The organism is Secundilactobacillus angelensis (assembly GCF_012641075.1).
Taxonomy (GTDB): Bacteria; Bacillota; Bacilli; order Lactobacillales; family Lactobacillaceae; genus Secundilactobacillus; species Secundilactobacillus angelensis.
The window spans coordinates 1-115,343 of sequence record NZ_JAAXLJ010000004.1 but is presented as its reverse complement, the minus strand read 5'-3'; the positions used below and the strand labels follow the sequence as shown (position 1 = coordinate 115,343).

105 protein-coding genes and 1 other annotated feature (1 of these 106 running past the window's edge) are annotated in these 115,343 nt (G+C 44.4%); of the genes, 76 read left to right on the top strand and 29 right to left on the bottom strand.

Annotated features, from left to right (window positions below):
• From HC026_RS03330 to HC026_RS03210, 25 genes are all read left to right on the top strand, one after another.
• A protein-coding gene (locus HC026_RS03330) for a sigma-70 family RNA polymerase sigma factor (RefSeq protein WP_168924569.1) crosses the window boundary here: on the top strand, positions 1–150 show its end. It extends 363 nt beyond the left edge of the window; the window shows 150 of its 513 coding nt (coding positions 364–513); its start codon lies beyond the left edge, outside the window; the stop codon is at positions 148–150.
• A gap of 105 nt (positions 151–255) precedes the next feature.
• Complete coding sequence (gene rpiA, locus HC026_RS03325; protein ID WP_168924568.1) at positions 256–936, top strand: ribose-5-phosphate isomerase RpiA; 681 nt, start codon at positions 256–258, stop codon at positions 934–936.
• 1,344 nt (positions 937–2,280) lie between these two features.
• Entirely contained in the window at positions 2,281–3,534 is a 1,254-nt protein-coding gene (locus HC026_RS03320) for a NupC/NupG family nucleoside CNT transporter (protein WP_168924639.1), read from the top strand.
• Positions 3,535–3,725: 191 nt separating this feature from the next.
• A complete protein-coding gene (locus HC026_RS03315; protein ID WP_168924567.1) occupies positions 3,726–5,036 on the top strand; it encodes an NCS2 family permease in 1,311 nt (436 codons plus the stop codon).
• Positions 5,037–5,064: 28 nt separating this feature from the next.
• On the top strand, positions 5,065–5,979 hold the full coding sequence (rihC, locus tag HC026_RS03310) for a ribonucleoside hydrolase RihC (protein ID WP_168924566.1): 915 nt from the start codon (positions 5,065–5,067) through the stop codon (positions 5,977–5,979).
• Between the two features lie 877 nt (positions 5,980–6,856).
• Positions 6,857–7,585, top strand: a complete 729-nt coding sequence (gene rsmG / locus HC026_RS03305; RefSeq protein WP_168924565.1) for a 16S rRNA (guanine(527)-N(7))-methyltransferase RsmG — start codon at positions 6,857–6,859, stop codon at positions 7,583–7,585.
• A 21-nt stretch (positions 7,586–7,606) separates the two neighbouring features.
• Positions 7,607–8,431, top strand: a complete 825-nt coding sequence (noc, locus tag HC026_RS03300) for a nucleoid occlusion protein (RefSeq protein ID WP_168924564.1) — start codon at positions 7,607–7,609, stop codon at positions 8,429–8,431.
• A gap of 17 nt (positions 8,432–8,448) precedes the next feature.
• Positions 8,449–9,222, top strand: coding sequence for a ParA family protein (locus tag HC026_RS03295; RefSeq protein WP_168924563.1), 774 nt, complete (start codon positions 8,449–8,451; stop codon positions 9,220–9,222).
• Positions 9,206–10,090 (top strand): ParB/RepB/Spo0J family partition protein, encoded by an 885-nt coding sequence (locus HC026_RS03290; protein WP_168924562.1) that lies wholly within the window; start codon positions 9,206–9,208, stop codon positions 10,088–10,090. The genes HC026_RS03295 and HC026_RS03290 overlap by 17 nt, the downstream gene beginning before the upstream one ends.
• Positions 10,091–10,100: 10 nt before the next feature.
• The gene (locus HC026_RS03285; protein ID WP_089108022.1) at positions 10,101–10,292 is read left to right on the top strand and encodes a DUF951 domain-containing protein; all 192 of its coding nucleotides are present in this window, start codon (positions 10,101–10,103) and stop codon (positions 10,290–10,292) included.
• A gap of 22 nt (positions 10,293–10,314) precedes the next feature.
• The gene (ychF, locus tag HC026_RS03280) at positions 10,315–11,415 is read left to right on the top strand and encodes a redox-regulated ATPase YchF (protein ID WP_168924561.1); all 1,101 of its coding nucleotides are present in this window, start codon (positions 10,315–10,317) and stop codon (positions 11,413–11,415) included.
• Positions 11,416–11,806: 391 nt separating this feature from the next.
• Positions 11,807–12,580 carry a DUF1129 family protein gene (locus HC026_RS03275; RefSeq protein WP_232843595.1) on the top strand — a complete coding sequence of 258 codons (774 nt, stop codon included), beginning with the start codon at positions 11,807–11,809 and terminating at the stop codon, positions 12,578–12,580.
• Between the two features lie 296 nt (positions 12,581–12,876).
• Positions 12,877–14,016, top strand: a complete 1,140-nt coding sequence (guaB, locus tag HC026_RS03270) for an IMP dehydrogenase (RefSeq protein WP_168924559.1) — start codon at positions 12,877–12,879, stop codon at positions 14,014–14,016.
• A 266-nt stretch (positions 14,017–14,282) separates the two neighbouring features.
• Positions 14,283–14,972, top strand: a complete 690-nt coding sequence (locus HC026_RS03265; protein ID WP_168924558.1) for a response regulator transcription factor — start codon at positions 14,283–14,285, stop codon at positions 14,970–14,972.
• A 28-nt stretch (positions 14,973–15,000) separates the two neighbouring features.
• On the top strand, positions 15,001–16,155 hold the full coding sequence (locus HC026_RS03260; protein WP_168924638.1) for a sensor histidine kinase: 1,155 nt from the start codon (positions 15,001–15,003) through the stop codon (positions 16,153–16,155).
• Positions 16,156–16,171: 16 nt separating this feature from the next.
• The gene (locus tag HC026_RS03255; protein ID WP_168924557.1) at positions 16,172–17,470 is read left to right on the top strand and encodes a D-alanyl-D-alanine carboxypeptidase family protein; all 1,299 of its coding nucleotides are present in this window, start codon (positions 16,172–16,174) and stop codon (positions 17,468–17,470) included.
• Positions 17,471–17,787: 317 nt separating this feature from the next.
• Positions 17,788–18,591, top strand: a complete 804-nt coding sequence (locus tag HC026_RS03250) for an AzlC family ABC transporter permease (protein WP_168924637.1) — start codon at positions 17,788–17,790, stop codon at positions 18,589–18,591.
• A gap of 16 nt (positions 18,592–18,607) precedes the next feature.
• Positions 18,608–18,952: an AzlD domain-containing protein gene (locus tag HC026_RS03245; RefSeq protein ID WP_168924556.1), complete on the top strand. Its 345-nt coding sequence runs from the start codon at positions 18,608–18,610 to the stop codon at positions 18,950–18,952.
• Positions 18,953–19,131: 179 nt separating this feature from the next.
• Complete coding sequence (locus HC026_RS03240) at positions 19,132–20,028, top strand: hypothetical protein (protein ID WP_168924555.1); 897 nt, start codon at positions 19,132–19,134, stop codon at positions 20,026–20,028.
• Between the two features lie 79 nt (positions 20,029–20,107).
• A complete protein-coding gene (locus HC026_RS03235; RefSeq protein WP_168924554.1) occupies positions 20,108–21,187 on the top strand; it encodes an AI-2E family transporter in 1,080 nt (359 codons plus the stop codon).
• A gap of 36 nt (positions 21,188–21,223) precedes the next feature.
• Positions 21,224–21,835: a signal peptidase I gene (lepB, locus tag HC026_RS03230; protein WP_211089393.1), complete on the top strand. Its 612-nt coding sequence runs from the start codon at positions 21,224–21,226 to the stop codon at positions 21,833–21,835.
• Positions 21,836–21,973: 138 nt separating this feature from the next.
• Complete coding sequence (locus tag HC026_RS03225; RefSeq protein WP_089108011.1) at positions 21,974–22,663, top strand: 2,3-diphosphoglycerate-dependent phosphoglycerate mutase; 690 nt, start codon at positions 21,974–21,976, stop codon at positions 22,661–22,663.
• Between the two features lie 346 nt (positions 22,664–23,009).
• A complete protein-coding gene (locus HC026_RS03220) occupies positions 23,010–23,246 on the top strand; it encodes a hypothetical protein (protein ID WP_232843594.1) in 237 nt (78 codons plus the stop codon).
• 123 nt (positions 23,247–23,369) lie between these two features.
• Complete coding sequence (gene larD / locus HC026_RS03215) at positions 23,370–24,080, top strand: D/L-lactic acid transporter LarD (protein ID WP_168924553.1); 711 nt, start codon at positions 23,370–23,372, stop codon at positions 24,078–24,080.
• A 208-nt stretch (positions 24,081–24,288) separates the two neighbouring features.
• Positions 24,289–28,248: a mucin-binding protein gene (locus HC026_RS03210; protein WP_168924552.1), complete on the top strand. Its 3,960-nt coding sequence runs from the start codon at positions 24,289–24,291 to the stop codon at positions 28,246–28,248.
• 383 nt (positions 28,249–28,631) lie between these two features.
• Here HC026_RS03210 and HC026_RS03205 read toward each other — a convergent pair whose 3' ends face one another.
• The 4 genes from HC026_RS03205 to HC026_RS03190 all read right to left on the bottom strand — a co-directional run bounded on the left by HC026_RS03205 (position 28,632) and on the right by HC026_RS03190 (position 30,747).
• A complete protein-coding gene (locus tag HC026_RS03205) occupies positions 28,632–29,174 on the bottom strand; it encodes an Asp23/Gls24 family envelope stress response protein (protein WP_168924551.1) in 543 nt (180 codons plus the stop codon).
• Positions 29,175–29,198: 24 nt separating this feature from the next.
• Positions 29,199–29,384 carry a DUF2273 domain-containing protein gene (locus HC026_RS03200; RefSeq protein ID WP_168924550.1) on the bottom strand — a complete coding sequence of 62 codons (186 nt, stop codon included), beginning with the start codon at positions 29,382–29,384 and terminating at the stop codon, positions 29,199–29,201.
• 14 nt (positions 29,385–29,398) lie between these two features.
• Positions 29,399–29,956, bottom strand: coding sequence for an alkaline shock response membrane anchor protein AmaP (amaP, locus tag HC026_RS03195; protein ID WP_168924549.1), 558 nt, complete (start codon positions 29,954–29,956; stop codon positions 29,399–29,401).
• A gap of 173 nt (positions 29,957–30,129) precedes the next feature.
• Positions 30,130–30,747 (bottom strand): hypothetical protein, encoded by a 618-nt coding sequence (locus tag HC026_RS03190; RefSeq protein WP_168924548.1) that lies wholly within the window; start codon positions 30,745–30,747, stop codon positions 30,130–30,132.
• 267 nt (positions 30,748–31,014) lie between these two features.
• Here HC026_RS03190 and HC026_RS03185 point away from each other — a divergent pair, with 267 nt between their 5' ends.
• The 7 genes from HC026_RS03185 (at position 31,015) to HC026_RS03155 (ending at position 39,512) form a co-directional block, all read left to right on the top strand.
• A complete protein-coding gene (locus tag HC026_RS03185) occupies positions 31,015–31,623 on the top strand; it encodes a PepSY domain-containing protein (RefSeq protein WP_168924547.1) in 609 nt (202 codons plus the stop codon).
• Between the two features lie 175 nt (positions 31,624–31,798).
• On the top strand, positions 31,799–32,308 hold the full coding sequence (locus tag HC026_RS03180; RefSeq protein ID WP_168924546.1) for a hypothetical protein: 510 nt from the start codon (positions 31,799–31,801) through the stop codon (positions 32,306–32,308).
• Positions 32,309–32,459: 151 nt separating this feature from the next.
• Positions 32,460–32,894 (top strand): LytTR family DNA-binding domain-containing protein, encoded by a 435-nt coding sequence (locus HC026_RS03175; RefSeq protein WP_232843602.1) that lies wholly within the window; start codon positions 32,460–32,462, stop codon positions 32,892–32,894.
• Complete coding sequence (locus HC026_RS03170) at positions 32,891–33,343, top strand: DUF3021 domain-containing protein (protein ID WP_168924544.1); 453 nt, start codon at positions 32,891–32,893, stop codon at positions 33,341–33,343. The genes HC026_RS03175 and HC026_RS03170 overlap by 4 nt, the downstream gene beginning before the upstream one ends.
• Positions 33,344–33,631: 288 nt before the next feature.
• Positions 33,632–36,091, top strand: coding sequence for a phosphoketolase family protein (locus HC026_RS03165; protein WP_168924543.1), 2,460 nt, complete (start codon positions 33,632–33,634; stop codon positions 36,089–36,091).
• A 143-nt stretch (positions 36,092–36,234) separates the two neighbouring features.
• Positions 36,235–36,936, top strand: a complete 702-nt coding sequence (locus tag HC026_RS03160; RefSeq protein WP_168924542.1) for an ABC transporter ATP-binding protein — start codon at positions 36,235–36,237, stop codon at positions 36,934–36,936.
• Between the two features lie 5 nt (positions 36,937–36,941).
• Positions 36,942–39,512, top strand: a complete 2,571-nt coding sequence (locus HC026_RS03155) for an ABC transporter permease (RefSeq protein WP_168924541.1) — start codon at positions 36,942–36,944, stop codon at positions 39,510–39,512.
• A gap of 50 nt (positions 39,513–39,562) precedes the next feature.
• Here HC026_RS03155 and HC026_RS03150 read toward each other — a convergent pair whose 3' ends face one another.
• Positions 39,563–40,411 carry a DMT family transporter gene (locus tag HC026_RS03150; RefSeq protein ID WP_269814102.1) on the bottom strand — a complete coding sequence of 283 codons (849 nt, stop codon included), beginning with the start codon at positions 40,409–40,411 and terminating at the stop codon, positions 39,563–39,565.
• A gap of 247 nt (positions 40,412–40,658) precedes the next feature.
• Here HC026_RS03150 and HC026_RS03145 point away from each other — a divergent pair, with 247 nt between their 5' ends.
• On the top strand, positions 40,659–41,528 hold the full coding sequence (locus HC026_RS03145) for a tyrosine-protein phosphatase (RefSeq protein ID WP_168924539.1): 870 nt from the start codon (positions 40,659–40,661) through the stop codon (positions 41,526–41,528).
• 154 nt (positions 41,529–41,682) lie between these two features.
• A complete protein-coding gene (locus HC026_RS03140; protein WP_168924538.1) occupies positions 41,683–42,915 on the top strand; it encodes an S-layer protein in 1,233 nt (410 codons plus the stop codon).
• A gap of 91 nt (positions 42,916–43,006) precedes the next feature.
• On the opposite strand, the gene HC026_RS03135 is transcribed toward HC026_RS03140, so the two are convergent.
• Positions 43,007–43,783 carry an acetoin reductase gene (locus HC026_RS03135; protein WP_168924537.1) on the bottom strand — a complete coding sequence of 259 codons (777 nt, stop codon included), beginning with the start codon at positions 43,781–43,783 and terminating at the stop codon, positions 43,007–43,009.
• A gap of 140 nt (positions 43,784–43,923) precedes the next feature.
• Here HC026_RS03135 and HC026_RS03130 point away from each other — a divergent pair, with 140 nt between their 5' ends.
• Positions 43,924–44,241, top strand: a complete 318-nt coding sequence (locus HC026_RS03130) for an HIT family protein (protein ID WP_232843590.1) — start codon at positions 43,924–43,926, stop codon at positions 44,239–44,241.
• A 149-nt stretch (positions 44,242–44,390) separates the two neighbouring features.
• Positions 44,391–44,708, top strand: a complete 318-nt coding sequence (locus tag HC026_RS03125) for a HesB/YadR/YfhF family protein (protein ID WP_168924536.1) — start codon at positions 44,391–44,393, stop codon at positions 44,706–44,708.
• Between the two features lie 415 nt (positions 44,709–45,123).
• Here HC026_RS03125 and HC026_RS03120 read toward each other — a convergent pair whose 3' ends face one another.
• Complete coding sequence (locus HC026_RS03120) at positions 45,124–45,666, bottom strand: hypothetical protein (RefSeq protein WP_168924535.1); 543 nt, start codon at positions 45,664–45,666, stop codon at positions 45,124–45,126.
• Positions 45,667–45,773: 107 nt separating this feature from the next.
• The gene (locus tag HC026_RS03115) at positions 45,774–46,511 is read right to left on the bottom strand and encodes an SH3 domain-containing protein (RefSeq protein WP_168924534.1); all 738 of its coding nucleotides are present in this window, start codon (positions 46,509–46,511) and stop codon (positions 45,774–45,776) included.
• Positions 46,512–46,734: 223 nt separating this feature from the next.
• On the opposite strand from HC026_RS03115, the gene HC026_RS03110 reads away from it, so the two are divergent.
• Positions 46,735–47,415 (top strand): hypothetical protein, encoded by a 681-nt coding sequence (locus HC026_RS03110; RefSeq protein ID WP_168924533.1) that lies wholly within the window; start codon positions 46,735–46,737, stop codon positions 47,413–47,415.
• Positions 47,416–47,633: 218 nt separating this feature from the next.
• Positions 47,634–48,044, top strand: a complete 411-nt coding sequence (gene arsC / locus HC026_RS03105; RefSeq protein WP_168924532.1) for an arsenate reductase (thioredoxin) — start codon at positions 47,634–47,636, stop codon at positions 48,042–48,044.
• Positions 48,045–48,113: 69 nt separating this feature from the next.
• On the opposite strand, the gene HC026_RS03100 is transcribed toward arsC, so the two are convergent.
• Entirely contained in the window at positions 48,114–48,992 is an 879-nt protein-coding gene (locus tag HC026_RS03100; RefSeq protein ID WP_168924531.1) for a hypothetical protein, read from the bottom strand.
• A 749-nt stretch (positions 48,993–49,741) separates the two neighbouring features.
• Positions 49,742–50,749, bottom strand: a complete 1,008-nt coding sequence (asnA, locus tag HC026_RS03095) for an aspartate--ammonia ligase (RefSeq protein WP_168924530.1) — start codon at positions 50,747–50,749, stop codon at positions 49,742–49,744.
• 57 nt (positions 50,750–50,806) lie between these two features.
• Positions 50,807–51,053 (bottom strand) — a binding site (T-box leader).
• Positions 51,054–51,292: 239 nt separating this feature from the next.
• Here asnA and HC026_RS03090 point away from each other — a divergent pair.
• From HC026_RS03090 to HC026_RS03080, 3 genes are all read left to right on the top strand, one after another.
• Positions 51,293–52,123, top strand: a complete 831-nt coding sequence (locus tag HC026_RS03090) for an SDR family NAD(P)-dependent oxidoreductase (RefSeq protein ID WP_168924529.1) — start codon at positions 51,293–51,295, stop codon at positions 52,121–52,123.
• Between the two features lie 192 nt (positions 52,124–52,315).
• On the top strand, positions 52,316–53,167 hold the full coding sequence (locus HC026_RS03085) for a DUF3737 family protein (RefSeq protein ID WP_168924528.1): 852 nt from the start codon (positions 52,316–52,318) through the stop codon (positions 53,165–53,167).
• The gene (locus HC026_RS03080) at positions 53,164–54,324 is read left to right on the top strand and encodes a MalY/PatB family protein (protein ID WP_168924527.1); all 1,161 of its coding nucleotides are present in this window, start codon (positions 53,164–53,166) and stop codon (positions 54,322–54,324) included. The genes HC026_RS03085 and HC026_RS03080 overlap by 4 nt, the downstream gene beginning before the upstream one ends.
• Positions 54,325–54,471: 147 nt before the next feature.
• On the opposite strand, the gene HC026_RS03075 is transcribed toward HC026_RS03080, so the two are convergent.
• Both HC026_RS03075 and HC026_RS03070 read right to left on the bottom strand, forming a co-directional pair.
• Complete coding sequence (locus HC026_RS03075; RefSeq protein WP_168924526.1) at positions 54,472–54,867, bottom strand: iron-sulfur cluster biosynthesis family protein; 396 nt, start codon at positions 54,865–54,867, stop codon at positions 54,472–54,474.
• Positions 54,868–54,944: 77 nt separating this feature from the next.
• Positions 54,945–55,772 (bottom strand): undecaprenyl-diphosphate phosphatase, encoded by an 828-nt coding sequence (locus HC026_RS03070; RefSeq protein WP_168924525.1) that lies wholly within the window; start codon positions 55,770–55,772, stop codon positions 54,945–54,947.
• Positions 55,773–56,073: 301 nt separating this feature from the next.
• Here HC026_RS03070 and HC026_RS03065 point away from each other — a divergent pair, with 301 nt between their 5' ends.
• A complete protein-coding gene (locus HC026_RS03065; protein ID WP_168924524.1) occupies positions 56,074–56,622 on the top strand; it encodes a TetR/AcrR family transcriptional regulator in 549 nt (182 codons plus the stop codon).
• A 56-nt stretch (positions 56,623–56,678) separates the two neighbouring features.
• On the opposite strand, the gene HC026_RS03060 is transcribed toward HC026_RS03065, so the two are convergent.
• Both HC026_RS03060 and abc-f read right to left on the bottom strand, forming a co-directional pair.
• Positions 56,679–57,068 (bottom strand): iron chaperone, encoded by a 390-nt coding sequence (locus HC026_RS03060; protein WP_168924523.1) that lies wholly within the window; start codon positions 57,066–57,068, stop codon positions 56,679–56,681.
• A gap of 60 nt (positions 57,069–57,128) precedes the next feature.
• Positions 57,129–58,619, bottom strand: a complete 1,491-nt coding sequence (gene abc-f / locus HC026_RS03055) for a ribosomal protection-like ABC-F family protein (protein WP_168924522.1) — start codon at positions 58,617–58,619, stop codon at positions 57,129–57,131.
• A 640-nt stretch (positions 58,620–59,259) separates the two neighbouring features.
• Here abc-f and HC026_RS03050 point away from each other — a divergent pair.
• A complete protein-coding gene (locus tag HC026_RS03050) occupies positions 59,260–59,412 on the top strand; it encodes a hypothetical protein (RefSeq protein ID WP_168924521.1) in 153 nt (50 codons plus the stop codon).
• A gap of 160 nt (positions 59,413–59,572) precedes the next feature.
• Here HC026_RS03050 and HC026_RS03045 read toward each other — a convergent pair whose 3' ends face one another.
• On the bottom strand, positions 59,573–62,095 hold the full coding sequence (locus HC026_RS03045; protein ID WP_168924520.1) for an excinuclease ABC subunit UvrA: 2,523 nt from the start codon (positions 62,093–62,095) through the stop codon (positions 59,573–59,575).
• 213 nt (positions 62,096–62,308) lie between these two features.
• On the opposite strand from HC026_RS03045, the gene HC026_RS03040 reads away from it, so the two are divergent.
• The 8 genes from HC026_RS03040 to HC026_RS03005 all read left to right on the top strand — a co-directional run bounded on the left by HC026_RS03040 (position 62,309) and on the right by HC026_RS03005 (position 69,238).
• Entirely contained in the window at positions 62,309–62,563 is a 255-nt protein-coding gene (locus HC026_RS03040) for a GlsB/YeaQ/YmgE family stress response membrane protein (protein ID WP_168924519.1), read from the top strand.
• Positions 62,564–62,580: 17 nt separating this feature from the next.
• Entirely contained in the window at positions 62,581–62,721 is a 141-nt protein-coding gene (locus HC026_RS03035; protein ID WP_168924518.1) for a hypothetical protein, read from the top strand.
• Positions 62,722–62,956: 235 nt separating this feature from the next.
• The gene (gene ahpC / locus HC026_RS03030; RefSeq protein ID WP_168924517.1) at positions 62,957–63,520 is read left to right on the top strand and encodes an alkyl hydroperoxide reductase subunit C; all 564 of its coding nucleotides are present in this window, start codon (positions 62,957–62,959) and stop codon (positions 63,518–63,520) included.
• Complete coding sequence (gene ahpF, locus HC026_RS03025; protein ID WP_168924516.1) at positions 63,520–65,073, top strand: alkyl hydroperoxide reductase subunit F; 1,554 nt, start codon at positions 63,520–63,522, stop codon at positions 65,071–65,073. The genes ahpC and ahpF overlap by 1 nt, the downstream gene beginning before the upstream one ends.
• Before the next feature lie 432 nt (positions 65,074–65,505).
• Complete coding sequence (locus HC026_RS03020; protein WP_168924515.1) at positions 65,506–66,306, top strand: ABC transporter ATP-binding protein; 801 nt, start codon at positions 65,506–65,508, stop codon at positions 66,304–66,306.
• Entirely contained in the window at positions 66,303–67,283 is a 981-nt protein-coding gene (locus HC026_RS03015; protein WP_168924514.1) for an iron ABC transporter permease, read from the top strand. The genes HC026_RS03020 and HC026_RS03015 overlap by 4 nt, the downstream gene beginning before the upstream one ends.
• Positions 67,280–68,269: a FecCD family ABC transporter permease gene (locus HC026_RS03010; protein ID WP_168924513.1), complete on the top strand. Its 990-nt coding sequence runs from the start codon at positions 67,280–67,282 to the stop codon at positions 68,267–68,269. The genes HC026_RS03015 and HC026_RS03010 overlap by 4 nt, the downstream gene beginning before the upstream one ends.
• Positions 68,270–68,287: 18 nt before the next feature.
• Complete coding sequence (locus HC026_RS03005; RefSeq protein WP_168924512.1) at positions 68,288–69,238, top strand: ABC transporter substrate-binding protein; 951 nt, start codon at positions 68,288–68,290, stop codon at positions 69,236–69,238.
• 67 nt (positions 69,239–69,305) lie between these two features.
• Here the strand turns inward: HC026_RS03005 and HC026_RS03000 are convergent, their stop codons facing one another.
• From HC026_RS03000 to HC026_RS02990, 3 genes are read right to left on the bottom strand one after another with little or no spacing between them, the layout of a single operon-like run.
• Complete coding sequence (locus HC026_RS03000; RefSeq protein ID WP_168924511.1) at positions 69,306–70,271, bottom strand: aldo/keto reductase; 966 nt, start codon at positions 70,269–70,271, stop codon at positions 69,306–69,308.
• Between the two features lie 10 nt (positions 70,272–70,281).
• Entirely contained in the window at positions 70,282–71,127 is an 846-nt protein-coding gene (locus HC026_RS02995; protein WP_168924510.1) for an oxidoreductase, read from the bottom strand.
• A gap of 59 nt (positions 71,128–71,186) precedes the next feature.
• On the bottom strand, positions 71,187–71,741 hold the full coding sequence (locus tag HC026_RS02990; RefSeq protein ID WP_168924509.1) for an NAD(P)H-dependent oxidoreductase: 555 nt from the start codon (positions 71,739–71,741) through the stop codon (positions 71,187–71,189).
• 481 nt (positions 71,742–72,222) lie between these two features.
• Here HC026_RS02990 and nhaC point away from each other — a divergent pair, with 481 nt between their 5' ends.
• The 3 genes from nhaC to HC026_RS02975 all read left to right on the top strand — a co-directional run bounded on the left by nhaC (position 72,223) and on the right by HC026_RS02975 (position 75,245).
• The gene (nhaC, locus tag HC026_RS02985; RefSeq protein WP_168924508.1) at positions 72,223–73,614 is read left to right on the top strand and encodes a Na+/H+ antiporter NhaC; all 1,392 of its coding nucleotides are present in this window, start codon (positions 72,223–72,225) and stop codon (positions 73,612–73,614) included.
• A 73-nt stretch (positions 73,615–73,687) separates the two neighbouring features.
• Entirely contained in the window at positions 73,688–73,918 is a 231-nt protein-coding gene (locus HC026_RS02980; RefSeq protein WP_168924507.1) for a cytochrome b5 domain-containing protein, read from the top strand.
• Positions 73,919–74,111: 193 nt separating this feature from the next.
• Entirely contained in the window at positions 74,112–75,245 is a 1,134-nt protein-coding gene (locus HC026_RS02975) for an AI-2E family transporter (protein ID WP_168924506.1), read from the top strand.
• Positions 75,246–75,693: 448 nt separating this feature from the next.
• Here HC026_RS02975 and HC026_RS02970 read toward each other — a convergent pair whose 3' ends face one another.
• Entirely contained in the window at positions 75,694–76,989 is a 1,296-nt protein-coding gene (locus HC026_RS02970; protein ID WP_232843600.1) for a threonine/serine exporter family protein, read from the bottom strand.
• Positions 76,990–77,160: 171 nt separating this feature from the next.
• Here HC026_RS02970 and HC026_RS02965 point away from each other — a divergent pair, with 171 nt between their 5' ends.
• A complete protein-coding gene (locus HC026_RS02965) occupies positions 77,161–77,748 on the top strand; it encodes a TetR/AcrR family transcriptional regulator C-terminal domain-containing protein (RefSeq protein ID WP_168924504.1) in 588 nt (195 codons plus the stop codon).
• Positions 77,749–77,750: 2 nt separating this feature from the next.
• Here the strand turns inward: HC026_RS02965 and yaaA are convergent, their stop codons facing one another.
• Complete coding sequence (yaaA, locus tag HC026_RS02960) at positions 77,751–78,500, bottom strand: peroxide stress protein YaaA (RefSeq protein WP_168924503.1); 750 nt, start codon at positions 78,498–78,500, stop codon at positions 77,751–77,753.
• A 1,000-nt stretch (positions 78,501–79,500) separates the two neighbouring features.
• On the opposite strand from yaaA, the gene HC026_RS02955 reads away from it, so the two are divergent.
• Together HC026_RS02955 and HC026_RS02950 are read left to right on the top strand one after the other, a co-directional pair.
• Positions 79,501–80,154: a matrixin family metalloprotease gene (locus HC026_RS02955; protein WP_168924502.1), complete on the top strand. Its 654-nt coding sequence runs from the start codon at positions 79,501–79,503 to the stop codon at positions 80,152–80,154.
• Between the two features lie 576 nt (positions 80,155–80,730).
• Complete coding sequence (locus HC026_RS02950) at positions 80,731–81,384, top strand: matrixin family metalloprotease (RefSeq protein ID WP_168924501.1); 654 nt, start codon at positions 80,731–80,733, stop codon at positions 81,382–81,384.
• Between the two features lie 138 nt (positions 81,385–81,522).
• Here the strand turns inward: HC026_RS02950 and HC026_RS02945 are convergent, their stop codons facing one another.
• Entirely contained in the window at positions 81,523–83,217 is a 1,695-nt protein-coding gene (locus HC026_RS02945; RefSeq protein WP_168924500.1) for a choline/carnitine O-acyltransferase, read from the bottom strand.
• Between the two features lie 181 nt (positions 83,218–83,398).
• Here HC026_RS02945 and HC026_RS02940 point away from each other — a divergent pair, with 181 nt between their 5' ends.
• The 6 genes from HC026_RS02940 to HC026_RS02915 all read left to right on the top strand — a co-directional run bounded on the left by HC026_RS02940 (position 83,399) and on the right by HC026_RS02915 (position 90,628).
• Complete coding sequence (locus tag HC026_RS02940; protein WP_168924499.1) at positions 83,399–84,040, top strand: hypothetical protein; 642 nt, start codon at positions 83,399–83,401, stop codon at positions 84,038–84,040.
• Between the two features lie 1,791 nt (positions 84,041–85,831).
• Complete coding sequence (locus tag HC026_RS02935; RefSeq protein ID WP_168924498.1) at positions 85,832–86,215, top strand: GntR family transcriptional regulator; 384 nt, start codon at positions 85,832–85,834, stop codon at positions 86,213–86,215.
• Positions 86,199–86,912, top strand: coding sequence for an ATP-binding cassette domain-containing protein (locus HC026_RS02930; RefSeq protein WP_168924497.1), 714 nt, complete (start codon positions 86,199–86,201; stop codon positions 86,910–86,912). The genes HC026_RS02935 and HC026_RS02930 overlap by 17 nt, the downstream gene beginning before the upstream one ends.
• Positions 86,905–87,654 carry a hypothetical protein gene (locus HC026_RS02925; RefSeq protein ID WP_168924496.1) on the top strand — a complete coding sequence of 250 codons (750 nt, stop codon included), beginning with the start codon at positions 86,905–86,907 and terminating at the stop codon, positions 87,652–87,654. Before HC026_RS02930 ends, HC026_RS02925 begins: the two co-directional genes overlap by 8 nt.
• A 260-nt stretch (positions 87,655–87,914) precedes the next feature.
• Complete coding sequence (locus tag HC026_RS02920) at positions 87,915–88,865, top strand: DMT family transporter (RefSeq protein ID WP_168924495.1); 951 nt, start codon at positions 87,915–87,917, stop codon at positions 88,863–88,865.
• A 350-nt stretch (positions 88,866–89,215) separates the two neighbouring features.
• Positions 89,216–90,628 (top strand): APC family permease, encoded by a 1,413-nt coding sequence (locus HC026_RS02915; RefSeq protein ID WP_168924494.1) that lies wholly within the window; start codon positions 89,216–89,218, stop codon positions 90,626–90,628.
• 52 nt (positions 90,629–90,680) lie between these two features.
• On the opposite strand, the gene HC026_RS02910 is transcribed toward HC026_RS02915, so the two are convergent.
• Positions 90,681–91,760 (bottom strand): LCP family protein, encoded by a 1,080-nt coding sequence (locus HC026_RS02910; protein ID WP_168924493.1) that lies wholly within the window; start codon positions 91,758–91,760, stop codon positions 90,681–90,683.
• 261 nt (positions 91,761–92,021) lie between these two features.
• Here HC026_RS02910 and HC026_RS02905 point away from each other — a divergent pair, with 261 nt between their 5' ends.
• Positions 92,022–93,416: an FAD-binding oxidoreductase gene (locus tag HC026_RS02905; protein ID WP_168924492.1), complete on the top strand. Its 1,395-nt coding sequence runs from the start codon at positions 92,022–92,024 to the stop codon at positions 93,414–93,416.
• A 406-nt stretch (positions 93,417–93,822) separates the two neighbouring features.
• Here the strand turns inward: HC026_RS02905 and HC026_RS02900 are convergent, their stop codons facing one another.
• The 3 genes from HC026_RS02900 to HC026_RS02890 form a co-directional block, all read right to left on the bottom strand.
• Positions 93,823–94,233 carry a peptide deformylase gene (locus HC026_RS02900; RefSeq protein ID WP_168924491.1) on the bottom strand — a complete coding sequence of 137 codons (411 nt, stop codon included), beginning with the start codon at positions 94,231–94,233 and terminating at the stop codon, positions 93,823–93,825.
• A 17-nt stretch (positions 94,234–94,250) separates the two neighbouring features.
• On the bottom strand, positions 94,251–95,156 hold the full coding sequence (locus HC026_RS02895; protein WP_168924490.1) for an NAD(P)H-dependent flavin oxidoreductase: 906 nt from the start codon (positions 95,154–95,156) through the stop codon (positions 94,251–94,253).
• Positions 95,157–95,492: 336 nt separating this feature from the next.
• Complete coding sequence (locus HC026_RS02890; RefSeq protein ID WP_168924489.1) at positions 95,493–96,509, bottom strand: ketopantoate reductase family protein; 1,017 nt, start codon at positions 96,507–96,509, stop codon at positions 95,493–95,495.
• A 528-nt stretch (positions 96,510–97,037) separates the two neighbouring features.
• Here HC026_RS02890 and HC026_RS02885 point away from each other — a divergent pair.
• A complete protein-coding gene (locus tag HC026_RS02885; RefSeq protein ID WP_168924488.1) occupies positions 97,038–97,754 on the top strand; it encodes a hypothetical protein in 717 nt (238 codons plus the stop codon).
• Between the two features lie 237 nt (positions 97,755–97,991).
• Here HC026_RS02885 and HC026_RS02880 read toward each other — a convergent pair whose 3' ends face one another.
• A complete protein-coding gene (locus HC026_RS02880; protein WP_168924633.1) occupies positions 97,992–98,609 on the bottom strand; it encodes an isochorismatase family protein in 618 nt (205 codons plus the stop codon).
• A 104-nt stretch (positions 98,610–98,713) separates the two neighbouring features.
• Entirely contained in the window at positions 98,714–99,400 is a 687-nt protein-coding gene (locus HC026_RS02875) for a DUF554 domain-containing protein (RefSeq protein WP_168924487.1), read from the bottom strand.
• Positions 99,401–99,552: 152 nt separating this feature from the next.
• Here HC026_RS02875 and HC026_RS02870 point away from each other — a divergent pair, with 152 nt between their 5' ends.
• Positions 99,553–100,215, top strand: a complete 663-nt coding sequence (locus HC026_RS02870; RefSeq protein WP_168924486.1) for a DNA alkylation repair protein — start codon at positions 99,553–99,555, stop codon at positions 100,213–100,215.
• A gap of 102 nt (positions 100,216–100,317) precedes the next feature.
• Entirely contained in the window at positions 100,318–100,608 is a 291-nt protein-coding gene (locus HC026_RS02865; protein WP_168924485.1) for a hypothetical protein, read from the top strand.
• Between the two features lie 57 nt (positions 100,609–100,665).
• Here the strand turns inward: HC026_RS02865 and HC026_RS12970 are convergent, their stop codons facing one another.
• Both HC026_RS12970 and HC026_RS02855 read right to left on the bottom strand, forming a co-directional pair.
• The gene (locus HC026_RS12970; protein ID WP_168924484.1) at positions 100,666–101,589 is read right to left on the bottom strand and encodes an AEC family transporter; all 924 of its coding nucleotides are present in this window, start codon (positions 101,587–101,589) and stop codon (positions 100,666–100,668) included.
• A gap of 74 nt (positions 101,590–101,663) precedes the next feature.
• Positions 101,664–102,089 carry an EamA family transporter gene (locus tag HC026_RS02855; protein WP_168924483.1) on the bottom strand — a complete coding sequence of 142 codons (426 nt, stop codon included), beginning with the start codon at positions 102,087–102,089 and terminating at the stop codon, positions 101,664–101,666.
• A 229-nt stretch (positions 102,090–102,318) separates the two neighbouring features.
• Here HC026_RS02855 and HC026_RS02850 point away from each other — a divergent pair, with 229 nt between their 5' ends.
• The 9 genes from HC026_RS02850 (at position 102,319) to HC026_RS02810 (ending at position 115,302) form a co-directional block, all read left to right on the top strand.
• Positions 102,319–104,214, top strand: a complete 1,896-nt coding sequence (locus tag HC026_RS02850) for a glycoside hydrolase family 2 TIM barrel-domain containing protein (RefSeq protein WP_168924632.1) — start codon at positions 102,319–102,321, stop codon at positions 104,212–104,214.
• The gene (locus tag HC026_RS02845) at positions 104,195–105,157 is read left to right on the top strand and encodes a beta-galactosidase small subunit (protein ID WP_168924482.1); all 963 of its coding nucleotides are present in this window, start codon (positions 104,195–104,197) and stop codon (positions 105,155–105,157) included. Before HC026_RS02850 ends, HC026_RS02845 begins: the two co-directional genes overlap by 20 nt.
• A gap of 89 nt (positions 105,158–105,246) precedes the next feature.
• Positions 105,247–106,200: an aldo/keto reductase gene (locus HC026_RS02840; RefSeq protein WP_168924481.1), complete on the top strand. Its 954-nt coding sequence runs from the start codon at positions 105,247–105,249 to the stop codon at positions 106,198–106,200.
• Positions 106,201–106,777: 577 nt separating this feature from the next.
• Complete coding sequence (locus HC026_RS02835; protein WP_168924480.1) at positions 106,778–107,284, top strand: AP2 domain-containing protein; 507 nt, start codon at positions 106,778–106,780, stop codon at positions 107,282–107,284.
• A 324-nt stretch (positions 107,285–107,608) separates the two neighbouring features.
• On the top strand, positions 107,609–108,367 hold the full coding sequence (locus HC026_RS02830) for an SDR family oxidoreductase (protein WP_168924479.1): 759 nt from the start codon (positions 107,609–107,611) through the stop codon (positions 108,365–108,367).
• A 243-nt stretch (positions 108,368–108,610) separates the two neighbouring features.
• Entirely contained in the window at positions 108,611–109,588 is a 978-nt protein-coding gene (locus HC026_RS02825; RefSeq protein WP_168924478.1) for an aldo/keto reductase, read from the top strand.
• 161 nt (positions 109,589–109,749) lie between these two features.
• The gene (locus HC026_RS02820) at positions 109,750–110,361 is read left to right on the top strand and encodes a helix-turn-helix transcriptional regulator (protein ID WP_168924477.1); all 612 of its coding nucleotides are present in this window, start codon (positions 109,750–109,752) and stop codon (positions 110,359–110,361) included.
• Positions 110,362–110,635: 274 nt separating this feature from the next.
• Positions 110,636–113,251: a pyruvate, phosphate dikinase gene (gene ppdK / locus HC026_RS02815; RefSeq protein WP_168924476.1), complete on the top strand. Its 2,616-nt coding sequence runs from the start codon at positions 110,636–110,638 to the stop codon at positions 113,249–113,251.
• Between the two features lie 140 nt (positions 113,252–113,391).
• Positions 113,392–115,302, top strand: coding sequence for a glycoside-pentoside-hexuronide (GPH):cation symporter (locus HC026_RS02810; RefSeq protein WP_168924475.1), 1,911 nt, complete (start codon positions 113,392–113,394; stop codon positions 115,300–115,302).
• The last annotated feature ends 41 nt before the right edge of the window (positions 115,303–115,343 follow it).

Below are 115,343 nucleotides of genomic sequence, written 5' to 3'. Positions count from 1 at the left end.
CTAGAGAAGTGCAATGAGGCAGAACGGCGCTTCCTAATTGACCGAATTTACTATCAAATGACACCCAGTGAAATCAGTAAAAAGTGGGGTGTTTCCCGACAAACCATTTATAAATGGCAGAAGCACATTCGCAGTAAACTGGTGGATTAACAGGCAGTGTTTCGTTCTTAACTTGACCCCCTCCTGACAAACGCATAGAATAACACCTGGAATTCAAGTTAATAACATCGTTTTACTAACTCAGGAGGATCGTTTATGAAGACTCAAGATGAACTTAAAAAAATCGCTGGCTACAAGGCTGCCGAACTAGTTGAAGATGGCATGACAGTTGGCTTGGGAACAGGAAGCACCGTGCGTTACTTATTGGATGCGTTAGGCGAACGGATTAAGAAGGATGGCGTGCACTTTACCGGCGTGCCAACCTCTAACCGGACGGCTGAATATGGCCGGAACCTGGGAATGGAAATCAAGTCATTGGATGACGTTGATACTATCGATATTACCATTGACGGTGCCGATGAAGTTGACCCGCAGATCAACGGTATCAAGGGTGGTGGCGGTGCCCAGACTTGGGAAAAGCTAGTCGCTACCAACTCCAAAGAATGCGCTTGGATCGTCGATGAAAGCAAAGTCGTTGATCAATTGGGCAAGTTTCCGTTACCTGTTGAAGTACTGGAATACGGCCATCATCAACTGGTTAACCGGTTGGCTGACCTCGGTTACAAACCGGAAGTTCGTCAAAAGGACGGCAAGCTCTTCCGCACGGATGAAGGCAACATTATCGTTGACCTGCATTTAGGCAAGATTGCCGCACCGTACGATTTAGCGGATGAACTGAGCAACATGACCGGTGTCGTGGAACATGGCCTATTTTTAGACATGACCAAGACAGTCGTTATTGGTACTCAGGATGGCGCGGTCGTTAAAACTAAATAAGCGAATTAATAAGCAGCCCAACTCTGACTAGTAGTTGGGCTGTTTGCTGTTGTGGCGGGGTTTTAGAAGTGTTGAAATTAGGCAAAGAACACCCAAAAATTTTCTTCAAAAATTAAGTATATTTCTGTTGTAACCGGTTACATTTCATGTTATTATATAACCGTGGAAGAGATAAGGAACCGGTACCAGGACGTTTCCAAGTTGTAGAGTTTTACCGATTATGTGTTTTTCCCGTTTTGTAGAACGAAACAAATGATTGGCAACAAACAGCTAAGACGTTTGGTTCCAACTGTTTAAGGCTTCAAGAGCTTCACAGGTAACAAGAGTCAAAAGTTTCAAGATTCATCAGTATCACAGGTAATGAGTTTCAAATAGTTACACGTTTCATCAAGCAACATGCTTCACGCGAGGATTTCTAACGAACGCTAGCCGCCTAAGGTTTTTGTTCCACCACTAATTGAATATGAGTCACATGCTTAGCGTTTCTGCTAAAACGTACGAATATCTTAGATGTAGTGATATTTCTTAGGGGTTACAAAGAGTTCGAATGTGATGTAGGCTGGGTCTACGCGATGGTTATGTAATAACCTCTGGAGTGTAGAGAGTCGGATTCATGAGATTCAAAAGTTTCAAAGTTTCATCTCATCTAGTTAAACGGTAATTGAAACTGATATGTCAATGACAAGGCTATTACGGCAGTTGGCTAGAAATAAGTATTTGAGGCGATAGATTATCAATTTAATGTTTACGAAGCGGGTAAGCTGGTTAAACGGTTTCGTCTCTTCCATTAAAGTTTCATAGGGGCTCAAGGGTGAATGCAAAAATTTCAACCTTGAGTCTAATTTTTTGACATCATTTTGATAAATTCGAATCAGGTAAAATGGTATAATGTAATTCCTTGGCAGGGGCAACATTGAGGGAAATAAATTTTCCCCAGGAAAGGATTTACTAATTACCATTCAAATAGTAAATTCTTTTTTTATGTCCATTTACGCTGTTAAATCAGCCTTTTGAGATGCCTCATTGCGATTGTTTATAGCGTGACTGTTATAAGATAAAACCTTTTACCGATTAGATTTGTCAATGTGTGTTTACGGAAACCCTAAAACAGGGTAGAATTAGATTTGCTTGCTTGTGTGTTTGCAGAAGTAAGTGGTGGTTATTGCAGTCTGTGGGTGTGTGGCAACAACTTTTTGAAAGCGCTAAGCCTTTTGGTCGTTTGGTACGCAGTATGTGCCATTATTCGGAATTCAGGTCAACAAGCGACCGCGTTTGTACATTGTTTTCGAAGGTTATGTTACGTGTTCACAGCAAAAATACGAAAGAAGGTTTAGTTTAATGTCGATGTACTTAATCGTCAACATTATTGGGGTCATTGTTTATCTCGGGATCGCGTTCCTGTTCTCGAAGAGTAAGAAGACAATCAACTGGAAATCAACCTTGATTGTTTTAGTACTTAACTTGGTCATTGCTTGGATCTTGACTAGTTTCGCTTGGGGCCGTGATGCCGTTCAGGCCGCTGCCGATGGGTTCAACTGGTTAGTCCAAGTGGCTTACCAAGGGATTGTGTTCGCATTACCTAACTGGGTAACGCCACAGTTCGGTGGGACTGCTAAGTCAATGAACTTCGTTACAAGTTCACTGCTGCCAATCTTACTGATCGTTCCAATGTTTGATATCTTAACTTACATTGGTTTCCTGCCTTGGATCATCAAGTGGATCGGTCGCGGATTATCTGCTATCACCGGTCAACCAAAGTTCGAATCATTCTTCTCAGTTGAAATGATGTTCCTTGGTAACACTGAAGCCTTGGCCGTTTCTCGTTTGCAGATCCAATCAATGCGTGCAGAACGTAACGTCACATTGGCTATGATGTCGATGTCATGTATTACTGCCTCCATTGTGGGTGCTTATACTCAAATGGTTCCTGGTAACTACGTTTTGACTGCGATCCCGTTGAACATTTTGAACGCGATCATCGTCACGAACATTTTGAACCCAGTGAAGGTGACTCCAGAAGAAGATACTATCGCCAAAATCGGTGGTGCTTCAGCTGCTGAAGAAGCCGAAATGGATGATGGTAAGAAAGAACCATTCTTCTCATTCTTGGGTGATTCTATCTTAGGTGCCGGTCGTTTGATCTTGATCATCGCTGCTAACGTTATCGCTTTCGTTGCCTTAGCTGCATTGATCGATAAGCTGTTAGGCTTGGTCAACCCATGGTTATCACTAGAACATATCCTTGGGATCATCATGTTCCCATTTGCATGGTTAATGGGTCTGGACGTACACGATGCGTTCCAGTTTGCTCAATACATGGGGACGAAGTTAGTGACTAACGAATTCGTTGTTATGGGTAAGATTGCCCCAACAATTCACGATGTTGCTAAGTATGGTGCCCATTATCAAGCACAATTGACAGTCTTCTTGACTTCATTCGCTAACTTCAGTACGACTGGTATGATTATCGGTGCCTTCAAGGGCTTGGCTGACAAGGAATCCAACAGCTTGATTTCTAAGAACGTTGGTTACATGTTATTGTCAGGTATCTTGGTATCGCTCTTATCTGCTGGTATCGTGGGCTTATTCGTTTGGTAATCACCGCTTACTAATAAGTCATTATTTAAGGATTTAAACCACGGACAGCCCAGATCGAGGAACACTTTCGGTCTGGGCTGTTGTGGCCTAGGGTGTCGAAACTGACTTGGTCAGCTGAAACCCATCGTTTGGGATAACGATGCAACCCCGATCACAACCGTCTCAACGACGAAAGGATAGGGATTATTTACATGAAACAAGCGCAACAACTTGAAGCAAAGAACAGGATGTCATTATTAACTGTCTGGCAGAATAAGGCATTGCTGAAACAAGAAATTATCGCAGGTTTGACCGGTTTCTTCGCCATTTCCTACATTATCATTGTGAATCCGGTGATTCTAAAGGATGCTGGGATTCCAACCGATCTTAGTGTGTTTGCTACCATCATTAGTTCAGTGATCGGCTGTTTGATCATGGGATTTTTCGCTAATGCACCCGTGATCTTAACTCCCGGGATGGGGGTTAACGCCTTCTTCACCTACACAATTTGCGCCACTATGGGCATGTCGTGGCAGGTAGCGGTTGCTATTTCAATCGTTGCCAGTGCCATTTACGTGTTGGTTGCTTTTACCAGTCTCAGTTCAGTGCTGGCTGAAGCAATTCCGGGTTCACTGAAGAGTGGCATTACTGCTGGGATCGGCATGTTCTTGGTTGAAATTGGGTTGGAGAAAGCTGGACTGATCGTTGCTGGTAAAAATTCTCTGATCGTTCTAGGTAATTTGACAGCACCCGCCACAATCCTAGCCATCTTCGGTTTACTGCTGAGTGTGATATTATATCTGCGGCAGGTACCAGCAAGTTTTCTGATCGGTATTGTGGTGACTAGTGTCATTGGTGTGGTGTTGGGGATTCGTGATGAGCAAAGTATCAGTGTTCACCTATCACGATTAGCCGATTATCATCAAATCGTGATGCACGGCGATTTCTCGAAAGCACTGACGATTCCGTTTATTCTGGCAGCGTTCTCCATGACCATGATTTTGGTGTTTGAATCCATGGGACTTCTGCAGGGAATCTTGCCAGATAATCGCAAGTTTAAGCGATCCTTTCAAGCGAGTTCAGTTACCGCGTTAATCTCAGGCTTCCTCGGCACCAGTCCCACTGTGGCAGCCGCCGAGAGTGCTTCTGGGATCGAATCTGGCGGTCGAACTGGGGTAATGTCAATCACTGCTGGCATTTTATTCGCCATTTCCATGTTCTTTGTTCCGTTGCTGGCGTATGTCCCACAGGCAGCTATCGCACCGGTGATCATCATTACCGGCGCCATTATGATGGAGTCCATTGGTTCAATCGACATGCATGACTTTGCGGCCTGGTTCCCGGCGTTTCTGATTATTGTGCTGATTCCGCTGACTAACAGTATTTCTACGGGATTGGCGTTCGGCTTCGTTTTCTACCCCATTTTACGGTTAGCAAGCGGCGATGGCCGAAATGTCAGCCCAGCTATGTACGTGTTAGGCGGACTGTTTCTCATTGATTTGGTTCTAAGTGCTTCACTATAAAAAAGTTTAGTATGGAGGCTATATTATTATGACAATCAAGATTATCATGGATACCGATCCTGGTATCGACGACGCAGCTGCAATTACCATGGCAATCAACGACGACAACATTGATTTAAAATTAATCACAACTGTTGCCGGTAACGTGACGGTGGACAAGACCACAAAGAACGCACTGAAGTTAGTTCGCTTCTTCAACTCCGACATTCCAGTGGCAGCTGGTGCTAAGCAACCGCTGATCAAGCCATTCGAAGATGCTGCTCGGATCCATGGTGAATCAGGCATGCCGGGATACGATTTCCCAGAAGACCTGCCAAAGCCAATGAATAAGAGTGCCGTTGAAGCACTCCGCGACGCCATCATGGCCAGTGACGAAAAGATCACTTTAGTACCAACTGGGTCATACACCAACATTGCTTTATTGTTCTCCGAATACCCAGAAGTTAAAGACAACATCGAACGCATCGTTGCCATGGGCGGCTCATTGAGTATGGGTAACATGACCAGTGCCGCTGAATTCAACGTCTTTACTGATCCACATGCTGCCCGGATTGTTTATAACGCCGGCATTCCAATCGTGATGGTTGGCTTGGACATCACCATGAAGGCATTGCTAACCCATGAGAGCATCGAAAAATTACCTCAGTTAAACGAAACGGGTAAGATGCTGCATGATATTATCATCCATGACGGTGATAACTCAGATAGCGGGATTGCTATGCATGATGTAAACACGATCTTCTACTTGCTTCATCCAGAAGCAATCACCACTGAAGATATGTGGGTCGATGTTCAGACTGAAGGTCCAGCAATGGGCGAAACGGTTGGTGACATTCGTGGTGCTTATCACGATGGCAAGACTAACACTTCTGTTTGTGTCGATATCGATGCGGCCGCCTTTAACAAGTGGTTCATCGAAGAAGTTACTCACATTTCAAAGTAATTTAATTTAGTTAATACGCTGTTTATACCACTATACAAATGAACCGCCACAAGCTGTAAGGGGCTTGGGGCGGTTTATTTAATTGGGTAGAAATTTTGCGGACAGTTTCCAATGCAGGGGAATGTCTTGTATAATTGGTAGGTGTAGCCCGATTCGACTAGATAGCAGTGAGCTTTCGCTCCACTCCAGGCGCTTGCGGCTGGAACGCGGTGGCTCGCTCCGAAGCTAATCAACATAACCGAAACGTGTTCCACGAGGCAGAGAGTTGCATATAAGTCACTTAAACCATAAACCCAAGTTCGGGGTTTATGGTCCAAGCGCCTTATACTCCACTCTCTAAACGCCTCGTTCCGCACTCTAGCCTCAAATGGATCTTCTCCGTCTCGCGTGATGCTAGTTAGCAGCCAGGGCTTCGCCACTGTCAGCTACCAAGTATCACCGATACCGCTGAGCCCCAGCGCCTTCCGTTTCGCTGACATTGTGTGTTTGTTTCACTACAGTGGATCATTTGCGTTAGCAACCTACCTGGTAAGATGTCATCAATGTACCGTGTAAATGCAGTGGAGCGGGCAGGGTAAATCGTGGTGTCGATGATGTTAGCGAGCGTTTTGTGCTCGTTTACATCATCAGGCGACGGAGGAGATCCGCCCCAAGCGAAGCGCAGGTGCTAGCTCCGGAGCGCCTGCACGACGAGTTACCCTGAACGCGGAACGGAATGAGCGATAGCTCATGCCAACATGCTCACATAATAACCCATAAAAAAGTTCGCCATAGCAAGCAATAACTACCTCCAAGAGCTTGCGTACATACCGTATTTAATGTAAAGTATACTAGAGCGTGAAACAAAGTGTTTCACAGAATCCATTAGGAGATTTCCATGAATGATAGCCAATTTATTGCCGCGTTAAATGCTCAGGGAATTAACGTTTCCGATGAGCAAATGCAGCAATTTGATCAGTACTTTAAAATTCTGGTCGAAACTAATCAACATCTTAATTTAACAACCATCACAGAACGCGGTGACGTTTATCTGAAACATTTTTATGATTCAGTAACGCCCGCCTTTTACGCGCCTGAATTACAGACAGAAGAGTTGACACTTTGCGACGTTGGAGCTGGAGCTGGTTTCCCATCATTACCGATGAAGATCTTGTTTCCTAACCTGCAAGTGACCATTGTTGACTCCTTAAATAAGCGAATCAATTTTTTGAAGGATCTTATCGCTGATTTAGGTCTGGAAGGTGTTAAGGTATACCATGCCCGAGCTGAAGAGTTCGGTGGCAAACGTTCTGAGCATCGGGAAGCTTATGACGTGGTGACCGCTCGTGCAGTAGCACGGATGAGTGTTTTAAGCGAGTTGTGCTTGCCATTGGTTAAGCTTAATGGTCAGTTTATTGCGTTAAAAGCACAGCAGACAGAATCCGAGTTGGTGCATTCTAAGTCAGCCATTGCGACATTAGGTGGTAAATTGCACTTAGACCAGTCATTTACCCTGCCTGAATCTGGGGATGAACGGCATATTGTGGTGATCGACAAGGTTAAACCGACACCCAAGCGCTACCCACGTAAGGCTGGAACGCCTAACAAGGAGCCACTTGGCGAATAGTTAGAAAGGGGGACGATTAGGATGGCGTTTTCGTTATTTGGTCGAGATAAGGCCAATCAGCAAAATGATGAAAGCATTAAACAAAAAGTGGTCATGGTGCCGGTAGACGCGATTGTGCCTAATCGGTTTCAGCCACGGCATGTTTTTAACAAGCGCAGTATTGACGAATTGGCGCAAACCATTTCTGATCATGGCTTGTTGCAGCCAATCGTCTTGCGTGAATACGAACCGCATCAGTATGAAATTATTGCTGGTGAACGGCGCTACCGGGCAGTAAAATCGCTGAAGTGGCGAGAAGTACCCTCGATTATTCAATCGTTGTCCGACGACGAAACGGCTTCACTGGCGCTAATTGAAAATCTCCAACGAGAAGGGTTAACGCCGATTGAGGAAGCTCAAGCCTATCAAGCCTTGATGAAACTTAATCAGCTGACCCAAAGCCAGCTGGCAAAAGATGTCGGTAAGAGTCAGTCGTTTATTGCCAATAAATTGCGCCTGCTTAAGCTGAGTGAACCAGTTCAAGAAGCAATTATGAACGAAGAAATCAGTGAACGGCACGGTCGGGCATTGTTAGCAGTTACGCCAAAGCAACAGGAAAAACTGCTGAAGCGGATCATTTCAGATCATTTAACAGTCCGGGACGCAGAACGGCTGATTCAGCGTGAACGTGCCAAGGCTAAGCCAAAGCCGAAAGTCAAATCAGTTTCGGCTGATACCCGTGTAGCGGTGAATACCATTAAGAAGTCCCTGCAGATGGTCAGCAACGCTGGTTTAGAAGTTAAAACAACTGAAGAAGATAACGCCGATAGCTACCGAATTACTATCGACATCATGAAAAAATCATAAAGGAGTGAGAAAAACCGATGGCAGATATAATTGCGCTTGCGAACCAAAAAGGTGGGGTCGGTAAAACGACGACTTCAGTGAATTTAGGTGCCGGGTTAGCCAACTTAGGCAATCGCGTCTTGTTAGTTGATATCGATGCCCAAGGCAATGCAACCAGTGGGGTTGGTATTGCTAAGTCCTCCATTTCAAAGGATATTTACGATGTACTGGTCAACGAAGAGCCGATTGCGGATGTGATATTACATACGAGTCATAAAGATTTAGACATTGCGCCAGCAACCATTCAATTGTCCGGCGCTGAGATTGAGTTAACTTCTCAAATCGCTCGTGAGACTCGTTTGATGGATGCCCTTAAAGTCATTCAGGATCAGTATGATTTTATTTTGGTGGATTGTCCGCCTTCGTTGGGATTATTGACGATCAATGCCTTTACCGCCAGCAATTCTATTTTGATTCCGGTTCAATCAGAGTACTACGCGCTGGAAGGGCTGAGCCAATTGCTGAATACCATTCAACTGGTTCGCAAGCATTTCAACCCTAATTTAAAGGTTGAAGGTGTGTTGCTGACGATGTTTGATGCCCGTACTAATTTGGGCCGGCAAGTCAACGAAGAAGTGAAAAAGTACTTTAAGGATAAAGTTTACGAAACGATTATTCCACGTAACGTCAGGTTATCTGAGGCGCCAAGCCACGGGTTACCAATTATGGATTACGACCCAAAGTCAACCGGTGCACAAGTTTATATGCAACTCGCAAAGGAAGTGGCAGCTGCTCATGGCAAACAAAAATAACAAGGGACTCGGACGCGGCATTGAAGCATTATTTGCGGACAATAGCGTTGATCCAGATGTAGAAACAGTCATTGATATCAAACTCGATCAGATTCGGCCAAATCCGTACCAGCCACGTCAGAAGTTTGACCAGACAGCGCTGAAAGATCTTGCCAAATCGATTGAAAAGTCGGGTGTTTTCCAGCCGATCATTGTCCGTCAGCCAGATCCAGAAGTGTCTCGTTATGAGATACTTGCTGGTGAACGGCGGGTACGGGCTTCTAAACTAGTTGGTAACGACACGATCCCAGCCATTATTCGGGAAGTAACTGAACCCCAAATGATGGAAATTGCTGTGATGGAAAACTTACAGCGTGAAGACCTGACACCGTTAGAAGAAGCCGAAGCGTACGAAATGCTGATGAGCAACTTGAACCTGACTCAGGCGCAAGTATCCTCACGATTAGGTAAGAGTCGGCCGTATATCGCCAATTATCTGCGGTTACTTGGATTACCAAAACAAGTTAAAGAACTACTGCAAAAGAAGCGGCTATCGATGGGCCAAGCACGAACCTTGCTGTCATTAAAGGATCGGTCGCAAATGGTTAGTCTGGCTAACCGAGCAGCTGATGGCAAAATGACGGTGCGGGCTTTGGAAGACGTCGTTAACAAGATGAACGGTCAAGCGGCCGCTAAACCAAAGAAACGCATTAAACAAAAGTCACCGTACTTGCGAGCAGGTGAAAACGTGCTCCAAGAGAAGTTCGGCACTCAAGTAACGATTAGCGAGTCGAATAAAGAAGCCGGTCAGGGTAAGATTGAAATCGAGTATCTGTCGGATGACGACTTAAGCCGAATTCTAGAAATTCTCGATGTTCATTTAGACTAGGAGGGATTCGATGTACGATTTAGGTGATTTAGTTGAAATGAAGAAGCCGCATCCATGTGGTGTTAACCGCTGGGAGATTATCCGGATGGGTGCTGATATCAAAATCAAGTGCACCGGTTGCGGCCACATCGTGATGCTGAGCCGTCGCGAGTTTGAAAAAAAGCTGAAAAAGGTTTTGGAAAAGAAACCACAAACTGACTAAAAAGGAAGAGTGAGACTTTACTATGTCATTAACAGCAGGAATTGTCGGCTTACCAAACGTTGGTAAGTCAACCTTATTTAACGCGATTACTAAGGCCGGAGCCGAGATGGCCAACTATCCATTTGCCACCATCGACCCCAACGTCGGAATGGTTGAAGTGCCGGATTCACGGCTTGACCGGATCCAGGAACTGATCCCAGCTAAAAAGGTTGTACCAACCACTTTTGAATTTACCGATATTGCCGGAATCGTTAAGGGTGCCAGCAAGGGTGAAGGATTAGGGAACAAGTTCTTGGAGAACATTCGTCAGGTGGACGCCATTGTCCACGTTGTGCGGGCCTTTGATGACGATAATATTACCCACGTGTCTGGTAAGATCGATCCTATCGATGATATTGAAACCATCAACCTGGAATTAGGCTTGTCAGACCTCGAAGCCGTTGATAAGCGTTTGGCTAAGGTTCAACGGGCTGCCAAGGGTAGTGATAAGGCAGCTAAGGCTGAATTAGCTGTTCTGGAAAGAATCAAGCCAGTGTTGGAAGCCGGTAAGGGTGTCCGCACAATGGACTTTAACGAAGATGAAGCACCAATCGTGAAGGGCTTATTCCTGCTGACCAGCAAGCCAGTGCTCTACGTGGCTAACATCGCTGAAGATGACATGGCTGATCCAGAAAACTCTAAGTACTTTAAGGACATTGAAGATTACGCAGCAAAGGAAGGCGCGCAAGCCATTGCGGTTGCAGCCGAAGCTGAAGAGGAAATCGCTGAATTAGACGATGACGAAAAGGCAGACTTCTTAGAGGCTGAAGGGGTCACTGAACCAGGCTTAAACCGTCTGATTCGTGCGTCATACAAGCTCTTAGGCCTAGAAACCTTCTTCACGGCTGGTGGTAAGGAAACCAGAGCCTGGACCTTTAAAAAGGGAACTAAGGCACCACAAGCAGCTGGAATTATTCACTCAGACTTCGAACGCGGCTTTATCCGTGCGGAAGTAATGGCGTTTGATGATTTGGATAAGTTCGAATCGGAAACGGCGGTAAAGGATGCCGGAAAGCTAAGAGTTGAAGGTAAGGATTATGTGATGCAGGATGGGGATATTGTGGAGTTTAGGTTTAATGTATAAGAGTGCGGAAGCAGGCGGTTAAGGAGCGGCGTGTAAGTTAACGTCGGCAAAAATCCCGGTTTTGGATTTATGTCGATGTTGGCTTACACATAGCTCCTTGCCTGCTGTAGCACGTTTCAAAAGCAAAGAGTGCATAACGAGACGTTTAGAGAGCGGCGTGTAAGTTAACGTCGGCAAAAATCCCGGTTTTGGATTTATGTCGATGTTGGCTTACACATAGCTCCTTGCCTGCTGTAGCACGTTTCAGCTATGTGGAGGGCATGCAACTCTCTGCCTGCTGTAGCACGTTTCAGCTATGTGGAGGGCATGTGGCTCTCTGCCCGTCGAAGCACCCTCAGCTACATCCCAGCAAATCATCCCCCCAAAAACCCAAAAAAGGAGACCGAAAAAATTGAGCGAAAACGAGAACGAAAAACGCAATAATAGTGCCCAACAGCGCAAGCGTAACGCCGCTGTCCACCAAGATCGCAATAGTACGGTTAAAAACGAACATGAAGTTTTCGATAACATTGGTCTGACTAAGCGAAACGCAGACTATATGTTCCGATTCAATCAGGCTTTGCAAGTCACCAAGCTGAGCACTGAAAAGAAGGCAGAGATCGTCAAGAACACCACTGCTGAATTGCTAGAAGGACAGAAGACTGGTAAGACTGCCAAAAACATGTATGGCGGCGACGTGAATGCCCACATCAAAGAAATTGTTGAAGGCCCACAGCGTCCAGCAGGGGCAGCAGATCCATACTGGCCAAGTGTGCTGTACAATGGGTTGAACTTCTTCACAATTTTCAGTTTTATGTTTGGTGTGATGTTCCTGATCTCACCAGCTTCACAGCGGACCAACCAATCCGTTGGGTTGTTTTCAATTATCCTGTCTTCCGTTATCGCTGGTTTAGCATTACCACTGATTCCACGGATATTTGACTCGAAGCGTGAGCACCGTTACGCGCTTTGGATTCGTGTCTTGGGAGCAGTTGCGTTCCTGATCGTGTGGTTAGGCTTGTTTACGTTAACTGCGGCAATTCCAGGTGCTCTGAACCCAAGTCTAGGCGGATGGCCAATGGTTGTTCTTGGGGTCCTTGGTGGGGTTGCTTCGTGGTTTGTTAAGCGACAATACAAGCTTACACAAGGCTTCTTTGGTAGCACGCCTCAAACCCGTAGACGTTAAAATAATAAAGCATGATATGTTACATCAAGCAGTGCAATGATCAGTCAATATCGACTGGTCATCACACTGCTTTTTGTTTTGGCCTAGCAACCGTTCTCCCCGAACAAAAATAAGACAACTAAATGAATTGTTCCCAAATTATTGAAAAATCAAGTATGTTTGTGGCTTTTTAGGCGTTCTCTGATGAGAATTCGAACTTAAATCTTACAAGTTAATGAGAATCCTTGCATTTTGTGAAAGTCGCTGGTATATTACCAAACAATACCAAAAAAATTAATAAGGGAGCGTTCATTTCAATGACTACTAATTGGGATTCGAAGTTTCAAAAACAAGGGATTACTTTTGATGACGTATTACTTATACCTGCAGAAAGTCATGTGTTGCCAAACGATGTCGATTTGAGGGTCCAGTTAGCAGATAATTTGAAATTAAACGTACCATTCCTCAGTGCCAGCATGGATACTGTGACGGAATCAAATATGGCGATTGCCATGGCCAACAATGGTGGTCTGGGTGTTATTCACAAGAACATGCCTAAAGAAGCACAGGCTGGTGAAGTCGCTAAAGTTAAAGCAGTGACGAGCGATAAACTCAGCAAGCACGCTGCAGTTGATGATCAGGGCCGACTATTAGTTGCCGCAGCCGTTGGCGTCACCTCAGATACTTTCGAACGGGCTCAAGGCTTACTTGATGCCGGTGCTGACGCTATCATCATCGACACTGCGCACGGTCACTCAGCAGGTGTGTTACGCAAAGTTGCTGAGATTCGTGAACAGCTCCCAGACGCAACCTTGATTGCTGGGAACGTTGCAACTGGTTCAGGTACTCGGGCTTTGTTTGAAGCCGGCGTCGACGTTGTGAAAGTGGGTATCGGCCCCGGTTCTATCTGTACCACTCGGGTCGTTGCCGGTGTCGGTGTTCCTCAACTGACTGCCATTTACGATGCTGCTGAAGTTGCTCAAGAATTCCACAAGCCAATCATCGCTGATGGTGGCATCAAGTATTCAGGCGATATCGTTAAGGCTTTAGCTGCCGGTGGTAACGCAGTAATGCTTGGTTCAATGCTTTCAGGGACCGATGAAGCGCCTGGTGAAGTCTTCGAAGACAACGGCAAGAAGTTCAAGACTTATCGTGGGATGGGATCATTAGCAGCCATGGAACATGGGTCAGCTGATCGTTACTTCCAAGGTGGCGTTAACGAAGCCAACAAGCTAGTGCCAGAAGGTATCGAAGCTCGTGTTGAATACAAGGGCAGCGTTGATGATATTATCTTCCAAATGGTTGGTGGTTTACGTTCAGGGATGGGTTATACCGGCTGTGAAACAGTTCAGGATCTCATTAACGACGCGCAATTCGTTCGTATCTCAAACGCCGGTTTAGTTGAATCACATCCTCATGATGTGCAACTGACTAAGGCAGCACCTAACTACAAATAATAAATAGTGTTACAGCCAATTAGGAGCCTTAGGGGAGGTCAGTCAGACTTCTCCCGAGGCTTCTTTTCTTTGTGTTACGGATAGTTAATGCAGTAAAATTTAATGAGAACCTTAAGTTAATTGATTAATAATGAATGATGTCCTATCTTTTGGTAAGATAGACCTAAGCGAGCAGAGGACTATCGTTTCCTGCATCACGCATGAATAAGTGACTGATAAGTCATTTTAACGAACCGAATTGTAATTATAAGGAGAATACACACACTATGAAAATCTTAGTTGTCGATGATGATAAAGAAATTGCCCAATTGTTGGAAATCTACATTAAAAACGAGGGCTACGAACCAGTCACTGCCTATAACGGTAAGGAAGCACTAACCAAATTACATACCACACCAGATATTGGTTTGATGATACTGGATATTATGATGCCTGAAATGACTGGTATCGAAGTCATTAAGGAAGTTCGAAAAGACTCAGAGCTGCCAATCCTGATTTTATCTGCCAAAACCGATGACATGGATAAGATTCAAGGCCTTGTCAGTGGTGGCGATGATTACGTTACCAAGCCATTTAACCCGCTTGAAGTAATGGCTCGGGTTAAGTCGCTGTTACGTCGAGCTTCGGATCACGTGGCTGACGAGAAGCCAGATGTATTGGATATTGGCTCATTGACCATCAATAAGGATTCCCATGAAGTGAAGACTTTATCAGGTAAGTTAGTCAACCTGACAGCCTTGGAATTCGGCATTCTCTACCTGCTGGCCAGCCATCCTAACCGGGTCTTTTCAGCGGATGAAATTTTCGAACGCGTTTGGCGTCAGGAATCAATCGTTTCAGCTAAAACTGTGATGGTTCACGTGTCACATTTACGTGACAAGATTGAAGAAGCAACTGGTGGCGAGAAGGTCATTCAAACGGTTTGGGGTGTCGGCTACAAGATTGAAACACACTAGGGGAAATATGAATACTGAAAGCAAGGGAATGAAACTCACAGGCAGAGAGAAGAGCGCGCTGATCATGGAAGGTATCGTGACCGTCGTGCTTTTGCTGTTGCTTAATCTCTCGGTAATCGTTCTTTTAAACGAAATGATTCAGACCAATCCAGGGTTGCAAGATGGGATCTTTATTATTAAGCGGTCGATCATCATCGGACCCGCGCATTACCAACTCTGGAGCTGGGAAAATATTTTCATTGTTCTGATGCTCCTGTTCGATGCTGGTGTTGTTTACTGGCGACTGATTCGGCGCTATCGACAGATGCAGTTACGACACATTATTGATGAGCTGCATTACATTGCTAACGGTCACTTTGACCACCGGATTCCCTTCACAATCAAGGGTGAGACACAACGGGTTGTGACTTCAGTAAACTCGTTGGTTGATTCCGTTATCGCTTCAATGGATGAAGAACGACGGATCGAAAAGTCTAAGGATGAGTTGATTACCAACGTCAGCCACGATTTACGGACACCACTAACTTCAATCATTGGCTATCTCGGATTGGTGGAAGACCGCCAGTATCACTCTGAAGATGAACTTTTGAAGTATACGAACACGGCCTTTAATAAAGCGAAACAGATGAAATCATTGGTTGATGATTTGTTTGTTTATACCAAGATGCGCCAAACTGATACGCCGTTGTCCATTGCGACGCTGGATATTGGTCAAATGCTGGAACAGCTGGCTGCAAGCTTTGAACTTGAAGCGGGCGAAAAGGGAATTGTCATTGATATCGACGTCCCAGACAAACCGATGCACATTGAAGCTGATGGTGAACGATTAGGCCGGGTGTTTAACAATTTAATCACGAATGCACTGAAGTATGGTGAGGGTGCCACGCAGATTAATTTGAAAGCAGAACAGCCCAATGATGATGAGGTTGTGATCAACGTCGAAAACAACGGGAAGAAGATTCCGGAGGCGTCTTTATCACAAGTCTTTGAACGCTTTTATCGGGTTGAAGGTTCCCGCTCTAAGGCTACTGGTGGTACTGGACTAGGTCTGGCAATCGCTCAGAGTATCGTCAATCGACATGGTGGTTATATCTATGTGACCTCGTCTGACGATCTCACTTGCTTTATCATTCATTTACCAGTTAAAAACGGCGTGCAACTAAAAGATGAACGGACAAAATAATTCTCTGGAGGATGTTATGACACTTAAATCTCCTAAAAGTAGCCTGAAGATCGGGCTATTTTTGTGCTTCTTTATGATGAGCTTCATGGTTGGTGGGTTAGGCGCAAAAGCTGCCACTGCACCAAATTTACAGGTGAAGTCAGCGATTGCAGTCGATGCGAATACTGGTCAGATTTTGTACCAGAAGAATGATCAGCGAAAATTACCGATCGCCTCTTTGACTAAATTACTCTCGGTTTACGTCGTGTTAAAAGAAATCAAAGCTGGTCACTTGCACTGGAATCAGCGGGTAGCCATCAGTCCTGAAATTGCAAAAATAAGTCGGAATTCTGAGCTGACGAATGTGCCACTAAGCGCCAACCGGAAATACACTGTGCGCGAGCTTTACCAAGCAAGTCTGATTACGTCGGCTAATGCCGCGGTTTCCGCGTTGGGGAACGCGGTATCTGGCAGCCCGCACCGTTTCGTCACAAAGCTGCGAACGACCGCCAAACAATTGCACTTAACCAGTGCCCACATTGTCACGGCGTCGGGCATTACGAACGGACAGGCTGGCAAGCTGGGCTATTCGGGAATTTTAAAAAATGATGAAAACACTATGTCAGCCCAAGATGTTGCTTCTTTATCGCGGGCGCTTCTGAAGGAATATCCGGAAATCCTACAGACGACCAGTTTGAGCAAAGCCTGGTTTGATAAGGGCGGCAGCAGTCAGACCCGGATGCAGAATTGGAATCAGATGTTGAAAGGGTTGGGCCAGTACCACGCTGATTTGCCAGTGGATGGGCTCAAAACGGGGACTTCGAACGCTGCTGGCGGTAATTTTGTTGGCACCGTCAACCGTAATGGGCATCGGTTGATTACCGTCGTCATGCACGCGGCCAATAAAACCTCGGGCGATCCCGCACGGTTTGTTCAGACGCGAAAGTTAATGAAGTGGGTGTATGCCACGTATCAACCGCTGACGTTGAACGCTCAAACGTATCAATTAAGTAACGTTAAGGTGCCAATGGGGAAAGTCAAAACGGTGGAGACTACCGTAGCGCAACCTTCAACGGTATGGATCGGTAAACACCAATCTAGAACGCAGCTTCAGTCTAAAGTACAGATAGCTGCCGGTTATCGCGAAAAGGACGGGTTGAAAGCACCGCTGGCAGCAAATACTACTGTTGGAAAAGTGAAATTAACCCTTGCCGGCAAATCAATTTCACAAGTTGGCCACTCAGGTACTTTGTCCTTACCAATTAAGACGATTAGTGAGATCAAACAAGCAAACTGGTTAGTTCGTACCTGGCGTAATTTGCTATCATTATTTTAATGTATAAGTGTCAAATTACGGTAATACCGAACTTTATGAACGCTATTAGCTAAAAAAGTTTGGCGAATGTCTAAATGTAATTCAAACTTATTGTTTTATCGTCCAGTTAACTTGTGAAAACACCGTAGGAAAACAGATTGAAACATGGTAAAATGACGTTGTATTGTGTAATTGTCGATCTATGGAGCGGATGCACAGTTTTGATAAGGGAGAGATTACCATCAGGATTACTTTCCCTAACTTAACGTGTTCCAGCAGACAGGAAGTGGCATTTCGGAGGACGATTGTTGGTTTTTCGCGGTGTCACCCTACCTTTTATGGAGGCATCATTCTTGACAAAACAAGTGCCAAACCCTAATGAGCCCAAATGGCGTTCAACCTTAAGTGTTGCCATGCCATTGAACTTAAGTTATATTCCAATCGGATTGGCCTGTGGTGTGTTATTGCACGCTGCGGGGTTCAACACGATTCTAACCGGGCTTGTGTCAATTTTTATTTTTTCAGGTGGTGCGCAATTTATGATTGCGTCTATGCTGACAATTAATGCCCCATTACTGTCTATCGTGCTGATGTTATTCTTCCTGGAATTGCGTTATGCATTACTTGGTTCAAGTTTATCCAAGTACTTGATTGGGACATCCGAACGCTTTAAGTTTATTTTTGCTGTTTCGATGAACGATGAAAACTACGCTGTGAACTATCTGAAGTTTGCCACTGATAAAAAGTGGACGCCGAGAGAAGCGCTGATGGTTGAGCATTACTCACTGTTGTTTTGGACAGTCAGCAATATCATCGGTAGTTTAGTTGGCAGTGCCTTAAAGATTGACTTAACGGTTGTTCACTTCGCGTTAACGGCGCTATTCCTTTACATGATCATCATGCAAGTTAAAAACCGACTGACCATCTTTGTCGGTTTGATTGCAGCGGCGTTAGCGGTGTTCTTCCTCGTACTGACTAAGAGTACGTTAGGATTGGTTATTTCAACCTTGATTTCATCATTTATCGGCTTCGCTTTGGAGCATTATCTCCGTAGCAAGAAACCAGGCAGCCACTTTCTGTACAAAGTCAGCAGTCCTGGTAGTAAGGAAGCTGCAGTTGAAGAAGAGTCGGACGAGAATTAATTAAGTGGGGACAGATATGACAGCAGTAAATCACTGGAATACAGCGCAACATCTCTTATTAATTATCTTGGGCTTCTTCGTGGCTTTTGCGCCACGATACTTGCCAATTAAAATTTTTACACAGCGTAAGATTCCGGAATGGTTTAACGAATGGATGAAGTACATCCCAGTTTCGCTTTTCACGGCGCTGGTGGTTAAGGACGTCTTTGTCAGTCCGACGTATCAATTTGACATTATCCATCACGTGCCAGAAATCATTGCTTCAGTCATCGTTGGTTTAATCGCTTATTTCACGCGATCGATGGCGTTGTCTGTGGTGGTTGGGCTAGTTAGTGTGTTCTTGCTGGCCGTGGTGTTGTGAGTAAAGTTAAATTTAAATATTTTAATAGTCTGGCGGCTCAATCTCATTTTGAAGATTGAGCTGCTTTTTAATTTCGGACCACAAATTGAGAATTAGATAATCTTATCAATCACTACTGCCGTCAGAAATGGCAACATGTTATAATGGTAAATAAGATATCGAAAGCAGGAGGAATTACATTGAAAAAGTGGATCTGGGCCATTGTGGCCGTTGTCGTCATAGCTGTTGTTGGCGGTGTGACATTTACCAGTCATCATATTACACAAAAAGCCTATACGGCGGCGATGACTACTGGTAAAAAGGCCGTCACCAAGGAGAATTATTCGGTTGCCGAATCATCTTTCCAAGAAGCATTGCGCCACCGGACTAATGATCAGCAAGCGCAGAATTATCTGACGCAGACTCAGAACTTTGTCTCGGCAGAATCAGCAATGTCTGATCAAGAATTTACTACCGCTAAGTCGGATTATACAAAGGTGAAGAACGCTAAACCGGGGATCACAACTTTGCGTAACCGTGCAAAAACGGCTTTGACATTACTGAAGACCGTTCAACTTAAAGCGGAGACTTTCCAGAGTGTTTATGATCAAGCATTGACCCAGAATCAAGCACAATCGTACGCAGCCTCTAACTCAACTTTGGATCGAATCTTCAAGGATGCTGAGGCGACGCAGCCTTACTATACCAATATCTATAACAAAGCAGTCGAATTACGCAGTGCTAATAATAAAGCAATCAAAAACGGTGGCGACGGGACGCCTAGTTCAAGCAACGACAGCTCTGCAACCACTGATAGTTCAGCCGACAGTTCAAGCAGCACGACCGGTCTGACTGACGCTGAGAAACAAGCTGTTAAGAACTACAAGGGCTCTAATGAGTTTGCCGTATCGAAATCCCAAACTGAGATTAACGGCAAGACCATTACTGCTAGTCAGATTGCCAGCGCTCGGAAAACCCTATCCTCAATTGGGGTAGCACCAGGCAGTTTCTCAGATCAAGATATCAGAAATGCACTGATTGCTGCTAATAAGGCTGGCGTTTCGTTCAAATCATACGCACAAAAGACTTATAAGTAACACAATGGTCCTTGTTTGACCACGGCTTTGAGTGGCAGCAAGGGCTATTTGCATTTATCTGTAAGAGGGGAGGGACACTATGAGTTTATATCAGCGGTTTGTTCACAATGTTGTTTTAAGACGCTGGGTCGTTTTAGGGCTTTTGATCAGCATTTTGTGGCTCGTGAGATCTGAAATGAGTAAGATTTTGCTGACGTTTATTTTTACTTTTTTAATCATTAGGTTAATCAGAGGCATTCAGCGTCACGTACGTATCCCTTATCAGATTATTGTCCTGGTGGTTTTCGCGTTGCTGATCATTGGCTTGTATTTTGGTATTACCATTTACATCCCCAAAATTACGGCGCAGGTGGTTGCTGGGGTCCAGTCGATTTATACCTTTTATCAAAACTCGGCTAACGATACCAACCAAACCGTTAAATTAGTTTCAGATTGGCTGGGAAAATCTAACCTGTTACCACAAGTGAGAGGTAGTCTAAAGGTCGTTGTTGATTACATTACAAGCATCGGTTCATTTGGTGTTACGATAGTGATCTCAATGATTTTGAGTTTCTTTTATACCATTGAGTTAAAACCGATGAATGCTTTCTCCAAGCTGTTCTTAAGCAGTGATTACGGCTGGTTCTTCCAGGATATTTCCTACTTCGGGCATAAATTTGCGGATACCTTCGGGGTTGTGCTGGAAGCTCAGTTCTTAATCGCGCTGTTCAACACGGCTGTGACCACGATTGGGTTGGCATTCTTGCACATCCCACAATTGCTGGCGGTGGGTATCATGATCTTCATATTAAGTCTGGTACCCGTTGCCGGTGTCATCATTTCAGCCATTCCGTTAAGTGTCCTTGGCTATGCGGTCGGTGGTGTTAAGGATGTCGCAACAATTCTGATTTTATTACTCGTGGTGCATGCACTAGAAGCTTACGTCTTAAATCCAAAGTTGATGTCCAGTAAAACTGAGCTGCCAATCTTCTATACATTCGTGGTATTATTGGCTGGTGAAGCGATGTGGGGCATCTGGGGATTAATCGTCAGCGTGCCAATCTTCACCTTCTTCTTGGACATCATGGGCGTGAAAAAAGCGCATGGGTTGTACATTGCCCCTGAGGAATTAAAAAAGAGAATTAAAGAACGACGTCAGCGCCGGAAATCGGATGACTAAGGCGTCATGATTGATTAACAAACTGGAGGTTTTATTTTGAAGAAGACACTCTCATGGATAGCACCTGTTATTGTTGGGCTCTTGTTGGCCGCCGGAATTCGTTTCCTCTGGTTAGTACCGGTGAACGTTTCTGGTGCGTCAATGGAACCTAATTTAAAAAATGGACAGCACATCGTGGCAGTTAAAACAGCCACAGTTAAACGTAATTCAGTAATCGTTTTTGATGCTTCTGGAGTTGATCCAAACGCAGCGCCAAAGGAAAATTACGTGAAGCGAGTTATTGGTATGCCGGGCGATTCAATTCGTTACAGTAAGACTGGTAAGCTGTACGTTAACGGCAAATATCAATCCCAAAACTACATTTCTAAGTATCAGCAGCAGGCTGGAACGCTTGCCGGTTATAAAAACGGGTTTAACTTAGTTTCAGCTGCCCGTCAAAACGATTGGAGCAACAAGTGGAGCCTAGCAATTGGTAACAATCGGATTAACAAAGTACCAAAGAACTGTTACTTTGTGCTGGGAGACCACCGGAGCGTTTCTGAGGACGGTCGGATGTATGGCTTCGTACCAAAGAGTAAAATCGTCGGGGTCGCCAAGGTTGGTTTCTGGAAATCGAATCATAAACTGATCAACAATTATCAAAATTAATAAACTTTAACAGCGGGTTCACTCTATTTAAGGAATGAACCCGCTTTCCTGTTGTGAAACGTGAAATGATACTGTAATTACCGTTGATTTGGTGTAAAATAGTTTGGGTAATTAAAAGAAGAAAGAGGTATTTAACTAATGGCTAAATTAGTATTGATTCGTCATGGTCAAAGTGAATGGAACTTATCTAACCAATTTACTGGTTGGGTTGACGTTGACCTTAGTGATGAAGGTGTTAAGCAAGCTATCAACGCTGGTAAGTTGATCAAGGAAGCAGGCATTGAATTCGACTATGCTTACACTTCTGTATTGACTCGTGCGATCAAGACGTTGCACTACGCTTTGGAATACTCAGACCAACTCTGGATTCCAGAAACCAAGACTTGGCGTTTAAACGAACGTCATTACGGTGCTTTGCAAGGCCAAAACAAGGCGGAAGCAGCTAAGAAGTTCGGTGACGAACAAGTCCACATCTGGCGTCGTTCATACGATGTTTTGCCTCCATTGCTGAGTGCTGATGATGAAGGATCAGCAGCTAACGATCGTCGTTATGCTAACTTGGACCCTAACATCGTACCTGGTGGCGAAAACTTGAAGGTTACCTTGGAACGGGTTATGCCTTTCTGGGAAGATGAAGTTGCACCTAAGTTGCTAGATGGTAAGAACGTTATCATCGCAGCCCATGGTAACTCATTACGTGCCTTAAGCAAGTACATTGAAGGTATCTCAGATGAAGATATCATTAACTTGGAAATGAAGACGGGCCAGCCAGTTATCTATGACTTCGACGAGAAGTTAAAGGTGTTGGGTAAGAGTAAACTCGGTTAGAGTGTGGAGTAGACCGTTTAGATCGCGAAGCGTAAGGTACTTGCGACATAAATCCTGGTTTTGGATTTGTGTTGCAAGTGCCTTACGTGCAGCGGTCTGGTCTACGCAACACGTTTCGGCAATGCGGCAGGATGCAAAAATCCCGGTTTTGGATTTATGTTGGAAGTTGCTTAGGTGGAGCTGCCTGCCTGCTGGAACACGTTTCAGTTATCTAAAATTTAAAACACTAAAAGTGGTCACTAACGGGCGTTTCGTCTGTCCCGTGGGTGATCATTTTTCTGCGCTAAATTGCGTCAATACAGGATAATGTTGGAAAAGAAAATAAGTGAACGGGAGTTACAGAAATTTGAATAACGAAACCGAAGTCAGTCAACGAGAAATGTTAAAAATAATTGGTCTTTTTAGGAAAAACGGGTTCAAAGGCGAATACGAAACCTTTACGCGTTCAAAAGAAGACGCCAATGAGTATCTGGTGGTTGTTACGGATGAAAACACTCATATCAAAGGGTTGTTTAAAGCAAATCCAAGTAAAGACATGGTTTCGTTTCAGCACGTTTTGAATGAATCAGATCCAGTTGCGTAATCATTAACGACAGAGTTAGCAATACCTCTGAAGTTCGCCAGTCAACGAATTCAGGGGTATTTTTTTGATAAAAGTAGGTTGTCACAAACAAATTAACTATAAGAATGGGATGGCATAAGAGAGATGCATCAATTAATGGCAGAGTTTATGGGCACAGCACTAATGATTTTATTCGGAGTGGGTGTCCACGCTGGCACAGTTTTACACGATACAAAGTATCACGGTTCAGGTCACCTATTCGCAATCACCACATGGGCATTTGGCATTTCAATTGCTTTATTCATTTTTGGGAACGTCACCATCAACCCAGCAATGGCCTTCTGCATGTTTTTATTAGGCAAAATGAACTTTATCACATTTATCGAAACTTCTATTTTTCAAATTGCAGGCGGGATTGTTGGAGCAGTGGTCGTGTACGTGATGTATGCAGATTCGTTTAAGAAATCTTACGACAAGATTGACCCAGTGACTATTCGGAATATTTTCTCAACGTCACCGGCAGTTCGGAATTTACCTCGGAATTTCTTTGTTGAATTTATCGACACGTTCATCTTTCTCACTTCAATCTTAGCGATTTCTCGAGCTAACTCACCAGAAGTTGTTCCAATCGGTGTTGGTCTGCTAGTCTGGGCGATTGGTATGGGTCTTGGTGGCCCTACTGGCTTTGCCATGAACCAAGCCCGGGACCTTGGTCCACGGATTGCGCACGCTATTTTGCCGATCCAGAACAAGGCTGAAAGTGATTGGCAATATGGCTTGCTGGTACCAGGGATCGCACCATTCTTTGGCGCCGTAGCCACGGCATTGTTTGCTAAGTTTTACCTTGGAATTTAAAATCTGATATCAAACTTAAGAGGAAGCGAAGACCCCGATATGGGGGCTCTGAGCTTCTTTTTTTAACATTAAAATGAACTCATTTTTCATGAGTCATATTGGTAGTGATTTTGTGAAGGATAGGGTAAACTAAATTTGATTTTGGAAGTATTAGTTTTTTATGTATGTCGCGGTTGAGAATAGCATATATCAATAGGGGGAGTATTCCATGAACCAGCCGAAGATTATCAAGCAGATCCTAATTTCCAGTGCGGTTTTAAGCGGTTTTATGTTGGTAGGTACTAGGCAAGCAAACGCAAGCGACGGGCAGGCAGACACAACTGATGCACAGACAACGAAAGCAGCTGATACGGTTAGTACCAGCAACAGTTCAGTCGCTTTGAAGGCGACTACGACCAGTCAAGCTTCAAGTATAAACGAGGGAAACTCTGACCAAGTCAGTGAGGATAATACTCAGGAAACGGCGACTGAAGAGGTTGCATCTTCACAAACGGATGCGCCCCAGCAACAACAGGCTACTCCTGATACCCAGACTATCGATTCCACGGCAGATAACGATGCTTCGACACAACAAATCAATGAGAACGCGACGGACAAGGTCAGCCTGCAGCAGTCCTCAGCAACAACGGATCAGACACCAGATGTTAAAATGGCAACTCAACGAAAAGCTGCCGTTAAAGCGGTTGCTCTGAGCGCAAAACTAGATTTAACTGCTCAAGACGATGAAATACAGGCGGGAGAGTCAGCCAGCTTTAATTTGAAATTAGAAGTTAATGGCATTGATGAAACCACCAATGAACAGCACCTAGTGATTGATTTGCCCCAGAACTTTAAGACCAGTAATGATCTTGATTTGACCATTGACGGCGTTGCACCAACACTTAGTGAAGATGGCACCCAGCTAATTTATGTGTTTAAGACCCCAATCAACGGGTTGTCAGTTTCTAAAAACTTTATCTTCCAAACTGCGGATCAGGCAATCATCAATGGAACGAAAATTACGATGGCAGCGCAGTATCTTGACGGTGACACTCAATTGGCTAAAACTGAAGCAAAAAGTGTCACTGTGAAATCATCAGCACAATACGGGGTAACCAACCGGATGATTGGGACGTTGGCTCAGGATGAAGATGGCAACATCTTGGTGGATGAGAATGGCAACTCAACCATCAATACGAAGATGTTAACCGGACTACCTGGAGATCTACTGGTTTATCGGGTAGGGATTTCGGCACCCAAGAGCACCTTAGGACAGGCTTATTTCGAACCCGGTTCAACCACGAGTCTAAAATACATGATTCCAGATGGATTAACTTTCGTAGGAGTAGACAACTCGACGGTGACACCGGTGATTCAAACTTCCGGCGGCAAAACGCTGCTCACCTTTAACATGACAGCCCCAAGTCTCGAAGACCAACTGGCTGCCACTGACAATTTATTTAACGCCTATTTCAACATTGTGCTACGGATCAACAAGGATACAAAAGCACTGACGAAACTCACAACGCAGAGCCAGGTCAACGCAGTTTCAATCAATGGTGAGAATACGACCTCTAAAATTGCCAGTAGCACGATTCAAGTATCAGCTAATGACAAGACGCCGATTACACCAACGGATGGCTCAGCGTGGGCTCAGTATAACTGGGGACCAGCGGATGGTGAGGGTAATCTAAATGAGCACTTTGCCAACATCGACCCCACCGTTTACCCCAATGCGACATTAGCGTTCTTAATGCAAACCGGTTCTGAAGATTTTGATTACCTGGATACTGATTTTGGCAAACGTGGTAAATATTCCATCACCAAGTACATTGCAACGTATAATGTTGATCCTCATTTAAACGTTGATTTAATGGCAGTCACCACGCCAAAATCGTACGTCAGAATTGTTGAACAATCGGCATATGGCATTGAAGTTCCACTGGTTGAACAGCCGGTAGCGGACGTTTATGTTCGTTATCAAGACGAAACTAATTTTGAAGCCACCCCAATTATAACTGACCTGACAACAACTAACGGGGACGTTGATATGTCTCAATACGTGGACAATAATCGTGGTGTGGCACAAATCCAATTTGTTTATAAAGTTCATCCACAAGGCTTACAAACTAACACGTACTTTAAGATGTCGCCCAAAGCCGGCTATTATGGGAAGGTATCAAACGACTTCACCGTTGAAATTGCCGGGTTTGATGGTGACGATTGGGAAGACGTGATCTACTCCAAAGATGGTGCTATCGTTCAGGGACACATTGATGAAAATAACGTGATTACGCCAAGTTGGCGAACGGGTACTGACGTTCATCTGTATGATGAGCGTGGGTACTTGGTACCAGAAGGCTCAGAGCTTGATAAGCGAGCACTGTATAACCAATACATGGCCCCACAAACGGCAGAAATCGTTGCTCCAGCTGAGAACATGCCACGAGTGCTTAACGAGAGTTTGAACTTGCTGAATCAAAAGAATGGGTTAGCGACTTCCGGTGATAATACCTTGCAAGTCATGGTAGAAAATAACCAAGCCTCCGTTCAAGATTTCAGCGGTTTGAAATCTTATGTCTTCTTGCCAAAGGGCATGACTTATACCGGTACGGACAGCAACGTCACCGCTGAACAAGTCGACAATGGGACCATGCTGACCATTAATTGGGCAGCTACCAGCTTAGCACCGAATGATCAAAATAAACTTGATTTAGCCGTCAACATCGCGCCTGAATTGAAGTTACAATCGGTGACGCCAGCCATCTACTCGACCGTGACTGAAAAGGATACGGTTGCCCCAGCTAACCTAGATCCGGACAGTAATTCTGCAGTTCAAATGGCACCGGACACCAGTGATATTGACGGTAATCCTGATACGGCAAACGTCTTTGTATTACAGCAGCGATTACTGTTAGATACGGATTCAAACCAAATTCACGTCACCGCCACAGCTACTAATAATGCTGGTCAAACAGGTACGGTGGTCACCACTGAAATTGGTCAGGACGCGCAATACGGGCTTTCCTTCACGCCTAATTCAGATGGTGGTTTAACGAATGTTACCATTGTCGGGACACTGCCAACTGTGGATGATACTGCTGTGATGGATCCGGATCAACCTCGAGGGACAACCACTGCCGTTACGATGACTGGACCAGTGGTGTTGCCAGATGCTTGGCAAGGCTTGGCAACCGTTCAGTACGCACTGGCATCTGCACCGGACACCTACGTTGATGCCCCGGCTGTGAATGATTTCAGTCAAGTGGTCGGGTTCAAGCTCTCGTATGACGGGGACAGTTACTTATCCACCGCTGACACGCCACAGCTGAAGGTACCAGTGAAAATGTCACTTTCAGCTGAGAAAGATCAGGTTGCCTACATGAGTTTCTCGGTTGCTGCCAACGGATTGGACGTTACTGAAGGAACTAAGGCCGGCCTGATTAGCTTGGGCGCTGGCCAGCCGGGACCCGGTATCTGGGTGAAGAGCAATACTGTGACCCGAACGATTGAATATCGAGATAGAGCAACCAATGAAATGATTGCACCATCCGTTACCCAACAAGCCGTCGTGACGCAGACCAGTGTTATCGATCCGGAGACCGGCGAAGTTGTGCCGGGTGACTGGCAATTAACCGATGGTGGCTGGACAGCTGTGAAATCGCCGGATCTTTCGGCACAGGGGTACGGACCAGCGAGTCAGGATGTTGATGCGGCAACGGTCAGTGGTGACAGCGAAAACACCACCATCACTGTCTTCTACGATAAGACAACGGGACCATCGAATCCGACTGATCCAACGGGTCCAACTGATCCGTCAAATCCAACGAATCCGTCTGATCCATCAAATCCAAATAATCCGACCACCCCAACAGAGAATCCAACGACACCGCAACAACCAGAAGTCGTCCCAGGGGAACCAGATAATAATGTGGTAACCGGTGAAAAGACAACTTCACCTGAAGAGGTAACTACTAATGGTGAACAAGCTAATGGTAGGGTTGATAATAGTGGCGAAACAGGACTGACTGCGGTTAGTGCGTCCGGTCAAGCCACGAATGCAACTTCTAAATCCGCAGAGACACTTCCGCAAACGGATGAACAGCAATCGCAACTTGGTTTGTTAGGCCTGTTGATGGCGACAATCCTTGGTGCATTTGGAGTTGAACGTAAGCGGCGTGAACGTTAATTGAAAAAAAACAGACAAAATTAAAATCGTCCAGATTGCAGGAATGCAGTCTGGACGATTTTTAGGTCATTTGGTAAGTTTACGGGATTGATTTTAGCGGTTACCGTGCTAGTCTATGCTGTAATCAAGCTAATTGATGCAGTGAGAAAACTTAAGAAGAGGCTAAAATAAAAAACCGTTCCTAACGACTTTGACAGGTCGGAATGGTTTTTATTAATCATCATGCCACCGTCAATAACGGTTCTACAAGGAAGTCCCACACCAATGGGGCTTCTTTTTATACGGTAATTATAACATGTTGAAAGTGAAGCTAAAAGTAAGATTATCCACAAACAAACAGGACAACGCTACCCACCAGAGAGCGTTGTCCTGTGTAAATGAGATTACTGAACCCGCGACGGCTCGTTATCCGGGGTAACCTTATCAACGCCAGTAGAAACCGCTGACTTGGTCTTTTGAGCACCTTTGCCCACCGCATGTTTGGTCTTATTGCTAAGTTCGCCAACTTTGTCCTGTACAGAAACAGAGTCACGTTCGTATTCAGCATGTGTTTTCACATCAGTGACGGTGACGTTAACTTCAATCACGTCCAGGCCTGTCAATTCGTCGACATTTTCAACAATCTTCCGTTTGATTTGATCGTACAGATTAGGAATATCGATACCGTATTCAGCAACGATATTCAAATCAACGGCAACTTGTTTTTTCCCGACTTCCACATCAACGCCAGATGTGACGTCGTTGGTATTGACTAATTTGTCCGCTACGTTAGCGAAGAAACCACCATCGACATTGAGCAAGCCCTTGATATCCTCTAGGCAGAGGCCGACGATCTTTTGCAATACCTTGTCTTCGTAGGTTAATTCACCTTTGATTTCAGGCTTTGTGTTCATTGATTCGGGTTTGTTGAGTGTTGTGGTTGGCATTTAAAGTCCTCCTTTAACGTCGGGCTACTTGAAATAATCATCTAACAGACCGGTTTGTGACAGGTAAAGCCCAGCGGCGATGCCAAGCCCAACCAGAATGAACAAAATCAGTGTTTTCCAAAAACCAATCGTCAGTAACAGCAGTGCTAGCACCAATCCAGTGACGCCACCGATGATGGGCCAGCGATAATACTTGAGTAACTCGGGCACGAGCAACGCCTCCTTCAAACAACGCGGGGGTGATTAGACTGACGGTTACGCTTGAAATTCGTTAAATGGATATCGATTTTTCGATCGTGGTCAATGCCCAGCAGCTGCTTGAGATCTCGTTCTAATTTTTCGGTAAACTGTTTCGATTGCAAGGCAGCGTTAGGCGATGAACGAAGTGTCCCATGAATTTTGATTTTGAGTCGCTTTCTTGAAAGCTTGGTGGTAACTTTTGGATCGCTAATGAATGGTTCCTGGCGTAGTGAGGAAAGGGTGAAGTTATCGATCGCCTTTCGAGTTACCCGTAGTTGGCCATTATTATGGCGTGTGCGGTATAACAGAAATGACTTGGGCCAAGCCATAATGGCGAAGAGGAGACCAATCAAAATTACGGTGAGGACAAGGCCACCCCAGAAGAGGTAGTTTTGGCTGACCGTTTGTAGCGCGCCAGACTCTAGGAAGCTTAAATTCAACGGTTCACCAATCACGGACCAGTTGTAAAGCATCAAGCCTAAAGACAACGGTATTGCGAGAATGACCAGGATCGCAAGCCCCGTTTTAGTTAAGGTTTGCAAATTATCACCACCTTTCTTTATGATTCCATCATAACAAGTGATGCTCAGTATTTCCTAGCAGAACGCTAATTAATTTGTTATAATTACTATAAGATATTTTTATAATAAAACAGACAACACTTTTAGAATATAGTGTTGTCCGTTTTGGGAAAATGATTCACTTGAAGTCAAACTCAGTTTCGCACACTAGCTTCCGGATTGCCCACGGATGGATCAATCTGTAACCGGAATAAGGTGTCAGTTTTTTCGGAAAATGGTAGACCATCAAGATACAGTTCACGGTAAGTGTCCAGATTAGTGCGTTGATAACCCTTTTCCTCGATAGCAGCATTGAGTGTGCGTAACGTCTTGGCCTTTGGACCGATTTCACCATGGGCAGTTGCTTGAATCTCGGTTCCCTCGGCTAATTGTTCAAAGTGAATTTGGTCCGACAGTGTTGGCTCTAAATTAGCGTATTTCTTTGCCGCTTCAAAGGTTTCTTGGTGGATGAACAACGGTTGTTTGAGCCAAATCTTAAAGGCCTCGTCGGTGCCACCCTCGGTCCAAACCGCTTGAATTGGATACGGACGATATTCCTTAAAGCCAGTCACTTCAATCCCAATATTTCGGCTGTCGGCGATAATGGCGGCTATCTTATGAACTGCTTCAGCCAAGAGAACGAACGTATCATCAGTTGTGTGAGTTTGTGCCCGTCCTTCAGCGGTAATGTAACTGCGAGTGGTTAATTCAACCAGCGTTGGTGTTGCTGAACGCTGATATTCTGCAGGTTCGAATGTTTCCCAGTTAAACATGGTGAGTACCTCCTTGTAAATGACGGTAGAAATGAGCTTTAAGTTGCCGTCATTTTAAAACAATCAAGTCGGCTGTACCACTAAGTCGCTCGCTCAAAGACAAATTGAGACAAGGACAGCTATTCGTCTGATTTTGGTTGGAGTGGAAGTTGCGAAGTGTATTGATTGAATTTTAACTAATCTATCGATAAACTAATATTGTACGAGTATATGTGTAATGAAGTCAGCCGATAATCATTTTGCCATACCATAGGAAGGATGTTACCGATGAACCTTAAAGTTATTCTCGCAGTTTCCTTTGCCTCACTAATGCTGGTGGGATGCGGGTCCAACAATGGCTCAAAGTCTAGTCAAGATAGTGCGTCTTCTTCTACTGCTTCTAGTAGCAGCTCACAAAGCGTCAAGCAGACAACTGCTCAGAAAGATGTGAGCCAAGTGAAAGTTTCAGTAGGAACAGCTATCAAAACGTATCAGAAAACTTTTGCCAATTCTGAGATTACTGATCTGTCCGTTGAACAAGAGCTTGGGCAGTTTCGCTATGAAGTGGAGGGCGCTGATGACAGCCGCGAGTACACCCTTAAACTAGATGCGAATACTGGTAAAGTTATTTCTAAGACCAGTGAACGGTTGGATGCGGATGAAGCTAACGGTGTGAAGCGCCAGGAAGCGCTGGATCTGAATAACCTGATTGGTTTGACCCGTGCGGTGAACATCGCCCAGCCAAAAGCAAAGGGCCAAACAGCGACGGAGGCCTCACTTGACAAGGAAAGCGAACAGACACACTGGGAGATCCAGTTTGAACACCAGGGACAGGAAACTCAAGTGAAGCTCGATGCTCAGTCGGGTAGGGTGATTACTGTGGAAAATGACGATTAAATAGGTATCCTCGTAATTGGATTTACGGGGATTTTTTTGTGCAGTACAATCTGAGTAGCTTCCCATCTTAGCGTTTAAGATTGAATTCATCCAAGCCATCACTTAATAGGGCTGTAAAGAACTTGCACAGGAAATTATAAGTGTGTATATTAAATTTTAAATGAGGTGATTGTTGATGAAAAGATGGCTACTTACTGCCGCAATAACGATCGGCAGCTTTGCGATAACTGGTGTGGCTGCCAATGCAAGCAGCTACGGGACAACGGCCAAGTCCGTTCGTGGCACGTGGTACTGGACAACTGGGCATTACCAGGGGAAATCGGCAGGACAGGAAGTTAACTTTACAACGCACAAGCTTTTCTGGGGATCCTTTCCCGTAGGCACAGGCAACTTTGGCTACCTGCCTAAAATCAGCAAAGTTCATGGCTGGTATCGAATCAACATTGGTACTGCTGAAAAGCTTGCCAAAAACAAAAACCAGGCGATCCATGGCTGGAGTAAGTCGGACTACATGTATTTTCGCAAGACCACTCACAAGGTAAATGGTAAGACGCAATCCGTTCTGCTATGGAACGTTACGGGTTCAAAACTGAAATCAGCGATGATCATGACACATCATAAAACGTATCTGCATAAAGGGCAGCAAACCGTTTCCGTGAAAGCGGACGGCTCGTATCACTATTAGACTAAAGTTGAATTCAAAGGTCGCAGGTAATCACTTGCGGCCTTTTTTTGACCACTTATCGAGCAAAATAGACCGGTTATTCTAGCTAACTAGCTATTACAAGAGAATGCGGATAGACTGATTTTGAAAGGAGGGGGATAAAGTGGAAATCATGTTCAATCTAGCTAAGAAATTTGTCACACCATCAATTAGTATCAACGCACAAAAGGAGAGTCAGGAATTAATTCAGCTATCGATTGAAATCGATCGGTTGGTCAATAAGATGACCATCATCGGCTATCAAGATAACCGCCAAATTGTCGTGCCGTTCTATCAGATCATTCGGTTTTACACCAAAGATAAGCACGTGGTTTGCGAAACCACGACGGGAACTTACCGGGTACGTCAACGGATGTATGAGTTAAGAAACCAGCTTGCGGGGTCAACATTTATTTCTGTTTCCAATGCGGAAATTATCAACCAATCAGCGATTCAGTCATTCTCGTTAACTAGTAGCGGCAGTTATCAGATTAACTTGACTACAGGCGCCAGTACCTATACGTCCAGACGCTACGTTAAACAAATTAAGGAGGCCTTCTTGAAATGAAAATCATTGTACGTGTCATCTCAGGCGCAATAGTTGGTGTCACCATCGGCTTTATCATAGCGTTAGTTTTTTCACTGCTGAATCAAACCACGATATTCATGCCCTCAACACCAGCGTTTGTTGATCGGTTCAGCAATAATTTGATGGCGACCCTTGCCTCAGCCGGACTGTGGGCACTGATAGGTATCGTTTTCGATGTTGCCAGTTATTTAATTTTCGAGAGAAGCCAGTGGAGCATCACCCGACAAACAGTGGTGCACTTCGTTATCACCTATGCGTGCTTTACACCTTTAGCCATTATTGCAGATTGGTTTCCAGTCCAAAACTATTTGATTAGTTACACCATTGAATTTGTGATTATTTACGTCATTACGTGGTTTATCTCCATGCAGATTGCCAAAGCGAAGGTTCGTCGGCTCAATCAGTTATTGTCGCAAAAAGATAGTTAAAATGAGTGAAACTCACCTGCAAAAATATTTCGTGAATTAATTGAAAATTAACTATCACATTTCTTCCATCCATAGTATGATTTAAGCACGATATAGCGGGGTGGTTTCAAACTTTTGCTGAACATGAAAATGCGAGCGATATTCCATTTTTAACAATTGGACCGTATCAATTTAAAAAGTTGTTGACTTTTTGTTGAAAATTGGTATTATTAACTAAGCAAAAGACCATAACGATTTATCGTTAGTTGTCAGAAGTAAAGCTATTTAAATGAAGGAGTGTATAATTTCATGGCAGTAGATTATGATTCCAAGTCATACTTGGAAAAAGTTGACGCCTGGTGGCGCGCTACAACCTATCTTTCAGGTGGGATGATCTTCCTGAAGAACAACCCATTGTTCTCAGTTACTAACACACCAATCCAAGCGGACGACGTAAAAGTTAAGCCAATTGGTCACTGGGGTACTATTTCAGGACAAACGTTCCTGTATGCCCATGCCAACCGTTTGATCAACAAGTACGGTTTGAACATGTTCTATATTGGTGGTCCCGGTCATGGTGGCCAAGTTATGGTTACTAACTCATACTTGGACGGTACTTACACCGACGCCTACCCAGAAATTACTCAGGACCTTGAAGGTATGTCACGTCTTTACAAGCGGTTCTCATTCCCAGGTGGAATTGGTTCCCACATGACTGCTCAAACTCCTGGCTCACTTCATGAAGGTGGCGAACTTGGTTACTCACTTTCACACGCAACTGGTGCCGTTCTGGATAACCCAGACCAAATCGCCTTTACTGTTGTTGGTGATGGTGAAGTTGAAACCGGTCCTGCTATGACTGCTTGGAACTCAATCAAGTTCTTGAACCCTAAGAACGATGGTGCCGTTTTACCAATTCTTGACTTAAACGGCTTCAAGATTTCCAACCCAACTCTCTTCAGTCGGATGAGCGACGAAAACATCGCTAAGTTCTTCGAAGGTCTTGGCTGGTCACCTCGTTTCCTTGAAAACGATGATATCCATGATTACATGACTTACCACGAAAAAGCTGCTAAGTTATTTGATCAAGCTATTGCTGATATCCAACAAATCCAAAAAGATGCTCGCGAAAACGGCAAGTACGAAGATGGTACTATTCCAGCTTGGCCTGTTGTTATCGCTCGTTTGCCTAAAGGTTGGGGCGGTCCTACACACAACCCAGCTGGCGAACCAATCGAAAACTCATTCCGTGCTCACCAAGTTCCACTTGGTTTGAGCCAAAAGAACCTTGCTGAATTACCAGAATTCGAAGCTTGGATGAACTCATACAAGCCAGAAGAATTATTCAACACTGATGGTTCATTGAAGGCCGAAGTTGCTGACTTTGCTCCTAAGGGCGACAAGCGGATGGCAGCCAACCCAATTGCTAATGGTGGCCGTCGTCGTGGCGAAAAGCCTGCTATGCTTGACTTACCTGACTGGAAGAGCTTAGCTAACGACATCAACGAAAACAACCGCGGTACTCAATTACCAGATGGCAACCGTAACATGGATATGAACGTTCTTTCTTCATTCTTTGCTGGCGTTGCTACTAAGAACCCAACATCATTCCGTGTATTCGGCCCTGACGAAACCATGTCAAACCGTCTCTGGGATATGTTCAAGATGACTAACCGTCAATGGATGAGCAAGGTCAAGGAACCTAATGACCAATACGAAGCCCCAGAAGGCCGTATCTTAGATGCTCAATTGTCAGAACACCAAGCTGAAGGTTGGCTTGAAGGTTACACTTTGACTGGTCGTCAAGGGATCTTCGCTTCTTACGAATCATTCTTGCGAGTAGTTGACTCAATGACGACTCAACACTTCAAGTGGATCCGCCAAGCAGCTGCAGAACCATGGCGTAACGATTACCCATCATTGAACTTGATCTCAACTTCAACTGTGTTCCAACAAGATCACAACGGTTATACCCACCAAGACCCAGGTATGCTTACCCACTTGGCTGAAAAGAAGTCTGACTTTATCCGTCAATATCTTCCAGCCGATGGTAACACGTTGTTAGCTGTCTTTGACCGTGCCTTCCGTGACCGTCAAAAGGTTAACCACATTGTTGCTTCTAAGCAACCTCGTCAACAATGGTTCTCAATCGATGAAGCTGAAGAATTAGCTACGGAAGGTATCAAGGCTATTGATTGGGCTTCAACTGTTGCTGAAGGTGAAGATGCTGATATCGTCTTTGCTTCAGCTGGTGTTGAACCAACAATCGAAACCTTAGCTGCTATTGACTTGATCAACGATGCATTCCCATCAGTTAAGATGCGTTATGTCAACGTTGTTGAACTTGGACGTCTTCAAAAGAAGAACGGCCCTCTGAACGCAGAACGTGCATTATCAGATGACAAGTTCAGTTCATTATTCGGTCAATCAGGCACTCCAGTTGTCTTTGGCTTCCACGGTTACGAAGATTTGATCGAATCAATCTTCTACGAACGTCAACACTTAGGCTTACACGTCCATGGTTATCGTGAAGATGGTGACATCACCACTGCTTACGACATGCGTGTATACTCTGAACTTGATCGTTTCAACCAAGCTAAAGATGCTGTTAACACATTGATTGAAAAGGGTGTTATCGACGCAGCCGCCGGTAAAGCCTTCGACAAGAAGATGGATGACATCTTAGCAAAACACTTCAAGGTTACTCGTGATGAAGGTCGCGATATTGAAGAATTCACTAAATGGCAATGGACTCCATTGAAGAAGTAATTTCTTCAACAGATCACATGAACATTTGAAAAAGCACCGACTCAGAAATGGGTCGGTGCTTTTTTTTCGTAAAAATCCAACTTGAATTTTTACTCCAGTCAAGAGATACTCAATAGTAGAAGAATTAAATGGGGTGGCTGCGTATGAGTTACATCGAAGTGCAAAACGAATCGAAAATTTATCAAATGGGCGAAACTAAAATTATCGCCAACAACCAATTGAACTTTACCTGTGAGCAAGGGCAGTTAACGGTGATCTTAGGCCCTAGTGGTGCCGGTAAATCAACGGTACTGAATATTTTAGGCGGCATGGATACACCCACTAGCGGCTCAGTGTTGATTGACGGCGTGGACATTGCTAAATTCAATGATCGTCAGTTAACAGCATACCGTCGTAGCGATGTTGGGTTTGTTTTTCAATTTTATAACCTGATACCGAATCTGACGACCAAGGAAAACGTGGAGCTGGCTAATTCAATTGTGGACGACGCTTTAGATGCGGAAGAAACTCTTCGCGAAGTGGGATTGGGTAATCGGCTAGATAACTTTCCTTCCCAACTCTCCGGTGGGGAGCAGCAGCGAGTGGCCATTGCCCGGGCATTAGCTAAGAATCCCAAACTATTATTGTGCGATGAACCCACTGGTGCACTGGACTATCAGACCGGTAAGCAAGTTTTGAGTCTGCTTCAAACGGCCAGTCAGCGCGACGACAAAACCGTGGTCATCATTACCCATAACGCGGCGATTGCGAAAATGGCTGACCGGGTGATTCACATCAATGATGCCCAGGTGCGCTCCGTAGAAGATAATCCAGCGCCAGTTCCCGTTGAGCAGATTGAGTGGTGATTGACATGAAGCCAATGACAAAAAATATGTGGCGGGAGATTGCTGCCAACAAAGGGCGGTTTATCGCGATTATTCTGATCATCCTTTTAGGGGCGCTGATCTTCGTGGGAGTTAAAGCCGCTGGCCCCAGTCTGAATGACTCCTTGGATACCACGGTGAAGACGCAGCATTTAAGCGATGTTCAGTTATTTTCTACCACTGGTTTTACCCCAAAAGACGTTACAACGGCCGAGAAGGTAAACGGCGCGCGGGCGGAAATCAGTAAGTTCAAATACGTTACCGGTGGCAAGAATGAGGATGTGGTGGCTCTTTATGGTTATCAGCAAAGTTTAAAGCAGAATCAACTGAAGATACGCAGCGGTCATTTGCCTCATGGTGCGGATCAAATCGTGCTGGATGAACGGGCCAAGCAGGACTATGGTTATCGACTAGGTGATACGTATCGATTTAACAAACAGGCGAACCTTAAGCAAAGAACCTATCAAATCGTCGGTTTCGCTGACTCACCGCGCTACATTGACTACAGCACCCGCGGCTCGGCTAACGTTGGTGACGGGACGGTGCGCTACTTTGCGTACTTGCAGCCGCAACAGCTGAAGCTTCCCGCGGCGACAATGCTATCCGTTCGGTTTAGATCATTGCAGGATATGAGCTCATTTAATCATGACTATCAGAATGCGGTGGCTAAGAAAGTGCGGGCACTGAAAATAGCCTTCAAACCAAGAGCGAAGGAGCGCAATCAGCAGCTATCAGCTAACGTGAAGCAGGTCTTTGCGCCGCGGCAGCAAAAATTAACTCAGGCTAGCAAGCAGTTAGCACAGATGAAACAAGTCACCGGAAATTCAAGGACGCTTCAGCAGCAACAAAAAGCTCTAATTGAAAATCAAAAGAAGCTCAACATAGCGTTGCAACAGGCTACCGCCAAGACCCGAACTACCTATACCTGGCAGACCCGCGAGGACTTGCCTGGGTTTACGTCGTTTGGTGATACTTCGGATCGAATTGCCGCCATTGCCAACGTTTTTCCGGTTTTCTTCTTCCTCATTGCGGCGCTGATCACGTTTACTACGATCACAAGGATGGTGGAGGAAGCCCGGCGGCAAATTGGGACGTTCAAAGCACTGGGGTATACCAAGTGGACAATTGCCCGAAACTATTTGAGCTATGCTTTAATGGCCGGCTTGATTGGTGCCATTCTGGGCAGCGCAATTGGTAACGTTACGTTACCGCGGTTAGTGATTTCGATGTACCACATGACCATTCCGTTAAACACTTCGGTGCCGATGATGTGGGCGGTTATCGCACTGGCAGTGGCCTTTTCACTGTTAGCCACGGTAGGCGCTGCGGTGATTGTAGTGCGGCGCGAGTTAGCTGAAAAGCCCGCCGACTTAATGCGGCCACGGGCACCGAAGTCCGCAAAACGCATTTTAATGGAACGGATTGCACCATTGTGGCGTCGGTTGAGCTTTAATCAAAAGGTGTCTTACCGGAATCTGTTTCGGTATAAAAGCCGGATGTGGATGACGATTATTGGGATTGCTGGCGGAACCGCGCTGATTTTGACCGGATTTGGTCTGAATGACTCGATCAGTTCCACTGCAACGCAGCAGTATGGCCAGATTTTCCACTATTCAGCTACCGTGTCGCTGGCTCATGATGATCAGAGTCAAAAGACAATGCAGGTACTGAATCAATCAGACCATTATCGTGGCGCCAGCAAAGTCAATTTAACCACTGGTAAGGTGAAAGCTAATGCTGATCAAATCGGCGACGTTAATCTGGTGACACCAAAGAATCAGCAGCAGTTCAAAAAATACGTCACGCTGAGTCATTCCCTAAATCCAAACGGGGTGGTGATCTGCAAGAAAATTGCTTCCCAGTTAGGTGTCAAAGCAGGTGATCAGGTAAGCTTCACTGCTTCAAATGGGCAGCATGCCAATTTAAAGGTAACGGCAGTGACACCTAATTATATGGGGGTATTCGCATACATGAGTCCCGCGGCCTATCGCAACGCGTTTAATCAGAAACCGACAGTGAATACGCTGTTCGTCAAGTTAACCGGCCAGTCTAGTCAGCAGCAAAATCAGCTGGCACGGCAACTGCTGAAACATGGTGGGGCACTTGGCACCAGCTTTGCGTCAGATCAAAAAACTACCATCAAAACCATGAGCAGTTCCATGAACGTGATCGTTTTGATTATGATTTTACTATCAGGTGTTTTGTCGTTTGTCGTTCTGTATAACCTGACGAATATCAATATTTCGGAGCGGATCCGCGAGCTGTCCACTGTGAAAGTACTGGGTTTCTTTGATAATGAAGTGACCATGTATGTGTCGCGGGAGAATATTTTGCTGACGGTCTTCGGTATCATCTTGGGTTATGGCGCTGGTTGGGGGCTACTGAGTTTTATTCTGAACCAGGCAACCACTTCTCAGGTCGTGTTCCCGGTGATCATTCGCTGGCCAGGGTACGTCGTGGCCACGCTGTTAATGGTGGCCTTTACATTGATTGTCATGTGGGTGACACACCAGAAACTCAAGCACGTGGATATGGTAGAAGCACTAAAAGAGAACTAGAGAATAAAAGTGTCAGTTCAATAATGAACTGGCACTTTTACGTGATTAAATTAGCTATCTGACTGCGGCGAATGGGCCTTCACGATTTCTGAAGCTACCACGCTGAGAAACATGATGGCAGCACCTAGGTACTGTTGAGATGATAAGATTTCGCCAAGGGTGAAGTAAGCAAAAATGGCGGAGAAAATTGGTTCCAAGGAATAGATCAAACTGACGGTATTTGGTGCCAAGTAGTTTTGAACCTGAGTTTGCGCCACAAAGCCAAAGGCACTGCAGATCAAACCAAGGGCTAAAACGGTGCCCCACTGAGAAGCGGATTGCGGTAGTGTGATACCGTTCATGAAGCCACCGAATAGTAGGCCTTCCGCGCCGGCGACTCCCAGTTGCCAGATACTGACACTAAAGGTGACGAGCTGCCTTTTTGCCAGAATGTCAGAAGCCATGATATAAACGGCATAGATTGCTGCACAAATCACGCACAGCAAAGCGTTGAAGTCCAACTTTAGTCCGGCCCCGTTAGCGACAAGTAAGTATAATCCCAGAACCACCAGAACGGTGGTAATGATCGTACTTAAGCGGGGAAACCGCTTTTTGAGCACGGCTTCAAAGATCGCCACGAAGACGGTAGTAGTACTCAGCAGAAAGCCGGCAGTGGAAGCGGCCGTGTGCCGCAGGCTGATCATCACAAAGGTGAAAGCACAAAACAGAAGTGTTCCCAAGATAAAACTGGCTAGTGCTTCGCCGCGGGATGGGCGTTTTAATATTCTCGCGAAAATAATGAGTGTGGCAAGAAACGCCACGGTAAAGCGCAGGCCAACCAGAAACAGGGGTGCAACACTGATGAGCGCAATTTTCATCCACATATAGGATGCCCCCCACGAAGCTGTGACCAGAAACATTAACCAAAAGGCACGTTGACGATTCATATGTAAAACATTCTTTGTAAAAATTTTATGTCTGTACAATTTTACACTAACCAACGGTTCAATGGTATGAGAATTCTCAGGCGGATGCGGTGAGAATGTAATAGAGAGAAAAATAGGTGAAAGCTTAAAACGTGAATGTACCACCCCAAGAGTGGCATAATATCAGATGAAATCCAATTTTTTTTACAATTCGGGATTATTGAAAATACAGGGGTAAATCATGAGAAGTATCAAAAAATTAATGATCGGGCTGCTGGCTGTGCTTGGCTTAGCACTTGGCATGGGAATACCAACTCCGCAGCCTTTTTCATCGGTAGAGACCGTGCAGGCCAGCCATCAAATTAAATTGCAGGGCGCTCGTAACGTCCGAGACCTTGGCGGCTATCAGACGTCAACCAAACAGAAGGTCAAACCGCGATTACTGCTGCGTTCAGCCAAACTAGCAAGCTTGACCCATAAGGATAAGCAGTTGCTGGAACACCGATATCACCTTCAAACGGTTGTTGATCTGCGTACGCCAGCCGTCATAGCGCGTACGCCAGATGCCAAAATTCCAGGGGTGCAGCTTTTGAAGGAGCCGGTGGTTTCTGACAAAACCATGGTCAGCGTTAACCGCGTGGCAGCAGTCAGCGGCACGAAATCAATGGTGAAGATGTATCAGTCGTTTGTGACTACGGCTCAAGCCCGGCACGCTTACCGGCAGTTATTTCTACAACTGTTAAAGGCACCCGGCAATCGGGCTACTTTGTGGCACTGCAGCGAAGGCAAGGACCGAACGGGATTTGGAACAGCGTTGGTCCTGACTGCGCTGGGTGTTCCCCAAAAGACGATCTATCAGGATTATTTAGCCTCGAACACCTATAATAAGGCATCAATCAACGGTCAGCTGTCAGCCCTAAAACATCAAGGTGCTTCAAAACAGGCCCTTGCCCGAAAAAAAGCCACGTTGATCGTTAAGCGCAGTTATCTGGATGCTGCCTATCACGCTGCGGATAAAAGATACGGGTCTATCCAGGGTTATTTGACCAAGGGACTGGGGTTATCAAAGTCCAATATTGCCCAATTGAGGCAGCATTATTTGCTGAAATAAGACTGTATTTCAATCTCATGTCACGTTTGTTAATGTCATCAACAAATCTTAACAATAGCTTAACTTATGAAAGCGGTTTACATGGTAAAATAGAGGTAGCTAATCAGGGGATTAGCAGTAGGGATTGATTCAATTATAAAGGAGTGTATTGCTTATGAAATCTAGTTTGAAAAAGTCTTTGTATGTTGGTTTAGCCGCTGTTTCAATGCTTGGCGCAGCTGGCTTAGCGACGACAACTGCTAATGCTAAATCATATGCTTATATTACTAGCTCTTCGTATCTTACTACGGCCCCAGAAACCCGTAACGTTGTGCCAAATGGAACCCATGCTTTGTATACTAAGGCCGGGACCGCTGCTGGTGCACGTGTTGTTGCGTCAACTTCAACTATGGGCAGATTAGGTAATTCTTCAAGGTCAAATGATTACTTCCGTGCTTATTCAATTGCCACTACTAACCGTGGCTCGGTTTACTACAAGGTAGTCTCCTTCGATGGCAGATACCGTGGCTGGATTTATGGTGGTAAAGACAAGACTCAGTTTGGTGGCGGGGTTGCCTCCACTCAAACGACCAGTTCAGCTACAATGCCTGCCGTAACTACGGGCTACACCATGACTCGGCCATCGTATTGGACTCTTTGGAATAATCCAAAGTACGCTCAATACAAGGCTCACAAGATCACTGGGTTCAATACGACAGACACCTTCACCATTACGGGTGCTGAAACTAAGACCCGTGAAGGCTGGGTATACTACCAGGTTAAGGATGAGCAGAACCCATCCATCACTGGCTGGATCTATAACTTAGGTCTCAAAGTACCAGAAGGTAACCAAGTAAAGATCAGCTACGTTGATAAGGATACTGGCAAAGAAGTCGGCACTGGTTCCGTACCATTCGACAAGAGTGCGACCTACACCAATGTTACGACCACGGCTAACTTGAACAGCATCGTCAACGGCGTGCCTTCAGGCTACGTTCCTTACGACAACAACAACGGCGGTTCTGCTTCCTTAGCTAACAGGGACAACGCTGCAGTTGCTAAGGACGGCGACACCCTGGTTTACTACGTTAAGGCTGCTGCCACTGACACCACTAAGGCCATTAAGGTTAACTTGGTTGACCAACAGGGTAACGCAATCACTTTGAAGAGTGCTGACCAAACTCTGCTGGACGCTTCGGGTGCTAAGGCTGCCTTCCAGGTTAAGGCTGGTGACACGATTTCCGCTCAGGATGTTCAAAACATCATCCAGGACGCTAACTTGACCAACCTGATCAGCAACTCTGGTTCTAGCTACCAGTTCGTCAGTGCATCTGACACTGCAACGACTACCAACGATAATGGTGCTACCGTTAACGTACGTGCCACATACAGAGTCGTTGCTTACTAATGTTAAAATGAGTTTCAGTAGAATCTAAAGAGGCGTACCGAGAAATCATTTCTCGGTACGCCTCTTTTTATTGCTTATTTAACAAATTATTCTAAAGCAGGCCACCACCGTCAACAGCGTAAGTTTGACCAGTGATGAATTCAGCTTCTGGACTGGCTAAGAAGGTGACCATGTTGGCAATATCATTTGGCTCAACCGTCCGGCCTAGCGGAATGGTCCCCACGTAGTCCTTCTTGTTTTGTCCCAACGGCTTGCCATTAATTTCTGACATCTTAGCATCGATTTCATCCCACATGCCAGTGGTACCAACGACACCTGGTGCGTAGGCGTTCACGTTAATGTGAGCAGGGGCAAACTCTAGAGCGGCTGCTTGAGTGATGCTGATCACAGCTGCCTTAGTTGAAGAATAGGTTGCCCAAACAGGGAAAGCGTGCATCCCAGCAATGGAAGAAGCGTTAATGATCCGGCCGGGGACGTTCAATTCCTTGAACTTTTTAGCAGCTGCCTGAATCCCATAAATCACGCCGAAGACGTTGATCTTGTAGCTGAATTCCAGGTCAGCTGGTTTGATATCTTCAAACTTATCAACTTTAGCAACCCCGGCGTTATTAACCATGACATCAAAGCCATTTAACTGGGTAGCAGCTTGATCAACTGCCTTTGAGACAGCTTCCTGATCCGTTACGTCGACTGGAACGAAAATTGCTTTTTGACCAGCAGCTTCAACATCTGAAATAACTGATTTTGCCTTCTCTTCTTGTGCCGGTAAATCAGCTACAGCAATATCGAAGCCTGCTTTTGCTAAATGTAAGCTCACTTCAGCACCAATACCCTGTGCGGCGCCTGTAACCATTGCAACTTTTGTCATGATTAATGATCCTCCTAAAGGTTTTAAATTACAACACTCTTAGATTGTACGTTAATGAAAGCGCTTTTACAACTAATCTAACTCAGGAAAATTAAAGCTAACTTGGTGTTACAATGGAAGGTGAATAATTCAGGTGGGGAATGATTGTATCAATGATTGATGAAAACTGCGTCTTTTGCAATAAGCCGGCTGTTTTAGAGAACGACCTGGCCAAGGGCTTTTTTGATATCCATCCGGTAGCACCGGGTCATTTTTTAATCGTGCCTAAAGAACATTTCGTTACGTTCTTTGATGCGCCACGAGACGTTCAGATTGCCATGACTGATTTGATGGATCAAGCAAAAGCTTACTTGGATAAACAGTATCACCCTCGTGGATATCAAGTGTTCAGTCACGTTGGTAAAGCAGCCTTTCAAAAAGTGTTCCACGCTCATATTCACTTGGTACCGGTTGCTTAAAAGTTATTGAAGATATAAATTGTGCACAAATTAAATAAAACACAAGTATATTTTTTAACACTGCTGAGTGGGTATGGTATATTATCCTTGACGTGTGAATAACACGAACATCAAATGCATTTAACAGGTTATCCAAGGAGGATATCTCAATGAAACTACAAATCAGCGATGCTGCAGTAAAATGGTTCGAAGACGAAATGAACGTTGGTCCGGACCAAAGCGCAGCGATTCGTTTTTATGGTAAATTATATGGCCGCACGAAAGTTCATCACGGCTTTTCAATTGCTTTAGCGAGAGAATTGCAGCCACATAACTTTGGTGTCAAAGTAGAAAAGGACGGGGTCATATTCTATATCGAAGAAGACGACCTCTGGTTCTTTAAGGGCTACGACCTAGATGTTGATTATGATCCTGAAAAAGATCCCGACAACGTTCAATATGAATGGACGGAAAACGGTGAATTATAGACAGTAAAAGTCCTCAGCATGTGCTGAGGACTTTTTTGAGTTATCGATATATATTTCTCACCAGAGCCTGCATATCTTTTGCGTTGGTCAAACTGCCTTCTTTGTGTTAATTATATTATTCCAGAAACAGAGCAGTGCAGATTTTTTAGTTGTTGGGTTTCAGTAAAAATACCAATCCTGAGTACTTCAAACTTGAAACGCCTGGAGCTTTACCAACAGCAATTTTCCATCCCGAAAAGTCGTTGATTGTTTTACCGTGGTAACCACTTGTTTGTGAAGTTCGACCAAAGCCGTCAGATGTGATAGAGCAACTGAAAACTATCTTGGTGGAAATTAACCCGACATTAAAAGACAAATAGACGCCCCAAAATCAAAAAAATCTTAAAACGTTGTGTATTCTAACCAATTACATACCTCATTTAATTGGGAACCCGATAAGCCAGCGACTATACTGGTCAAACCAGGTAACAGCTTCTTCAGTTTTTAGTGTGTTGTCACCAATTGAATAATCATATTGATCCGCTGTCAGATTAATCTCTATAGGAATATTCTCCTCTGAGGAATTAAATAAATGAAAGCTAGCAATCTCAGTATCCGTAGTAAGCACACCATGGTAATTAGTTAAAAGCGATTCCTGATCTGATAGTGGATTTGTAACATCAGTATATTTTTCAACATTAAACGGTGTCATGATGTCAAATAAGGTTTTTGGGTTTGATTTCATCACCATTTGATCTCCGTTAGTTTTCAAGACAGTCGTGAGAATTTCGCCATAATCAAGCGGATTTGTGTTGCTGAAATTCCGAAACCAATTTAATTGACGATTTAGTTCAAGCTTGATTTTCTCCGAAGAAACGTTATTGACTTTAGAAAGATGCTGCAAATCATTTTTTGATATTCCAGTATCATCGTTGTTGTGCTCCTTTAGGTATCTTGTGACGTCGAGAGCTTTTTTCATAAGCTATATTCTCCTTTTAATACAGTTAATTAAGACTCATTGGGAATAATTAACCCAGTAGTAGAAGAGGAAGTCTCTCAATTAAAGGAGGCTTCCTCTTCTTGTATTTACTTGGTCAGTAGTACGAACATAGCATATGGATATCGTGTTGATCCTTTCGAAATAGCGATTTTCCAGCCCGAAAAACTGTTTACGGTCAGGTGTTCATTATGAGGTATAAAGGGTTCAGTAGGATCTGATAATGTCTTGTTCATATTCTGGGTGGCATATTGGTTGTAGGATATCTTGCCGTTCCTAAATGTTGAATCTAGTGATCCATCACCAGTAGTTGTTAACAGAATAAAATTAGTCTTTTCATCACTTGGTAGTTGGTACTTGAAATATTCGTAACTGTCGCTGGTAATTAGCTTTGAAGCAGTATTGGCTACTTTTTGTAGAGCTGGATCCGGAATAGCACCAGGGAATAAGGCTAACGTTTCTTGCCGATAGTTTTCACTACTATTCGATGGCTTTGAAGGCTTTAAGTAACCATGCCATACCCAGCCAGTGCGATTACCAGCACGGAATTTATAGTAGACTGACGCTTTACCGTTTTTGGTGACGTGAGCAGCATAGTATGCTTCAACTTTAGTACCATAGCTACGCATAGTACCCACTCTGCGTGATAAATGACCATTATTGTATACGTTGGCGTTGCTGTTGGTTACTGAGACTGTCTGGTTAGGAATGTTTTCATAATAGCGTAGGTGAGTGCTGGCATGGGCAGTTGTCTGATTTACAGGTAAGCCAAATAATAAGCCACCGCCGATGACTAATGATAAGCCGAGTTTTTTGATTAATTTCATTTTGTAGTCCTCCCTTAAAAGCGACTTAATTATAATCTATCCATATTCTTATAACAATTTAAGTAAGTAGAATTTTATTGATTCTTTATGGTCCTAAATCGACTAGTGCCGAAAAATTACGTTCAATTTAAGATTCAATAACAGGTCTAAGCATATTGTTATTCTCAATTAACCAGCATGCTATAATCAAGTTGAAGAACACAATAAAGGGGAGATAAAGATAATGAAAAAATGGTTAAAAATCTGCGTTGCTGCATTTGCAATGACACTTGGTTTAGCAGCTGCTTCAACAGTTGATGCTCATGCCAGTTCATTTACGTATTTTGGCAACAATGGGACAAAAACCTATCATCATAAAGTAATTAGCTACCAGAAATACACGTTAAATAAGACTTATTACAATACAACTAACTTTCGGTATGATCCTGCAACAAAGAAGACTACTTACATTCCCGAGACTAGAATTGGGAAGGTTGTTTTCTACCATGCTTACGTTTTCCATGTATCGCCGAAGGTGTCCCGTTATCAGACTTGGGTTAAACTAACAGGTCGGGTATATAACTATTCTAATTCACCAGATAATGCTTATTGGCGGAATTATATCGCAGATTATGATGAAGACGAGGATGTTACGCCAGTATATACCCAGAACGACATTTTGGGTGTAGTAATAGGAGCAACTAGGTCGTACACACGAGCTACCTTTGACGTTAACTTCTCTAAAGGCACTAGCAAGAGTCCTGTCCTGTTTAGCGAAGCTGGTCTGGCTCCAGGCAAGTCTGAAGGGTTTCAATTGCTAGCTCATACTAAGCATCAGACATCACGGCTTGGGAATACAAGGCTTTCTGTTGCCTTGTATAGTTATGGTGATCAATCAAAGAATTTATATTTGAATATGAAGTAGGTTAAAAAGCGTTTCGACAATCATGCCAGAACGTTTTCGTATTATCCAAAATATTCTAATTTGCTGGTTTAGTAAGAATGATGCCAACGCTGTTTTCGTCAACATCTTTAAGTGGTGCATTTTGATCAACGCTTATCAGCCCAAGGATAAAGACTAGCACTCTGCCAGGATTCTCGGTATAATTTGTGGGAAGATAGAACAGTAGGGTGGTGAGATCAATGAAACGAGTTTACTTTCTATGTACCGGCAATTCTTGTCGCAGCCAGATGGCGGAGGGCTTTGCGCGAACGTTACTTGGCTCTCAGTGGGAAGTTCAAAGCGCGGGCGTTGAAACCCACGGGCTGAATCCCATGGCGGTTCAAGTGATGGGTGAGGTCGGTATCGACATTTCAAAGCAGTATTCTAAACTCATTGACCTTGACTACCTGAATAGCTGCGATGTAGTAGTGACGCTATGCGGTGATGCCCGTGATAGATGCCCGGTGACACCGCCGCAGGTTCAGCGTGTTCATTGGCCGTTACCGGATCCGGCACAGGCTACCGGCAGTGATGCCGATAAGCTCCGGGCGTTTCGGAAAGTACGGGACGAGATTTATCACCGAATCGAGAACAGTGAATTATTTAAATGAAAATAGCGTTTGATACCAGTTGATGGACTGATATCAGACGCTATTTTTAGGTAATACAATTATTCTGAGTTATTCCCGTCCAGAACCGATAATGGTAAAGTAGTTGCTGCCATCTACGGAATAGATGCTGGCGATCGTCTTACCGCTTGAGTAAGCTGAATCGTTGTATTGATAAGGTGTGTGCCGGTTGGTAATGGTCAACCGATACTGTTTGTCACCGGAGTGGTGCACCCGTTTATCATTGACACCAGCTAAGTGGTGCGTGTAGTACAGGTGAACCGTGTCACCAGTTTTTTCAGAAAGAACGATTCGCTGCGAATCATTCGGCTTGGACTGATAGTGGCTCTCAAGCGTTCCCAGAAATGACGGGTACTTTTTAGGCTCATTACGATAAGTTTCAATGTAGCCGTCAGACGATATCTTAATGGCATCCACGTTGCGGTTGAGGCTCTTGATGGCACCCACGCCGCCGGAATATAAAGTCCCGCTCCCGTAAGGCAGCCCATAAGCGGGACGGACAATTTGCTGGACTTTTTTGGCGGGTAATTTAAACGAAACGGCTCCGAAACCGTAGACTTTTGAATTAACTAAATGTGATTTTAAATGATAGCTGAGATTAGGTGTCATATAGCCGGAGGTGTAGGCAACGTTTTTAGGCGCCACTTGCTGGTGGTAACGCTGCGCACCAATAATTGTTCCCTTTGGTAATTCCAAGTGTTTTCTGACCGCGTTGGAGTTAGCGGTTGATGAATAGGTGACCGTCACGTTGGTCGCGTGCCTCAGCCGATACCAGTTGGTGGCAAAACCACCGTCGTTATTGCCATATGTATCTGGATTGACCACCGTTCGATGCGGATGACTGACCGCTTTGCCATGTACATATTGGTTGGTGCCAAAGACGCTAAGCGCCGCGATTGCAAGTATGATTGTCGTTTTGGATATGGACATGTTTTTTCACCTCTTTTGATTCATTATATCATGTGAAAACGTTGGTAAATTTTACATTTTGCGGACAAACTGTTGTCATTCCGGGGTCTTTAGTTGGTGATGCAAACTTTTAAATCAGGGCAGGTAAGCATCTAGTAGCTAGGGGAGTGGAGCCAAACCAATTTCTCGTGGTGCGAGTAGTCGTTAGCGAGTGTTCTTTGCTCGGTTACGACTACGGGAGACGGAGAAGATCGCAGCGCAGGTGCTAGCTTCGGAGCGACCCCACTTCGAGGAATTGGGTTGGCGGAACGGGAAATTAGCACTGAGTAAAAAGATACCCTCAAGGCTTAGCTTCTACCTTGAGGGTACCGTTTTGCTGACACTGTTTTGATTTTATATGGCTGAAACGTGCTCCAGCAAGCAGAGACTTGCACCTAAGGCACTTCCGAAATAAATCCAAGTTCGGGATTTTTGCCTTTCCCGCCTTACACTCCGCTCTCTAGGCGCTTGCTTCCGCACTCAAACGTGCTCCAGCAAGCAGAGACTTGCACCTAAGGCACTTCCGACATAAATCCAAGACCGGGATTTTTGTCGAAAGCGCCTTAGGCTCCAGTCTCTAAGCGCTTGCTTCCACACTCTAATGCTACATAGCCGAAACGTGCTGCAGCAAGCAGAGAGCTGCACCTAAGCCAATTACGGTATAAATCCAAACCCGGGATTTTTACCGCAATCAGCTTAGGCTCCGCTCTCTAACCGCTTGCTTCCGCACTCTATAACAAATGAATCCCCGCTTCTTCACACTTATCAATCATATCTTGAGGCCAGAGAGATGCTTGCACTTCACCAACGTGAGCCTTACCCAACAGCAGCATGCACAGCCGCGATTGGCCGATCCCGCCACCGATCGTGTATGGGACTTCTTCGTTTAAGACCATTTGGTGATATGGTAACTTCAAACGATCCTCGGCGCCAGCGATCTTTAGTTGCTTCTTCATGGATTCGGCATCGACCCGAATACCCATGCTGGAGATTTCAATCTTTTGGTCTAGTGGTTCGTACCAGAAGATGATATCGCCGTTTAATTCCCAGTCATCATAGTCAGGTGCCCGGCCATCATGCTTTTTACCACTCTTCAAAGCGCCACCAATCTTCATGATGAAGACGCACCGAAGTTCTTTAGCAATCAGATCTTCACGCTCCATCGGTGTCTTATCTGGCCAACGATCTTCCAATTCCTGAGTGGTAACAAAGTGAATTTCATCAGGTAAGTGATAAACGGATTCTGGGAATTTGTACCAAACTTCATGTTCCATGTGCTTGATGACTTTGAAGATCTGACGAACCGTCTTCTTCAACGTATCGATCGTCCGTTCTTCTTTAGTGATGACCTTTTCCCAGTCCCATTGGTCCACGTAAGCGGAATGGAAGTTGTCCAGGTCTTCGTCTTTACGGATGGCGTTCATGTTGGTGTAAAGACCTTCGTGAAGTGGGAAACCATAACGCTTCAAAGCAACTCGCTTCCATTTAGCCAGTGAGTGGACGATTTCGATTTGTTCGTCGCCCATGTCCTTCATGGTAAATGAGACAGGTGTTTCAACGCCGTTCAAGTTATCGTTTAAACCGGTTTTCTTTTCAACAAACATTGGGGTTGAAACCCGTGACAGGTTCAATTCTTTACGGAATTCATCTTGAAAGGTTTCCCGAATGTAACGGATAGCGGTCTGTGTTTCGCGGACACTCAATTTTGGTTCGTATGACTTTGGAATAGTTAAATGCAAGGTACTCGCTCCTCTAAAATAGATTTGGAATAAAAAAAGAAGCCTTTTATCCCTTAACCAAGGGACGAAAGACTTCATTTCGCGGTACCACCCAAGTTGCCTATCCATAGATAAGCCACCTCAATACGCGTACTAACATACGCTCCGATGGTAACGTTTCGGTAACGGCGAAGCTTACTGCTAAGTGGTTCAGCTCGCAACTAAGAAAGTGTTATTCAGAAAAATCGATTACTGATTGGGTTCGCACTCGCTCCCAACTCACTGACAGTTCGATTAGTCTTACTTGTCTTTCCTACGTCTTTTAATCTCTAATCAGTATCTTACCATCTTTTCATAAATTGTAAACAGGCTTTTTGAATTTTTTTAAAACGCTGATGTATCAGGATTAAGGCATTAGTAGAAGAAAGTGTAATCTTAAAAATTTGTGATAGTTATGAATTTACGGATCATCTTTTCGGTTAGAACATTGCTTGTAATTCAACCCGTTTCGGCTTAAAGTGGCTTTAACGGTAAGTCCAATGACGCTGAAAAGGGGACGTAAAGATGGCAGAACGAGTGATTTTGATAACGGGTGCATCAAGCGGTATGGGTTATGCAGCCACACAACTATTTGCGCAACATGGCTGGGAAGTTTATGCCGGTGCAAGACGAGTTGAGAAAATTCCCACGGGTTCGGTTATTCATCCCCTGTACTTGGATGTGACGGATGCCGATTCACGACTGCAATTCGTCAAAGATGCCTTAGCCGATGGTTTGCGGGTAGATGTTTTGTTAAACAACGCTGGTTATGGTGAATTTGGACCGTTGGAAGAAGTCAGCGTGGAGAAGGTTCACAAGCAACTGGAGACTAATCTAGTCGGTGCCTCTGAACTGACAAAATTAGTGCTGCCGCAAATGCGCCAACAAGGCTCCGGCCGAATCGTCAACAATTCTTCAATTGGCGGTGACGTCTATTCACCACTGGGCGGTTGGTATTACGTGACGAAGCGCGGATTAAACGTCTGGTCTGATGTGTTGGACACCGAAATTCGTCAGTTTGGCTTGCGTTCGGTGATCGTTGCGCCAGGTGGCACGGAATCATCCTGGTTGGACATTGCCATGGATAACGTCAGTGACAATTTAAAACCAGATTCACCGTACACCACCTTGACTGACGCCACCCGAAAGTTGCTGGGTGGAATGCTGAACACCTCAGAAGCTACGGCTAAAGACCTGGCAAAAGTCTTTTACCGTGCTGCCACCGAACGCCATCCTAAACGGCGGTATTACTACAGTATTGCAGACCGCCTGCTGTCACGGCTGGCACGGAATCATCCTAGCATTTATCACGAAAGCATGAGTTTTCTGGTGAATGCTTTGACAAAGAATAAATAGCCTTAAATAAGTTCGATAACTGTCATTGGCGTGTGTTGGCAGTTGTTGAACTTTTTATCGTTTTCACTATAAATTCACTTGCGTTAAACCTACTCTAAGGTTGTATGATTAAGACAGCTTGATGTTGATTAGACAACTTCGAGAATTAAAACTAAAATATACTATACGAAATAAATTGAGAAGGTAACGATTGTGAAAGAAATTAATCAGCGAGTCTTTGAAGGCGAACGAGCATTGTTTAAGGCTCACGACCTCAACATAAGAAACAGTACGTTTCAAAATGGCGAATCGCCACTGAAACACGGGAAACATCTGAATATCGAACACAATATTTTTAAGTGGAAATACCCATTGTGGTATGCGGATGATATTAATGTTTCACGCAGTACGCTGAAGCTGGAAGCCCACGCAGGGATCTGGTATACCAAAAATCTAAAGATGGATAACGTGATGATTGAAGCGACTAAGACGTTCCGGCACATTGACCACGCGGAGTTGTCCAATATTACCATGAGTAACGCTGCCGAAACGCTATGGTGGTGCAATGACGTTAAGCTGGATAACATTACCGCCACGGGTGATTACTTTGGCAAGAATTGCGAGAACGTGGTGGTTGACCACCTTAAGTTGAGCGGCAACTATGCCTTTGACGGCAGCAAAAACATCGAAGTTCATGATTCAACCTTTGAAACCCACGATGCGTTTTGGAACTGCGACAACGTAACGGTTTACGATTCCACCTTTGTTGGCGAATATTTGGCTTGGAACTCGAAACACATTCGTTTTGTGAACTGTTGGATTGAAAGTGATCAAGGGCTGTGTTACGTGGATGATCTAACACTTGAGAACTGTTCACTCGTCAATACCGATTTGGCCTTCGAATACTGCACGTATATTAACGCCGATATCATTACGACCATCGATAGTGTGAAGAATCCCGTTAACGGCGTGATTAACGCACCGGCTATTGGTGAAGTGATTATGGATGATCCAGACATTGACAAGTCGGCTATTAAAATCAATGTGAGGAGGAAAACGGCATGACAAACTTTTCAGAATTAATTGATCGGCGACATACCAACTCCGTGAAGTGGGACGTTAAAGATAACGAACTGCCCATGTGGGTGGCGGATATGGACTTTCGGACCTTACCCGCAATTGTGTCGGCGATTCAAGAAAAAGCTGATAATGGGATTTTTGGTTATGAAGAAGTACCACAAGCCTACTTTGATGCAGTGCAGTCGTGGTATGAACAGGAGCATGACTGGCGGCCTGAGACCGACTGGATGATTTTTGCGACTGGAGTTGTGCCGACGATTTCGTCCAGCGTGAGACGGTTGACCAACGTTGGTGACAACGTCTTGATTCAAGCGCCCGTCTATAACATTTTCTATAATTCGATTTTGAACAACGGACGCCACGTGCTTTCCAGTGATCTCGTCTTGGATGACCAAGATACGTACCACATTGACTGGGAAGACTTAGAAGCTAAAATGGCGGAACCGTTGACGACCATGATGATTTTATGTAATCCCCATAACCCAGTTGGGATGATCTGGTCAGCGGAGGCCTTAGCCCGTATCGGCGAACTGGCGGCTAAACACCATGTGGTGGTCTTATCCGATGAGATTCACGGCGATATTACCGCGCCGGATAAGGGGTATGTTCCGTTTGCTTCCGTGAACCAAACTAACGCGCAGAATAGTGTGACTACGGTTTCGCCAAGTAAGACCTTTAACGTTGCTGCCTTGCATGCTGCGACGGTGATTATTCCCAATGAGGCATTACGTGCGGTGGTTAATCGTGGGCTAAATACGGATGAGTTAGCGGAGCCTAATTCATTCGCTGTGCCAGCAACGATTGCCGCTTACACTCAAGGACATCAATGGGTCCATGAGTTACGCGCCTACGTCGAAGATAACAAGCAGACCGTCGCTAAGTTTGTGGCAGAGAGCATCCCCGGTGTGAAGACTGTGGCAGGGGACGCGACTTATCTGATTTGGCTAGATACGAGTGAAGTTGGCATGCCGTCAGACAAGCTGGAACAATTTATTCGAAAAGAAACCGGTCTGTATCTTTCAGATGGGACGGTATACGGTGGCGATGGCCGTGAATTTCTCCGCATGAACGTGGCTTGTCCTAAAGAACGCTTGATGGATGGGCTGAACCGTTTGAAACAAGGTATTGCTGCAGTTAAATAAATGGAAAACGAGTGTGCCGTAAGTCTATATTGGTAAGGCACTTTGGATTCCGACCATATAACGCAAATCATGCCTATCCCGACGAAGTTCGCCAGGGTAGGCATGATTTGTGTTAAATTCTGGAATCTACCGAGTTGTGTCACAACTTTAGCAATTACCACTATTAGCAAAAACACCCTGTTGAAAGGCTGCTAGAATAGCTTTTCCATCGGCAATTTGCACATTATTATCGAGTAGTTGACCATTATTAGTTAACTTAATCATCGATTTTTGAACATCCAGCTTTAACCCCTGTCCCAGAAAATAGACGTCGTAATCTGAGGTGTAGAGGGACAAGTCAGCATTATTTTTGAGTGCGACGTTGTACTCATCATCTGGTTGATCTAACACCACGATGGTGAACTTCGTGCCAATACTACAAGCGCCACCCTGGAGCGAATACTTGCCGCCAGCATCGTCAGTAATCAGCAGCAACGTTTTATCAGCTAATTGTTTTTGTTTTAAAATGTCAACGACTGCAGGTGTAACTGTAATCTCGTTCATCTCACAACACTTCCTTTAGCTTGTAGTGTACGCTGATGGGGACGTAAAATCAATTGTGCACAAGCTTATTTGGCACACTAGCTAAGAAAGTTAAAATAAGCGATGACGATGAATCCTAAGATAATCCGATACCAGCCAAAAGCTTTAAAGTCGTTTCGCTTGATGTAATCTAGCAGAAATTTGATTGCTAGATAAGCTACTAGGAACGAGACGATTACACCGGTCAATAGCACCATTGATTGGGCACCTGTAAAAGTGTTGCCATGAACCAGATACTTGGTGATCTTTAGCAGTGATGCGCCAAACATGGTTGGAATCGCCAAAAAGAAGGAAAATTCGGTCGCTACGAATCTCGAGGTACCCAGCAATATGGCACCAAGGATGGTTGCGCCAGACCGAGAAGTCCCTGGAATCAACGACAAGACTTGGAAGAGGCCAATCACAAGCGCGGTTTTTATCGGTAGCTGGTTCAAGTCAGTGCGGACTGGCGTGCGGTGGTGATTCCAGTTTTCAATCAGGATAAATAGGACCCCGTAGATGATCAGAGTGGCAGAGATCACTTGCCAGCTGGTCAAGTGTGCATCCATCCAGTCGTTCAGTGGCAGGCCAATGATGACAGATGGTAGGACAGCTACAATGACCTTACCCCATAACGCCCATGTTTGGCGGCGCTCCAACCGGTTTTTAGCTGTTGCCCAAGGGTTCAATTTATTGAAATACAGCACGATTACTGCCATAATGGCCCCTAATTGTATGACAACCATAAACATATTAATGAAGGCTGTTGATTCCTTGAGTTTGACAAATTCATTCGCCAAATAGAGGTGTCCCGTAGAACTAATTGGTAAAAATTCTGTGACTCCTTCGATAATTCCAAGAATAATAGCTTTAAATATTTCAATCACGATAACAAACATCCTCCGTTATAACATGCCATTTCCGTTAATTTTACGGGGCGGTTGTAAAGCGAATGTTTGAAATGTGTAAAACTTGTGTAAAGGTTGTGGGAACCTAGTTTTAACCATGTTTATATTTTTTCATAAAAGGAACATATGCTATTTGATGTGTGTTTTGACGGCACATCATTACTTATGTGCCAATATAATAGTCATTTCGAGAGCATATACGTTTACAGCCATACATAGCTTGTTATAAAATTTAATTATCGGAGTTTAAGGTTTTATTTTACCCAAGGGGGGTTCAATAATGGTCTCATATGCACGCTTACGCACTCGTAACCAGATTACGAGTGCGATGCTGACCTTATTAAAAACTCACCGGATTGAAAACATTGAAGTTACTCAAATTTGTGAAGCAGCATTTATTAAGCGTAGTACCTTTTACCGTTATTTTCACGACAAAATTGAACTAACGCAAGCAGTCCTCGATAAATTATTGGAAGACTGGCAAAGCGCTGGCGGGAAGGTACCTACCGCTGCGAAAATTGCTGACTTTTTCATGGATAATTATGATGTGTTATCTCATTTGAGAGTCAATCCGTGTAATCGGCATTATGCAGAAATTCAAAAATTACTGCAAACCTGGCTAATGAACCATATTACGGCGGAAGACCAATCAGCAACGCCAATTATCTATAAAATTAGAAAGGCCCACGACCCGATGCTGCTAAGCGCTTTTTTGCTTGATGGCACGTTTGGCGTTTTAGCTCAGGCTGACTTGTCCAACCAGCGGGATCGGTTAAGAGTGAGGGCATTTTTAATCGGAATTGTTGAGCGCGTTACCCGAGCTAAGTGAGTTTTGATCCAATCAAAAAACCTAGTAATCAGCCAATCTGACTGAGTACTAGGTTTTTACTTGTCTTTAGGCAACCAAAAAGTGGTCACATTCTTCTTGAGAGCAATGGCATCGTCAATTAAATGATGAAGCAACGACTCATCAATCTCAGTTCCCCAGGCAACGTGGAACTGGCGCTTGGTCGCCCGGTAGCCTAAAGCAGTAATCTGGGGTAAATGTTTTTCGAAAACAGGCGCTTCTACAGCCACCGCAAAGTCTTTGGTGGCCGCAGAAAAGCCGATGATAAATGTGTCGTGATCGGTGAACATAGGCTGATTCCAAGCAAGCCGTAATTCAAGCTGCGGATATTGGGTGCTGATCCAGTCTAGCGTTGAACTGAGTTGTTGCGCGTTTTCGGGTTTCGTGATTGAAGCCATGTACTCGTCTAATGTGTCATATTTTGCCATGCTGTCACTTCCAGATAATTTTCCCCAGTATATCTGTTTTCAGGCAAGCCTGCAACATGATTAAAGGGTCACGATTTTGGTGCTGATAGCCTGAATGAAATCCTGATCATGTTCAGTTACCAGCATTGTTGGCTGAACGGTTTGGATGAGCGTGCTGAGCTGTTCTTGGTTGAAAATATCCAGGTAGTTCACGGGTTCATCCCACAGGTACAGGCTGGTAGGAGTGGCTAAGCTGGCGGCTAGCTCAACCTTCTTTTGCTGACCCGCCGATAGTTGCTGAATCGGGGTTTTAAAGTTGCTGCGGGGCATGCCTAATTTTTTCAGGTTATTCAATAAATCTTGATAACTCAGCCCACGTTTTTCGGCAAATTCAGTCAGCGTTCCTAGATTGTCAGGATAGTGCTGGCGGACTAGGCTGCGACGAGCAGTTTCAGTGAGTTGGATTTCACCGGTCACATCTCCTCTGAAGATCCCTAGAATGGCGGCAATCAGTGACGACTTACCGCTGCCATTGGGGCCAACCAGCGCTAGTCGATCACCACGGTTGAGTTCAAAACTGACGGGCTTTGAGAACAGTGGCCGATGATTGTAGCTGAGCTGAACGTTTCTCAGACGAAGTAAAGTTTCGTGGTGATCAGGCTGATAGTTCATTTTCAATGGATCAATAAATTCGACGTTTTGCAGTAACGCTTCTTTATCGGTGATGGTCTTGTCCATCCGATGTTCCAGGTTCTTGGCTTTTTGCATTACTCGTGCTGACCGAGCACCGATAAAGCCGGTATCGTAGACGGCACCGCTGCCCTTTTTATGCGGGTTCCCGTATTTGTCACCTTCACGAGATTGACTCCATTGACGCTTATTAGCCGCTGTTTGTTTTAGTCGGCCAATATCGTGACGTAATTTAGCCTGCTCAGCGAATTCTGACTGGTCTTTGAGCTGTTTGGCGTGTTCATACGCGGAATAATTTCCCTGTGTCAGCACTAACTGCTGCTTCTCAATTGTCAGTGTGTGGTCTGTAGCCACATCCAGAAAGTGACGGTCATGTGAAATGACGATGAATCCTTGCTGCGCATGGTGGAGGTAATCAGCAATTTGCTGACGACCAGTGACGTCCAGATGATTTGTTGGTTCGTCCAGCAGTGGGAAACCCGTCTGACTAGCAAAGGTAGCGGCAAGCAGGACTTTCGTTTGCTCGCCGCCAGACAGACTTTCGAAGGGTCGGTAAAGCAGGTCGTCGTCAGTGTGCATCAGGGATAGTTCCCTTTGAATTTCCCACAATTCTGCTGTGCTGGCTTCGGTGGCCACGATCCAAGCAGGTTGGGTAGAATCTGCAACAGATTGTGGAAAATACAGCGGTGTAAGCGGCATGACAATCGTGCCTTGGCCGCTAAGCTTGCCGCGAATTAAGTTGAGCAGAGTGGTCTTTCCACGTCCGTTACGACCAGTCAAGCCGAGCTTCCAGCTGCTATCAAAGGTTAAATTTTGATTGGTAAATAAGTTATCTTGCCCAGGGTAGGCAAAGGTTAAGTGTGTGATTTGAATTGTCGACATAGATGTCCTCCAGTTTCTTGGCGGGCACCGTGGCAGTTTTAAGGCATCAAAAAAGCACCTGAGAACAATTCTCCAGGTGCTTCGCGCATAGTTAGCATACGTTTAGGCTCGCTAGAGAAGGTCTAGGTCAGTGCCAGAACTGCGCAGTATTCCCCTGTAATGGGAATCACGGTGCTAGGTTCTAACGGTTGACTTAGATCTTCAATGGGCGAGGCCTCCTTTTTATTAGTGTCATTAAACTAACATGTTTGGTTAGCTGCTGTCAACTGGTAGAAAATATTGGGTATTAAAAAAGACCGCTGACAAAAACTTTTGGCAAAGTTAAGCGATCTCTTTTGATTGTATAAACAATGCCAGCCGTCATTAACGGCTCTACAGTGAGAGGTGCTCAAACGCCTTTCACCATTGGCATCATTACTGTAGCATGGACATCAACGCGTGGTCAATGAAAGCAAGTTGGTTTTGAAAAGTTGGAACAAGAGGTTAATTTTGTCTGAGTTTTGAAATGGTACAGACCAAACACAAAATCCATGATAAAATCAATCAAGTAGGAAAGTTAGTGGCGGTTGGCAATTCTAAGTAAAGAGGTGATGCAAATGATAATTCGTTGCATTGACCATCTTTTAGAAGGAGTGCCTTGATGGCAACCATGATTTGGTTGTTTTCCGTGTTAATCAGTTTACTAGTTGGTCTGACACTGACAGTTCACTATGTGGACTTGTTGGTTGAAGAATTAACCGATCTAGTAACGGTTGCACGGGAATTTTTGAAAAACATCAAAAAAGACCGCTGACAAAACTTTTGGCAAAGTTAAGCGGTCTTTTTTGACTTAATATCAGCCAGCCGTCATTAACGGCTCTACAGTGAGAGGTGCTCTAACGCCTTTCACTTACATAGATAGTTTAGCATCTATTAGACGACATAGTCAATTAAGTTGATGGTTTAAGATGGGATTAATTTTCCGGTTTCCCGAATTTCTGCCAGTGCTTGGCCAAGTATTGAACGGTTAAGCTGTTGGGCTGAGTGACCAGTTTTAGCGGTGCGCCGGAAGCAACGATTTTACCCCCGGCAGCCCCGCCTCGAGGCCCCATGTCAATCAGATAATCAGCGTTTAGCATCAGGTCTACATCGTGGGTGATGATGAGGATCGTGGCGCCGCTGATCCGCAACCGGTCGATGATCTGCAGGAGCGTTTGCACGTCTAGCGGATGAAGGCCGATTGATGGTTCATCAAAGACAAATAGGGTTCCTGCTTGCTTCTTGGTGAGGTGGCTGACCAGCTTCAGTCGTTGGGCTTCACCACCAGATAAGGTTGGGGTGCTTTCACCTAAATGAAGGTAAGCAAGGCCCACCTCCTTGAGCTGTTTGAGCTGGTGTTCGATCCGCGGAACATCCTTGAACACTGGAATCGCTTCTTCAACCGATAAGTTGAGTAAATCTACAATGGAATAACCTTGCCATTTGATCTGCTGGATTTCATCCTTATACCGGGTGCCGTGGCAGACCGGGCAGACTTCTTCCATGTCAGGCAGATACTGAATATCTAATGTAATATTACCTAGGCCGCCGCAATTCGGGCAGGCTCCCTGCTTATTATTGTACGAGAAGTAGGCGATTCCGTAACCCTTGGCTTTTGATTCGGGTAAGTTAGCAAACATGTGTCGCAGAGCGTTCATGATATTGGTATAGGTTGCCAACGTTGAGCGGGCGTTATTACCCACAGGACTAGCATCGACACTCACTACATCCTGTAAGTCGGTCGTGAGTTCACTGACATGTTTCGGTAATTTCTGTTGCTTCTTACGGGCCTGAATTGCTGGGACCAGTGAATCGATAATCAGACTAGTTTTACCAGCACCGGAAAAGCCGGTGATTGCGGTCACTTTGTTGTCTGGGAAAGTGGCGTCAACGTGATGCAGGTTGAAATGATCATTGATTTTGACGTGGGTAGACTTACCGGTGGGGGTCTTGGCAGCATGTTTGGTCTGCAGAATGTTCGATTGACCGGAGATAAACGGGCCAATCAGTGATTTCGGATTATTGACCAGTTCATTTGGCGTTCCCTGAGCGATTACCTGGCCACCTTCAGCACCGGATCCGGGACCAATCTCAATCACCCAATCCGCTGCAGAAATAATATCAACTTCATGATCAACGACTACCAAAGAGTTGCCTTGAGCAATTAACTGGCGGAAAACGTTGATCAGCCCCTTAATGTTATCGGGATGCAGTCCAATGGAAGGTTCGTCTAATACATATAACACCCCAGTGGTCTCGGTACGAAGGGTGCGTGCTAGCTGAATCCGTTGGAGTTCCCCAGTCGACAGGGTATTTCCACTACGTGATAGGCTGAGGTATTCCAATCCGAGTTCCAGCAACGGTCGTAACGTATCATCTAATTCGGTGAAGAGAATTTTGGCTAAGGACGCCATGTCATTGGGGAGTGACGTTTTAGTATCAGCTTCCCATTTGGCCAAATCGTTGAGCTGCATGTCGGCCACTTCAGCGATGTTCTTACCACCTACTAGCTGCTTCAACCGTTCAGGATTCAGGCGTGAACCGTGGCAAGTAGGGCAGGTTGAAAAATGATAAAACTGATTAATTCGGCTAATCGAACGTTCACTCGTTACTGATTCCAGAGAATCCTCAACAGCCGCATACGCGTTTTCGTACAGCGCGTTATCCATGTGAAAGACGCGGCCGGTACCGGAGCTGATGTTCACCGGATGGGTCTGCTTTTTACCGTGCAAGACAATGTCACGTTCTTTATCCGTGAGGTCTTTGTAAGGGACGTCGGTACGGACACCCAGCGTAGCAACGACTTTAGGCATAAAATTACGGCCAGGCAGATGCCAAGAAGCAACCACCCCTTGGTCGATGGTGAGACTTTCATCACCAATCAGCTTGGATTCATCCAGTTCACGGACAACGCCTAAGCCCTTGCAAGTGGGGCAGGCACCGGTGGAATTAAAGGAGAAATCTTCAGCACTATTGGCCATGAAGCGCACGCCGCAAGTTGGGCAGGTAATCATGCCCATGTCGTCGCCAGACAGGTCCATATTTTGCGCAATTTCTATAGTTGGCGGAATCCGGTGACCGTTTGGACAGACAACTGAACCTAACCGTGAGAAAATCAAGCGAACAACGTTGAACGCTTCGGTAAGCGAGCCAACCGTGGAGCGTTCAGATGGAATGCTAGGTCGCTGACGCAGTGCCAGTGCCGAGGGAATGTGCTTTACTGATTGGACTTGGGACTTCTTATTCTGGGCAATGCGGCGCCGTGTATAGGTAGATAGTGCATCTAAGTAGCGCCTGGAACCTTCAGCATAGAGAATCCCCATGGAAAGGGAACTTTTACCGGATCCGGAAGGCCCAGAAATAGCGACAAACTTGTTTAGCGGAATATCAACATCGATATTTTTCAGGTTATTAACGTTACCGCCACGAACTTCAATATGATCAATTGGTTGAACCACGTGAGCACCTGACTTTCTATTAATTGAATGGTTCCATTTTAACGTAAATCAGTAACCGTGGGAAATATCTGGAATGGGCTCGTCTAATATAAATTATAAATAATAGTTTACATAAAAGAATTATTATCACATTTGTGGTATTCAGTGGTTGAAGTTTGCTATGCTAGGATTATAGAAAAATGATGTCAGTCAAGTCGATAAGGAGGAATTACTATGGGTTTATTATGGTCACTCATTGTTGGCGCTATTATTGGCGCAATTGCAGGAGCAATCACTAACCACGGTGCCGCCATGGGCTGGATTTCTAACATTGTTGCCGGGTTGATCGGTGCGTGGTTAGGTCAGGCGTTATTAGGTACCTGGGGCCCAAGCTTAGCAGGTATGGCGCTGATCCCTTCGATTATCGGCGCGGTGATCCTAGTCGTCATTGTCTCGGTAATCTTTGGCCTACGAAAAGATGATGCCTAAGAAAGGTGGCTGATATTATGGATGCCATTCAATCAGTATTTAAATTCATGGTTGCCAGCACGTTGGTTGTCGGCGGTGTTTTAGTCGGCGGCACAGTGTTTGCAGCAAAAAAGGTCGACTCAATCGGTGATAAGATTCAGGAGAAGCTGCACCGCTAGTCGATGATGAGAACCGCACGGCAGACGTGCGGTTTTTGTTTTGTGAAAAATCGGTGTTAAAATGAAAGCGGAGTCAATACCGCGGATCATTAACTTGATAAATCGAGTAAAGTTAAAAATACAACTTAACAGCAGATCTGTATCGGAAATCTAGAAATATTCTAATTTACCCTTTAAATTAGAATCATTACATTGTACAATGAACTTGTAGCAAATTCTAAGGAGGTTTTCGAACATGAGTTTAGTAGGAAAACAGATTGAGGAATTTAAAGCACAGGCTTATCAAAAGGGCGAATTTATCGATATTACTGATGCAGATTTGAAGGGACACTGGAGCGTTGTGATGTTTTATCCAGCCGACTTCTCATTTGTCTGCCCAACTGAATTGGAAGATTTACAAGATCAATATCAAACCTTACAAAGTTTAGGTGTGGAAGTTTACTCCGTATCTGAAGATACTCATTTTGTCCACAAGGCATGGCATGATGAATCAGACGCTGTGGGTAAATTGCAATATGCTATGATTGGCGATCCATCACACCAATTAGCTAAGATGTTTGACGTCTTCGATGAAGAAGCCGGTCTGGCACAACGCGGGACGTTCATTTTGGACAAAGATGGTGTTGTTCAATCCCTTGAAATCAATGCAGACGGCATTGGCCGGAACGCTTCCGAATACATCGACCGGATCAAAGCTGGTCAATACGTTGAATCCCACCCAGGTGAAGTATGTCCTGCTAAGTGGAAGGAAGGTTCAGAAACCTTAACCCCAGGCCTCGATCTCGTAGGTAAGATTTAATGTTAGATGACCAATTAAAACAACAGCTGAGCAGTTACTTACAGTTGCTTCAGCAGCCGGTGGTCTTTACGTTAGACGCTGGCAGTTCGGCAAATGGTACTAAGGTCCGCGACTTCTTGAACGAAGTGGCGGCCTTGTCACCTAAATTGTCGATTGTTGAAGGGCACTTGAAACGACAGCCCAGCTTCACGTTGGATGCACAGGGCGAAGCACCTTCTGGGATTACATTTGCGGGAATTCCACTAGGTCACGAATTCGAGTCCTTCGTATTGGCACTCTTGCAGGTTTCCGGTCACGCACCGAAGATTTCAGAGAAAGTCCGTCAACAAATCGAGGCGATTGATCAGGACCTCCACTTTGAAACCTTTGCCAGCTTGAGCTGTCATAACTGTCCAGACGTGGTTCAAGCGTTAGATATTATGAGCTTGCTGAATCCGCACATTACCCACACGATGATCGAAGGTGGCATGTTCCAAGATGAAGCCGAAGCCAACGATATTATGGCGGTGCCAACCGTTTTCTTGAACGGTGAAGAATGGCATAACGGTCGGGCTACCTTGGAACAACTGGTTAACAAGGCACAGGGGAAAGCTGCTGTTGCCGCAGTTAACGATGATGTTTCTGACAAGACTTACGATGTTTTGATCATTGGTGGTGGTCCCGCTGCCGGCTCAGCCGCAATTTACTCGGCTCGTAAGGGTCTATCCACTGCGGTAGTTGCTGACCATATCGGCGGCCAGCCCCTTGAAACGGTTGGTATCGAAAATTTGATCGGTACCGACTATATCGAAGGTGAGCAGCTGATGCAAAACATCCGAACTCAAATGACGAAATACAAGGTGACCTTGATTGATGGCCAAACTGTAACTGGTTTAACGGCTGGTTCACCGGTTCAAGTTCAATTAAAGGGCGACACTACCTTGAAAGGTCGCACTGTCATTATCGCTACTGGTGCACACTGGAAGAATATTGGCGTGCCTGGGGAGCAAGAATTCCGCAACAAGGGTGTGGCATACTGCCCGCACTGTGACGGTCCGCTGTATAAGGGCAAGAATGTTGCCGTTATCGGTGGCGGAAACTCTGGTATCGAAGCCGCTATCGACTTAGCTGGCATCGCTAGCCACGTTTCCGTACTGGAATTTGGGCCTAAGATTGGCGCTGATGCCGTACTGGTCGAGAAGGCACGGTCTTTAGCTAACGTTGACCTCATCACTAACGCCCAAACCACTAGTATCGAAGGTGACGGCCGGGTGAACGGTTTGGTCTACACGGATCGTTTAAGCGGTGACTCCAAGTCATTAGCCGTTGATGGTATCTTTGTTCAAATTGGTTTAGTTCCAAATACGGGCTGGTTATCTGAATGCCTTGATATGGATAAACAAGGTCAGATCATCGTGGACGAAAAGGGCGCTACTAGTTTAGCGAACGTCTTTGCTGCTGGTGATTGCACCAATTCCGCATACAAACAAATCATTATTTCCATGGGTTCCGGTGCTACCGCTGCCCTTGGTGCTTTTGATGCTTTAGCTCGTGAGGTTACGGTTAAAGCTTAATATCATACTTTAAAATTAAGGCTACGGTTTCTTGATAGAAGACCGTGGCCTTTTTGTCACCTTCGGCGCCTGGGTTTTGGTCTGCTGTGAGGAACGGTGAAAGCCTGAGAGGCGGTCTTTCACCTCGCATTCAAGCCACGCCCAACCCGCGCGTCTTGAATGTCTTCCCGTGGTGTAAGATTGGGAAAGTCACCCAATCCAACACCACTTTCACAGCTGACCAAAACCCGGGCGCCTACGGTTACATGCCGGCGTCATATGAAATCTCTGCCCAAACTTGAAATGAGAGTTTAATTAAAAAACTATTGATGAAAACTTCTTTATCAGCCATAATAAACCTAGTTAAATTACTTTTTGGTTACTTAAAAATATTCTTTTTTCATATAAGATGGTTGGAATATAGGACTTATTTGGTGTTTAGGAGGCTTTGTCATGACTGAAAATATGATTAGTGCTCAGCATCTTTCTGCTGGGTATGGTCATCACGTGATTATTAACGATCAAATGATTCAGATTCCAACCGGTAAAATTACCGGGCTCATCGGGCCTAACGGGAGTGGCAAAACGACCTTATTTAACGTGTTAAATGGCTTTGAAAAGCCTTTAGCAGGGGAAGTCAGACTATCAGGACACACGGTGAGTGACCTGACAGCTAAACAGCGAGCTCTAAAGGTGGCTTGTCTTTGCCAGCACCCAACAGCGCCGGATGGCATTACCGTTCATGAACTAGTGGGCTATGGGCGTTACGCTCACCATGTTGGTCTGCGCCATTCCAAGAAAGTTGATTCTCGTGCGATTGCGGGGGCCATTGAAGCAGTTCATTTAACGACGTTTACCAATCGGCAAGTCAGCAGTCTGTCAGGCGGGCAGCGGCAACGGGCATTTATTGCCATGACCTTGGCTCAAGATAGTCCCGTTATGATGATGGATGAACCGACAACGTATCTAGACCTCACCAATCAGCTGCAGATTTTGAGCTTATTGCAGGAACTTAATCAGACACTTAATAAAACAATCGTCATTATTCTTCACGATTTAAACCAGGCCGCAGCCTACTGCCAGCATCTGATTTGCTTATCTGGTGGGCAAGTCAAAGCGGTTGGCACCCCGCGGGAAGTTTTAACTCAGCAGCTGATAGCGGATGTTTTCCAAGTTGCTGCGGAGGTCACTTATGATCAAAATCAGGATTGCCCTCAGATGCTGAATTGTCATCCGCTAGAGGTGGTATCATGAGGTGGTGGCAACGTCATTTAGCGGCCATCTTAGTCGGTTTATTGGTGATTGTTATGGTGGCAAATGTCTTGGGTGGCAGTCGCTGGTATCTGCTTTCTGAACTTTGGTCAGGTACGCAGACGCTCTCTGGCAAGGTGATTTGGGACATGCGAGTACCGCGAATGTTGGCCAGTGTCATGGTTGGCGCATTATTAGCCGTCAGTGGTCTTTTACTGCAAACGTTGTCTCACAATCCGATCGCGGATCCGTCGATTTTAGGCATCAATGCCGGTGCCAATCTGGCATTGATTGTTGGTGGTGTGGCTGGCCTTTCCAGCAGTATTTTTAATACGGTCTGGCTTTCAATCACCGGTGCGTTTATCGCTTTTGTTGTCGTGATGGGTTTAGCGCTATCGCGACAAGGTGTGGCACCGTTACGGCTGATTTTAGGTGGGACCGTTTTTTCCGGTTTTATTAGTTGCATTTCGTATGCAATCAGTGTGATGACCAATACGACTGAACAGTATCGTAATTTACTGGTCGGTGGTTTTAGTAGCAGTACATATGGGCAAGATAAATTACTGGCAATCGTGTTGGTCATCGTTGTTTTTGGCGTGTGGCGGTTTCAAAGTGGGTTTACCTTACTCGCCATGGATCAGCAGACCACCCGTGGATTGGGTGTTTCCACTGGATTGTTGTGGCAAGTGGCTGCCGGATTGATCGTTCTAGCCACTGCTGCAGCCGTTGCGGTTGGCGGTAACATCGGCTTTGTCGGCTTAGGGATTCCTCAACTCATGTCTGCGATTCGGCCGGGGTCATTTAAACAAAACTTTGGTGTGACGCTATTAGCCGGTGGTGTTTTTATGACCACGGCAGATTTGATTGCGAAAGCGGCGGTACCGTCCGTTGAGTTACCGATGGCGGCTTTAAGCGCTCTGTTTGGGGGCTGCCTGTTGTTTGTCATGGTGGTCTTTGGACGTCAGGTGGTGAAGGTATGACCATAAAATATCGAAACGGGTGGATCCTGTTTTTAAGTGGCTGTTTGTTTATTTTGGCCATGTTGCTGTTGCTGTCGGTTGGCGACATTCAGCTCAGTTTTGGTCAGGTGGTCAGCACGCTATTAGGAGTTAATCGTGATTACACCGCTAATTTTGTAGTGTGGCAGCTGCGATTCCCTAATCTCATTGCTGCGTTGATTACTGGTGGCGCTTTAGCCGTTAGCGGACTGATCCTGCAGGTCACTACGGGAAATTCTTTGGCTGATAGTAGTATTTTGGGAATTAACGCTGGGGCCAGTTTAGGTGCCGTGGTGCTCACCGCAATCAGTACCAGTATGAAATTGCTGCCGCTCGCAACCTTGATTGGCGCGATGATCAGTTGTTTGCTTGTGATGCTTGCCAATCGCCATGACTCAACGATTCAGGTGCTGTTAGGCGGTGTGGCGTTAACCGCAGTGATGAACGGCTTAATTTTAATTTTAGAAATGCAGATGAACCAATTTAGCTTCGACAAGGCGCTAATCTGGCTTAGCGGCAGTTTTTGGAATCTAGATGCTCATTTTTTATCCATCAATGGCGTGGCGTACATGATATTGCTGCTGATAACGGTACTCTTAGCTCCGGTCCTGAGCAGCCTGACCCTTGGTAGTGAAATGGCAATGGGCATTGGAGTGAACGTTCGCGTAGGTCAGCGCACGTTATTACTGCTGGCTGTTGGCTTGGCTACCGTGGCGGTTTCAGTGGGTGGCGCCATTAGTTTTGTGGGTCTGATGGCCCCTAATATTGCTAAACGGCTGGTGGGTCAGCGTATCCGAGTGATGCTGCCTTTGAGCTGGCTGTTAGGAACTAGTTTGATGATGTTAGCGGATGTGGTCGCTAATAATGCATTTGGCAAGGTCACACTACCTGTGGGTCTAATTGTGGCAGTAGTGACAATGCCGTACTTTATTTTGCAACTGTTTAGTTGGCAAAAAATCACGCAATAATTTGGAGAAAAAACGATTATGAAACAGATAAAATCAATCATTAGTGGCGCGGTTATTGCCATGGTCGGCATGTTAGTACTAGCTGGCTGTGGGTCTACGTCAAAATCTAATGCGTCAAAAGAGGTTACTCGTACGGTCACAGTGAATAAGCGTCAAATTAAAATTCCGGTTCACCCAAAACGAATCGTGACCAACGTCTACACCGGAGATGTGCTTTCCCTTGGTGGGCACGTCGTTGGTGCGACGTCAACGGATTTAGCTAGCCCGTTTCTAACTCAACAGCAGACGAGTGGGATTAAAAATCTCGGGTTAACGTTAAAACCAGAGGCTGTGTTGAAGCTGAAACCAGATTTAATCGTCACTAGCAACGAAGCGGATGTGAAGGCCTTGAAAAAGATTGCCCCAGTAGTTTACGTGCCATATGGAACCACCGGCAATATCAAACAGACGGCCACCAAGTTTGGCGGAATTTTGAATCGGCAGCAGCAAGCCAAGTCATGGAATCAAAAGTTTGAACAGCTGGCTGCTAAACAAGATGCCAGGCTAAAGAAGGCGGGCATCGACCCGGCGAATACTTCCGTTGGCATGTATGATTTACAAAACGGTAAGTTATTCGTGGATGGCAGCACCTGGGGTCGTGGCGGTCAGGCATTGACAACCGGTCTAGGTTTTCAGTTACCGAAAAACATTCAACAGATTTCTAATGGGGCTGGCTACCAGCAAGTTTCACTGGAATCGCTGAACAAGTATTCGGCTGACTGGTTATTCTTCACGAACACCACCCAAACCAAAAAGGGTGAGGCGGCCGTCAGTGATTTAAAGTCGAACACAGTTTGGAAATCGTTGCCAGCTGTTAAGGCGGAGCACGTGGTGTCGTTACCATTTAACAAAATGTATTACTTTGATCCAACTGCGGTTTACCAGCAGATGACACTGATCACGAATCAGATGATCGTGCAAGCGCATTAAGTAAACGAAAAAGCTTCCCCCACAGCTCTAATAATGAGTTTGTGGGGGAAGCTTTTTGAAATCCGACTTACAATGACTTAAGTTCGGACATGACGCTTTGCGGTAACTTTAGTCCAGCTGCCTTAATAGCATCATCAATGTATTTAACTTTGCTTGCACCCAGCAGTGCGGTGGTGATACCAGGAATCGATAAGACCCCGGCAAAAGCCAGCTGTGACATAGGAATACCTGACTGATCCGAAATGGTCTTTAATTGTTCAACGGCTGCTTTATCAGCATCATTGAAGTACTCCTGAATGAGCGGCTCGCCCTGAGCAGCGCGACTATTACTTGGCATGGCACCGTTCAAGTACTTACCCGTAAGAACACCACGAGCTAGCGGGCTATAAGCTAGAAAGCCAACGTGTGAACGCTGAGCCAGCTTTAAGACATCATGATCATTGTGTTTGCTGAGGATGTTGTAGCGGTTTTGCAAGGAAGTCAGCGGATTTAAACGGCGGTCTTTGATAATAGCCAGCGCCTGCGTTAACTGATACTCCGTGTAGTTAGAAACACCATAGTAGCGAATCTTACCTTCGTCAACCAAGCCGCTTAGAGTGGTTAAGGTTTCTGCTAACGGTGTGTTGTTATCAAATAAATGAGCCTGATATAAATCAATGTGATCAGTTTGTAGCCGCTCTAGTGAAGAATCAATTTGCTGGTGAATATGTTCCCGAGAAAGTGTTGGGTTACTCATCACTGGATTAGTGTTCGAGCCAACTTTAGTCGCCAAAACGATTTTTGAACGGACACCCGGATTTTGACTGAGCCAATTACCAATGATGGTTTCGGATGTACCGTCACCATACGGCGGTTTTTCATCTTGACCAGGGCCGTAGTAGTCCGCGGTATCAATCAGATTAATCCCACTGTTGACAGCGTGGTCCAGGATGGCAGCAGAATCTTCTTCTGAGATCCACCGGCCGAATGCCATGGTGCCCAAGCCAATTTGAGAAACTTTTAAATTACTATTGCCCAATTTTACTTTTTCCATATTTTTACTCCTATTCTTCAGGTTGGTCGGCTGAGATGGAAGTATCCCGGAGTCGCTTGAAATCAGCTAGTGACTTCGTGTATTTATCAATGGCCATGTCTGAGGCGAACTTCCCTAATGGCAAGCGCAATGGCAGGTCGTCGTGGTGATTAGTGACCTGGTCGTAAATGATTTCGGCTGCCACGTTGGGATCGCCAGCCTCGTGGTGAGCAGAAGCACTGGATTGTTCGATGGATTCGGCGAACTGTTGATAGTCTGGCGTTGTTGGCATCGCTTTTTGTGACGAGCGACCTGCCCAATCAGTCCGGAAGCCACTTGGCTCGATAAGTAAGACTTTGATGTTTAAGTCTTTAACTTCTTGGGCCAGCGATTCACTTAGACCTTCCACGGCGTACTTGGTGCCATGGTAGAAGGACAGTGTTGGAAATGAGCGTAGACCGGCAATGGACGAGAAATTGACGATGACGCCACTTCGCTGTTGACGCATGGTTGGTAACACGGCGCGAGTCATATCGACTAACCCCCAAACGTTGACGTTAAACATGTATTCTACAGCGTCTCGGTCGCTTTCTTCAAAGGTACCAAAGTAGCCTAGGCCAGCGTTGTTGATCAGGACATCGATACTGCCAAAACGGTCGTTGACTTGTTTAACCACTTGGTCAATTTCGTCTTTTTTAGTGACATCTAGCGTAAGCTTTTGAATTTGACCGTGATCATATTGATCCAAGTAGTCCAACTGATCGGTATGCCGAGCAGTTGCCACTAAGTTTAAATCCGGTTTCTGTGCCAATAGGGTTGCTAGTGAGCGTCCGAAACCCGTTGAAGTTCCTGTGATAAGCCATGTTTTATTTGCCATAAATTAAGTACTCCTTTTTGTCTTTACCTCTATTTTAGTTCTTTTCTGGGGGAGACGCGTCATTCATCATCTAATTTTGACAATTCAGCTAGAAGTGATGTCTTAATTGGTTCAATCACTGTTGGATTATAGACGTCATAGAAGATGCAGTTGTGAAACTGGGTGGCAGGTTCGATACCCACGTAACGGAAGGTGACGTCCAGCGGTTTCAACAAGTCGGTAACTGTGAGACCGTCCGTTAACGGGTTACCGGGTGCGTAAGTTTCAGGAACTGCCGCCAAGGTGGTCACGTAGCCAAACTGTTTGCCGGGCATTAACGCTACCGGCTGAGCGTTTTCATCCGAATCGTAAAAAACGTGCAGCGCGAAAACGTCATCGATGTATCGTTTCAGACCCCACGGCACCGCGTACCAGTAGAGCGGAAAATACAGCAGAATTAAGTCAGCCCAGCGAAACTTTTCGGCTTCTTCACTGGCCTGATAATCTGTGACAGCTGTGTATTTGACTTCGTTATGCTGAGCTAGTTTTTCGCGACTGATATCTACCAGTGCTTCGGTTAATTTACCACCTGCATCGGGGTGCGGTGTGTAGCCGTTGATCAGTAAAATATGCATCGAATGTCGACTCCCTTCCAAATTATCATATCATTATTAAGTTGGTGATTGGCACTGGAAGGCTTGGCATTTTTCAAGCTGTCGGGCCTTCAATTTGATTCTCCGACTTGCATTTTACAAAAATTCCGTTATAATTCTAATTAATATTTAATGTCGGACTTACAAACAAGTAGCACTTTATCTGGGCGTCAGGAAGTTGGCGGTTGCTGCGAGCCAATCAGGATAAAGTTGACGAAATACGTAGACATCGACAATGGTTACCGCTAGAATCCATTATCTTCTGGTGAGTGGTGTACAGTGATGTGCACAATTTGGGTGGTACCACGGTAGAGTCTGATCGTCCCTGTTGCAATAATGCAATGGGGGCGATTTTTTATTTGGGAGGAGTAATCATGATGAGAACAACTAGTGGTGGGATGGCACGATATTGATCGACCAAATCGTGAGAAATTAACTAACAACTAAAAGGGAGATCAAGCGGATGATAAAAATTAAATTGAGTTTAAGAGAAGCCATTATTATGTTAGTGATTATTTTAGCCATTATGGGGTTAGGTGTGATTGGTTTAGGTTTATCGCCACAAGTACCGGTGTTGCTGGCAATCACTGTGACCATTTTCTGGGCCAAATTCAAGGGGTTATCCTGGGACGATATCAATCATGGTATCAAGGATGGCATCGATAAGGGAATCATTCCCATCGTTATTTTTATTCTAATCGGGGCCATGATCAGTACCTGGATTGCTGCTGGTACCATCCCCACATTAATGGTGATTGGGTTTAAAGCTATTAGCGCACAGTGGTTCCTACCAACAGTTTTTTTGGTTTGTTCATTAGTTGGTGCCGCTGTCGGGAGTTGTTTCACGGTAGTTTCCACTGTGGGGATCGCTTTCTTTGGCATCGGGGTCACCATGAACTTTAGCCCAGCTTTAGTTGCTGGAGCAGTCATTTCCGGTGGGGTGTTCGGTGATAAATGCTCACCGTTATCCGAAACCAATAACTTGGCTGCCGCCGTTGTAGACACGGATCTATTCGACCACATGAAGACGATTTTATGGTCGACGGTCCCCGCAGCTGCCATTTCAACCGTGGCCTTTGCCCTGCTTGGCTTTGGTCACAACCACGCTGATTTTGCGAAAATTAATACCACCGTTGCCGCACTGTCACAGGACTTCCATATTTCGTGGGTCGCCCTTATACCAATCGTCCTGGTGTTCGTCTGCGCCGGCTTTAAAATGGCCGCCATTCCAACGATGTTACTAAACGTTTTGGTGTCAGCCATTATGATGTTCATCAACAATCCTTCACTGGGCGTGACGAAGGCCAGCAATATTATTACTAATGGTTTTGTCGCTAAAACCTCTAATGGAGAAGTTAATCTGCTGTTATCACGTGGTGGTATTGTCAGCATGATGCCAACTGTAGCACTGATTGTTTTGACCTTGTCCCTTGGTGGTTTGTTAGTTAACTTCGGTTTAGTTAGTGCGGTAATGACGCCGTTAGCTGCTCATTTGAACTCACACGCCAAGTTGATTACCGCTTCGTTAGCCACTTGTATCGGAATCAACATCTTCGTTGGTGAACAATTCTTATCTATTATTTTACCCGGTCGTTCATTTAAAGAGACCTTCAATAATGGTGGCCTTGAAAGTTCAGCCCTAGGTCGAACCCTTGAAGATGGTGGGACCGTGCTGAACTACTTGGTTCCTTGGGGTGTCGGCGGTGTCTTCCTGGCCAATACGCTCGGCGTGCCGACTATGTCATACTTACCATTCGTTTTCTTCAGTCTGCTGTGCCCAGTCATGTCGCTGGTTAGTGGCATTACCGGTATTGGGCTACACGTGGCAGATAAGCAGGTTGAGGCAAGCGTTTAGTGATTATTTTGACTGACTTTTCAGGTGATAAATGATACACTAAAGGTTAGAGACAAGAAAGGACGGATGACTCATGGCAGTAAACTTAACTAAAGAAGAACTGAAACAATACGATGGCAAGGATGGGCATAAGGCGTACGTTGCAATTGATGGCACGATCTATGATGTAACGGATGTTGAGGCCTGGAAGAACGGCGAACATCATGGCAACGTTGCGGGTAAAGACCTGTCAGAGGTTATCACCACTGCACCGCATAAGAAGAGTGTACTGGCTAAATTGCCAGTGGTTGGTAAATTAGTTTAATCGCATTTTGAATCAGTAAAGCGATGGACTCCTAATTTCGGGAGCTCATCGCTTTTAATTTTGCAGTTGAAGTCTGAAGGAAAACCGCTCTTGAGTCTAAAATTACACGAAGAAAGTTAAAAGAAATTTTTGTGCGGCCTTCAAATAAGGTAAACTAGAAGTAATTAATTCTGTTGTGGAGGTGTTCGTTCAAATGACCATATCCAAAAAATCGATTATATGGAGTAGTGTCGTGGTGGCCATCTTTCTGGCATGCCTAGTGTATCCTGGAGAGATTTTCGGGGCAATTGGGAAATTGATATCAGTGCTTAATCCACTGATCTTAGGTGGTGTGATGGCTTATGCAGTGAACTTACTGTCACGTCAATTAGAAAAGTGGTTGTGGCCGCATGCTAAACAAAAGTGGGCACAGGGTTCAAGACGACCGCTTGCCATCTTATTTGCCTTACTGATTATTGTGCTGGTGATTGCCGGTGTCATGCGGTTAGTGATTCCACAATTCGTTGACGCCATCAACAGTTTCTTTAAAGCTATGCCGAGCACCATCAATGATGTCACTCATTGGTTGAATCAGATTGACCAAAATCATACGATCAGTAAACGGATTGCGGCTGCTACTGCTAATTTTAATTGGCAATCGGTCGAAGCCAAGGTTACTAAGTATTTAACTGCCGGTGCAACGGGCATTTTCAGTTCCACAGTATCAATCTTCAGCAACATTTTTTCTGGTTTGATTAATTTTGTTTTATCCTTCGTTTTTTCGATCTATTTAATTAGTGGGAAAGAAAAAATTGGTGGCTGGTTAAACCGATTAATGGATGACTTTCTGCCAGCTAAGGTCGTTGCTAAAACCCATTATGTTGTAAATGTGACGGATAAAATGTTTTCCAGTTTCATTGCTGGTCAAGTCTTGGAAGGCTTCATTCTAGGGACGTTATGTACTTTAGGTATGATGCTATTCCGCTTCCCAGATGCCCTTTCAATCGGTGCATTAGTTGGTATCAGTGCTTTGATCCCAATGATCGGTGCCTGGATCGGTGGGGTTGTTGGTTTCGTTCTCATTGCAGTTACATCACCAATTAAAGCTGTCTTGTTTGTCGTATTCATTATCGTTTTGCAACAAGTTGAGGGTAATCTGATTTATCCTCGGGTTGTTGGCGGCACGATTGGGCTGCCCGGTATTTTAGTTTTAGCAGCCATTACTATTGGTAGTGGGCTGTCTGGCATTGTTGGGATGATGTTGGCGGTGCCGGTTACGGCAACACTATATCGATTGATGCGTAATGCGACGTTTAAAAAAGAGGGTATTTTGAAGGACAGTGAGTGACAAAACTCGGTAGATTCCAGATGACATAAGTCGGAGCTTTTGGTTGATTGCTGTTATGTTGCCTAATCGCGCTCCACAACTCAGATGCCTGCCGTGTAAGCAAATCAAAAAGGCGTAGCCCCAAGACCAGGGCTACACCTTTTCAATTCACTTACACTCTGGCATCTACCCGAGTTGTTCCGCGCACTGCTTTAATCGCGCTCCACAACTCAGATGCCTGCCGTGTAAGCAAATTAAAAAGGCGTAGCCCCAAGTTCAGGGCTACACCTTTTTAATTCACTTACACTCGGGCATCAAGGCGAGTTGTTTCACGCACTGCTTTAATCGCGCTCCACAACTCAGATGCCTGCCATGTAACATAAAAAATGCCAATTCAACAAAGTTCGCCGGAACTGGCATTCTTTATGTTACATTCTGGCATCTACCCGAGTTGTTCCGCGCACTGCTTTTAATCAAAGTGTCTCCAATCCTTATCCAATAGGTACCTGGCAACAAACAGGCCCAGTGGCAGAAAGATAATGATCAATGCTGCCCGTGTTAGCCACAGACCACCGTTTGCAATTTCATTCAGGCCAATATAGAAGATGCCACGGTAAATGTAAAGGCCCGGAATCATAATGACGATTGAAGGGACGGTTAAGGAAATTCTTGGATAGCCATTTGTCCGGTTGATGATCGAAGCTAATAGTCCAGCAACTAATGCGCCACAAAAGGCTGCGGCTGGTGCTGGCATCGTATGGAAGTCCACCAGTTCAAGTCGTAAGGTATTTGCCACGGCGCCAATTAAGCCAGACGTGATGGCCATTTTTTGCGAGGAATTAAACATCATGGAGAAGCCGTACACCCCGAAGAAACTTGCTGGCAACCGCAACAACAGTAACATCAGGGGAGTCAAACCCAGTGAAATGAAATTTTCTGGTTGGAAATTAATAAATAGAGCGATTAACCAGCCCACCAGTGTTGCGACACTCGTAATCATAATTGCGTAACTTAGGCGTTCTAGCCCAGATCGCATATCCAGTTTTGATAAATCCAAGAAACTGGTGATGAACGGAAAGCCAGGAATCACGAATAACATGGCACCGATATAACCAGCCTCATGATTACCAGCAATTGGAATCATAAATTGTAGGCCTTTAAAGGTAAGAAAGTAGGTCAATTCTGCAAGGGCGACACTGACAGCAATACTAGAAATGGTCGTCATTTTTCGTTTACCCATCTCACCACGAACCCAGTTCCCAACGCCAGCACCAATGAAGGTACAAAACATTTCAATCCAGCCACCGCCAAGCAAAAAAATAAATGACGCACAGGCAATGGCGGCTGCCAATCCCTTTATGATTGGTGAATAGTTACCAGGTGTTTGCTGGATTTCGTCCAGTGTGTGGTGCAACTGGAGCACGGTCAGCTGTGCATACTTAGCCTCAAATTGTTTCACAAAGGTTTCTAACACAAAAAGGCGATCAGTATTCACGCCAGTATTTGGTAACGCCAAAATTTGCGAGTAACTATGGTTGGCATCAAAGCAGGTGTAACTGATGGATGTCAAACCGATATCGGCGGAGCAGGTCAAGTCCAATACGCGAGCAATGGTATTCATCGCGTCACGGACCCGCCAAGCCCCAGTACCGCAGGAGAGCATCATAATCCCAATTCTACCAACGATAGAAGCCCTTGCTTTAACCCGGGCCTCCTTGATTGGCAGACTTTGGTTGGGGGCGAATTCCTTCCATGGAATTGCCATATGATGCTGTTCTGATGGAACAAAATTCTCTGATTGGTCTCCCTCTTCTGTCACTTCTTTTAACCTCCCAATCAATATGTATGCTTCATTATAGACTTGAATCATTAATTTTCACAAGCCCATCGTGTTATGGTAGGCTAGTGATGAATTAAGTCTGAAAGGGGCAATGACATGACGACAAAGGAAAAAATCATGGTAGCAACTAAGCAACTGGTCGTCTCACAGCCATTTGATAAAATTACCGTGACGACGATCATGGCGGTTACGGGTATGCGGCGGCAATCATTCTATGATCATTTTCGTGACAAATATGACGTGCTAGCTGACATTTACTCAACCGAGGTTAAAGCAGCAGTGAAGTATTGCGGAAATTACCAGTTTTGGCCGCAGACGTTGTTAGCTATGCTGACCTATTTTGATCGCAATCGGCTCTTTTATCAGCATGTTCTAAAATTAGATGTACAAAATGCACCAGAAGAGGTTATTATCGCCCACTTAAAAACGATGGTTGGTGAAATATTCGTTAGTCTCGGTGAAGCCGAAAGAATTAGCATCGATACGTGTTATTGCGAATTTCTTCAAAAGACGCTGGGTGGGACACTCTTTCTTTCATTAAAAGATTGGCTTTACCAGCAAGGCGATGTTGATTTGCAGCAGGAATATCAATATCTAAAGGCGTATTTAGAAGATGGTATCAATGGTTTTCTGATGCGGACAAAGCGGATTAATCATTACCAGAAACGCCCAGAGATCGCTTAGTGTTACCGATTATTGTTAACGAATACTAATTGTCCGTTTGTTGATCGTGTGGCATCGAAATGCCAGTCGGGATGGTCGAAGCGGGTGACTCCTGCCACATCATGAATATCATGTTCAGCTAAGTAACGTACCATTTCGCCACGGGCCATCTTGGCTAACGTCGCTTTGATTTTTAATTTGCCGTCAACTTCTGATCCAAAGATAACGTCGATGAGTTGGTCGTCGGGTTGTAAATATGGCGTGATTGTTTTGGCATACTCCTTTGAGGCCAGATTAAGAACTGGTCCTTGATCGAAGCGAAGGGACTGATACAAGCGGTTTTCCCAGAAATCATATAAGTTTCGTGTGTCGTCAACTTTTATCTCGGACTGCATTTCGAGTCGATAGGGGACTACCCCATCAAACGGGCGTAAAATACCATAAAAACCGGAGAGAATTCTCAGGTTCTGCTGAACGTACGCTAGTGCAGGAGCAGTGAAGAGGTCAGGTGCCATATATTGGTACTGAATCCCGCTATAACAAAGGATGGCTGGTGTGAGTTGATTATCTAGATTCATTTTTTGCAGCCAGTCAAAGTTTGGGCGAGCCAGTTTATCGCTGCAATGCCACATGTTCTTAGCCTGATCGTAGTCGAGGGTGCGCATTTTCTTCAAAATTTGACGAGTTTCTTCTATATAAATAGGCATATCTTGGACGTCAAAGTCATTCGTATTGACAATCATTTTCTTAGTTGGTGCAATAATGATTTGCATAGTGGCCTCCAGTAATTGATGGGAAAATTGCTTTGTGTCAAGCTTAATGGAGTTTTACGTGAGATGCAATGCCAATGAAAAGTTCACCTTTTTATTGGGAAAAATAAAAAAAATTGGGAAAATGTCTTGCACAATCTAATTACACGGTGTATGTTAGTAGATGTGATAAATATTTGGAACGATTAATTAAATAAAAATGCTCAGCACTAGGAATTTTCTAGTGACACGACCCGGACAGGAGAGAGACCTGGCCGGGTTTCTGTGCCTTCAGAGACTTTTTTAGTTGATCTGTTTCAGATGACTATCTTTTGGTTTGAGAGTATCAAACCCCTGAAGAGTTAATTCCCCCCAATTAACTCATCCTGATGAATAATCAGAGACCCCCGCGTAATCTTAACGGATTACGAGTGTGCACTATGGATCATACATAGCTGTTCACATTCAGGCAGATGCTTATCAGTAACCTACCGTTTGAGATTCGTCGATGTCTCCGTCGAGTTGAGAACAAAGGTCAATTGTGATAAAGCAATGAAAAGATAAGGATATTTCATTTCTAATTAAAAAAACGTCTAATATTAACTATTAGGCGTTTTTTTGTGCGAAAATTTGATTTCTTTTAAAAATAATATTTGTGATTGAAACTGTTTACATTTTCAGAATAAATGTGGAACCAATTGTTCTGTAAATGCTTTTACCACGGGATTTAAACCGAAGTAGGCCGGGTTATAACGTTTTCAAAAATACGCTTTCAGGATTTGCTCTGTAATATAACTGTAATGGTAATCTCAACAGACTGGTGTTATAGTCATTCAGTTGCGTTAGTTATTGGGGGTCAATAATTAACAAACGGGGACAATGATTCATATTTTCATAAGCATAATGGTTTAGTGATTTTTTTAATGACAAACACGACTCTCTCTCGTGTGTTATATTTGGAGAATTTCTTAGAAAAAGCTGATAGTCGAGACACTCTAGAATTTAAGGAGACTTATCAGTATATATGAATAATCGTTTAATGGGTAGTTTGTTAACATTTGTTGCCGTCGCTGCAGGTTTGAGTTTTGCTGTTCCTAGTCATGCCAGTGCTAAAATTGTTACTGACGTTGATAAGACAGCAGTCGTTAAAACGGCAACTTCGTTTGGGACAGCTAAGTCTGATGATGGTGCTGCAACTGGTTCCGCAAGTTTGACGCCAGCTGCTAAGCGTTGGCAAGCCACAACCATTAGTTATAAAATCGCTAGTGGATCAAGTTATTACAAGTCGGTTTGGAGTTCTGCTGTAAAGACATGGAACCGAACCGGAGTTGTTCGTTTAGTGAAGACTTCTGGTAAGGCTGATATCACACTGTCTACTAGCAACTCACCAATGGGCAAGAATGATTCAACGGTTGGCATTACGTATTCATCGTATTATAACAACAAGACGTTGAATAGCTTGGCAGTAATGGCTAATGCTAAATCTTACGTTTATAAGAACGTTGCTAATCGGTATCACTATTCAAAGAAAGAACGTACCAACGTTGCCGAACATGAACTTGGTCACGCCTTAGGGCTGGAACACAATGTTGGCAAGGGTAGCGTCATGTATTATGCAACCCGTGATCAGTCTGTTTCTAAGCCAGATGTTAATGGGTTAGCACACTCTTATCGGTAAACTGAATTAAATCAATTAGAAATGAAATATCCATTCCGGGGGGAATGGATATTTTTTTGGTTAAAAATCTATTCACAACATGTTATAACAACATTTTCAACGTTTTTGTTGAAAGATATTTCAAAATACAAAATGGCACATAAATGATAAAGTGTCTATAAAATGAGTAAAATTTTGAGATTTATCAAAAGTAAGCCGTTTTTTTTGAAAAAATATGTGTAAACTAAATTGTTTACATTCGCAAATCTAAATGATAGTCGACCTTGGCTGATTCCCGTTAAACCGGGTATTATACACGGCAATAGTTCGTTATAACATTTTCACAAACTCTTCACCGATGATTTTATGTAACATTTTTGTAATGGTTTTATAAATAAACTGGTGTTATAGTCCCTTTGTTGATTGGTTATTGGGGGGTCAATAATTAATAAGCGGGGACAACGATACTTTCATTTTTATTCGTTTGGTTAGTCAGTGTATTTATGACAAACGTTTTTATTGTGTATTATTTTTGGAGGATTATTTAGAAAAAGCTGATAGTCTAAATTTTATTTTAAAGGAGACTTATCAGTTATTATGAATAATCATTTTGTGGGTCGTCTATTGGCAGTTTTTGTTGTTACTGCGGGTTTGAGCGTTATTGCGCCGAGTCACGTTGCTGCTAAAATTGTTACTGATGTAGATGCTGCAGAGGCGGTAAATACTTCAGTGGCGTTTGGAACTGCCAAGGCGGATGCCGGGGTTGCTACTGGTTCAGCTAGTCTGACGCCAGCAGCTAAACGCTGGCAATCAACTAAGATCACGTACAAGATTGATAGTGGATCAAGTTACTATAGATCTGTTTGGCACTCAGCCGTTAAGAAGTGGAATCACAGTGGCGTTGTTCACTTAGTTGCCACTACCGGGAAAGCCGACATTTCACTATCAACCAGCAATTCGCCGATGGGTAATTGTGGTTCAACAGTTGGGATTACATATTCGTCTTACTACAATAATAAGACGTTGAATCATCTACCCGTGTTGGTCAGTGCCAAATCGTATGTTTTCAAGAACGTTGCCAGTCACTATCATTATTCCAAGACAGAGCGAGCTAACGTTGCTCAGCACGAACTTGGCCATGCATTAGGTCTGGAACACAACGTTGGTAGACACAGCGTCATGTATTATGCAACACGCGATCAGTCTGTTTCCAAGCCAGATGTTAATGGCTTAGAGCATAGTTATCGTTAAGCTCAACAATTTAATTAGAAATGAAATATCCATTCCGGGGGGAATGGATATTTTTTGATTTCTATTAATAGTCTAATCAATGTCTTGCGCAGTCAACCAAGCAAAAAGATTATTGAGACCATCGATAATGTCAGTCAGTCATTCCTGTGCAGTGAAGGAATTAGCCTGCCAAGCTGAAACTGTCAATTTAAGTTGTGAATCTAAGATACTGTAATAAATACCATACCCAGTTGGATGTGAGGGTGCGGAGACGAAACTTTCTGTTAGATTGGAAGGCACGTTAATTGTAGTAAAAAAGTCCGTGAATATCTCGTTAAAGAAGTCTGAACTAAATAAGTTTGCCGCGTCTGGGAATGCTTTTTCACCGCCGTTTCGCAGCATCATTTCCTGTAAGCCCAAGAGGTGCCCCTTAATGCCCAAACCCTTTGATACAAACTGGACACGCTTGGTATGTGCGGTAATGGCTTGATTAAACGCCTGTTTGAGAGCAGCATCTCGCTGACCGGTAGCAAATGCTTCAATAAACTGTTTTTTTTCGAGGTCAATCGTTGAGAGGGTTTCCGTCCGACCCTGATAGAATCCGCGCATTGGCACCAGTTCAGAGATGTTTTGCCAGCCACCAGTCGCCTGGAATTCAGCCAATGCGAAACCAATCTGGAGGAAGGCATCCGGATCAATGCCGATTTTTTGGAGACGATTCGCACCAAACGTTGAGTTAGTGGTGGAGGCAAAGGTTAGGTGCTTTGCCACTGCACCGTTATTACGGTCGGCCTCACTGAGTGCTTCTTTGGTGTAATGGTCTAATTCCCACGTCAAACGTTCAAAGTGTGGCTTGCCTTTGCTATCCCATTGGTCTTCAGGCTGATTCAGGCGAGACACCACCGAATCGGCTAACTTTAAAGCGGGCAGCTCATCAATTTGACTGTGTTCAAAGACGAAGCCTAGGCTGGGTTCTGAACTGACGATCACTTGGGTGGTTTTATCAAAGAAACGGTTCTGTGGGCCTAGGAGAGTGGCTTGGGCAGTTAGTGGAACCTCAGCATCTTCTAGGGTAAGAACTAGCAAGCTATTACTGATACGGGTTAAATTATCCCAGTTGTGTTGATTACTAGCTAAATGGCTTCTCAGTTTGGCTGCAGTGTTACGCGGTAAACCAGAATATGCGCCAACAAAGAAGGTGTCGGTGACCGTCTCTTGCATGATTTGAGTCAGTGATTCGGCTAGAGAATGCAGTGTAGACACACGGCCGGCGTGGTCAATCAGCCGCACCTGGTAGGCAGTATTATGGTAGATGATTGTTGCGGCAACATTGGTTAAAGTGGGCCGGGTCCTCTGTGAATAATCCCGGCTGATATTAGCCTGCCGTTGAGTTCGGAAGAAGTTGCCATACTGATCCATATCTTGAGGCTGGTTGTCTGAATTGGTGTCCACGGGAATTTTTTCCGAAACGTATGCAAGGTATTGGTCAGCAAAATTCTGTAATAATTTGGCTGCCATGGTGACTTGATCCAAGCTAGGTAATCGGTCGTGGGAAACAGTAAACGCAAAGTTAGACCCATTTTGCAATGGTTCCCGGTTGATGAGTGCGTGATGGCGTAAAAGTGGTGACAGCCAGTTAGCATTTGTTTCAGCCCAACGCTGCTTTAAAAGTGCTTGTAATTCGGGTGCGTCGTTTTCTTTAAAACTCGTAATTTGAGCCGCCAATTTCTTTTGCTGTGAAGCGCCTAGTAACGGGATCCCCCGATTTTGAAGACGAGTGAGGGTATCGTCTAGCTCCGGCAGTGGTAATTTAGGTAATTGTGTGAGTAAATCAGTTGAATATTTTCCAGTCATTTTCAATTCCTCTTTTCTATATAACAACAATACGTAAACAATCAGTATGTAGTTTTAAATTAATCATATTTTCTGTGCGCCACATTATGTCATATTATGAAAAATTCGTCATGGATTTAACCTCACTAAATCGTCGTCTAACAGTCTGAGTGTTATGCTAATTGATGAGGAGTGATACGAAATGAAATTAACCACTGCGGAAAACTACCTGCTGTTAACCGAGCGGATTGCCAAGAAACCGATGTTGCGAAGCCGTTTTACGAGCCAAGCTTACTTTGTGCTGGCCGTATACTTGGATTTGTTTGCGGCTCATGTGCTTAAAATTGCGTCTGGACACGTTACTTTTGACAAGACAGTGCGATTACCTGATTATCTGTCAATCTTTGTCAGTCAGCTAACTGAGGCGTTGTCCGAGGATGATCAGTTAAAAAATGCACTGAAGCCGGTTACCAGCTGGGATATTGCCAATCAGATTTATGACGGTATTGGTGCGGAGTTACTTGAGGATCGCCAAGTTGAACGGGTTGTTTTTCAGAACAATCTTAAGCCCCACATCATTTATGTGCCAACGGCTAGTGCACGGTCTGCTGCTGGTTCATGGCTAGCCAATACGTTGACTACTCAAACGCCGGCATTGAACCTCTGTGTAATTTTAAACCAGATGTCAGCATTAAAGTGGGTAGTACCAGATGAAAATAATCGAGAATCGTTACTTTCGGTAGTCCGACAACAAAGCGCCTTTAACGAAATTCAGCTGATTACCGAAACGGCAGCGGACGTGATTACTGAAAAGCGATTCTGGTTAGATTCTTGGCTAAGCTAAGTTTAGAGAGAACGCAGTCGCTTTATATAAAAAAATGAAGCCAAAAATGACAATTTTTTATAAAATCGGTGAATGATTCGTAATATTAAAGGCTGATATAGTCCAACTGTAGTACAGCATTTCAGAAATGCCTCCGCAGAAGATTTTTTATAAGTCCCAGGTCAAAACGCTTGACTTTGACAACTATTATCCCTATATTTAACCCTAAGCTAGATATCATCTATGTGAATATCAGGCAGGGGGTTTGTCTGATCAAATCAGTCTAGTGATGTTAGGAGGAGATAGTGTAGAGGCATTAAACTAATCAAGGTTACACGATATTATTTTGTCGGTTCGGATGATTTTTATTGAGTGGGTATTGGAGGAAGCAATCTTGAAAAAAACAGGTGCATCCCAACACGTAATGGTTGAGCGGTCAAGTAGTCTCATTCGCTTTCGCCCTTATAATATAGGTGAAGACTGGGTGAAGCATCGTTAACTTGTTCATCGCGTAACAATTATGGCACCTGATCGCTTTGTAGCGGCATGAGCATCATGGACAATTGAATTGATTGAGGCAGTTGCCTATGGGGTGGCTGCTTTTTACATTGAAAATGTTATTATTAGTGGCTTTGTACCAGATTAATAAAGTGCTCGAGACCACTGAGGGCGGACTTCGGTTAGTTATTATGATTCCTTAGATAACTTTTTGGTAAAAAAGAAACAAGTTAAAAGCTTGTTATTGCCACAAATATGTGATACATTATATACATACTTAAGAACAAGAAAAAGTTAATTTAAATGCTCAGTTCTGACTTTTAGTTAGGACACGACCCGTTCTCGGAGGCTTTCTAAGCTGGCCGAATGAATGGGTCTTTTTTGTTCTTAACACTGATTTATTAATTTCGGGGGATTCATGAGTTAATAAATCTGGCGAGTATATGAAAAAGCCTACTTAGATTGTTGCAGATGCTGTTCTACATTTAATGGATCGGTGAATTTGTCGCCAGCCATTAGATAAATCATAGCGATTAGCCGTGATAAGGTTTGGAGACCTTACAAACAGTATCATTCCCAAAGTGGTTGGAGGCCACGGGAAGTAATTACGGTGTGTGTCTGGGGAGATCCACAGCGGTTTAATGGTTCCGATTCTTGTAATGTATTTCAAGTATGGTCGTTGGGCTGTACACTCTCATTAAGTGCATTAGTGATAGGATCCTAGTTACTTTCAAGTTTCACAGTTTCAAAACAAAAGATTCGCTTTAACGGTCTGGAGAGACGTCAAAGCGAATCTTTTTTTGCGCAAAAAAAGAATCACCCGGGGGAGGGTGATCCTTATAGGAGTAGGCATTTTCGTGATGGGGTTCACGGAAATATAAATTTTACTTTGGAGGAGTAAAATGAAAAAGCTCACTTAATATCTTTAAGATATTAGGCTATGGTCTTAATATAGTCTTTAAATGTGAAGAAAGTGTGAAGATGACATAACAAATTTTACTTTATTGCGAAAATGTTAAACTCTGCTAGGTTTATGCACGCTTGAACGTTGAATTTATTTGGCTTAAAATTGGTGAACTTTTGGTAAAACCACCCTCCTATAAATGCTGCTATATAGGCATTTAGGAGATTTTGTAAAACGGTATCTGCATTGCAGCTTGCCACGTTAAATGGTTGTCTACGATGATCTGGAAACTAAAATATTACATTTATATTACAAAAAATATTTTACATATTTCGGTGACTTTGATTGAAATTTAGAGAAACAGTGATATAGTGTAATAGTAATATAATACACTAGAGAGGTGATACAAGATGGAATTTGACGACAAGGTGCCTATTTATTATCAAATTAAAACGGCTATCTATGATCGAATTATTGCAGGCCAGCTGGCTCCAGGGGATAAACTGCCGGCAGTTCGGCAGCTGGCAGTGTCGCTAACGGTTAACGTAAACACCGTGCAACGCGCTTTACGTGAAATGATTGCTGAAGGCGTCATTGTCTCGCAACGCGGACGTGGTAATTTTGTGACTGACGATCCGCAGATTATTGAGCAGTTAAGGGAACGACTGATTACTCAGTATTTAAAGCAACTCTACGATCAGCTTCATCGCTTACGAATTAGTGATGAACAGATGATCGATGAGCTAACGGCATATATTGAAAGGCAGGGGGATTCAAATGACAACAACGCTTAGTATTGAAAATTTGAACTATCGCAGGAACTTGAAAAAGATTTTAACGGACGTTTCTTTAACCCTATCTGGGGATAAAATCGTTGGCTTACTGGGAGAAAACGGTGCAGGTAAGACTACGCTGATGCGATTGATTGCTGGCGTTGCAAAGAACGCTAAGGGGCTGGTTGCCGTTAACAATGAAACCGCCCTGGCAACCCGCAAGAGTATGATTAGTTACAGCGATCCGTTGGGCGGTATGGCAACAAACTTAAAGATCACGGATGTAAAAAGCTTCTATCAACGTGTCTATCCGGATTTTGATGAGCAAAAGTATGATCAAATGAGTTCGTTTTTAAAACTGGATGAATCGCAACGATTATCAGCCTTATCAAAAGGGACCCGAGAAAAATTAGTTATCAGCTTGACGTTAGCACGCCAGACGAATGTTTACCTACTTGATGAGCCATTTAGCGGCATCGACAGTATGAGCCGAAAGAAGATCATTAACAGTATTATTCAGTGGAAACCGGCCGACTCATTAATGATCATTAGTGACCATTACGTTTCAGAAATTGCACCGATTCTAGATGAAATCGTGGTGATAAAGGATAACACTGTGGCGGTACACAAGGCTGCCGATGCTATTCGTGAGGAGAATGGTCAGAGTATTGAAGACTACTATGAAAGCTTGTACGGGGAGGCTGATTCGAATGACTAAGTTTACATCGCTGGTTCCTGCATTTCTACGGGACCGATTTAAATCATTGAACCGAATTATTTTATTGATGCTCATTGCAATCATTGCAACTGAAATCTACACGGTTGTTTTAAATAGGGAGTACCGCGCAGCTGATCTGCAGTCTTTCACCAGTCTTTGGAGTTCACTGGCATTTTTGGTTGCCTTTATTAGGCTATCAAAGTTTAACGAAGACGTTTATCAAAATGATGCTATCCGCTTGATACCAGCTAGCGATACTAAAATTTATTTAAGTAACCTCTGCACCACCGTGATTGGACTCCTATACTTTATGGCTGTCCAGCTAGTTCTGAAGCTGGTTGTTAGCTTGATAACTGGTAATCCTTTTATGGGTGTAACGGGATTTGGCACAAGTTCCAATCGAATTGCTGCTACCATCGTCGTCGCATTTGGGATTGTACTGGCTACAATCATAATGGCTTGGGCGACGATTTCCTTGATTCATTTGATTATGCTCAGCATCGACGCGTTCTTGCCAATTGGCCGTCAAAAAATTATTCGGGGCATCTTATATATCGTCATCAGTTTTGCCATTATTCGTTTGGGAGCGGTCTTTTTCCAAATCTATGGTACATTGATGAACGGCCTCTCACTAGGATGGGGAGCAATACTTGCGCTTTTCGGTGTCCTTGTTTTAGTGGCTGCACTTGAAATTGTTGCCAACATTCTATTGATGCATAAGTTCGTTGAAACTGCTCAATAGTTTTTAAAGTGCAGAATGATAGGTAAAGAAAAGGGATCGATTATCAGTCAATCGTTGGCGGGTAATCGATTTTTTGGTGTGACTCATTAATATTAATAAGCGTGATTATTATTTAAATTCGAATTGTATATCAAAGCCGATATAAATTATGAGATAGGCACACCAGATACTAGGATTAATTTTTCCGTATTCCAATATCCCTTTCATGATGATTTAGTATTCTGTTAGAATGAATTTTTAAAAATTGGGAGAATGGATTTATGACGAGTAAAAGTCACGTTACACGAGGAATTATGTTAGCTCTGCTTGCATCGATGATGTGGGGGATTTCCGGGACTGTGTTGCAGTATATTTCACAAAATCAGCATATTCCGGCTGCTTGGTTTTTATCGGCGCGGACTTTTGGTGCCGGTGTGGTACTGATGATTATTGGGGCGTTCACGTCTCGAGGTCATCTTTTTGAAGCCTTCAAATCGTGGCGATTAGTCGGTTCACTTTTTGCCTATGCAGTTTTTGGCCTTAGTGCCAATTTACTGACGTTTTACATGTCGGTGCAGACAGGTAACGCAGCGTCAGCAACAATTTTGCAGTATCTCAGCCCATTGTTTATCGTAGTTGGTAGTTTAATTTTTAAACATGAAGTGCCTTATCGCAGTGATCTGATCGCCTTTGTGGTCTCAATGCTAGGCGTATTCTTAGCGATTACTAAGGGCAATGTGTCGCAGTTAGCAATTCCGCTAGACGCCTTATTCTGGGGGATTGGCTCCGGCATTACGGCCGCCTTTTACGTGACGTTACCGCGGCCGATTGTTAAGGCTGGTGGGTCACCGATTCTCATATTAGGATGGGGAACGTTAATTTCAGGGCTATTATTCAATTTGCATCAGCCAGTCTGGGTCCATACCCCGCTGATAACGACTGACTTAGTGTTATCCATGCTGACGGTGATCGTTCTGGGAACCATTTTACCGTTTTGCCTATTGTTGATCAGTAGTAACTATGCACCCTCTGACGTCATCAGTATTGTTGATGCTGCTCAGCCGGTGGTCACCTTTATTTTGAGTGTGGTTTTTCTAGGTCTGCAAATCAGCTGGGTTGAAGTGCTTGGATCAGCTCTAGTGGTGATTGCCATCTATCTATTGCAAAGAGGGCGAGCTCGCAGTATGCAGTCCAGTTCGCTAAACAGCAACCATGATGTCGAGTTGGATTAACACGTCAACACGATATGAGCGTTGCACAGAAATTATGACTTGCACTTTTCTCATTATATTGTTAAAATACTCTCATTAACACAGAAGGGAGTGCCATATCATGCTAATTAATCGTTTAAGTTCAACTTCACAGCGATTTTTCTTCTTCTTTAACCAGCCTGGCTATCAACCAGTAAGTTAGAGAAGTTGCTATTGGCATGGCACTTGCACTACTGGTCAGACAGCTAGGCGAAACGCTTGGGCTGTCTGGCTGGTTAAAACACCAGCGGACATCGTGGTCCCTGGTGTTTTTTGTTGGTCTGACCAGGTAGTGTTCACTGATGAGTTGCAATAATGAGGAGGAATGAACTATGGAGAACACAGTGGTCTCACGGGTATTCGGCCGGTTGACTAAAAAAGAATCACTAGACCGTTACTTAGATAAAGATAGTCTGTTAGAGAAATCCATGGATGCGAAAGATTTGTTACTATTAGGAGTTGGAACGGTGATTGGAACCGGGATTTTCATTCTGCCCGGAACGGTAGCAGCGTTATATAGTGGCCCCGGTATTGTGATGTCGTTCGTATTGGCGGCATTGGTGTGTGCAACAGCAGCCATGTGCTACGCGGAGTTTTCGTCAGCATTGCCCGTTGCAGGTAGCGCCTATTCATACGGCAACATTGTGTTTGGCGAATTTATTGGTTGGGTGATCGGCTGGGCGCTGATTTTGGAGTACATGTTATCAGTCGCGGCGGTTTCCACCGGTTGGTCAGCGTACCTAGTTTCATTTTTAAAGGGTGTTGGGATTAACATCCCTAAGGCGATTACGGGGAGCTTTGATCCGGCTCACGGGACGTATTTTAACCTCTTTGCGATTTTGATCGTGCTGGGAATCAGTCTGCTGCTAACGCAGGGAGTTAAAACCTCTACGCGAATCAATAACATTATTGTTGTAGCTAAAATTGCTATTATTATTCTATTCGTGATCGTTGGTATGTTCTACGTTAAACCTAGCAACTGGTCACCATTTGCGCCGTATGGTTCACATGGCATTATGCGTGGGGCCTCATTGGTCTTCTATGCTTATCTTGGTTTCGACTGTGTTTCAGCTTCTGCAGCCGAAGTTAAAAATCCTAAGAAAAATATGCCGATTGGGATTATCGGTACATTGGTTATTTGCACCGTGTTATACATGGCGGTGGCTGGCGTTTTAACGGGAATGGTTTCCTATACTAAATTAAACGTTGCCGCACCTGTGTCATACGCACTTCAGATTGTTAATCAAAACTGGGTTGCCGGCATCATTTCAATCGGCGCTTTGGCTGGGATGTTTACCATGATGCTCTCAATGATCTATAGTTCCTCACGTTTGATCTATTCCATTGGTCGGGATGGGTTATTACCAAAGGGCTTGGGTAAAATCGAAATGAAGCACCAAGTTCCTAGTCATAGTCTGCTAGCAGTAACGGTGGTTATCGCAATCATGGGCGGTCTCGTTTCGCTGGATCGTTTGACCCAACTAGTTAACATCGGGACATTGATTGCCTTCACCATGATGTCACTGGGTGTTCTACCATTGCGGAAACGTCATGATTTGGAGAATACCGGCTTTAAAGTACCGCTGTACCCGTGGTTACCAATTATTTCTGCGGGACTGTGCATCTGGATGCTGTTGCAACTCCCATTAGAGACTTGGGTGGTCTCAGCCATCTGGTTTGGCATTGGTGTTGTGATTTATGTGACTTATGGTATGAGCCATAGTTTATTGAATAAAAAAGCTTAATCAGTGAAAATGGTCTGCTCAACAAGTTTTAAACTTGCTGAGCAGACCATTTTTATTGTGCCGTAGTTGTTTGAGAACTGGAGCTGTTATTATCATAAATCGTGTAAACTGGATTATTGCCAGATTTCCAGTCAAAATTATTCTGCGTATTTTGGGTATTCTCTTTGGTATTGAAGTTATTCAAAGTTTTCTGATTCAGTCCAAGCGACGTTCGCAATAAGTCAGAGGTGGACTGCAACGTTTTAGTGGTCGGTACCTGAAACGACTGGGAATCAATGTATGCGCCAACGCCTTTTAGACTAGATTTTTTAACGTCTTTGACGGAATCTTTATCATTTTCAGCTAAGCTGATCATGTCATTAAAGGCCATATTGGTTTTCATATTACTGGACATGAGCTTCAGTAACTTTTCGTACATGGTGACATTACCTGATCTAGTTACTTTCTTGACGATTTGTTGAATGACCTGTTGTTGGCGTTTCTGACGGCCATAGTCACCGTTAGGATCTTCATAACGCATTCGTGCGAAGGCTAGAGCCTGTTTGCCGTTTAAATGCGCCTTACCTTTTTTAAATGACATGTGGATATGCGAGTCGCTCCAAGAAAATGGCACGTTAACATTTACGCCACCAATGGCATTAACCACTTTTTCTAGGCCGCCCATATTGATCAAGACGTAATAGTTGATAGGGATGTTTAACAGATTTTCAACCGTTCGCATTGAAGTTGAAGCACCGCCAATGGTATAGGCAGCGTTAATCTTTTCTGTATCGTTAGTTCCGGCAATTTTGACCAAAGTATCACGAGGAATGCTGACCATTGTCGCCTTCTTAGTTTTGGGGTTGATGGTCACGACCATGATGGTATCGGTGCGACCCTTGTCCGTTCGACCGAGAGCGCCGGTATCAGTACCCATCAGTAAGATGCTAACTGGTTTTGAGTTTGAAACTTTCGCAGTACTGGCGCCGTGAGCCGCAGAAAAGGTTTTGTCGATGCTTGATTTAGCTTGATAGGCAGCGTAGGCAGCACTTCCGCCAAGTGCGACGACCAGAATAAAAAGGGTCCATAGGATGAAGGTCCGCTTTTTAGATCGATGCTTGTGTGCTGAGTGCTTCGGATTTTGAGATTGCATGACTGGCTCCTTAGTTAAGCAAGATTAGTAAATTGATTATATGATTTACAAAACACGATTACAAACGAATTAATTAAGAATAAAGGATAAATGGTCTATTTTGAAGTGAAAGTCAGTAACGTTAATAAAATTTAAAATAATTGGTGATGGGAGTACTTATTAGCTAAACAATTGTTGCAAACAAGTGTAAATAATATTAACCAAACAAATATTGTTCTATACTAAATCTCATAGCATTTAGTACAGGAAGGAATGATAGTTTTGACAGTTTTTAGTGCGTTTAGTGATGAACAAATTATTGAATTTTTAAAATCACAAGTGACTGACGGTGAGGTTTTTACTGATTCAGATACTTTAAACAAGCAATCATTTAGTTCCAAAATGACTAGCGATGACAGCGGCTTGGCGTTAGCTTATATTGAAGCGAAGACGACGCAAGATGTACAGGGTGTGATGCGGGCGGCCCGTAAATTTCACATTGCCGTAATTCCGCAAGACCAATACACCAGCACGGTTGTTGGCGCAGATGGCTTGGCGGGCAGCATCGTTCTTTCAACCAAACAAATGAATCACATTAAGGAAATCAGTAAAGCAGATTCACTAGCGGTAGTGGAACCAGGTGTAATCAACGGTGACCTGGATAAGGCAGCTCGTGAGCAGGGCATGTTTTATGCGCCAGATCCAGGCTCAAAGCCAATATCTGGTATCGGCGGTAACGTGGCTACGAACGCTGGCGGGATGAGTACCGTTAAGTATGGTGCCACTAAGGACAATGTTTTGGGATTGAAAGTCGTTTTGGCAGATGGTCGCGAGATCAAAGTCGGCGGCCGAACACTTAAACAAGCTTTCGGCTATAATTTAACCCAATTATTTGTCGGTTCTGAAGGAACTTTGGGTGTGGTCACAGAAGTTACGGTTAAGTTGATGCCAATTCCGATTGGCAAGCCAACCATGGGAATTGCCTTCTTTGAAAATATGACTAAGTTGGCGGAAGCCGTTGCTGAAATCCGAATTTCTGGTGTGTATCCAACGATGCTGGAGGCGCTGGACAATGCGACGATTGAAGCCTTGGATAAATATGAGGGCACCCATTACAGTGATAATAGTGGCGCTATGCTGATTTTTAAGGTCGATAACAGTGTTCCAGAAGTGGTTGATAAGTTAAAAGAGCTGATGGACAAGCATGGAGCTGTAAACGCGACCGTCACCACGGATCCAGCTGAACAGGCTAACTTAGAAAAACTACGTCGTGATATGCTGCCAGCAGTGTTTGCTGGTCAGAATCATATTATGGAAGACATGGCGATGCCACTTTCCAAGCTGGCACCAATGATGGATTATATCCACGAACTTGGTGAACAAGAACATCTGAAAATCTACGTTGCGGGCCATGCTGGTGATGGTAACGTCCATCCAACCATCGTTTGGTCAAAGGAAGAAACCGAAACGCCACAAGCAGTGGTTGAAGCCCTGCAGCTCATGTTCCATAAAACACTGGAACTAGGTGGCACGATTTCCGGAGAACATGCCGTTGGAACGTTGAAGAACCAGTGGAATAATGAAGAACTGGGCGAAGATGTGGACCAAATCCAACATCAGATTAAGGCGTTGTTCGATCCGATGGGAATTTTGAATCCGAAGAGGAAAATTAATTAGAGCGTGAGGGAAACTGTTTTGCCCCCAGAGAGTAAGGTGCCCCAGCTGAAAATTCCGGTTTTGAATTTTTGGCGGGGGCACCTTAGTCGGCAGGGGGCAGGTTTCCCGAACGCATTTAGTCGATATGAAAGCAGGGCACCACTTTCCCCTCAGATTGACCAAACGCGCTTCACAACACTGCCTCCGGCCATATAACGACAAACAGGCAAGTCCCCGAGTTCAGGAACCTGCCTGTTTGTCGTTATATTCTGGAGTCAACTCGTGTTCTTCACGCTCTTTAATCTAAAACGCGTTCAGAAAGTCTGCCCCCTGCCACCTAATAAGCCCCGGCCCAAAATCCAAAACCAGGATTTCATGCCGGGGCTTATTAGGCTCTGCGAGCAACCCGAATTTCCTCACGCTCTAACTAAATTAAAATCCCCTTCGTATGATCCACCTCATGCTGAATAATCTGAGCGGTAAAGTCCTTGAAGGTTTGCGTATGTGGCTTGAAACTTTGATCCTGATAGGTGACCTCAATGGTTTTATAACGAGTCGTCGTGCGTTGACCCTCCAATGATAAACAGCCTTCAGTAGCTTCATAAGGATCACTTCTCTTCGTGATTTCTGGATTGATCATTGGGATGGAGAGTACCCCAAGTTGGATGGCAATGATTCGTTTATTGACGCCAATCATGTTGGCGGCCAGGCCAACAGCTCGATTGGTATTAGCTTTCAGGGTATCCACTAAGTCAGTGACTGCTTGCGTGTCCGCTTCTGTGGCACGAGTTGCTTTCCTCGAAAGGAAGGCTTGGTTATGGTTGATTTGCTTGATCATAAAATGAAAACTCCTTCTTAAAATAGTTCTTCAATGATAGTAGGGACGCCTTTGTTTAGTTCAGTGACGATTGCCTTGGCTGGTTGAATCTTGGTAATCATTCCGGCACTTTGGCCAGCCATGAAAGTACCATGTTCAATGTCGCCACTAATGGCACGTTGCAGGGAACCACTGGATAATTGATTGAAGGTGTCTGAGTCAATAGTCGCCAGCAATTTTTCAGTCAGCGGCGTCTTCAGGCTACGCACCCGATTGGCACCAGTTCCAGTAACTACTGTACCATTATCGTTGGCTTGAATCACCAGCTGTTTATAATTATCGGCAACCGGTGTTTCTTCAGCAACTAGGAAGGCTGTTCCAACTTGGACACCCGTAGCGCCCAATGCAAAGGCAGCTTTTACGCCGGCTTGGGTGCCAATACCGCCCGCGGCAATGACCGGTATCTTTACTGCTTCGGCAACTTGTGGCACCAGCGTCATGGTGGTTTCGATACCAATGTGACCACCGGATTCCATCCCTTCAGCAACTACCGCGGATGCACCTATATCAGCCATCTTCCTGGCAATTTTAACGCTAGGTATCACTGGAATAACAAGGGTTCCCACGTCCAGTAAGTCTTTTAGAAACGGCGCCGGATTACCAGCACTAGTGAAAACAACGGGGACTGGATTGGCCAGAAGAACTGGTAAAAGCTCACTGATGTTAGGTTGTTGCAGCATCAAATTCACGCCAAAGGGGTTCTTAGTGGCTTGTCGGATGGCTTTCAAATCTGATTGAAGTAACTGGGCGGATGAGTCTGTAGTCGTGAGTACGCCTAACCCACCGGCATTACTGACGGCGCCAACTAACACTGGTTTGGATATTCGGGCCATTGCACCTTGAATAATGGGCTTTTGAATGTGCAGTAGGTTGGTTAATTGCATGTGTGATTCCCCCTTTGGTTGACTCAGGACAATAATCAGTAAAAGCATAACACGAAATAGCTAATAGCACTTAAGCTAGACACAAACGGGTTGTGCCATAAGTCGATACTGGTAAGTATGTCGGTTAGTTTCGTTACTGACCGCTGCTTTATAATTGACTTTAGTTTGCTACTTGAATGTAGTCTTAACCTGTTCCACAACTCAGATTCCGGCCATATAAAACAAACTAGCACCATCCCGATAAAAACCATCGGAATGGTGCTAGTTAGTCTTATATTCTGGAATCTACCGAGTTGTGTCACACCTTGTTTTCATTAGTCAAACATTTAATGACACTTATCTGCCAGCAACCTGCTGCTTTTCAGCTACAGTTTGGTTTGCAGCTTCTTCTTCGCGCATCCGCTTAAGTTCACGTTGCTTACCAAGTTCTGCCAAATGGACTTCATGGGTCAAGAAGGCATGCGTTTTGGCATTGTAGTTGTGCTTTTGTCCCAACTTAACTAGGTAGCCATTGATGAAGTCAACTTCAGTTGGCCGGTAATTGTGCATATCCTGGTACATTGAAGGATAGTGGAGTGGGTTGGCAACTTTTGAGACGTAATTGATACTGTCTAGTTCTTCCTTACGAGTGTTGAGCATTTGGACACCATCACGTTCGCAAACATCGTAAGCTTCATCGATGAGCTGTTGGCTCATTTCATCAGCGCCATCATAAGCAGCGTACTCACCCATAGTCATTTCAAACATGGTGCAAAGCGTGTTAACAACTGAATTGAAGACAACTTTGGCCATTAGTGTCCCACGGAAGTTGGTGGTGAGATTTGGATTGAACTGTGCTTTTTTCAGTTGTTCAACGAGCTTGTGGGTGAAGTCATCTGGTTTTTCGGTGTAGTTAGCAAGATTCATGGAACCAGCACCGCGCTTACCGATAAAGTCCACGTCGCCAGGGCCGTTTAGAACGGTGGCAACAAGTGCAGTTCCGGCAACTAGTTTTTCAGGCTTAAAGTACTTCAAGAGCTTTTCAACGTGGCCCATCCCGTTCATGCAGGTGAAGGCGTATTGGTTAGGCTTGAAGAAATGTTCGCAACGTTTCAACATGTCAGATAGTTGCATCTGTTTGAGAAAGAAGATGTAGCAATCTGGATTGCCATCGTATTCTTCGGGATAGTATACGTTCACTGGTACGAGATGCTTATCTTCGTGATCACGGGAAACGTAAACGCCGCCTTGTTCGCGCATTTTTTCTACGTGGGGCTTCCAGCCATCAACAAAGTCAACTTCATTACCAGCATCCTGTAGCAAAACACCATAACGCAGACCCATTGCACCTGATCCTACAACTGTGAATTTCATATGTATTACCCCTTTAAATAAGTTTTTTAATTTGAAAGCAAAAAAGCCCTTCAAGCCATTTCTGACTTAAAGGGCACGTGTGCGTTACCACCTTTATGTTTTCCGTTCGTCACCAAACGAAACTTACGATCTGCAAACACAGATCCAAGTTGGTATCGGAGATTGACTCCGCCTTTGATTACTAATTATCGTTCGTCAAAGATGCTTAGAGGTGATTTGTTAATACGATTGTTCGCTTACACCTAACCGAACTCGCTTAAGGTGTATTAACGTTGTCCTCATTAACGCATTTGCTTATCAAGTTGACCCCATAATAGCACTTAAATGTGAGATGTCAAATCTAATTTTAATATTTTTGCCACTTCATTCAAATTAAATTATTACTTAATTGATTAAACTGGGGATTTTGAATCCCAGTAATTTCCCAGTTATCGGTGTTATTTCATGGAGTGATGTGCTACGCTTAAATAGGAATTTTTCCAGTGACATGCAGCGAACAACCACGATTTTCTTAAGAAGGGTGAGCTTATGGCAACTAAGGTTGAAACGTTAACAATCCCAATTATCAAGCATCAAAAGGGTTATAAGTTTGCAAAGATTATTGATCAAAATGAACCGTCTGAAGTCACTTTATCCAGACAGTTGAGTGATGTCCAAAACATGGATTTAGATGGCACTTTTCGGATGCCGTACGATGACAGTGAAATTTTCGTGGCACACGACAAAAAGCAAGCCACGAGTGTCTCCATTGATTTTGATGCCGGCTCTGGTTTTTCCGCCGATTTTTTGAATGACCAAGTCAACGTGTCAACGGGTTCGTATGAAGACCTCAGGAATTTCACGCTGCATGATGGCGATACGCTGAAAACTAAAGCAGGCAAGAGTGAATACGTTTTTACAGTTAAGGAATCCAGCTTTGAGGCCTTTCAACGAACTAAGAGAGAACTTTATCACTTCGTTTTGAAACAAGAAGGGGTCTACGAGTTTTCTAGACTGAGGATCGTCAAAAATAAACTTAAATTTGAAACACTGACGTTTGACGCGATTAAGGGCAAGACGTTAGTAACCGGGTTTGAAAACAGTAAAGATGCCATCAAGAAGTTGAAAAAACTATTTGCTCAAGTGGCAGACCTTGCCAAACCTGGTGTTCGCAACCGGTTTGTGACTTCTGGACGCGCCAAGTTAGTTAAAAAAGGCGTTAAGGTCGAATTAGTGGATAGTAAAACTGAAGAACAAGTTGGGTAAATTGATTTAAGGCTGTGACACAACTCGGTAGATTCCAGAATATAAAGGCAAATAACGTCATTCCGATGGTTTTATCGGGATGGCGTTATTTGCCTTTATATGGCCGGAATCTGTGTTGTGGAACAGGCTAAGGCTATATGCAAGTAATGAACTAAAGTAAATTTTATGATGTGTGTGAGTCAAGAAATTGAACTAAATCCTTGTCGATATAGACTGATGTCACAAGCCCTTATTTTTTTACAGTATCAAGAATTTACCCGTCTCACTCATATTTTCTAAGAAGGCTGGAACTGTCTCTGTTCGGTTCCAATCACGTTGAAGTTCACAAGCTAACTGAGCGTAAGAGGTTAACTTTGCTCCAGCTTGCTCAACTCGACGTAGGGCGGCGTTATGGGCAGTAAGACTGGTGCCACCGACCGCATCCACGACCGGGTAAACGTCGTAACCTTCAGCCAACGCATCGATTGCGGGGAAGGTCAGACAAGCTTCTGTCCACAGAGCGGCCATGATGATGTTGTGGCGGTTGGTTGATGTGATGGCCTCATTAAATTCCTTATCTTCCCAGGCGTTAATGGTGGTACGATCGTAGGATGGCGTATCGCCGAGAAGATCTTTTAGAGCGGTAATGGTGTCCTTATTGCGGCCGGTACCCACATTCACTGTGGAAAGAATAATCGGGACGTGATAAGCCTGCATCAGTTTCGTAGTTGCCACGATGTTTTGTACGAGCTGATAACGGTTCATGGATTCAATAGACTCAATTTGAGTGGGCTGATAATCAATAATTGCGAAAACACAATTTTCAGGTGCCAGTAAACGGTCGGTTTTAGGATCTCTGGGGGCATAACTAGTCATGTATATCATTCCTTTCCTCTTAATTACGGCCATTATAATCAGGGGGATGAACGATGCAAAGTGGCAAGACTTATTTGAGACATTTTAGGTGGAATGTAAAAAAACTATTTAAAAATGGCAAACAGTAAAATGGGTATAAAGGGTGCTAAGAGTAAATTGGCGACTTTAATTTTGGTGAGTTTCAGCATGTTCAAGCCGATAATTAAAATCAGCAGCGAGCCCACGACTGTCATGGCATTGATGACGGGATGGGTAAACAGTGGCGCCACCCATTTTGCCAGCAAGGTTAAAACGGATTCATAAACCACAACTGAAATTGCTGAAAAAGCCACCCCTAATCCTAGTGTTGTGGCCAGGATCAAGACGAAGATACCATCGATCATTGATTTCGTGTACAGCACCTGGTTGTTACCGGTCATCCCACTTTGGAGTGAGCCGACGATGGCCATGGCACCGACGCAAATGAATAGTGTTCCAGTGACGAAGCCTTCCGAAAAATGATTGTTACCCTGCATACCCATTAACTTTTCTAGCCAATCACCAAATTTATTAAATTGCGTATCAAAATCAATCAGTTCACCGATGATGGCCCCAATCACCATTGAAACCACCACGAAAATGGTGTTAGTTCCCTTTAACGACCCGCTGATACCCACGTAAACCACACAAATACCTAGACTCTGCATCACTAAAGTTTTGATTCGTTCTGAAATACCCTGTTTAAAGGCTAGACCAATACCACCGCCAAGTACGACGGCCAGACCATTCGCTAACGCACCGAAAAGAATCATATGAATTTCCCCTTAAATTAAAAATTAATAAATATGTGCATTGGTTTATCATAATTGTTTTATAATCGGCTTGCAAGTCGGGTGGAAGATTGTCAGGCGAAGTGACAAAAAATCTGGTATGCTCAAACTATCATTCGTAATGAGGTGTTGTCATGACCATTTTTAATCAGTTTCAATTAATCGGCGATCCGGCTCTCAGTACCGAGATGGCGCGTTATATGCGCAATCAATTTCCGTTTACTGGATTAAAAACGCCCGAACGTAAACGACAGTCAAAAGAATTAATGACTGCCAGCAAAAAAATTGCGATACCGGAATTGCTTACTGGGATAGTGCTGCTTTTCCAGCGTGAGGAGCGGGAATATCAGTACGTCGCCATTGATCTGATGGTGGCTAACGTGAAGCGACTGACGTTTGCTGATATACAAGAGTTAGCCAAATTAGTGACTCAAAAATCGTGGTGGGATACTGTTGATGCCCTTCGAAAGGCCTTCGGCGATTATATTCGGCTTTATCCAAATGAAAAGCGACAGGTTTTTGAGCTATTCAACGGTGCTGATAATTTCTGGTTGCGACGGGTGGCAATCACCTTACAGTTGATGGAAAAGGAAAAAACGGATACCAAAATGCTGACAGAGGCAATTTTGCCGGACATCGATACCCCTGAATTCTTCATTCAAAAGGCGATTGGCTGGGCGCTGCGTAACTACAGCAAAGTGGACCCACAATGGGTCGGCAAGTTTATGGCATCACATCAATTAACTCGTTTGGCGACGCGAGAGGGAAGCAAGTACCTCGGCAACCAGGCTGGCTAGTCCAAAATATTCTCAACTTAATCTAGTAGAATTCTAATTGAAATATAACCGCCAGCAAATTGAATCAGTGCTATCCTTAACCACTGGAAAGGACTGACTAAAATGCCTGAAAGTGCAATCGCAACAAAGGCGCCGGTTGTCCCAATGGATAATTGGCAGAAACTGGCTCGTCAATATGGGTTAACAACTCTTCCAGACAACTGGAAAGAGGCAAGTGAAAGTCTCCGTCATCAAAAAGAGATTGGTTATTTGGAGACTTGCAACGATCTTGAGGAGATTTATTACACGTTGATCGGTAACGAATTTCTACAAGACATTGTCTGCTATCATCCAGAACAAGTTCACACCTACTGGTTAAGAGATTTAGAACAGTACGTTTTCATCACTGAATAAGAGATTAAAATAGCGCTCATTTGACGATTATGCCAAATGAACGCTTTTACTTTACATTTAGAGGTGCCACAGCCACTGAGCCAGCCCCATGAACAGTGGAATCGTGACCAGCGAACAAAGGGTGGTCAGCCCGACCACTGTGGTACTGAACATGGCATTTTTGTGGAAGGTGTTGCTGAAGATTGCCATCAACGCCGCAACCGGTGTTGCTTGACCAAGCAGGATAACTTCTTTGACCATCATGAATTGATTCGGTACTAATTGTAAAATCACTAACACAATTAACGGTGCGATGATCAGTCGGGCAAAAATTGCTTGATACAAATTTTTACTTTTAAGCGCACCGCGAAGATCTCCTTCAGCTAAATAACAGCCCATCGCAATCATCACCAGTGGCAGGTTCATATCAGCCAGGTCAGAAACAGCGGTACCAAGAATCGATGGTAATTGGATACCAGTAAGGGCAAACAACAGGCCGAAAATTAAAGCTAAAATCGCGGGATTAACCGCCAGCCGTTTCAACTGAATGGTTCGGCGATCGCCGGAGATCATATAAATACCGTACGTCCACAAAGCAAAGTTAGACACTCCAACGAAGATACTCATATAGAAGATACTGCCGTCGCCTAAAACGGCCTTAGACAGCGGTAAACCGATGAAACCAAGGTTGGCAAATATCAGTGCGAACCGAATAAGCATCTGCTCCGGCCTGCGGAAAATCAGTTTCGCCACCGCCACGGAAACGAGCATCATGATAACGAGAATGATCAGGGTATATAACCCGTCAATCATTTGCGAAGCTTTCAGGTTACCGATAAAGGAATTTAACAGTAACGCTGGGTTAGATATGTAAATGACGATGTTAGAAATTTGCTGACTGCCTGATTCGTCGACTAGTCCCACTCTAAAACAGAGGAAGCCAATCAGCATGATCAGAAACATGATCGCAGTCTGGCCAAAAATGACCCTTACAATTGTCACGGCGGTTCCTTCTTTCACAAACACAGATGTATTTAATTATAAGACTTTATCAGCGGAGACGTAAGTTGGTTTCGTCAGCTATTTAAAAGATAAATCGCGACTACTGCCAGAATAACGCCAATGGTATTTCTCAGAGTAAAACTTTCCTGCAAAAACAGCATGCCGATGGGAATTAACAGTAGCGTAATGGCAATGTTGACGGTCATCGCAGTTGAGCCGATTGGCGCACCGGACTTATAAGACAACATGTAGCCGAATTCCACGAAGATGATGGACAGGCCCATGGTGATAGAGGCCCAGTTAAGGGAATGAAAATTCACGCTCAGTGATTGCTGGCTGCCACTAACCAAATAGAGAATGAAAGAACCTAACAAAGCAACGCCATAGGTAACCATTAATGAAAAAAAGGGATCAACGTTATGGGAAACACCACGAGTTGACAGTTGATACAACGTGTTGGCAACGATGGTGAGGATGAGCGGCAAAAAATAGGTGGGCATAGTTAAAACTCCTTCGAAGGTATAATTACAGTTCATTATACCTTACTCGCATTGAGACACGGAAACGGATTAAGACCCGATATATTGGGATAACTTCTATTAATGACGTGTTGATAGATCTCATTATCAGTAAAGTTTTAGTTAAACGGGGTTTTATGTGAGCGTAAAATCATTTATGATAGTTCTGTAAGCGCTTAATAAAACGCCTCAGCATTAGGAGGGATTCATGATGAAACCAGAGTTAAGCTGGCTGGATGATCCACAGACTTTTCGGGTTAATCAACTACCAGCTCATAGTGATCACCGTTTTTATCAAAGTGATACCGATTTAGCGACGGGTCAAAGTCAGTTGACACAGACACTTGATGGGACTTGGCAGTTCAAGTTTGCCAAACAGCCCAGCGAGCGACCAGTCGGGTTCTATGCCCCGGATTATGACCATAGTGACTTTGATACCATTACGGTACCTGAACACATGGAAATTGCTGGCTACGGTCGGCTGAAGTATATCAATACGACTTACCCTTGGGAAGGAAAAATCTATCGACGACCTGCTTATGCTTTAGGGAAAGACCAAAAAGGCGCAGGCATGTTCAGCGATGGTGAAGACAATTACGTTGGTGCTTATCTGAGAACCTTTACACTGGATCCAGCCTTGCGTCAGCAACAGCGAATCGTCGTGCAGTTTGACGGCGTGGAAGAGGCAATGTATCTCTGGCTCAATGGTCAATTTGTTGGCTACGCCGAGGACAGTTTTTCGCAGTCTGAATTTGATTTAACACCGTACTTGCAAGACAGTGAAAACCTGATTGCAGTGGAAGTATTTAAACGCAGCACCGCGGCCTTCATCGAAGACCAAGATATGTTCCGGTTCTCCGGTATTTTCCGTAGCGTCCGACTAGTGGGAGAACCCGCAATTCATGTGCAGGACATGCGGATTATTGGTAATCTAGCGGATGATTTAACCACTGGAGATTTTAGTTTGAAACTGAAATTAAATTGTCAGCCCAACGTGAATGGCACGGTTAAAGTATCTATCACGGATGCTGACGGCAACGGCCTGTTTGATGTGACTAAAGCCGCTAACGATGAAGTTGAAATCAACCACCAAATGTTTCCTAACGTGCATCTGTGGCAGCATACAGATCCATATTTGTACCAGTTGAAAGTAACTGTGCAAGATGAACAAGGGAAAGTAATTGAAATCGTTCCCTATAAGTTCGGTTTCAGACGCGTGGAAATGAAGAATAAGATCATGTTACTGAACGGTAAACGTATCATTCTAAATGGCGTCAACCGTCACGAATGGGACGCCAAGTCAGGACGGGTCATTTCCATTGAAGATATGAAACAAGACTTGAAGACCTTCAAGGAAAATAACATTAATGCTGTTCGGACTTGCCACTATCCCAACCGGATCGACTGGTATTACATGTGTGATGAAGCCGGCATTTACATGATGGCGGAAAATAATTTGGAATCACACGGCACTTGGCAAAAGATGGGTGCTGTCGAACCATCTTATAACGTGCCGGGTTCCCTGTCAGAATGGCGTGAAGCGGTTGTGGATCGGGCCCGCAGTAATTACGAAGTCTTTAAAAATCACACGGCCATTCTATTTTGGTCACTGGGAAACGAATCGTATGCTGGTGATGATATTGCGGCCATGAACGCCTTTTATAAGGATCATGACGATACCCGCTTAGTCCACTACGAAGGGGTTTGCCGTAACCGGGCTTATGAAGATCAGATTTCCGACATGGAAAGTATGATGTACGACCCGCCAAAGGAAATCGAAAAGTACCTGACCAATAATCCCAAGAAACCGTTTGTTGATTGCGAATTCATGCATGATATGGGGAATTCACTGGGTGGTATGTCATCCTACGATGAGCTCATCGACAAGTATCCGATGTATCAAGGTGGTTTTATCTGGGACTTTATTGATCAAGCCATTGAAACTAAGGACGAAGTGACAGGGCAGACTGTTCTGCGATATGGTGGCGATTTTGATGATCGTCACTCCGACTACGAATTTTCTGGTGACGGGCTGATGTTTGCTGACCGGACGCCTAAACCAGCCCTTCAGGAGGTGAAATACTATTATGGCAAACACATCAACTAAGCAAGTACAAATTATATATGGTGACGCAACGTTAGGATTGCGCGGTGAAGGTTTCGGTTACATTTTCAGTTACGAACGCGGCGGTATGGAGTCTTTGGTGCAGCATGGTAAGGAATGGCTGTACCGGACGCCGAAACCCACTTTTTGGCGGGCGACTACCGATAATGACCGCGGTAATGGTTTCTCAGTTAAGTCAGCTCAGTGGTTAGGCACGGATATGTTTTTGAAGTGCACAGGAGCTGCCGTAGCGGTCAATGATCAACCAATCGATTTGCCGATTTCACCGGAAAACAATCAATATAGCGATCATGAATTTGCTGATCACGTTACTATCACCTTCACGTACGAAACACTGACGGTACCGGTCACTACGGTAACCGTAGCCTATACGGTAAACGGTAACGGTGACATTAAAGTGGGCGTAGCTTATCACGGTAAGACCGGCTTACCAGAGTTACCGGCATTCGGGTTACGCTTTATCATGCCAACCGTTGCCAAAGGGTTTAACTACGACGGTTTATCTGGAGAAACCTATCCCGATCGCATGGCTGGCGGGGAGAAAGGTCATTATACCGTTGATGGTTTGCCGGTAACCAAGTACTTGGTGCCGCAAGAATGTGGCATGCATATGCAAACCGCGCAGGCCACTGTCATCCGTAACCGTACGTTAGATAATACGGATCACGCTAACCATGATTTTAACCTTACCTTTAAGCAAAACGGGCAGCCATTTGCCTTCAGTTGTTTGCCGTATACCGCTGAAGAGCTGGAAAACGCCACCCACATTGAAGAATTGCCAACGCCACGGCGGACCGTCTTCGCGATTTTTGGTGCGGTTCGGGGTGTCGGCGGTATCGATAGTTGGGGCGCAGATGTTGAGCAGCAGTACCATGTTTCAGCTGAGGAGGACCACTCGTTCTCATTTGTCATTCAAGGCGTTTAATTGAGTAAATTAATTTATAAAAATGTTTACCATTTTGGAGGTATTAACACGTATAATAGAACGTGTTGAGAAAGGGGCATCATACTAAGATGAAGAATGTAGCATTAGGTAACACAAGTTTACAGGCTTCAGCCGTTGCGTTAGGCATTATGCGCATGGTGAGTCTGAACGTTGATGACGCCGCAAAGGTTTTGGACACTGTAACGGATAAAGGCGTTAACTTTATTGATTCTGCCGATATTTACGGTGGGGGAAAATCCGAAGAAATTTTCGGTCAAGCGCTCAAGAAGTCAGGGGTTAAGCGTGAAGACCTGATCATCCAATCCAAGGGTGGCATTGTCCTTGACCCTAAACGTAGTCACGGCGACCTGGTCTTTGGCCAGCGTTACGATTTCTCTAAACAACATTTAATTGAAGCTGTTGACGGTATTTTGAAGCGGATGGGCATTGACTATCTGGACTTCTTCTTACTGCACCGGCCAGACGCACTGATGGAACCAGACCAGATTGCAGCTGCTTTTGATGAGTTGCAAGCTGAGGGTAAGGTGCGCCATTTTGGACTGTCAAACTGCAATCCAATGCAAGTTGAACTGATCCAGTCAGGCATCAGCCAAAAACTGATGGTCAATCAGTTACAATTTGGTGTCATGCATACGGGTGCCATTGATTTCGGCCTGCATGTGAACATGAGCGACGACCGCAGCATCAACCACGATGGGGAAATTATCGAATATTCACGGTTGCATAACATGACCATCCAAGCTTGGTCACCATATCAATACGGGATGTTCGAAGGCCCATTCATCGATAATCCTAAGTTCCCAGAATTGAATGCAAAATTACAGGAACTGGCCGACACAAAGGGTGTCACCAAAAACGCCATTGCCACCGCTTGGATCTTACGTCACCCAGCAAACATGCAGGTGATCTTAGGCTCAATGAACCAGGATCACTTGAAAGAAAGCATTGCCGGAGCGGACGTCGAGTTAACCAAGCAGGAGTGGTATGATCTCTACTTTGCTGCTGGCAACACGTTACCGTAAATTAAACTGAAACCAATAATAAAGGAGCACTAGCCAGTCTCCCTCAATTGGGAGCGGCTAGTGCTCTTTAATTTTGACTGAGCGGGAAGATTTTATTGATTATCTAATCAGGCTAAATGCTGGTTAGATTAGTACGTTTACTGCTACTGATTGGATCGGGTGGCGTTAAGAATATTTTTGGAATATTTTCTTTAAAAAAAGACGTTTAGATTTAATTGTCCGATTATGGAGTGTTTTAATCGTGGACAGATATTACATTTTGTACCAATTATTGTAAAGAGTAACATTTTGAGTAAAATTACTCCCAATCCACGTCCGTTAATGATACAATTACTGCATTAAATGCGATAGTATTGCGCTTGACTGGGTTCAATATCAGTTTGATTTTTTTATTTTTTCGTGTGGTTTACATAATATTTATGTAAGGCATTTTATCAATAAAACATTATGCTTCGTTAAGTGCTTATTATCCTTAGATATCATTGGCATATTAATTAGTTAATTTGCCGATTGGGGGGATATTCTAATATTAGATTAGTAAGCAACATTAGAATATTTAAAGGATGGCGTACAAAAAATGAGTAAAAGGATTGACCTAACCAACAAGCGTTTTGGCCGGTTGGTTGTCAAAGAGTATTATGGTAATAACTCAGCAAACTCCAATGCGATGTGGTTATGCCAATGTGATTGCGGCAATAAGACGGTGGTTGATGGTGTCCGGTTACGTTCTGGCATTACTAAAAGCTGTGGTTGTTTGAGACGAGATCTTTCAAGTCAGCGAGTATACAAAAACCCCAAGTTTGTGGACTATATGGGGCGTTCTGATCAATTACGAGACAAAAACGGGGTTTCTTTGAGTTCTATTTCAGAATCTGCCCGCAATAAAAGTGGTGTGATCGGGGTTTCATATGACCGTCAGACTGGTAAGTGGTTTGCTCGTTTAATGATTGATCATAAGTATGTGCTGTTGAAAAGTTTTAAGACCATCAACGAAGCGATTGAAGCTCGGCGTGAGGCTGAGGAGACTTACCTCGGCATTAAGCGGGGGATTAAACCCAAGACAACCGAGAGAATTGATGTTTAAAAGCATAAGTTAGAGCTTAACTGATAGAAGAGTGAGCAGAGGTCAGGTGACCACTGTTTACTCTTTTATTTTCGTTAAATTAGATAGAATGTGATTTTATTAACGATACATAATCTGTGGCTCTTCTATCTTTGTATATAAAACTTATGCTAAAAATATTGATATATCAACAATGAAATGTTCAATGCCGCTTTCCAATTTTTAATTATTTATGAAAAAGGTTAAAGCATAACAAACATTGTGAAGAAAAGCACTATAATTTTTAGTAAAAATGCGGTATACTTAGGTCAACATCATTTGATGAAATCAATGGAGGTACTTAATATGGCAGATCGTTTAAAAGGTAAGGTTGCAATTGTTACTGGTGGGACACTTGGAATTGGTTTAGGTATTGCCAAGCGCTTTGTAGACGAAGGTGCTAAAGTGGTCATCACAGGTCGGCACGCTGATGTGGGTAAAGCAGCGGCTAAGGGCATTGGCGGACCAGACGTCATTCGTTTCATCCAGCACGATGCAGCGGATGAGGCAGGCTGGGTCAAGCTGTTCGACGAAACCGAAAAAGCCTTTGGACCTGTTTCAACGCTTGTTAACAACGCGGGGATGGCAGTTAACAAGAGTGTTGAAAACACGACTACTGAAGAATGGCACAAGTTACTGGCCATCAACTTGGACGCTGTTTTCTTCGGTACCCGCTTAGCAATTCAACGAATGAAGAACAAGAATTTAGGCGCTTCAATCATTAACATGTCGTCAATTGAAGGTTTCATCGGCGATCCTAACTTGGGTGCTTACAATGCATCAAAGGGTGCTGTGCGGATCATGTCCAAGTCAGCTGCAGTTGACTGTGCTCTGAAGGACTATGGTGTTCGGGTCAACACTGTTCACCCTGGATACATCAAGACACCATTGGTTGAAAACTTACCAGGTGCTGAAGAAGCCATGTCAGCAAGAACGAAGACACCAATGGGACACATTGGTGAACCAGACGATATTGCCTACATTTGCGTTTACTTAGCTTCTGATGAATCTAAGTTTGCTACAGGTTCAGAATTTGTTGTTGACGGTGGGTACACCGCACAATAACAGATTGTTATTTTGCTAATGCGATTCTGATTGCCTAAGGTGGGAGCAGTCGGGCGTATTACCAACTTTGTATCACCTTAAATCGTGTCTAAGAAGGTCAATTCAGATTTGAATTGATCTTTTTAGTTGTCTGACGATCAATAAATTACACATATTTGGGCTACAGCTTGACTTATACCCCACTCTAACTTCTATAATTAAGACGAGATTTGAAAATTACGCGTGTAACGGAGGTAAGCGGAAATGAATTATCGGACGCTTGGAAAAACCGGGTTTAATATTAGTGATATTTCTTTAGGAACTTGGCAACTTGGTGGTAAGTGGGGTGCAGAATTTGATATTAAAGACGCCACTGCCACTCTAGAAGAAGCCTATGAACAGGGCGTTAACTTCTTTGATACGGCTGACGGTTATCAGGGTGGTGACAGTGAAAAGGCGGTTGGAGCGTTTGTTAAGACCCATGCGGACGTTCACTTTACGACTAAGATTGGCCGGAAAGAAGAACCCTTGAGTACTGAGCATTTTAACCCGGAACATTTGGTTCGTTATGTTGACGAATCGTTGGAAAACATGGGATTAGAAGCACTGGACCTGGTTTTGCTCCATTGCCCACCAATGTCAATTTATTACACACCAGAAACTTTCTTCACAATGGATAAGTTAAAGAAGGAAGGCAAAATCAAAAACTACGGTGTCAGTGTTGAACGGGTTGAAGAAGCAATCAAAGCTATGGACTATGATGTTTCGGCTGTTGAAATTATTTTCAACATGTTTCGGTTACGCCCATCGAAGTTGTTCTTTGATTTAGCTAAGAAGAATAACGTGGGCATCTTAGCTCGAGTACCTTTAGCTAGTGGTCTGTTGACGGGTAAGTTTACCGCAGACACGAAATTTGGCAAAGAAGACCACCGAACAACTAACCGTAACGGTGAATTATTTGATAAGGGTGAAACTTTCTCAGGTGTGGATTATATGACTGGGGTCAAAGCGGCTCAAGAATTGAAGCAACGGCTTGGCACGGATAATCTAGCAGCCATGGCATTACGCTATATTCTGATGTTTGATGCTGTGACAGCAGCAATTCCTGGTGCTAGTTCTCCAGATCAGATTGAAAGAAACACCGTGGCATCTGACTTACCCGCATTGAAGCCAGAACAAATGCAAATCGTCCAAGACGTGTACGATAAATACATTAAGAATCCGGTCGATTATCTCTGGTAATCAGTTTGTCCTATTAATGCGTATACCAAGCCTGAAGAGCAGTTAATCGATTGTTCTTCAGGCTTTTTTTACGGTTATTAGCTGATTATCTGGGATAATATAACGTCATATTCGTGTTATAATCTAGTCATAATTCAATGTGGATGGAATGGGGTGCTCTAATGGAATATACGGAGCGGCAACAAAAAATTATTCAGATGTTAAAAGCTAAAAGTCCGCTTACCGGAGAAGAAATCGCCAATCAGCTTAACCTGAGCGTGCCAACAATTCGGGCGGATTTGAGATTGCTGACCGCGGTAGAAGTGCTATCAGCTCGACCTAAAGTTGGCTATGTGTATCAGGGTGATAATCAGGCTGGGGTGGACTACGCGACATTATACGAACAACCAGTCTCGGCGATTATGCAACCGGCAGCGACCATTAAAGATGACGCAACGTTGCAAGTCGCTATCAGTAAATTATTTTTGCAAGACGTTGGCACGTTGTTTGTACTGGATCAAGAGGGGCAACTGGCAGGTTTGATTTCTCGAAAAGATTTATTGCGGGCCAGTTTTAATAATTCCAACCCTGAGTCAGTTCTGGCCAGTGTCATTATGACCCGGATGCCAAACATTGTGACCGTAACGCCAGACATGACGGTGAAACAGGCAGGGCAGTTATTGTTAAAGCATAAGGTGGATTCAGTACCAGTGGTCGCTCAGTCAGCACCGCAAGAAGTGATTGGCAGAATTACCAAGAACCGAATTTTTCAGCATTTTATTGAACAGGCTTAATTGTTATTAAATATCATCGCAGTCATGCGGTGATATTTTTTTGTGCTCATTTGAAAAATCAGGCCTTATTTTCAAACAAGTCGACATTATGACGTTATTAAAATAATATTTCAAAACAGTTTGCGTTTAAAAAAGCGATTGTTAAAATTTTCAATTCCTATTAATTCGGGATTTATGGCTAATTTAAACTGAAAACGCTTGAATTTTCCATTTGTTTAATATACATTATAAATCGTACAAATATGACGTTTTATTAACGAGAAAGAGTGATTATATGACCAAACTGATCTATGAATTTTCGGAAGGTAATATGTCAATGCGTGATTTATTAGGCGGTAAGGGTGCTAATCTGGCTGAAATGACTCATTTAAGTCTCCCGGTTCCTCGTGGTTTTACACTGACTACTGTGGCCTGTCACGACTACCAGCAGAAGCAAACGTTAAGCGATGGGTTACTATCTGAACTTGATCAGGCACTCACTCATTTAAGTCAGACTACTGGCAAGCAATTTGATGGCACCAGTCAGCCACTACTCGTATCAGTGCGGTCAGGTGCTGCCATTTCGATGCCCGGAATGATGGATACCATCTTGAATATTGGGTTAAATGACCAAACCGTTGAGGCGTTAGCTACACTGACTCACAACGAGCGCTTTGCTTATGACAGCTATCGACGTCTGCTAGCGATGTTTGGCAATGTGGTTTACGGCATCGATGAAGCCACTTTCGACCACGTGTTGACTGCAGCTAAGCATGTCAATGGTTACCAGAGTGACTTGGAGCTTACTTCCGCCGATCTCAAACAAATTGTGAACGACTTCAAGGCGATTTATCAGCAATCTGGGAAGGGGGAGTTTCCACAATCACCGAAGGAACAGTTGTTAGCTGCAATTAACGCGGTGTTTGAATCTTGGAACAATCACCGGGCACAAGTTTATAGGCAACAAAACCACATTTCGGAATCGCTGGGTACGGCGGTTAACATTCAAGAAATGGTGTTTGGCAACGCGGGGGACCAGTCAGGGACAGGGGTTGCCTTCACCAGAAATCCGGCAACGGGGGAGAAAAAGGTCTTTGGTGAATATCTGCTCAACGCTCAGGGGGAGGACGTTGTTGCGGGAATCCGGACACCTCAATCTATTGAGGTGCTGCATGAAGATATGCCGGAAATTTATGATGAATTAATGGCTATTGCCGAAAAACTGGAAACACATTATCAAGACATGCAGGATCTGGAGTTCACCATTGAGAACGGGAAGCTATACTTACTGCAAGCTCGTGATGGGAAACGGACACCATACGCAGCCGTTAAAATTGCCGTGGATCAGGTTGATGAGGGCTTAATTACGAAGGCTCAGGCTATTCAACGCGTTAGTCCTGAGTCAGTTTCGACCATGCTGCACCCCGAGTTTGACGAAGGTGCCCTGGCTTCACATACGCCAATGACGACCGGCTTGCCGGCTTCACCCGGTGCCGCAACGGGTCAAGTTTATTTCACGGCTGAAGATGCCAAGCAAGCAGCGGATGCTGGAGAAAAAGTGGTCTTGATTCGTCAGGATACTTCACCAGAAGATATCGATGGCATGATTGTCAGCCAAGCCATTGTTACCTCTCGTGGGGGCATGACGTCACACGCGGCAGTGGTTGCTAGGGGGATGGGAGCCACGGGGGTCGTTGGTGCTCATGAAATTCAAGTTGATTACGTCGCTAAAGTGGCTAAAATTGGGGAGCAAGTTATTCATGAAGGCGACTGGGTTTCGGTTGATGGGACTTCGGGAGAGCTGTATCTCGGCCAGATTAAGACGACTTCAGTCGGCGTAAAAGGGGAGCTATCAGTTTTGCTAGACTGGGCGAAGGAAGTGGCTCAGATGGGGGTTTACACCAATGCAGATACGCCACAGGATTTCCAAAAAGCACTGGATTTTGGTGCGGATGGTATCGGTCTAACCAGGACGGAGCATATGTTCTTTAAGCCAGAACGGCTGGTTCAAATGAGACGTTTAATTCTGGCGGAAGATGCTTTGGGTCGAGCAGAACCGTTGACAGAACTGCTGAAGATGCAACAGGAAGACTTTTATCAACTGTACAAATTAGCTGGTGATAAAGAAGTGACGATCCGACTCTTGGATCCGCCACTACACGAATTTTTGCCTCACGATGAAGAAGAGATTCAGGCGGTGTCACAGCAGATTCATTTGGCGCCTGAAAAATTACGGGAACGCACGAACGCATTGAAGGAACTTAATCCAATGTTAGGTCATAGGGGAGACCGACTGGCGGTAACTTTCCCGGATATTTATCAAATGCAGGTCAAAGCGATCATGAGTGCGGTAATTCGGTTGCATGATGAGGGGCTTGAAGTGCACCCTCATATCATGATTCCGCTCACAGATTCCAAGAGTGAAATGGCGTGGGTTCGTCAATTGGTTATCGACCAGATTGAGGCGATGATGTCTGACCAGGAGTTTGAACTGGCCTATACGGTTGGTACCATGATGGAAATGCCACGGGCTTGTGTTACCGCAGATCAGGTTGCCGAAGTGTCTGATTTCTTCAGTTTCGGCACCAACGATTTAACGCAATTAACATTTGGATATTCCCGGGACGACGTGGGCTCATTTATGCCGGAATATATTAAACAAGGTATTTTACCAGCTGATCCCTTTCAGACCATTGATACAGAAGGAGTTGGCACGTTGATGGAAATTGCGATTAATAAGGGTCGCCAAACGAAGGCAGAGTTACCTATTGGGGTTTGCGGCGAAGTCGGTGGTGACCCAGCTTCAATTGAATTTTTTAATCAAATTGGGGTGACGTACGTTTCTTGCTCACCTTACCGGGTGCCAGTAGCACGTTTAGCAGCAGCACAAGCAACGCTGAAACAACAGTAGCGGCGATTTGTCGGGTGAAACGGCCCGATTGATATTATTAATTTCACATTATTGAAACCGCTTCCTTACATCTAACTAACAAATAATACAAGTGGTGACGGCAGTTGGTACGTTACCGACTTTATTAAAGGAGTACAACCATGGAAGAAAAGAAAGAATCGGTCTTAACATCACGGCTTTCGTATGCTTTTGGCGCGTTCGGACATGATATGTTCTATGCCACACTGTCGACTTACTTTATCATGTTCGTGACGTCTCACTTATTTGATAAAAGTAGTGGCGGTATGAATGCTAAAATGATCAGCTACATCACGTTGATTATTTTTATTCTGCGATTTGTTGAACTGGCAATTGATCCGTTTATTGGCAATACCATTGATAACACCACGACTCGTTGGGGTAACTTTAAACCCTGGATCGTTGGCGGTGGGTTCATCAGCGCGGTCATTATTGCCATCCTATTTACTAATATGGGTGGATTGAACACGTCTAACCCATACTTGTATCTGATCGTGTTTGCGGTGCTGTACATCACCATGGACATCTTTTATTCCTTCAAGGACGTGGGCTTCTGGTCAATGATTCCAGCGTTGTCCTTTGACTCTCGAGAACGTGAGAAGACGGCGACCTTTGCCCGGGTTGGCTCTAACATCGGTGCCAACATTGTGGGTGTCATGGTGATGCCAATTGTCTTGATGTTTTCTCAGGTTTCAAATAATGGGCAAGGGGATAACCGCGGCTGGTTTGCCTTCGCCGCTGTTGTGGCGTCCATTTCCTTCATTTCCGCTCTCATCGTGGGCTTAGGAACCAAGGAGAAAAACTCAGAGTTACGAAAAAACAAGGAAAAGACAACCTTCCGCGGGGTGCTGAAAGTCTTGACGCGAAATGATCAGCTGATGTGGTTGTCATTAACCTATGCGCTATACACCGCTGGGATGCAAATTACTAATGCGCTGGAACTGTACTATTTCACTTATATTTTAGGAGACGCATCACAATTTAGTATCCTAGCCTCCATTAACGCGATTATCGGTGTCTTCGCGGTGATTGCCTTTCCTCCAATGGCGAAAAAGTTTAGTCGGCGTAATGTTTTCTTCATTTCAATTTCTGTGATGGTTATCGCGCTAGTGATCTTCCTTTTCGCAGGGAGTTCTCTGCCATTAGTGCTAACAGCTGCAGTCCTGTTTTACATTCCACAACCGTTGATTTTCTTAGTTGTGTTAATGATCATTACTGATTCCGTAGAATACGGTCAGTTGAAATTCGGTCACCGGGATGAATCTTTAACGTTGTCCGTTCGACCATTGCTGGATAAAATGGGCGGCGCAATTTCCAACGGTGTCGTAGGGTTAACTGCCGTTTGGGCGGGGATGACCGCTGGTGCATCGGCCAACGATATTACCAACCATGGTCACTTGGTGTTCAAGTTGATGATGTTCGGTGTACCAGCCGCTTTAATTTTGATTGGGACGTTCATTTTCTTTAGAAAAGTGACCCTAGATGAAAAAGAACACGCTCAAATTGTTGAAGAGCTGGAGAAAACCTGGGGGAAGACGCTGGGTGAAGATGTAGATTTCATTGATGTTGATGGGACGGTGAGTTACGAGTACGCTGCACCGATTGATGGTGAGATTGAGCCATTGAATACGGTCTCCGATGACAGCTTTGCGTCGGGGAAAATGGGTCAAGGTTTCGCCATTAAACCAACCGATGGTAGAATATATGCGCCGTTCAGTGGCACTGTTAAAGTGACCTTTCCAACCAGACATGCGATTGGTTTAGTGTCAGACCAGGGAGTTGCCACGTTGATTCATATCGGGATTGGTACGGTCAATATGCGAGGTACAGGCTTCGTACAATATGTTGAGCAGGATCAGAAGGTTGAAAAGGGAGATCTCCTGATAGAGTTTTGGCAACCGGCAATTGCAAAGGCGGGCTACGATGACACGGTCATCATGGTAGTAACGGATAAGCAGGCGCAAGTTGAGTTGCAAACCGAAAGTGGTAAAGTTAAACATGGGGATGAAGTGGCAAAGGTAAAAAGAGTGTGAACCAAGGCGGTTAGAGACCGGAGTGTAGGGGCAAGGCAACA

What these genes read in the sequence shown, in the direction of transcription:
- HC026_RS03235 (WP_168924554.1), top strand. Translation starts at nt 20,108, where the DNA reads ATGAGTTTATATCAGCGGTTTGTTCACAATGTTGTTTTAAGACGCTGG.
- HC026_RS03125 (WP_168924536.1), top strand. Translation starts at nt 44,391, where the DNA reads ATGAAACTACAAATCAGCGATGCTGCAGTAAAATGGTTCGAAGACGAA.
- HC026_RS03245 (WP_168924556.1), top strand. Translation starts at nt 18,608, where the DNA reads ATGACAGCAGTAAATCACTGGAATACAGCGCAACATCTCTTATTAATT.
- HC026_RS03295 (WP_168924563.1), top strand. Translation starts at nt 8,449, where the DNA reads ATGGCAGATATAATTGCGCTTGCGAACCAAAAAGGTGGGGTCGGTAAA.
- HC026_RS03160 (WP_168924542.1), top strand. Translation starts at nt 36,235, where the DNA reads ATGAGTTACATCGAAGTGCAAAACGAATCGAAAATTTATCAAATGGGC.
- HC026_RS03065 (WP_168924524.1), top strand. Translation starts at nt 56,074, where the DNA reads ATGGTCTCATATGCACGCTTACGCACTCGTAACCAGATTACGAGTGCG.
- HC026_RS02990 (WP_168924509.1), bottom strand. Translation starts at nt 71,741, where the DNA reads ATGCATATTTTACTGATCAACGGCTACACACCGCACCCCGATGCAGGT.
- HC026_RS03035 (WP_168924518.1), top strand. Translation starts at nt 62,581, where the DNA reads ATGGATGCCATTCAATCAGTATTTAAATTCATGGTTGCCAGCACGTTG.
- HC026_RS03100 (WP_168924531.1), bottom strand. Translation starts at nt 48,992, where the DNA reads ATGTCCATATCCAAAACGACAATCATACTTGCAATCGCGGCGCTTAGC.
- ahpF (WP_168924516.1), top strand. Translation starts at nt 63,520, where the DNA reads ATGTTAGATGACCAATTAAAACAACAGCTGAGCAGTTACTTACAGTTG.
- rsmG (WP_168924565.1), top strand. Translation starts at nt 6,857, where the DNA reads ATGAATGATAGCCAATTTATTGCCGCGTTAAATGCTCAGGGAATTAAC.
- HC026_RS02925 (WP_168924496.1), top strand. Translation starts at nt 86,905, where the DNA reads ATGACTAAGTTTACATCGCTGGTTCCTGCATTTCTACGGGACCGATTT.
- HC026_RS02895 (WP_168924490.1), bottom strand. Translation starts at nt 95,156, where the DNA reads ATGCAATTAACCAACCTACTGCACATTCAAAAGCCCATTATTCAAGGT.
- HC026_RS02940 (WP_168924499.1), top strand. Translation starts at nt 83,399, where the DNA reads ATGAAATTAACCACTGCGGAAAACTACCTGCTGTTAACCGAGCGGATT.
- HC026_RS03255 (WP_168924557.1), top strand. Translation starts at nt 16,172, where the DNA reads ATGACACTTAAATCTCCTAAAAGTAGCCTGAAGATCGGGCTATTTTTG.
- HC026_RS03320 (WP_168924639.1), top strand. Translation starts at nt 2,281, where the DNA reads ATGTACTTAATCGTCAACATTATTGGGGTCATTGTTTATCTCGGGATC.
- HC026_RS03130 (WP_232843590.1), top strand. Translation starts at nt 43,924, where the DNA reads ATGATTGTATCAATGATTGATGAAAACTGCGTCTTTTGCAATAAGCCG.
- HC026_RS02920 (WP_168924495.1), top strand. Translation starts at nt 87,915, where the DNA reads ATGACGAGTAAAAGTCACGTTACACGAGGAATTATGTTAGCTCTGCTT.
- noc (WP_168924564.1), top strand. Translation starts at nt 7,607, where the DNA reads ATGGCGTTTTCGTTATTTGGTCGAGATAAGGCCAATCAGCAAAATGAT.
- larD (WP_168924553.1), top strand. Translation starts at nt 23,370, where the DNA reads ATGCATCAATTAATGGCAGAGTTTATGGGCACAGCACTAATGATTTTA.
- HC026_RS03175 (WP_232843602.1), top strand. Translation starts at nt 32,460, where the DNA reads ATGTTCAATCTAGCTAAGAAATTTGTCACACCATCAATTAGTATCAAC.
- HC026_RS03140 (WP_168924538.1), top strand. Translation starts at nt 41,683, where the DNA reads ATGAAATCTAGTTTGAAAAAGTCTTTGTATGTTGGTTTAGCCGCTGTT.
- HC026_RS02825 (WP_168924478.1), top strand. Translation starts at nt 108,611, where the DNA reads ATGAATTATCGGACGCTTGGAAAAACCGGGTTTAATATTAGTGATATT.
- HC026_RS03075 (WP_168924526.1), bottom strand. Translation starts at nt 54,867, where the DNA reads ATGAACGAGATTACAGTTACACCTGCAGTCGTTGACATTTTAAAACAA.
- HC026_RS03190 (WP_168924548.1), bottom strand. Translation starts at nt 30,747, where the DNA reads ATGTTTAACTGGGAAACATTCGAACCTGCAGAATATCAGCGTTCAGCA.
- HC026_RS03165 (WP_168924543.1), top strand. Translation starts at nt 33,632, where the DNA reads ATGGCAGTAGATTATGATTCCAAGTCATACTTGGAAAAAGTTGACGCC.
- HC026_RS02975 (WP_168924506.1), top strand. Translation starts at nt 74,112, where the DNA reads ATGACCATATCCAAAAAATCGATTATATGGAGTAGTGTCGTGGTGGCC.
- rpiA (WP_168924568.1), top strand. Translation starts at nt 256, where the DNA reads ATGAAGACTCAAGATGAACTTAAAAAAATCGCTGGCTACAAGGCTGCC.
- yaaA (WP_168924503.1), bottom strand. Translation starts at nt 78,500, where the DNA reads ATGCAAATCATTATTGCACCAACTAAGAAAATGATTGTCAATACGAAT.
- HC026_RS02850 (WP_168924632.1), top strand. Translation starts at nt 102,319, where the DNA reads ATGAAACCAGAGTTAAGCTGGCTGGATGATCCACAGACTTTTCGGGTT.
- HC026_RS03155 (WP_168924541.1), top strand. Translation starts at nt 36,942, where the DNA reads ATGAAGCCAATGACAAAAAATATGTGGCGGGAGATTGCTGCCAACAAA.
- HC026_RS02840 (WP_168924481.1), top strand. Translation starts at nt 105,247, where the DNA reads ATGAAGAATGTAGCATTAGGTAACACAAGTTTACAGGCTTCAGCCGTT.
- HC026_RS03050 (WP_168924521.1), top strand. Translation starts at nt 59,260, where the DNA reads ATGGCAACCATGATTTGGTTGTTTTCCGTGTTAATCAGTTTACTAGTT.
- HC026_RS03145 (WP_168924539.1), top strand. Translation starts at nt 40,659, where the DNA reads ATGAGAAGTATCAAAAAATTAATGATCGGGCTGCTGGCTGTGCTTGGC.
- HC026_RS02835 (WP_168924480.1), top strand. Translation starts at nt 106,778, where the DNA reads ATGAGTAAAAGGATTGACCTAACCAACAAGCGTTTTGGCCGGTTGGTT.
- HC026_RS03040 (WP_168924519.1), top strand. Translation starts at nt 62,309, where the DNA reads ATGGGTTTATTATGGTCACTCATTGTTGGCGCTATTATTGGCGCAATT.
- rihC (WP_168924566.1), top strand. Translation starts at nt 5,065, where the DNA reads ATGACAATCAAGATTATCATGGATACCGATCCTGGTATCGACGACGCA.
- HC026_RS02965 (WP_168924504.1), top strand. Translation starts at nt 77,161, where the DNA reads ATGACGACAAAGGAAAAAATCATGGTAGCAACTAAGCAACTGGTCGTC.
- ahpC (WP_168924517.1), top strand. Translation starts at nt 62,957, where the DNA reads ATGAGTTTAGTAGGAAAACAGATTGAGGAATTTAAAGCACAGGCTTAT.
- HC026_RS03020 (WP_168924515.1), top strand. Translation starts at nt 65,506, where the DNA reads ATGACTGAAAATATGATTAGTGCTCAGCATCTTTCTGCTGGGTATGGT.
- HC026_RS03110 (WP_168924533.1), top strand. Translation starts at nt 46,735, where the DNA reads ATGAAAAAATGGTTAAAAATCTGCGTTGCTGCATTTGCAATGACACTT.
- HC026_RS02945 (WP_168924500.1), bottom strand. Translation starts at nt 83,217, where the DNA reads ATGACTGGAAAATATTCAACTGATTTACTCACACAATTACCTAAATTA.
- HC026_RS02970 (WP_232843600.1), bottom strand. Translation starts at nt 76,989, where the DNA reads ATGGCAATTCCATGGAAGGAATTCGCCCCCAACCAAAGTCTGCCAATC.
- HC026_RS02980 (WP_168924507.1), top strand. Translation starts at nt 73,688, where the DNA reads ATGGCAGTAAACTTAACTAAAGAAGAACTGAAACAATACGATGGCAAG.
- HC026_RS03265 (WP_168924558.1), top strand. Translation starts at nt 14,283, where the DNA reads ATGAAAATCTTAGTTGTCGATGATGATAAAGAAATTGCCCAATTGTTG.
- HC026_RS03205 (WP_168924551.1), bottom strand. Translation starts at nt 29,174, where the DNA reads ATGCCAACCACAACACTCAACAAACCCGAATCAATGAACACAAAGCCT.
- ppdK (WP_168924476.1), top strand. Translation starts at nt 110,636, where the DNA reads ATGACCAAACTGATCTATGAATTTTCGGAAGGTAATATGTCAATGCGT.
- HC026_RS02875 (WP_168924487.1), bottom strand. Translation starts at nt 99,400, where the DNA reads ATGATTCTTTTCGGTGCGTTAGCGAATGGTCTGGCCGTCGTACTTGGC.
- arsC (WP_168924532.1), top strand. Translation starts at nt 47,634, where the DNA reads ATGAAACGAGTTTACTTTCTATGTACCGGCAATTCTTGTCGCAGCCAG.
- abc-f (WP_168924522.1), bottom strand. Translation starts at nt 58,619, where the DNA reads ATGTCGACAATTCAAATCACACACTTAACCTTTGCCTACCCTGGGCAA.
- ychF (WP_168924561.1), top strand. Translation starts at nt 10,315, where the DNA reads ATGTCATTAACAGCAGGAATTGTCGGCTTACCAAACGTTGGTAAGTCA.
- HC026_RS02885 (WP_168924488.1), top strand. Translation starts at nt 97,038, where the DNA reads ATGGCAACTAAGGTTGAAACGTTAACAATCCCAATTATCAAGCATCAA.
- HC026_RS02810 (WP_168924475.1), top strand. Translation starts at nt 113,392, where the DNA reads ATGGAAGAAAAGAAAGAATCGGTCTTAACATCACGGCTTTCGTATGCT.
- nhaC (WP_168924508.1), top strand. Translation starts at nt 72,223, where the DNA reads ATGATAAAAATTAAATTGAGTTTAAGAGAAGCCATTATTATGTTAGTG.
- HC026_RS03000 (WP_168924511.1), bottom strand. Translation starts at nt 70,271, where the DNA reads ATGGAAAAAGTAAAATTGGGCAATAGTAATTTAAAAGTTTCTCAAATT.
- HC026_RS02865 (WP_168924485.1), top strand. Translation starts at nt 100,318, where the DNA reads ATGCCTGAAAGTGCAATCGCAACAAAGGCGCCGGTTGTCCCAATGGAT.
- HC026_RS03290 (WP_168924562.1), top strand. Translation starts at nt 9,206, where the DNA reads ATGGCAAACAAAAATAACAAGGGACTCGGACGCGGCATTGAAGCATTA.
- HC026_RS03210 (WP_168924552.1), top strand. Translation starts at nt 24,289, where the DNA reads ATGAACCAGCCGAAGATTATCAAGCAGATCCTAATTTCCAGTGCGGTT.
- HC026_RS03150 (WP_269814102.1), bottom strand. Translation starts at nt 40,411, where the DNA reads ATGTTTCTGGTCACAGCTTCGTGGGGGGCATCCTATATGTGGATGAAA.
- HC026_RS02950 (WP_168924501.1), top strand. Translation starts at nt 80,731, where the DNA reads ATGAATAATCATTTTGTGGGTCGTCTATTGGCAGTTTTTGTTGTTACT.
- HC026_RS03005 (WP_168924512.1), top strand. Translation starts at nt 68,288, where the DNA reads ATGAAACAGATAAAATCAATCATTAGTGGCGCGGTTATTGCCATGGTC.
- HC026_RS03060 (WP_168924523.1), bottom strand. Translation starts at nt 57,068, where the DNA reads ATGGCAAAATATGACACATTAGACGAGTACATGGCTTCAATCACGAAA.
- HC026_RS02845 (WP_168924482.1), top strand. Translation starts at nt 104,195, where the DNA reads ATGGCAAACACATCAACTAAGCAAGTACAAATTATATATGGTGACGCA.
- HC026_RS03180 (WP_168924546.1), top strand. Translation starts at nt 31,799, where the DNA reads ATGAAAAGATGGCTACTTACTGCCGCAATAACGATCGGCAGCTTTGCG.
- HC026_RS03135 (WP_168924537.1), bottom strand. Translation starts at nt 43,783, where the DNA reads ATGACAAAAGTTGCAATGGTTACAGGCGCCGCACAGGGTATTGGTGCT.
- HC026_RS03285 (WP_089108022.1), top strand. Translation starts at nt 10,101, where the DNA reads ATGTACGATTTAGGTGATTTAGTTGAAATGAAGAAGCCGCATCCATGT.
- HC026_RS02890 (WP_168924489.1), bottom strand. Translation starts at nt 96,509, where the DNA reads ATGAAATTCACAGTTGTAGGATCAGGTGCAATGGGTCTGCGTTATGGT.
- HC026_RS03315 (WP_168924567.1), top strand. Translation starts at nt 3,726, where the DNA reads ATGAAACAAGCGCAACAACTTGAAGCAAAGAACAGGATGTCATTATTA.
- HC026_RS02915 (WP_168924494.1), top strand. Translation starts at nt 89,216, where the DNA reads ATGGAGAACACAGTGGTCTCACGGGTATTCGGCCGGTTGACTAAAAAA.
- HC026_RS02820 (WP_168924477.1), top strand. Translation starts at nt 109,750, where the DNA reads ATGGAATATACGGAGCGGCAACAAAAAATTATTCAGATGTTAAAAGCT.
- HC026_RS02935 (WP_168924498.1), top strand. Translation starts at nt 85,832, where the DNA reads ATGGAATTTGACGACAAGGTGCCTATTTATTATCAAATTAAAACGGCT.
- HC026_RS02830 (WP_168924479.1), top strand. Translation starts at nt 107,609, where the DNA reads ATGGCAGATCGTTTAAAAGGTAAGGTTGCAATTGTTACTGGTGGGACA.
- HC026_RS03250 (WP_168924637.1), top strand. Translation starts at nt 17,788, where the DNA reads ATGGAGGCATCATTCTTGACAAAACAAGTGCCAAACCCTAATGAGCCC.
- HC026_RS02880 (WP_168924633.1), bottom strand. Translation starts at nt 98,609, where the DNA reads ATGACTAGTTATGCCCCCAGAGATCCTAAAACCGACCGTTTACTGGCA.
- HC026_RS03120 (WP_168924535.1), bottom strand. Translation starts at nt 45,666, where the DNA reads ATGAAAAAAGCTCTCGACGTCACAAGATACCTAAAGGAGCACAACAAC.
- HC026_RS03225 (WP_089108011.1), top strand. Translation starts at nt 21,974, where the DNA reads ATGGCTAAATTAGTATTGATTCGTCATGGTCAAAGTGAATGGAACTTA.
- HC026_RS03080 (WP_168924527.1), top strand. Translation starts at nt 53,164, where the DNA reads ATGACAAACTTTTCAGAATTAATTGATCGGCGACATACCAACTCCGTG.
- HC026_RS03090 (WP_168924529.1), top strand. Translation starts at nt 51,293, where the DNA reads ATGGCAGAACGAGTGATTTTGATAACGGGTGCATCAAGCGGTATGGGT.
- HC026_RS03115 (WP_168924534.1), bottom strand. Translation starts at nt 46,511, where the DNA reads ATGAAATTAATCAAAAAACTCGGCTTATCATTAGTCATCGGCGGTGGC.
- HC026_RS03015 (WP_168924514.1), top strand. Translation starts at nt 66,303, where the DNA reads ATGAGGTGGTGGCAACGTCATTTAGCGGCCATCTTAGTCGGTTTATTG.
- HC026_RS02855 (WP_168924483.1), bottom strand. Translation starts at nt 102,089, where the DNA reads ATGCCCACCTATTTTTTGCCGCTCATCCTCACCATCGTTGCCAACACG.
- HC026_RS02930 (WP_168924497.1), top strand. Translation starts at nt 86,199, where the DNA reads ATGACAACAACGCTTAGTATTGAAAATTTGAACTATCGCAGGAACTTG.
- HC026_RS02995 (WP_168924510.1), bottom strand. Translation starts at nt 71,127, where the DNA reads ATGGCAAATAAAACATGGCTTATCACAGGAACTTCAACGGGTTTCGGA.
- HC026_RS02870 (WP_168924486.1), top strand. Translation starts at nt 99,553, where the DNA reads ATGACCATTTTTAATCAGTTTCAATTAATCGGCGATCCGGCTCTCAGT.
- HC026_RS02910 (WP_168924493.1), bottom strand. Translation starts at nt 91,760, where the DNA reads ATGCAATCTCAAAATCCGAAGCACTCAGCACACAAGCATCGATCTAAA.
- HC026_RS03260 (WP_168924638.1), top strand. Translation starts at nt 15,001, where the DNA reads ATGAAACTCACAGGCAGAGAGAAGAGCGCGCTGATCATGGAAGGTATC.
- HC026_RS02955 (WP_168924502.1), top strand. Translation starts at nt 79,501, where the DNA reads ATGAATAATCGTTTAATGGGTAGTTTGTTAACATTTGTTGCCGTCGCT.
- HC026_RS03185 (WP_168924547.1), top strand. Translation starts at nt 31,015, where the DNA reads ATGAACCTTAAAGTTATTCTCGCAGTTTCCTTTGCCTCACTAATGCTG.
- guaB (WP_168924559.1), top strand. Translation starts at nt 12,877, where the DNA reads ATGACTACTAATTGGGATTCGAAGTTTCAAAAACAAGGGATTACTTTT.
- HC026_RS02900 (WP_168924491.1), bottom strand. Translation starts at nt 94,233, where the DNA reads ATGATCAAGCAAATCAACCATAACCAAGCCTTCCTTTCGAGGAAAGCA.
- HC026_RS03010 (WP_168924513.1), top strand. Translation starts at nt 67,280, where the DNA reads ATGACCATAAAATATCGAAACGGGTGGATCCTGTTTTTAAGTGGCTGT.
- HC026_RS03170 (WP_168924544.1), top strand. Translation starts at nt 32,891, where the DNA reads ATGAAAATCATTGTACGTGTCATCTCAGGCGCAATAGTTGGTGTCACC.